This is a genomic window from Winogradskyella bathintestinalis (genome assembly GCF_030407435.1).
GTDB lineage: Bacteria > Bacteroidota > Bacteroidia > Flavobacteriales > Flavobacteriaceae > Winogradskyella > Winogradskyella bathintestinalis.
In genome coordinates this window covers 865,072-980,414 of record NZ_JASDDK010000001.1, presented here as the reverse complement: position 1 = coordinate 980,414, position 115,343 = coordinate 865,072, and the positions used below count along the sequence as shown (strand labels likewise).

At 33.8% G+C, this 115,343-nt stretch carries 99 protein-coding genes and 1 tRNA gene (2 of these 100 only partly in view); 56 read left to right on the top strand and 44 right to left on the bottom strand.

Going from position 1 to position 115,343, the window contains the following annotated elements; translation table 11 throughout:
* On the top strand, positions 1 to 2,438 hold the 3' portion of the coding sequence (locus tag QMA06_RS04085) for a ligand-binding sensor domain-containing protein (RefSeq protein WP_290205577.1). The gene continues 622 nt to the left of window position 1, outside the view; 2,438 of the gene's 3,060 nt are visible here — the last part of the coding sequence; its start codon lies beyond the left edge, outside the window; the stop codon is at positions 2,436 to 2,438.
* Positions 2,439 to 2,443: 5 nt separating this feature from the next.
* A complete protein-coding gene (locus QMA06_RS04080) occupies positions 2,444 to 3,061 on the top strand; it encodes a DNA-binding response regulator (protein WP_290205576.1) in 618 nt (205 codons plus the stop codon).
* Positions 3,062 to 3,150: 89 nt separating this feature from the next.
* Here the strand turns inward: QMA06_RS04080 and QMA06_RS04075 are convergent.
* Positions 3,151 to 3,232: transfer RNA gene (locus QMA06_RS04075), tRNA-Leu, on the bottom strand.
* 220 nt (positions 3,233 to 3,452) lie between these two features.
* On the opposite strand from QMA06_RS04075, the gene QMA06_RS04070 reads away from it, so the two are divergent.
* The 3 genes from QMA06_RS04070 to pth all read left to right on the top strand — a co-directional run bounded on the left by QMA06_RS04070 (position 3,453) and on the right by pth (position 5,982).
* Positions 3,453 to 4,394 (top strand): ribose-phosphate pyrophosphokinase, encoded by a 942-nt coding sequence (locus tag QMA06_RS04070; protein ID WP_290205575.1) that lies wholly within the window; start codon positions 3,453 to 3,455, stop codon positions 4,392 to 4,394.
* 216 nt (positions 4,395 to 4,610) lie between these two features.
* Positions 4,611 to 5,261: a 50S ribosomal protein L25/general stress protein Ctc gene (locus QMA06_RS04065; RefSeq protein ID WP_290205574.1), complete on the top strand. Its 651-nt coding sequence runs from the start codon at positions 4,611 to 4,613 to the stop codon at positions 5,259 to 5,261.
* An 88-nt stretch (positions 5,262 to 5,349) separates the two neighbouring features.
* Positions 5,350 to 5,982 carry an aminoacyl-tRNA hydrolase gene (gene pth, locus QMA06_RS04060; RefSeq protein WP_290205573.1) on the top strand — a complete coding sequence of 211 codons (633 nt, stop codon included), beginning with the start codon at positions 5,350 to 5,352 and terminating at the stop codon, positions 5,980 to 5,982.
* A gap of 64 nt (positions 5,983 to 6,046) precedes the next feature.
* Here pth and QMA06_RS04055 read toward each other — a convergent pair whose 3' ends face one another.
* Entirely contained in the window at positions 6,047 to 10,027 is a 3,981-nt protein-coding gene (locus QMA06_RS04055; RefSeq protein WP_290205572.1) for a reprolysin-like metallopeptidase, read from the bottom strand.
* A gap of 127 nt (positions 10,028 to 10,154) precedes the next feature.
* Between QMA06_RS04055 and QMA06_RS04050 the strand changes: the two genes are divergently transcribed.
* The 11 genes from QMA06_RS04050 to QMA06_RS04000 all read left to right on the top strand — a co-directional run bounded on the left by QMA06_RS04050 (position 10,155) and on the right by QMA06_RS04000 (position 21,492).
* Positions 10,155 to 11,063: a bifunctional riboflavin kinase/FAD synthetase gene (locus tag QMA06_RS04050; protein WP_290205571.1), complete on the top strand. Its 909-nt coding sequence runs from the start codon at positions 10,155 to 10,157 to the stop codon at positions 11,061 to 11,063.
* A complete protein-coding gene (locus QMA06_RS04045) occupies positions 11,056 to 12,375 on the top strand; it encodes an HTTM domain-containing protein (RefSeq protein ID WP_290205570.1) in 1,320 nt (439 codons plus the stop codon). The genes QMA06_RS04050 and QMA06_RS04045 overlap by 8 nt, the downstream gene beginning before the upstream one ends.
* A 243-nt stretch (positions 12,376 to 12,618) precedes the next feature.
* Positions 12,619 to 13,890, top strand: coding sequence for a serine--tRNA ligase (gene serS, locus QMA06_RS04040; RefSeq protein WP_290205569.1), 1,272 nt, complete (start codon positions 12,619 to 12,621; stop codon positions 13,888 to 13,890).
* 423 nt (positions 13,891 to 14,313) lie between these two features.
* Entirely contained in the window at positions 14,314 to 16,095 is a 1,782-nt protein-coding gene (locus QMA06_RS04035; protein ID WP_290205568.1) for a tetratricopeptide repeat protein, read from the top strand.
* 57 nt (positions 16,096 to 16,152) lie between these two features.
* Positions 16,153 to 16,473 carry a DUF4286 family protein gene (locus QMA06_RS04030; RefSeq protein WP_290205567.1) on the top strand — a complete coding sequence of 107 codons (321 nt, stop codon included), beginning with the start codon at positions 16,153 to 16,155 and terminating at the stop codon, positions 16,471 to 16,473.
* A gap of 213 nt (positions 16,474 to 16,686) precedes the next feature.
* The gene (rsmA, locus tag QMA06_RS04025) at positions 16,687 to 17,463 is read left to right on the top strand and encodes a 16S rRNA (adenine(1518)-N(6)/adenine(1519)-N(6))-dimethyltransferase RsmA (RefSeq protein ID WP_290205566.1); all 777 of its coding nucleotides are present in this window, start codon (positions 16,687 to 16,689) and stop codon (positions 17,461 to 17,463) included.
* Between the two features lie 104 nt (positions 17,464 to 17,567).
* A complete protein-coding gene (gene mgtE / locus QMA06_RS04020) occupies positions 17,568 to 18,938 on the top strand; it encodes a magnesium transporter (RefSeq protein WP_290205565.1) in 1,371 nt (456 codons plus the stop codon).
* Between the two features lie 213 nt (positions 18,939 to 19,151).
* The gene (locus QMA06_RS04015) at positions 19,152 to 19,517 is read left to right on the top strand and encodes a cupin domain-containing protein (RefSeq protein WP_290205564.1); all 366 of its coding nucleotides are present in this window, start codon (positions 19,152 to 19,154) and stop codon (positions 19,515 to 19,517) included.
* Between the two features lie 64 nt (positions 19,518 to 19,581).
* Positions 19,582 to 20,520: a 2-hydroxyacid dehydrogenase gene (locus QMA06_RS04010; protein WP_290205563.1), complete on the top strand. Its 939-nt coding sequence runs from the start codon at positions 19,582 to 19,584 to the stop codon at positions 20,518 to 20,520.
* Positions 20,521 to 20,546: 26 nt separating this feature from the next.
* A complete protein-coding gene (locus tag QMA06_RS04005; protein ID WP_290205562.1) occupies positions 20,547 to 21,002 on the top strand; it encodes a DUF1801 domain-containing protein in 456 nt (151 codons plus the stop codon).
* A 103-nt stretch (positions 21,003 to 21,105) separates the two neighbouring features.
* The gene (locus QMA06_RS04000) at positions 21,106 to 21,492 is read left to right on the top strand and encodes a VOC family protein (RefSeq protein WP_290205561.1); all 387 of its coding nucleotides are present in this window, start codon (positions 21,106 to 21,108) and stop codon (positions 21,490 to 21,492) included.
* A gap of 77 nt (positions 21,493 to 21,569) precedes the next feature.
* Here QMA06_RS04000 and QMA06_RS03995 read toward each other — a convergent pair whose 3' ends face one another.
* Genes QMA06_RS03995 through QMA06_RS03985 form a run of 3 tightly spaced genes read right to left on the bottom strand, consistent with a single transcriptional unit; the run spans position 21,570 to position 25,148 of the window.
* Positions 21,570 to 23,402 (bottom strand): lysophospholipid acyltransferase family protein, encoded by a 1,833-nt coding sequence (locus QMA06_RS03995; RefSeq protein WP_290205560.1) that lies wholly within the window; start codon positions 23,400 to 23,402, stop codon positions 21,570 to 21,572.
* A 19-nt stretch (positions 23,403 to 23,421) separates the two neighbouring features.
* Positions 23,422 to 24,672 carry an aspartate kinase gene (locus QMA06_RS03990; protein ID WP_290205559.1) on the bottom strand — a complete coding sequence of 417 codons (1,251 nt, stop codon included), beginning with the start codon at positions 24,670 to 24,672 and terminating at the stop codon, positions 23,422 to 23,424.
* Positions 24,672 to 25,148 carry a GNAT family N-acetyltransferase gene (locus QMA06_RS03985; protein ID WP_290205558.1) on the bottom strand — a complete coding sequence of 159 codons (477 nt, stop codon included), beginning with the start codon at positions 25,146 to 25,148 and terminating at the stop codon, positions 24,672 to 24,674. Before QMA06_RS03985 ends, QMA06_RS03990 begins: the two co-directional genes overlap by 1 nt.
* A gap of 127 nt (positions 25,149 to 25,275) precedes the next feature.
* Here QMA06_RS03985 and fbp point away from each other — a divergent pair, with 127 nt between their 5' ends.
* A complete protein-coding gene (fbp, locus tag QMA06_RS03980; protein ID WP_290205557.1) occupies positions 25,276 to 26,292 on the top strand; it encodes a class 1 fructose-bisphosphatase in 1,017 nt (338 codons plus the stop codon).
* Positions 26,293 to 26,490: 198 nt separating this feature from the next.
* Here fbp and pckA read toward each other — a convergent pair whose 3' ends face one another.
* Together pckA and QMA06_RS03970 are read right to left on the bottom strand one after the other, a co-directional pair.
* Complete coding sequence (pckA, locus tag QMA06_RS03975) at positions 26,491 to 28,107, bottom strand: phosphoenolpyruvate carboxykinase (ATP) (protein ID WP_290205556.1); 1,617 nt, start codon at positions 28,105 to 28,107, stop codon at positions 26,491 to 26,493.
* Positions 28,108 to 28,172: 65 nt separating this feature from the next.
* A complete protein-coding gene (locus tag QMA06_RS03970) occupies positions 28,173 to 28,562 on the bottom strand; it encodes a DUF423 domain-containing protein (RefSeq protein ID WP_290205766.1) in 390 nt (129 codons plus the stop codon).
* An 81-nt stretch (positions 28,563 to 28,643) separates the two neighbouring features.
* On the opposite strand from QMA06_RS03970, the gene QMA06_RS03965 reads away from it, so the two are divergent.
* Positions 28,644 to 30,008: a saccharopine dehydrogenase family protein gene (locus QMA06_RS03965; RefSeq protein WP_290205555.1), complete on the top strand. Its 1,365-nt coding sequence runs from the start codon at positions 28,644 to 28,646 to the stop codon at positions 30,006 to 30,008.
* Between the two features lie 110 nt (positions 30,009 to 30,118).
* The gene (locus QMA06_RS03960; protein WP_290205554.1) at positions 30,119 to 30,589 is read left to right on the top strand and encodes an Lrp/AsnC ligand binding domain-containing protein; all 471 of its coding nucleotides are present in this window, start codon (positions 30,119 to 30,121) and stop codon (positions 30,587 to 30,589) included.
* Here QMA06_RS03960 and QMA06_RS03955 read toward each other — a convergent pair.
* From QMA06_RS03955 to QMA06_RS03945, 3 genes are all read right to left on the bottom strand, one after another.
* Positions 30,586 to 31,623: an aldo/keto reductase gene (locus tag QMA06_RS03955; RefSeq protein WP_290205553.1), complete on the bottom strand. Its 1,038-nt coding sequence runs from the start codon at positions 31,621 to 31,623 to the stop codon at positions 30,586 to 30,588. The two genes, QMA06_RS03960 and QMA06_RS03955, sit on opposite strands and share 4 nt — an antisense overlap.
* Before the next feature lie 276 nt (positions 31,624 to 31,899).
* A complete protein-coding gene (locus QMA06_RS03950) occupies positions 31,900 to 32,859 on the bottom strand; it encodes an OmpA family protein (protein ID WP_290205552.1) in 960 nt (319 codons plus the stop codon).
* A gap of 129 nt (positions 32,860 to 32,988) precedes the next feature.
* Positions 32,989 to 33,750, bottom strand: coding sequence for an exodeoxyribonuclease III (locus tag QMA06_RS03945; RefSeq protein ID WP_290205551.1), 762 nt, complete (start codon positions 33,748 to 33,750; stop codon positions 32,989 to 32,991).
* A gap of 134 nt (positions 33,751 to 33,884) precedes the next feature.
* Here QMA06_RS03945 and QMA06_RS03940 point away from each other — a divergent pair, with 134 nt between their 5' ends.
* Complete coding sequence (locus QMA06_RS03940) at positions 33,885 to 37,337, top strand: hypothetical protein (RefSeq protein ID WP_290205550.1); 3,453 nt, start codon at positions 33,885 to 33,887, stop codon at positions 37,335 to 37,337.
* Between the two features lie 295 nt (positions 37,338 to 37,632).
* Entirely contained in the window at positions 37,633 to 38,667 is a 1,035-nt protein-coding gene (locus QMA06_RS03935) for a flavin-containing monooxygenase (protein ID WP_290205549.1), read from the top strand.
* A gap of 165 nt (positions 38,668 to 38,832) precedes the next feature.
* Here the strand turns inward: QMA06_RS03935 and QMA06_RS03930 are convergent, their stop codons facing one another.
* On the bottom strand, positions 38,833 to 40,377 hold the full coding sequence (locus tag QMA06_RS03930; RefSeq protein WP_290205548.1) for a glycine--tRNA ligase: 1,545 nt from the start codon (positions 40,375 to 40,377) through the stop codon (positions 38,833 to 38,835).
* Positions 40,378 to 40,454: 77 nt separating this feature from the next.
* Entirely contained in the window at positions 40,455 to 41,339 is an 885-nt protein-coding gene (locus tag QMA06_RS03925) for a hypothetical protein (protein ID WP_290205547.1), read from the bottom strand.
* Positions 41,340 to 41,427: 88 nt separating this feature from the next.
* On the opposite strand from QMA06_RS03925, the gene QMA06_RS03920 reads away from it, so the two are divergent.
* Positions 41,428 to 42,087 (top strand): ComF family protein, encoded by a 660-nt coding sequence (locus QMA06_RS03920; protein ID WP_290205546.1) that lies wholly within the window; start codon positions 41,428 to 41,430, stop codon positions 42,085 to 42,087.
* Positions 42,088 to 42,143: 56 nt separating this feature from the next.
* A complete protein-coding gene (locus QMA06_RS03915) occupies positions 42,144 to 43,760 on the top strand; it encodes an Ig-like domain-containing protein (RefSeq protein ID WP_290205545.1) in 1,617 nt (538 codons plus the stop codon).
* On the opposite strand, the gene QMA06_RS03910 is transcribed toward QMA06_RS03915, so the two are convergent.
* The 3 genes from QMA06_RS03910 to QMA06_RS03900 form a co-directional block, all read right to left on the bottom strand.
* Complete coding sequence (locus tag QMA06_RS03910; RefSeq protein ID WP_290205544.1) at positions 43,744 to 44,526, bottom strand: amidohydrolase; 783 nt, start codon at positions 44,524 to 44,526, stop codon at positions 43,744 to 43,746. The two genes, QMA06_RS03915 and QMA06_RS03910, sit on opposite strands and share 17 nt — an antisense overlap.
* A 182-nt stretch (positions 44,527 to 44,708) precedes the next feature.
* Entirely contained in the window at positions 44,709 to 45,050 is a 342-nt protein-coding gene (locus tag QMA06_RS03905) for a hypothetical protein (protein WP_290205543.1), read from the bottom strand.
* Positions 45,051 to 45,115: 65 nt separating this feature from the next.
* Positions 45,116 to 46,261, bottom strand: a complete 1,146-nt coding sequence (locus QMA06_RS03900; RefSeq protein WP_407704292.1) for a methionine aminotransferase — start codon at positions 46,259 to 46,261, stop codon at positions 45,116 to 45,118.
* A gap of 72 nt (positions 46,262 to 46,333) precedes the next feature.
* Here QMA06_RS03900 and QMA06_RS03895 point away from each other — a divergent pair, with 72 nt between their 5' ends.
* Positions 46,334 to 48,472 carry a S46 family peptidase gene (locus QMA06_RS03895; RefSeq protein WP_290205541.1) on the top strand — a complete coding sequence of 713 codons (2,139 nt, stop codon included), beginning with the start codon at positions 46,334 to 46,336 and terminating at the stop codon, positions 48,470 to 48,472.
* Between the two features lie 451 nt (positions 48,473 to 48,923).
* Here QMA06_RS03895 and ahcY read toward each other — a convergent pair whose 3' ends face one another.
* The gene (ahcY, locus tag QMA06_RS03890; RefSeq protein WP_290205540.1) at positions 48,924 to 50,240 is read right to left on the bottom strand and encodes an adenosylhomocysteinase; all 1,317 of its coding nucleotides are present in this window, start codon (positions 50,238 to 50,240) and stop codon (positions 48,924 to 48,926) included.
* Positions 50,241 to 50,370: 130 nt separating this feature from the next.
* Between ahcY and QMA06_RS03885 the strand changes: the two genes are divergently transcribed.
* The 8 genes from QMA06_RS03885 (at position 50,371) to QMA06_RS03850 (ending at position 57,830) form a co-directional block, all read left to right on the top strand.
* Positions 50,371 to 50,997 (top strand): 4'-phosphopantetheinyl transferase family protein, encoded by a 627-nt coding sequence (locus QMA06_RS03885; protein ID WP_290205539.1) that lies wholly within the window; start codon positions 50,371 to 50,373, stop codon positions 50,995 to 50,997.
* The gene (locus QMA06_RS03880) at positions 50,997 to 51,722 is read left to right on the top strand and encodes a phosphoglycerol geranylgeranyltransferase (protein WP_290205538.1); all 726 of its coding nucleotides are present in this window, start codon (positions 50,997 to 50,999) and stop codon (positions 51,720 to 51,722) included. The genes QMA06_RS03885 and QMA06_RS03880 overlap by 1 nt, the downstream gene beginning before the upstream one ends.
* A gap of 71 nt (positions 51,723 to 51,793) precedes the next feature.
* Positions 51,794 to 52,054, top strand: coding sequence for a hypothetical protein (locus QMA06_RS03875; protein ID WP_290205537.1), 261 nt, complete (start codon positions 51,794 to 51,796; stop codon positions 52,052 to 52,054).
* Positions 52,055 to 52,109: 55 nt separating this feature from the next.
* Positions 52,110 to 52,745 carry a nicotinamide riboside transporter PnuC gene (gene pnuC / locus QMA06_RS03870; protein WP_290205536.1) on the top strand — a complete coding sequence of 212 codons (636 nt, stop codon included), beginning with the start codon at positions 52,110 to 52,112 and terminating at the stop codon, positions 52,743 to 52,745.
* Entirely contained in the window at positions 52,700 to 53,269 is a 570-nt protein-coding gene (locus QMA06_RS03865; protein WP_290205535.1) for an ATP-binding protein, read from the top strand. Before pnuC ends, QMA06_RS03865 begins: the two co-directional genes overlap by 46 nt.
* On the top strand, positions 53,266 to 54,825 hold the full coding sequence (locus tag QMA06_RS03860) for a DUF4301 family protein (protein WP_290205534.1): 1,560 nt from the start codon (positions 53,266 to 53,268) through the stop codon (positions 54,823 to 54,825). Before QMA06_RS03865 ends, QMA06_RS03860 begins: the two co-directional genes overlap by 4 nt.
* Complete coding sequence (gene arfB, locus QMA06_RS03855) at positions 54,825 to 55,229, top strand: alternative ribosome rescue aminoacyl-tRNA hydrolase ArfB (protein WP_290205533.1); 405 nt, start codon at positions 54,825 to 54,827, stop codon at positions 55,227 to 55,229. The genes QMA06_RS03860 and arfB overlap by 1 nt, the downstream gene beginning before the upstream one ends.
* Positions 55,230 to 55,613: 384 nt before the next feature.
* Positions 55,614 to 57,830, top strand: coding sequence for a TonB-dependent receptor (locus tag QMA06_RS03850; protein WP_290205532.1), 2,217 nt, complete (start codon positions 55,614 to 55,616; stop codon positions 57,828 to 57,830).
* On the opposite strand, the gene QMA06_RS03845 is transcribed toward QMA06_RS03850, so the two are convergent.
* Entirely contained in the window at positions 57,827 to 58,264 is a 438-nt protein-coding gene (locus QMA06_RS03845) for a hypothetical protein (RefSeq protein WP_290205531.1), read from the bottom strand. The two genes, QMA06_RS03850 and QMA06_RS03845, sit on opposite strands and share 4 nt — an antisense overlap.
* Before the next feature lie 152 nt (positions 58,265 to 58,416).
* Here QMA06_RS03845 and greA point away from each other — a divergent pair, with 152 nt between their 5' ends.
* Together greA and QMA06_RS03835 are read left to right on the top strand one after the other, a co-directional pair.
* Positions 58,417 to 58,890, top strand: coding sequence for a transcription elongation factor GreA (greA, locus tag QMA06_RS03840; protein WP_290205530.1), 474 nt, complete (start codon positions 58,417 to 58,419; stop codon positions 58,888 to 58,890).
* A gap of 100 nt (positions 58,891 to 58,990) precedes the next feature.
* The gene (locus QMA06_RS03835; RefSeq protein ID WP_290205529.1) at positions 58,991 to 59,380 is read left to right on the top strand and encodes an HIT family protein; all 390 of its coding nucleotides are present in this window, start codon (positions 58,991 to 58,993) and stop codon (positions 59,378 to 59,380) included.
* Here the strand turns inward: QMA06_RS03835 and QMA06_RS03830 are convergent, their stop codons facing one another.
* Positions 59,381 to 59,737: a hypothetical protein gene (locus tag QMA06_RS03830; RefSeq protein WP_290205528.1), complete on the bottom strand. Its 357-nt coding sequence runs from the start codon at positions 59,735 to 59,737 to the stop codon at positions 59,381 to 59,383.
* A gap of 255 nt (positions 59,738 to 59,992) precedes the next feature.
* Positions 59,993 to 61,141, bottom strand: coding sequence for a sensor histidine kinase (locus QMA06_RS03825; protein ID WP_290205765.1), 1,149 nt, complete (start codon positions 61,139 to 61,141; stop codon positions 59,993 to 59,995).
* Between the two features lie 124 nt (positions 61,142 to 61,265).
* Between QMA06_RS03825 and QMA06_RS03820 the strand changes: the two genes are divergently transcribed.
* The 3 genes from QMA06_RS03820 to aat all read left to right on the top strand — a co-directional run bounded on the left by QMA06_RS03820 (position 61,266) and on the right by aat (position 63,465).
* Positions 61,266 to 62,135 (top strand): flavin reductase family protein, encoded by an 870-nt coding sequence (locus QMA06_RS03820; RefSeq protein WP_290205527.1) that lies wholly within the window; start codon positions 61,266 to 61,268, stop codon positions 62,133 to 62,135.
* Positions 62,136 to 62,179: 44 nt separating this feature from the next.
* Positions 62,180 to 62,557, top strand: a complete 378-nt coding sequence (locus QMA06_RS03815) for a DUF3127 domain-containing protein (RefSeq protein WP_290205526.1) — start codon at positions 62,180 to 62,182, stop codon at positions 62,555 to 62,557.
* A 269-nt stretch (positions 62,558 to 62,826) separates the two neighbouring features.
* Complete coding sequence (gene aat, locus QMA06_RS03810; RefSeq protein WP_290205525.1) at positions 62,827 to 63,465, top strand: leucyl/phenylalanyl-tRNA--protein transferase; 639 nt, start codon at positions 62,827 to 62,829, stop codon at positions 63,463 to 63,465.
* On the opposite strand, the gene QMA06_RS03805 is transcribed toward aat, so the two are convergent.
* Positions 63,446 to 64,009: a DNA-3-methyladenine glycosylase I gene (locus QMA06_RS03805; RefSeq protein ID WP_290205524.1), complete on the bottom strand. Its 564-nt coding sequence runs from the start codon at positions 64,007 to 64,009 to the stop codon at positions 63,446 to 63,448. The two genes, aat and QMA06_RS03805, sit on opposite strands and share 20 nt — an antisense overlap.
* Before the next feature lie 79 nt (positions 64,010 to 64,088).
* On the opposite strand from QMA06_RS03805, the gene QMA06_RS03800 reads away from it, so the two are divergent.
* Positions 64,089 to 64,703: a thioredoxin family protein gene (locus tag QMA06_RS03800; protein ID WP_290205523.1), complete on the top strand. Its 615-nt coding sequence runs from the start codon at positions 64,089 to 64,091 to the stop codon at positions 64,701 to 64,703.
* A gap of 39 nt (positions 64,704 to 64,742) precedes the next feature.
* Here the strand turns inward: QMA06_RS03800 and QMA06_RS03795 are convergent, their stop codons facing one another.
* The 6 genes from QMA06_RS03795 to QMA06_RS03770 form a co-directional block, all read right to left on the bottom strand.
* Entirely contained in the window at positions 64,743 to 65,408 is a 666-nt protein-coding gene (locus QMA06_RS03795; RefSeq protein WP_290205522.1) for a hypothetical protein, read from the bottom strand.
* 143 nt (positions 65,409 to 65,551) lie between these two features.
* Complete coding sequence (gene truB / locus QMA06_RS03790; protein WP_290205521.1) at positions 65,552 to 66,274, bottom strand: tRNA pseudouridine(55) synthase TruB; 723 nt, start codon at positions 66,272 to 66,274, stop codon at positions 65,552 to 65,554.
* A complete protein-coding gene (locus tag QMA06_RS03785; protein ID WP_290205520.1) occupies positions 66,274 to 67,065 on the bottom strand; it encodes an undecaprenyl-diphosphate phosphatase in 792 nt (263 codons plus the stop codon). Before QMA06_RS03785 ends, truB begins: the two co-directional genes overlap by 1 nt.
* Before the next feature lie 58 nt (positions 67,066 to 67,123).
* Positions 67,124 to 67,387, bottom strand: coding sequence for a DUF3098 domain-containing protein (locus QMA06_RS03780; protein ID WP_290205519.1), 264 nt, complete (start codon positions 67,385 to 67,387; stop codon positions 67,124 to 67,126).
* Positions 67,388 to 67,501: 114 nt separating this feature from the next.
* On the bottom strand, positions 67,502 to 68,116 hold the full coding sequence (locus QMA06_RS03775) for an alpha/beta hydrolase (protein WP_290205518.1): 615 nt from the start codon (positions 68,114 to 68,116) through the stop codon (positions 67,502 to 67,504).
* Positions 68,117 to 68,175: 59 nt separating this feature from the next.
* Positions 68,176 to 69,054, bottom strand: coding sequence for a cell division protein FtsX (locus tag QMA06_RS03770; protein WP_290205517.1), 879 nt, complete (start codon positions 69,052 to 69,054; stop codon positions 68,176 to 68,178).
* Between the two features lie 249 nt (positions 69,055 to 69,303).
* Here QMA06_RS03770 and QMA06_RS03765 point away from each other — a divergent pair, with 249 nt between their 5' ends.
* The 5 genes from QMA06_RS03765 (at position 69,304) to QMA06_RS03745 (ending at position 74,924) form a co-directional block, all read left to right on the top strand.
* Entirely contained in the window at positions 69,304 to 69,861 is a 558-nt protein-coding gene (locus QMA06_RS03765; protein WP_290205516.1) for a porin family protein, read from the top strand.
* Positions 69,862 to 69,990: 129 nt separating this feature from the next.
* On the top strand, positions 69,991 to 72,819 hold the full coding sequence (gene leuS, locus QMA06_RS03760; RefSeq protein ID WP_290205515.1) for a leucine--tRNA ligase: 2,829 nt from the start codon (positions 69,991 to 69,993) through the stop codon (positions 72,817 to 72,819).
* 15 nt (positions 72,820 to 72,834) lie between these two features.
* Positions 72,835 to 73,269, top strand: coding sequence for a hypothetical protein (locus QMA06_RS03755; protein WP_290205514.1), 435 nt, complete (start codon positions 72,835 to 72,837; stop codon positions 73,267 to 73,269).
* A gap of 138 nt (positions 73,270 to 73,407) precedes the next feature.
* On the top strand, positions 73,408 to 74,103 hold the full coding sequence (locus tag QMA06_RS03750) for a zinc metallopeptidase (protein WP_290205764.1): 696 nt from the start codon (positions 73,408 to 73,410) through the stop codon (positions 74,101 to 74,103).
* Between the two features lie 104 nt (positions 74,104 to 74,207).
* Positions 74,208 to 74,924 (top strand): Bax inhibitor-1/YccA family protein, encoded by a 717-nt coding sequence (locus QMA06_RS03745; RefSeq protein WP_290205513.1) that lies wholly within the window; start codon positions 74,208 to 74,210, stop codon positions 74,922 to 74,924.
* A gap of 368 nt (positions 74,925 to 75,292) precedes the next feature.
* Here QMA06_RS03745 and QMA06_RS03740 read toward each other — a convergent pair whose 3' ends face one another.
* Entirely contained in the window at positions 75,293 to 76,837 is a 1,545-nt protein-coding gene (locus tag QMA06_RS03740; RefSeq protein WP_290205512.1) for a ribonuclease E/G, read from the bottom strand.
* Between the two features lie 367 nt (positions 76,838 to 77,204).
* The gene (locus QMA06_RS03735; protein WP_008270198.1) at positions 77,205 to 77,495 is read right to left on the bottom strand and encodes an HU family DNA-binding protein; all 291 of its coding nucleotides are present in this window, start codon (positions 77,493 to 77,495) and stop codon (positions 77,205 to 77,207) included.
* Positions 77,496 to 77,629: 134 nt separating this feature from the next.
* Between QMA06_RS03735 and mutY the strand changes: the two genes are divergently transcribed.
* The 4 genes from mutY to gldD all read left to right on the top strand — a co-directional run bounded on the left by mutY (position 77,630) and on the right by gldD (position 81,180).
* A complete protein-coding gene (mutY, locus tag QMA06_RS03730; RefSeq protein ID WP_290205511.1) occupies positions 77,630 to 78,670 on the top strand; it encodes an A/G-specific adenine glycosylase in 1,041 nt (346 codons plus the stop codon).
* Positions 78,671 to 78,757: 87 nt separating this feature from the next.
* Positions 78,758 to 79,210 (top strand): single-stranded DNA-binding protein, encoded by a 453-nt coding sequence (locus tag QMA06_RS03725; protein ID WP_290205510.1) that lies wholly within the window; start codon positions 78,758 to 78,760, stop codon positions 79,208 to 79,210.
* 20 nt (positions 79,211 to 79,230) lie between these two features.
* On the top strand, positions 79,231 to 80,550 hold the full coding sequence (locus QMA06_RS03720; protein WP_290205509.1) for a gliding motility-associated protein GldE: 1,320 nt from the start codon (positions 79,231 to 79,233) through the stop codon (positions 80,548 to 80,550).
* Between the two features lie 66 nt (positions 80,551 to 80,616).
* On the top strand, positions 80,617 to 81,180 hold the full coding sequence (gene gldD / locus QMA06_RS03715; protein ID WP_290205508.1) for a gliding motility lipoprotein GldD: 564 nt from the start codon (positions 80,617 to 80,619) through the stop codon (positions 81,178 to 81,180).
* Positions 81,181 to 81,261: 81 nt separating this feature from the next.
* Here gldD and QMA06_RS03710 read toward each other — a convergent pair whose 3' ends face one another.
* From QMA06_RS03710 to QMA06_RS03670, 9 genes are all read right to left on the bottom strand, one after another.
* Entirely contained in the window at positions 81,262 to 82,938 is a 1,677-nt protein-coding gene (locus tag QMA06_RS03710; RefSeq protein WP_290205507.1) for a choice-of-anchor J domain-containing protein, read from the bottom strand.
* A gap of 12 nt (positions 82,939 to 82,950) precedes the next feature.
* Positions 82,951 to 85,485, bottom strand: a complete 2,535-nt coding sequence (locus tag QMA06_RS03705; protein WP_290205506.1) for a TonB-dependent receptor — start codon at positions 85,483 to 85,485, stop codon at positions 82,951 to 82,953.
* Between the two features lie 163 nt (positions 85,486 to 85,648).
* Positions 85,649 to 87,295 carry a glucose-6-phosphate isomerase gene (gene pgi, locus QMA06_RS03700; protein ID WP_290205505.1) on the bottom strand — a complete coding sequence of 549 codons (1,647 nt, stop codon included), beginning with the start codon at positions 87,293 to 87,295 and terminating at the stop codon, positions 85,649 to 85,651.
* Positions 87,295 to 88,611: a M23 family metallopeptidase gene (locus tag QMA06_RS03695; RefSeq protein WP_290205504.1), complete on the bottom strand. Its 1,317-nt coding sequence runs from the start codon at positions 88,609 to 88,611 to the stop codon at positions 87,295 to 87,297. The genes pgi and QMA06_RS03695 overlap by 1 nt, the downstream gene beginning before the upstream one ends.
* Positions 88,612 to 88,618: 7 nt before the next feature.
* Positions 88,619 to 89,551, bottom strand: a complete 933-nt coding sequence (locus tag QMA06_RS03690; RefSeq protein ID WP_290205503.1) for a tryptophan 2,3-dioxygenase family protein — start codon at positions 89,549 to 89,551, stop codon at positions 88,619 to 88,621.
* Positions 89,552 to 89,563: 12 nt separating this feature from the next.
* On the bottom strand, positions 89,564 to 90,352 hold the full coding sequence (locus tag QMA06_RS03685; RefSeq protein ID WP_290205502.1) for a DUF3108 domain-containing protein: 789 nt from the start codon (positions 90,350 to 90,352) through the stop codon (positions 89,564 to 89,566).
* Positions 90,353 to 90,580: 228 nt separating this feature from the next.
* On the bottom strand, positions 90,581 to 91,741 hold the full coding sequence (gene hppD, locus QMA06_RS03680; protein WP_290205501.1) for a 4-hydroxyphenylpyruvate dioxygenase: 1,161 nt from the start codon (positions 91,739 to 91,741) through the stop codon (positions 90,581 to 90,583).
* Positions 91,742 to 91,795: 54 nt separating this feature from the next.
* Entirely contained in the window at positions 91,796 to 92,269 is a 474-nt protein-coding gene (locus QMA06_RS03675; RefSeq protein ID WP_290205500.1) for a CCC motif membrane protein, read from the bottom strand.
* Between the two features lie 133 nt (positions 92,270 to 92,402).
* Complete coding sequence (locus QMA06_RS03670) at positions 92,403 to 93,557, bottom strand: homogentisate 1,2-dioxygenase (protein WP_290205499.1); 1,155 nt, start codon at positions 93,555 to 93,557, stop codon at positions 92,403 to 92,405.
* 77 nt (positions 93,558 to 93,634) lie between these two features.
* On the opposite strand from QMA06_RS03670, the gene QMA06_RS03665 reads away from it, so the two are divergent.
* Together QMA06_RS03665 and QMA06_RS03660 are read left to right on the top strand one after the other, a co-directional pair.
* Positions 93,635 to 93,802, top strand: coding sequence for a hypothetical protein (locus QMA06_RS03665; protein ID WP_290205498.1), 168 nt, complete (start codon positions 93,635 to 93,637; stop codon positions 93,800 to 93,802).
* A gap of 152 nt (positions 93,803 to 93,954) precedes the next feature.
* Positions 93,955 to 94,722, top strand: coding sequence for an XRE family transcriptional regulator (locus tag QMA06_RS03660; RefSeq protein ID WP_290205497.1), 768 nt, complete (start codon positions 93,955 to 93,957; stop codon positions 94,720 to 94,722).
* A 213-nt stretch (positions 94,723 to 94,935) separates the two neighbouring features.
* Here the strand turns inward: QMA06_RS03660 and QMA06_RS03655 are convergent, their stop codons facing one another.
* The 7 genes from QMA06_RS03655 to QMA06_RS03625 form a co-directional block, all read right to left on the bottom strand.
* Complete coding sequence (locus QMA06_RS03655; RefSeq protein ID WP_290205496.1) at positions 94,936 to 95,214, bottom strand: F0F1 ATP synthase subunit epsilon; 279 nt, start codon at positions 95,212 to 95,214, stop codon at positions 94,936 to 94,938.
* A 68-nt stretch (positions 95,215 to 95,282) separates the two neighbouring features.
* Complete coding sequence (atpD, locus tag QMA06_RS03650; protein WP_290205495.1) at positions 95,283 to 96,791, bottom strand: F0F1 ATP synthase subunit beta; 1,509 nt, start codon at positions 96,789 to 96,791, stop codon at positions 95,283 to 95,285.
* Positions 96,792 to 96,961: 170 nt separating this feature from the next.
* Positions 96,962 to 98,509: an SGNH/GDSL hydrolase family protein gene (locus QMA06_RS03645; RefSeq protein WP_290205494.1), complete on the bottom strand. Its 1,548-nt coding sequence runs from the start codon at positions 98,507 to 98,509 to the stop codon at positions 96,962 to 96,964.
* Positions 98,510 to 98,524: 15 nt separating this feature from the next.
* Complete coding sequence (locus QMA06_RS03640) at positions 98,525 to 101,308, bottom strand: TonB-dependent receptor (protein ID WP_290205493.1); 2,784 nt, start codon at positions 101,306 to 101,308, stop codon at positions 98,525 to 98,527.
* A gap of 173 nt (positions 101,309 to 101,481) precedes the next feature.
* A complete protein-coding gene (glmS, locus tag QMA06_RS03635) occupies positions 101,482 to 103,329 on the bottom strand; it encodes a glutamine--fructose-6-phosphate transaminase (isomerizing) (RefSeq protein ID WP_290205492.1) in 1,848 nt (615 codons plus the stop codon).
* 31 nt (positions 103,330 to 103,360) lie between these two features.
* Positions 103,361 to 105,127 (bottom strand): DUF4270 domain-containing protein, encoded by a 1,767-nt coding sequence (locus QMA06_RS03630; protein ID WP_290205491.1) that lies wholly within the window; start codon positions 105,125 to 105,127, stop codon positions 103,361 to 103,363.
* Positions 105,128 to 105,135: 8 nt separating this feature from the next.
* Complete coding sequence (locus QMA06_RS03625) at positions 105,136 to 105,948, bottom strand: glycogen/starch synthase (protein ID WP_290205490.1); 813 nt, start codon at positions 105,946 to 105,948, stop codon at positions 105,136 to 105,138.
* Between the two features lie 110 nt (positions 105,949 to 106,058).
* Here QMA06_RS03625 and panC point away from each other — a divergent pair, with 110 nt between their 5' ends.
* From panC to ileS, 7 genes are all read left to right on the top strand, one after another.
* Positions 106,059 to 106,907: a pantoate--beta-alanine ligase gene (gene panC, locus QMA06_RS03620; RefSeq protein WP_290205489.1), complete on the top strand. Its 849-nt coding sequence runs from the start codon at positions 106,059 to 106,061 to the stop codon at positions 106,905 to 106,907.
* A gap of 13 nt (positions 106,908 to 106,920) precedes the next feature.
* Entirely contained in the window at positions 106,921 to 107,271 is a 351-nt protein-coding gene (panD, locus tag QMA06_RS03615; RefSeq protein ID WP_290205488.1) for an aspartate 1-decarboxylase, read from the top strand.
* 10 nt (positions 107,272 to 107,281) lie between these two features.
* On the top strand, positions 107,282 to 108,226 hold the full coding sequence (locus QMA06_RS03610; RefSeq protein WP_407704296.1) for a lysylphosphatidylglycerol synthase transmembrane domain-containing protein: 945 nt from the start codon (positions 107,282 to 107,284) through the stop codon (positions 108,224 to 108,226).
* Positions 108,227 to 108,275: 49 nt separating this feature from the next.
* Positions 108,276 to 109,424 (top strand): alpha/beta hydrolase, encoded by a 1,149-nt coding sequence (locus QMA06_RS03605; protein WP_290205486.1) that lies wholly within the window; start codon positions 108,276 to 108,278, stop codon positions 109,422 to 109,424.
* Between the two features lie 78 nt (positions 109,425 to 109,502).
* Entirely contained in the window at positions 109,503 to 110,705 is a 1,203-nt protein-coding gene (locus QMA06_RS03600) for an alpha/beta hydrolase (protein ID WP_290205485.1), read from the top strand.
* A 210-nt stretch (positions 110,706 to 110,915) separates the two neighbouring features.
* A complete protein-coding gene (gene radA, locus QMA06_RS03595) occupies positions 110,916 to 112,274 on the top strand; it encodes a DNA repair protein RadA (protein WP_290205484.1) in 1,359 nt (452 codons plus the stop codon).
* A gap of 230 nt (positions 112,275 to 112,504) precedes the next feature.
* Positions 112,505 to 115,343, top strand: partial view of an isoleucine--tRNA ligase gene (ileS, locus tag QMA06_RS03590; RefSeq protein WP_290205483.1) — the 5' portion only. The gene runs 632 nt beyond the window's last position; only the first 2,839 of its 3,471 coding nucleotides appear in the window; its start codon is at positions 112,505 to 112,507; the stop codon falls past the right edge of the window.

Here is a 115,343-nt window from a genome sequence, read left to right as displayed (position 1 = left end):
AAAACTATGATATTTTAGACAACAGCTCTCACAACTCCATTTTATCTCATCAAGGTTTAATGTATGTTGGCACTGAAAACGGACTTTATATTAAAAATCTAAAGACTAAAGACACAAAGCAAATAATAAACCAGGATGCTATAAATTGTTTTTATCTTAAAGATGACACTACTATTTTAATAGGTGGAGATAGTGGTGCTTACAGCTATAATACAGAAGATGGCAAGATTTCAAAACAAGTATTTATTGATCAGAATAAAGAACGTCATACACCAATTACAATAAATGATATTTTAGATGACAATAAAGGAAATTTATGGTTTGCTACGGATGGAGAAGGATTGATACATTATAATGAATACCGGGAAAAATTTACAACCTTAAAAGTTAAGATTGCAAGTCTATCTGATTCGAAAAAAATTAGCACCTTTCAATTTCTACCCTATAAAGATTCTACCTTATTTTTAGGAACTACAATTGGATTGATTAAGTATGATTTCAACCAGAAAAAATTTCATCAATACACCAATCATAAGAAAGAATTAATTTATACCATTGCCAAAGATGATTTCGGCAACGTTTGGGCAGGCGGATTTACAACCGGGTTATTAAAATATGATGCCAAAGAGGAACGGTTTGTGGAAGTGAAAACTTCAGAGAATTACATTTCAAACAGAGATGTAATACAAATAACCCCACATTCTAAAAATGAATTATTGGTAGCAACTTGGTCTGGCGGACTCTACATTTACAATATTCAAAACAATACATTTTCAAACTATTATATAAATGGGAAACCTTTAAATAGAGCACGTACCTCATTTATTGATTCTAAGAAAAACCTTTGGTTGGGCACTGATGAAGGGGTTTATAAAATTGAACCTAACAAAACCGTTACTAATTTTACTAACGATGCCAAGGAAGGTTACAAAATTAGTAGTGACCGTATTTTTGGCATTACCGAAAACTCAAAAGGAGATATGTGGTTTGGTACTAGCGTAGGCTTAACCAAATTAGATGTAAATACCTTAAAAACTACGCTTTACTATAAACAAAAAGGACTACCTAATGATTTTATTTATAGCATTTTGGTTACTGAAAATGATAATATTTGGGTAAGCACCAATTTTGGACTTTCCTTATTTGATCCAGCCACTAAAACCTTTACAAATTACACACAAGACGATGGTTTGCAAAACAATGAGTTTAATGGAAAATCTGGTTATAAAGATGCTAATGATACATTTTATTTTGGCGGCATTGATGGCATTAATATTTTTAAACCAAAACACTTAAAAACGAGCCCATACGAACCAAAAGTACATATTGAATCCGTTGAACTTTTCAACAAAGAGACCAATAAAAATGAACTATATAAAAAAACGTTAGAGTTTAAAAGTAATGAAAACGTATTAACGTTTAATTACGCCGCCATAAATCACTTAAATTCTGCAAAAGTGGATTACGCTTATTTTATGGAAGGGTTTGATGACACATGGAGACCTATCACAAAAAACAAAACTATTACTTATACTAATTTAAATCCAGGACAATATGTTTTTAAAGTAAAAGCAACGAATGCTAATGGTGAATGGAGCAGTCATCAAGACGCGATGCAGCTCACCATTATTCCACCATGGTACAAAACTACCCTATTTAAAATAGTAGGCTTTGTCTTGCTATTAATTACTAGTATTAGTTTTTATTATTATAAAACATACCGTCTGAACCTTAGAAACCAAGAACTAGAAAATTTAGTTGCAAAAAGAACCACAGAAGTCTCTTTAAAAAATGAAGCTCTTCATAACGCTTATGAAACATCGTTGTCTCAAAAAGAAAATATTAAATTTCTTATGCGAGAATTACAACATCGTGTAAAAAACAATTTACAAATTGTATCGAGCTTATTGAATATTCAATCACAACATATCGACAATGAAATAGCTCAAGACGCCTTGCAAGTTGCAAAAAACAGAATATTGGCCATAGCAAATGTCGAAGAAAAATTAAAGTCGGATTCAGAAAACGTTAATATTAAGGAATTTACAATTAGCTTAACCAATAGTATTTTAGGATTACTTGCCGACCAAGAACGCTTAAAATTTAATATAGAATATCAAGTTGAACCTAACCATATTTCGGGTTTAAATACTACCATATATGGTCTTATAATTAATGAGCTTTTAACAAATATCGCTAAACATGCGTATGAATCTTATAATGAAACCAATGTAGTTGTGCTGTCTTGTAAGGTTGAAAATAACATGCTTATATTAATGATAAATGACAATGGTAAAGGCTATGCCGAAAACGATATTTCATCCTTCTCGATGGGGTTAGATTTAATTAAGGACATGGTTTTTCAAATTGATGGAACTCTTAGAGTAGATAGCACAAGAGGAACGTCGAACACAATTATTATTCCACTTAAAAATTAAAGTTTATGCTAAAGATATTACTTATTGAAGATGAATTAATAATTGCTAAAGATTTGCAGTTATCATTACAAAAAGATGAGTTTGCTACAATTGATATTGCTAGGAATTATGATGAGTCCATCGCACTATTTTTGGAACATAATTATGACCTAGTGATTTCAGATATTAATTTAAAGAATTCTATTGACGGTATTGCGATTATAGAAAAATTCAGTGATATTAAAACAGTTCCAGTAGTTTATTTAACCGCTTATTCTGATTCAAAAATAGTAGATCGTGCAAAAAGCACTATGCCATTTGCTTATATTCTTAAACCTTTTAACCTAGCCCAACTTAAAATTACAATTAACTTAGCGTTCCTTAATTTTAAAAAGCACGAAGAAAACATTAAACCTAGTGACGAAAATCGCGCATTATTAGAAACTCTGACCAAGAGAGAAAAAGAAATCTTAATTATATTATCTACAGGAAAAACCAGCAAGGAAATTGCTGAAAGCTTACATATATCTTCACAAACTGTTGAAAAACATAAACAAAATATTAGAAGTAAATTGAGTTTAAAAACTATTGGCGAGTTGATAAATTTTACTATGACATCAAAATTATTTATGTTAAGCGAGTAATTAATTGGTATTGAAAATCAAATATTTTAGAATGCACTATTTGATTTTAATTATAAAAAAAGCTCCAACATCTCTATTGAAGCTTATAGTACTCAAGGCGGGAATCGAACCCGCACGTCTTGCGACATTGGATTTTGAATCCAACGTGTCTACCAATTCCACCACTTGAGCGATTTAAATTGGAAATTAATCCTTCCTATTCTACCATAAATTAATAGTTCAAAATTACTAGAGCAACTTTGTTCCAAAATTATTGGGATGCAAAAATAGAAAATTATTTCTGCCAAGCAATTAAAATTAGTAGGTTTTATGCTTTTTGTAGTAAAATAATTTTCTAAATTTGAAGCTATATAAATTCCAATCGCCACATTCACTAAATCACTGATAACAAATGCCATACGAAACCAAAGAAGCCAAATTTTTTGCTTGTACTCAGAGTACTGAACTTGCAGAACAAATTACCAAAGCCTATGGAGTTAAATTAGGTAATGTAATTACATCGACATATAGTGACGGCGAATTTCAACCTTCTTATGAAGAGTCGATTAGAGGTGCTCGCGTTTTTATAATAGGATCTACACATCCTGGGCCAAAAAATTTAATGGAAATGCTACTGATGATTGATGCAGCCAAGCGTGCGTCTGCAAGACATATCACAGCAGTTATGCCCTATTTTGGCTGGGCAAGACAAGATAGAAAAGACAAACCACGAGTGCCCATTGCAGCGAAGCTGGTGGCTAAAATGTTAGAAGCCGCTGGTGCTACACGCATTATAACTATGGATTTACATGCCGATCAAATTCAAGGATTTTTCGAGAAGCCTGTAGATCATTTGTTTGCATCAACCATATTTTTACCTTACTTAAAAAGTTTAAATCTCGACAATCTAACGATTGCTTCACCAGATATGGGTGGTTCTAAGCGCGCTTACGCCTATTCTAAAGCCTTAAAAAGTGATGTTGTAATTTGCTACAAGCAGCGCGCTAAAGCTAATGTTATTTCTCACATGGAATTGATTGGAGACGTTACTGGCAAAAATGTAGTTTTAGTTGATGATATGGTCGATACGGCTGGCACACTTACTAAAGCTGCAGATTTAATGATGGAACGTGGTGCTTTAAGTGTAAGAGCTATTTGTACACACCCTATTTTATCTGGATCCGCCTATGAAAGACTCGAAAATTCAAAACTTGAAGAATTAATTGTAACGAATTCTATTCCTCTAAAACAAGAAAGTAAAAAATTAAAAGTATTGAGCTGTGCAAATTTATTTGCCGAAGTTATGCATCATGTGCATCATAACGAGTCTATAAGTAACAAATTTGTAATGTAAATTAAGACTTCATTACTTATAGAATATTTTAGACTTAATTCGCAAAGCCAATATTATGCTTCAATATAGTAGAACTTGACAAAAAAATAGTTCTATTTCACTAGTTTTTTCATATAATATGTCTAAATTTGCAGCCCTTTAAGCGCAAAAATTGCACTAATGGGTAAATCCTCATTATGAGGGAATTATATATATTAACAAATATTTCAAAAAAAAATGAAATCAATTACAATCGACGGATCTCAAAGAGAAAGCGTAGGAAAAAAGGCAACTAAAGCCCTACGTAATGCTGGTCAGGTTCCTTGCGTATTATACGGAGGAGAAGCTAAGCCAGTTCATTTTACAGCACCAGAGCTAGGATTTTCAAAACTCGTGTACACCCCTAATGCGCACACAGTTGTGATTAACTTAGATAACGGTGACAGTTTTAATGCTGTAATGCAAGACATTCAATTTCACCCTGTTACTGACAGAATTATGCACGTAGATTTTTATGAAATCTATGAAGACAAATCTATCACAATGGAAATTCCTGTAAAAACTATAGGATCTTCTAAAGGTGTTATGAATGGTGGTAACTTAAGAATGCCTTACCGTAAGCTTAGAGTAAAAGCTATCCCTTCAAAATTACCAGATTTTATTGAAATCGATATTACACCTTTAAAAATTGGTGATAAAGTTTATATTTCTGAATTAGACAATGCCGATTACAACTTAATTCACCCAGATAATACTGTGGTATGTCAGGTAAGACGTAGTAGGTTAGCTGTTATTTCTGACGACGATGATGAAGAAGAAGGAGAAGATGCAGATGCTGCAGATGTGCCAGCAACTGAACAATCTGATGAAGCCGCAGTGAAAGAATAGATAAAATCTATTTCACAAATTCAAATATTTCAAAAGCATTCTATTAATAGGATGCTTTTTTTATTTTTACGCAAAGTTGAAATACACTATGCGTGAATTTTTAAAAAATTGGTTCAGTTTCAGTAATAAAACAAACCTTGCAGAAGAAGATAAAATGAAAAAATTCTTAATTGTTGGCTTAGGAAACATCGGCGAAAAATATGCCAATACAAGACATAATATTGGTTTTAAAGTTCTTGATTATTTGGCTGAAAAAAATGACCTTAATTTTGAAACTTTGAAACTTGGAGATGTTAGCACTTTAAAAGTAAAAGGACGCACACTTATTCTCTTAAAGCCAAGTACCTTTATGAACCTCAGCGGTAAATCCATTAAGTATTGGTTAGAAAAAGAAAAAATACCTTTAGAAAACTTATTAGTTGTAACCGATGACTTAAATCTCCCTTTTGGTACTCTTCGACTTAAAACCAAGGGTAGTGATGGTGGCCATAACGGCTTAAAAGATACTCAAGATAAATTACAGACCGTAAAATATAACCGTTTTAGATTTGGTATCAGTGATGAATTTAGCAAAGGCAGACAAGTAGATTATGTATTAGGTGAATGGAGTGCTGATGAAAATGCACTACTTGAAGAACGCTTAAAAATATCGGCAGAACTCATTAAATCATTTGCTTTAGCTGGTGTTAACACCACCATGAACCAATTTAATGGCAAATAGGCATACAAAAAAGCCGTCTGATAAATAATTATCTTAGACGGCTTATTTACATTTTACATTGTTATTAATGCACTACTATTTTCTTAATAGTTTGTTGAAGTCCATTTTTAACTTTTACTAGATATACTCCAGACTGAACTTGATTCAAATCAATTAGTTCATCAAAAATCTGTGCAGAATTAAATCGTTTTTCAAAAATGATTCTACCGTTAATATCGAAAACGGAAATTTCAATTTTATTAGATTTAGGATTACTTTGCATTGAAATATTAAAGGTCCCATTATTAGGGTTTGGATAAATATTCAATCCCATATCATTTGCCACCGGTTCTACAGATAACGTTGGCAACACGCATAAATCTAATGTGAATTCATCGATAGATCCACCATCGTCATTAGCATCATCAATAACAGTTAAAGTCCAATCTCCCGCGGCCTGTTCCCCGTAAAATGTCGATATATCTCCTTCAGGAATAAAGCTGCCAGTAAATGGTGCTACACCAGTTATAATTGATGTAGTCGTTTCACCGTCAAATATCGTATTTGTATAATTATCACCCTCACCACCATTATCTGTTGATAATTCTACAACCGTTCCATTAGGACTAGTTAAAGAAATATCTAAATCGGAAGTATAAGAATGTGGAATATTAATTAAAACATTCACATCATAAACCGAACCTTCATCGGTAATCGTTATTACAGAGGAATAGCTTACACCACCAGTCTCCGTAATTACAATTGGAGTATCAGTTGCTGAAGTCAAGGTACATTCAAAATCACAAACATCTCCTATGCCATTATTATCTACATCAGCTTGATCTGTGTTAGCATTTAATGGACAGTTATCGTTACCATTCAAAATTGTATCACCATCAATATCATCATCACACACATCACCAATACCATCATTGTCTAAATCGGCCTGATCAGCGTTTGCTGTCATCGGACAATTATCTATATCATTAGGTATACCATCATTATCATCATCAGCTTGCTCAATACCACAAATAGACAATGACCAACTCATAAGTGCACCATTTACAAAACGTTCAGTATCCGATACATTTAACCTCCAATCTCCCCCTGAAAGACTACCATTTAATATAGACAAACCTTCCTCTGGCTGAAATGATCCGGTAAAAGGTGCTGAACCTGCTAATATTGATGATGTGACGTCATCATCAAAAACGGTATCTATATACCCGTTGCCGTTGCCACCGTTATTTTGAGAAAGTAATATCTCTGTTCCGTTTGGCGCAATTAATTTTAAAGTAACATCTCCTACCCAGTTGTGAGATACATTAACTGTAACATCAATATCAGTAATAATAGAAGGAACTGGTACATTTATAACCGAATTTACACCCGTACCATTGAAATCTGGAATCGCAAGTGGTGTATCAGTTGCATTATAAAATGCACAAGAAATGTTGGCTGTTGTAAAACTTGCCTGTGTATAATTTCCCGAACCGCACGCATTAGTACTTCTCACTCTCCAAAAATAGGTAGTTGAAATATCTAACGTTGCTATTGTAAATATCGGATTTACCATATCAGATGCAGCAACAATATTAGTGAATGCTGCCTCTGTTGCTATATCAATTTCATAAGAGGTGGCGTTTGTATCCGCATCCCAAGTAAATACAAAATCATCAACAGGTATTTCAGTAGCATCATTAGCAGGTGTAAGTAAATTCAAATCTGAAAAATTAGTATCAAATACATCAAATTCAACATCAGCCGTTTTTGTAATCCCCCCAGAAGTACCAACTACAGTTATTGGGTAGTTACCTATCGCTAAATTCTCAATACCATTTACAGTAACCGTAACAAAAGTATCATCTATACTAGCAGATGACGGAGAAAATGATGCACTAGCTCCGGTTGGTAATCCTGTAACGCTAAAAGTCGTACTATCTGCGAATCCTAAAAATGTATTATAAGTAAAGGTAAACTCGGCATCATCTGGGGAACAAACAGCTATAGAACTTTCAGCGACGTTTAAAACAAATTCAGATTCTTGTATGGTTATATTCGTTGAATTTATAGCATAAAAAATATTATTATTGCCTTCTACTTTAATTCTAACAATAGAAGAATCTTCATCTATAAGAGGTACGGTAATCGAATGTGATCCGTCATTGGGCACATTATTAGCAATTTCAATAGGAAAAGTATAGCCGCCATCGGTGGATAATAATATATTTACTGTTGGTGTATTTACAGCACCACCATCAGTATTCGCAACGTCCCAAGTAATAGTTTGATTAGAACCTGCATCCCAAATATCATTGGAAGTTTGAGAGGTAACCACAAAAGGACCTGATTCGTTATCAACGGTCACTTGCATAATGTCAAAATCATTTTGAGGCATTTGCCCAACACCATTAGCTTCACTACGATCTCTCACCGTTAATGCAAAGTTTAAAGTTCTCCCAATATTAGAAACTGTTTCCCAAGATGAATTATCGGGAGTTATGGTTGGATTCGTCTCAGTTAATTGACCAGTAATTACGCGGTCAATAATTGGCATATATCGATCTGGAGATAAATTTGGAGGTCTTGATCTCCAAACAGCACCTGTAGCTTTATCAGGTCCAAAACTGTTAAATGTTGTTGTTCCATTATCAATTTGCTCCCATGTATAGGATAACACGTCACTGCCATCTGCATCAGTAGCAGATCCTTTTAGCACAAATGCAGTTCCTACAGGTATTGTATAATCTAATCCTGCATTCGCCACTGGAGGATTATTTGAAATAGCCGTACTTGTCCAGCATGTCTTTCCATCCAAGTTATCTAATATTTGTGCAATACTATAGACATGAAAATAAGGATCGGAATGCCTTTGCACGTTATTTCCTCCAGTTATACCTGCGTAACCCATAATCGTTGTTCCACTTCCTGGTTCGGCATTAACCCCAGCTCCTTCAGAAACATGAGAATACGTATGGTTGGCACCTATTTGATGACCTATTTCATGAGCCGCAAAGTCGATATCAAAAAAATCGGTCATAAAAGGACCTCCATCAAAATCTGTAAAGGCATGCGATGTAAACGCACTTCCCTTTTGTCCATCTACACAGACACAACCGATACAGCCTGCATTTCCATTATTATTTTCATATAATTCTTCACGATGAAATAAATGACCAATATCATAATTGTCTTCGCCAAAATTATTAGTTAAATTTGCCTGTAATTCTGAATTAAAATTACCCGAATACGGATCTGTACTAGCATCTGGATATATAAATTCAGTACCTGATACTAAAGTAAAAGATACAGCCATATCGACTTCGTACAATTCATTAATTCGATTTAAAGTTGATACAACTTGAGCAAATGCATCGTCTTGAGCCGATCCATTACTAGCATCACCATCGTCCCAAAAGTTAGTATATTCGCCTGTAGTATTAATTGCTATTCTAAATGTTCTTAAAATTTGGTCATTGGCATCTCTCTGAAAAGATCCGCTACCGTCATTTCTTAAAAAGCTATCGTCTGTTAAACATTTAAAATCCTTTAAATTTTCAGTTCTTGCAGCTCTACTATATACCATATAATTGGATGCATCCGTTTTACTTAATGGTACTAAAAAATTTAATGGTGCTTCTGGATATGTCACCATACTTTGTAATCCTTGAGGTGTAACTGTAAAACGAGCTCTGACACCAGGGTTTTTCGCACTAACTCCTAAATAGGTTTTTATATTTGGGTGCGCTTGTGCCAATTCAGGAGATAAAAGTGAAGTTTCGACCACCATAAATTGTTCTAATTCGCCTGATATATTTGGAAGGTAAATTATAGAATTAGATGTTGCATTTGTCTCAGATCGCAAAGGAGCATTTGTAAGTTGTGCTTTAAATGCCGCAATGTCTAACTGATAGGTTTGATAATGTTTTTCATTAAGTTTCGTTTTTTTTGCACTAGCATTCAAATTATTGTTAGCTGTTTTCTGCCAATAACTCTGTTGCGCTGATATAGAAAATACAGTTAAAAATAAGGATAATGCCAAAACAAAATGTAGCTTTGTTTTCATAAATGTTTATATAAAAATTAAGGTTTGTCGAATTTAATGTTTTTTTATTAAACATTCCTTAAAATGGACGCCTCCAGATGATTTTTGGAATAATAATGTATAACCAACACTTCTTAAATAAAACCACTTGACTTCAATTTCAGCGAAAGCAACAACCATAGGCACTTTTGATGGCGTACATATTGGACACCAAAAAATACTGAAACAAGTGGTGCAACTCGCAAAAGCAAAAGGGTATGTACCCGTGGTTTTAACTTTATTTCCGCATCCAAGAATGGTACTTCAAAAAGACGATTCTATTAGATTGCTAAATACTATAGAAGAACGCGTAGCACTTCTAAAATCTGTTGGTATAGAAGAAGTTATTGTTAAACAATTTACTGCAGAATTCGCCAATCTTTCTGCCAATGATTACGTAAAACAAATTTTAGTTGATGAATTAAACACCAAGCATATAGTTATTGGTTACGATCATCATTTTGGTAGAAACCGTAGCGCCAATATTAACGACCTCAAGTCGTTTGCTGATTTACACGATTTTAAAGTAGACGAAATATCCGCCCAAGACATTGAAAATGTAACCGTTAGCTCTACTGAAATTAGAACCGCCTTAAATAATGGCGAAGTGGAATTGGCCAATTCTTATTTGGGATATAATTTCTTTATTACAGGAACAGTAATTAATGGAAAAGGATTGGGAAGAACGATTGATTTTCCAACAGCAAATATTCACATTACTGCAACTTATAAACTTATTCCAAGTGATGGCGTCTATGTGGTAAAATCTCAAATTGAAGATAAATTAATTTTTGGGATGATGAATATTGGCACAAATCCGACTGTTGATGGCAAAACCCGTTCTATCGAAGTCCATTTTTTCAACTTCAATAAAGATATTTATAATCAAGAGTTAAAAATAGAATTCCTCAAGCGCCTTAGAAGTGAAGTAAAATTCAAAAATATTGAAGCTCTAAAAATGCAGCTTAAGAAAGATATGGAGAACGCTTCAAAATTTATTACCTCATCAAATGCATAAATTCCTATTTAGACATATCGACAATTCCGGACTCATCGTTTTTAGAATAATCTTTGGGTTGCTGTGCGCATTAGAAGCTTTTGGTGCCATTTTCACGGGTTGGATAAGACGAACTTTAGTAGAACCCGATTTTACATTTTCTTTTATTGGGTTCGAATGGCTACAACCCCTTCCTGGCAATTGGATGTATGTTTACTATGCGGTTATGGGAACTCTCGGGCTCTTTGTAATGTTGGGTTATAAATACAGATTGAGCATGTTGATGTTCGCTTTAATGTGGACGGCAACTTATCTCATGCAAAAGTCATCTTATAACAATCACTATTATTTATTGGCGCTTTTAAGCTTTTTAATGGCCTGTTTTCCAGCCAATCGCTATGCTTCAATTGATGCCAAATTAAATCCTTCACTTAGTAGTATATCAATGCCAAGTTGGTGCAAATGGGTGTTTGTACTTCAATTATTTATAGTGTATACATATGCTTCGGCTGCAAAATTCTATCCCGATTGGTTAGATGCTTCAGTTATGGAAATTCTTATGAGAAGCAAAGCCGATTATTATGTTGTTGGTGATCTTCTACAGAATAAAACTGTACATTATATCTTAGCCTATGGAGGTATTCTTTTTGATGGTTTAATTATTCCATTACTACTGTTTAAACCCACTCGGAAATATGCCTTTTTCATTTCTATTTTCTTTCATCTGTTTAACTCCTTTATTTTTCATATTGGTATTTTTCCTTATTTATCGTTGGCGTTTAGCTTGTTCTTTTTTGAACCGAAAACGATTCGGAATATATTTTTGAGAAATAAACCCTATTATGAAGCTGATGACGTAATTATACCTAACCACAATAAGATACTAATTTCACTTTTTTCAGTATACTTTATAGTTCAAATTGCATTACCATTAAGACATCACTTTTTTGAAGACGACGTGTTATGGACAGAAGAAGGCCATCGCTTGTCTTGGCGAATGATGTTGCGTTCTAAAAGTGGGAGAACCACATACAAAATTGTTAATGCTGAAACCAATGAAGTTATCCCTATTAAGTTAGATGATTATTTAACTAAAAAGCAACAGCGTGGTGCCAACACTAAGCCCGATATTATTTGGCAATTTTCACAGCATCTTAAACAAGATTTTGCTAAAAAAGGGGTTCCTATAAAAGTCTTTGTACACTCATATGTCCGAGTTAATGGGAAACCTAGACAACAGCTTATTGACCCTAAAGTGGATATTGCTAATGAGGAATGGCATCATTTTAGCCATCATGATTGGATTTTGTCTTCTGAGAAGAATTTAGAGTAGATTGATATTAAAAGTGCAATCACGATTTTTACTATTCTCACTAACCCGTCTGAACAAAACATATAGTGTCTTTAAGCTAAATTTCATGAGTTGTACACATATCATTCGAGATAATTCATAATTCATGCGCTTCTGTAGTGTCTCATTTAAAATAGCTCATTTTATATTTTTTCTCACTCAATTTCTTTTTACTTTTGTGCCTTGTATTTCTTACGTTAGTTGGCGTAAACTTAAAATAGAACTATGTTACAAGTTGCTTTTATTAAAGAAAATAAAGAAGATATCATTGCACGTTTAGCCAAACGAAATATTGATGCGACGCTAATGATTAACGATGCTATTGCTTTTGATGAAGATCGAAAAGCACTTCAGACATCATTAGATAACAGTAAAGCAGAATCAAACGCTTTATCTAAAGAAATTGGTAACTTATTTAAGTCTGGCGAAACACAAAAAGCAAATCTTTTAAAGGAAAAGACCACACAGTTAAAGGAAGCAACTAAAAATTTTGAACAAGAACTTAACGCTAAAGTCGAAGCACTTTCTGAATTATTGTACAAAATACCGAATGTTCCTAACCCTGTTGTGCCAGCTGGAAATACAGATGAAGATAATGAGGAAACCTTCAGAGAAGGAGACATCCCTAAATTGCATGATAATGCTTTACCTCACTGGGAATTAGCAAAAAAATACAACATTATCGATTTTGAATTAGGAAATAAAATTACTGGTGCTGGATTTCCGGTTTATATAGGAAAAGGTGCAAGATTACAACGTGCACTTATCTCCTACTTTTTAGATAAAAATACCTCTGCGGGTTACACAGAATATCAAGTACCACATTTAGTCAACGAAGCTTCAGGTTTTGGCACTGGTCAATTGCCAGATAAAGAAGGACAGATGTACCATGTAACAGCAGATAATTTATATTTAATTCCAACGGCAGAAGTACCAGCCACCAATATATTTAGAGATTCACTTTTAAATGAGAGTGATTTACCTATAACCATTACTGGTTATACTCCATGCTTTAGACGTGAGGCAGGTAGTTATGGAGCCCACGTACGCGGACTAAACCGCTTGCACCAATTTGATAAAGTTGAAATATTAAGAGTTGAACATCCTGATAATTCTTATAAAGCTTTGGACGGCATGGTTAGCCACATTAAAAGCATTTTACAAGATTTGAAATTACCTTACCGAATCTTAAGATTGTGTGGTGGAGATTTAGGTTTTACCTCGGCACTCACTTACGATTTTGAAGTGTTTTCTACAGCTCAAGACCGATGGTTAGAAGTATCTTCGGTTTCAAATTTTGAAACTTTTCAAGCGAACCGTTTAAAATTACGATTTAAAAATAACGACGGTAAAAACGAATTATGCCATACACTCAACGGAAGTGCGTTAGCTTTACCTAGAATTTTAGCAGGTATTTTAGAAAACTATCAAACAGAAGATGGTATAAAAATACCAGAGGTTTTAATACCCTATACAGGTTTCGATATGATATCTTAAAGTAGCTTATAATTTTAATAATGAAATTTTGTTAAATTTTATTGTTTTTTGTCGATTATTTTGACGTTTCTTCGTTTTATTTAAAATTATTTTAGAAGTTCGTATTCCCTAACAAGAATAACCTAATTATGAAAAATTTAAAACGAATTGTATTACTCGTTTCATTGATTGTAATGGTAAGCAAAGTTTTGTTTTAATTATTTAGTTAATAGAACAAAACCAAGACAGAATAACTGAATCATATTTTACAAAAAATAATGGTTAATAGCACATTTATTTTGCTGGTGAAGATGCCTAAACGTAAGTTTAGGCATTTTTTTTTATAAAAACTTTTACAACATCTAGGTTTAGCATTTATTATATTTACACATCTTTAGATCTATGTAATATTAATCTCAAAGGATTCTCCATAAAAATAAATACATGCGACAGCGCTTTTTTATCTTACTTTTACTAATAGGCTACTACTCTAGTTTTGCGCAAAATAGCGAAGCACAAGCAGAAAGTTATTATAAAAAAGGGGAATTCAAGAAAGCACTAATCATTTATGAAAATCTCTTCAAAATAAAATACAGTTATCAATATATTGATAAATTGGTGGATATTCATCAGCAATTAGAACAGTATAACGAAGCTGAAAACATTCTTACCGACCATTTAAAAAAACATCAAAATCCCATAATGATGGTCGCTTTAGGCTATAATTATCAACTTAAGAACAATTTAGAACAAGCCAATAAGCATTATGAAGAAGCAATAGCCTATGCTGACGAAAAACCCAATTACATTTATGCTATTGCGAGAAGATTTGAAGATTATTCACTTCAAGATCACGCCATTCGACTATACGAAAAAGGCAAAACCTTAACACCAGATAGAGACTATAGTATTCAATTGGCCCGCATCTATGGAGATCAGGGTGATATAGAGAAAATGTTTCAAAATTATATTGAGTATATCGACTATAAACCTAATTACCTCAATAATATTAAGCGTTCTATTAGCGATTTTATTTCCGAAAATAAAGATAATGAAAGTAATATTTATTTAAGAAGATCATTATTAAAAAAGATTCAGCAAGAACCAAAACCGTATTGGTATGAAATGTTAAGTTGGTTGTACGTTCAAGAAAAAGCCTATAATAAGTCATTTATTCAAGAAAAAGCACTTTACAAACGTAACCCTGAGAGCTTAGATCGTATTATCGAACTCGCGTTAACGGCAAGAAAAGACAATAATGATGAAACAACTAAAGCAATTTTTAATTATATTTTAGAAACCACTCAAGACCAATCAACCGCCTTAACGGCGCATCAATATCTCTTAGAAATCGATTCAAAAAATGCCGATCAAAACACGTTGAACAGTATTGATAAGAGATACCAAAATCTTTTTGTAGAATTTGGTAAGTCACAACTCACAATTCCGTTACAATTAGCCTATGGTAAATTCTTGGCTTTCGATAAAAAAGATACCAAAACAGCCACACAGTTTCTAAAGCAAAGTTTAAATTTAAACCTGTCAAATGACCGGCAAGCCAAAATAAAACTATTATTAGCTGATATTTTGGTGCTTCAAGAAAAGTTCAATGAAGCCTTGATTTTTTATTCTCAAATTCAAGCCGAACTAAAAAATAGTACCATTGCACAAGAAGCCCGATTTAAAGTCGCAAAAACAAGCTATTACAAAGGTGATTTTGATTGGGCAGAATCGCAACTAAAGATATTAAAATCATCAACATCGCAGTTAATTGCTAATGATGCCTTAGACTTAAAACTACTAATCACAGACAATAAATTTGAAGATAGCCTGCAAACCTCATTAAAATTATTTGCCAAAGCTGATTTATATGCGTTTCAGAACAAAACTGACGATGCCATTTCACTTTTAGCCAAAATTTTAGAAGGACATAAAGGAGAAAGCATTACAGACCAAACGCTTTATAAACAAGCAAAACTTTATGAACAGAAAAAACAATACAGCAAGGCAGAGGCTAACTATTTAGAAATTATTAAAGATTACGGAGACGATATTCTAGCGGATAATGCCTACTATTATTTGGCCGAATTATATTATACACATTTGGGGCAACCTGAAGAAGCGAAGCTACTCTACGAAAAAATTATTTTTGAGCATCAAGACAGTATTTATTTCATTGAAGCACGACGAAAGTTTAGGATGTTGCGTGGTGATACAATTAATTAATTCCAAAAACTTAAGTTTCATTAGAATTTGGTACTTTTAATATAAATATTATAATTTATGATTATTTACAATGTCACAGTGAATATAGACAAAACTATAACCGAAGATTGGCTGAAATGGATTAAAACACACATTCCACAAGTCTTAGCAACTGGTAAATTTAAAGAAGCTAAACTCACTAAAGTTCTGGTAGACGATGATGAAGCCGATACCTATTCCATTCAGTATAGAGCGCATAGTCGAGAAGCTTTAGATGATTATTATGTTAACGATGCACCTGGATTTAGAAAAGCAGGGCTCGATCGTTTTGCTGATAAAATGTTAGCGTTTAGAACTGAATTAGAGATTGTAGATGAATTTTCTGAGGCTTCTAAATAATAAAGTCTCATGATAAGTCCTAATATAAATCTACTACTATAAATTTCTATTTTTTTAAAGACTGGCATAGTATTCTTATAATTTTAGAAATCTTATGTGGTTCGACTTCAATAATTAAATACAATAACAGTTAACTACTTTTTCTATTAAAACTGAAGTAAAGCGTATCTTTACACAATATTCACGTTGCTCCTTTGCGAGAAAAAGAAACAGATGACAGTTAAAGCAAAAAAACACCTCGGACAACATTTTCTAGAAGACGAATCCATTGCACAAGACATAGCAAATAGTCTTTCCTATAAAGGCTACAATGATGTATTAGAAATCGGCCCAGGCATGGGAGTTCTTACCAAATATCTTCTAAAAAAAGATATAACTACGCATGTTATTGAAATCGATACCGAGTCTGTAGAATATTTAAAAAATAATTACTTAAATCTTGCCGATAGAATCATAGAAAAAGATTTCTTAAAATACGATTTAAATCTTGTTTTCAATGATAAACCGTTTGCAATCATAGGCAATTTTCCTTACAATATATCTTCCCAAATACTATTTAAAACTTTAGAAATGAGACATCAAATTCCGGAGTTCTCAGGTATGTTCCAAAAAGAAGTTGCGAAGCGTATCTGTTCAAAAGAAGGTTCAAAGGTATATGGTATTTTATCCGTATTAACCCAAGCATTTTATGAGGCAGAGTATTTATTTACAGTTCCACCAAGTGTTTTTAATCCTCCACCAAAAGTAGATTCTGGTGTATTATTACTTAAACGAAAAGAAAATTTCACGTTACCTTGCGATGAAAAATTATTCTTCCGAGTTGTAAAAACTGGGTTTCAACAACGTAGAAAAACATTACGAAATAGTTTAAAAACCTTTAATCTATCGGATAATTTAAAAGCAAATACTATATTTGGGCAGCGACCAGAACAATTGAGTGTATCACAATTTATTGAGCTGACTTCGCTTATTGAAAAAGACACAGAATAAACGGTATTGCGAGAACGAAGTACTTAGTCATCTCATCAATCTTAGTATTAAGTGAACCCGATTGCTTTACTTCATTCTTAATATAATAAACCCTAAACCACAGCGTGGAAGACATCCAAGAAAACATACAATTTCAGCTCACAGATGAACTAATTGAAAAGGTAGAAATCCTTATCGAAGACCAAAAAGATAATGATTTAAATACCTTATTAAAAGAGTATCACCATGCCGATATTGCAGAAATTCTAGATGATTTAGATCTCGATGATGCGGTATATGTCATTAAACTTCTCGATTCTGAAACCACTTCAGAAATCCTCATGGAACTCGACGAGGACATTAGAGAAAAGATACTTGGCAATCTTTCTACAAAAGAAATTGCCGAAGAAGTTGAAGAGCTAGATACCGATGATGCGGCAGATATGATTGCCGAACTACCAGAGGAGAGGCAAGCCGATGTTATTTCTCAAATCGAAGACGAGGAACACAGAGAAGAAATTCAAGAACTTCTGGCCTACGACGAAGACACAGCAGGTGGTCTTATGGCTAAAGAACTCGTTAAAGTATATGAAACTTGGACTGTTGCAGGTTGTTTGCGCAGAATTAGAGGTCAGGCAAAGGATGTTACTAGAGTGCATTCCGTTTACGTTGTAGATAAACAAGATAAACTTATTGGCAGATTATCATTAAAGGATTTAATCACCTCTAAAAGTGATCAAAAAATTGCAGATATCGCAAAAGACAATGTAGATTGGGTAAATGTTCATGATGATGTAGAAGACGTCGCCAGGGTTATGGCAAAATACGACTTGGAAGCCATTCCAGTTGTCGATAACAACCAAGTTTTATTAGGTAGAATTACTATTGATGATATCATCGATGTTATTAGAGAAGAAGCGGATAAAGACTACCAGTTAGCCGCTGGTATTTCGCAAGATGTTGAAGCAGACGATAGTATTTTACAGCTCACAAGGGCTCGTTTACCATGGTTGTTTCTCGGTTTAATTGGAGGCGTTGGAGCTTTCTTAATTATGGAAGGTTTTCACGACGCATTCGAAAAATATGCTGTTCTATTCTTTTTTACACCATTAATTGCGGCTATGGCAGGTAACGTTGGAGTACAATCGAGTGCTATAATTGTACAAGGTTTGGCCAACGATGATATAAAAGGCAGCGTCAACAATAGATTAATAAAAGAAATGCTTCTTGCCGCTCTCAATGGCACTATTTTAGCCCTGTTTCTATTCTTATTTGTTTGGGTTACCAAAGGCGATTTTTACACCGCTTTGGCAATTTCCGTATCCTTAATTGCCGTTATCATTGTGGCCGGACTCATAGGAACTTTTGTTCCTTTATTTTTAAACAAAAGAGGTATAGATCCCGCCATAGCTACAGGTCCTTTTATCACCACGAGTAATGATATTTTCGGAATTCTAATCTATTTTTGGATTGCTAAGTTAATTTTGGGGATTTAATAATTTTTGGGCGTTACGCTACTTCGCTAGCCAACGTTTACATGCATATTGCGTAAAGAATACGCTGCGTAGCGTCAGGCTCTCACTACTCGCTTTTTGCAAAAAAGCAAAAGAGCTCAAACATGCCGTTCCATCCCTAACGCAGTCACGATTATTAAAGTGTTTTAAAACAAACTCCATTAAATCGCTAAAAAATCTTCGTAACTTTACTTTATGAAACCTATAAATATCTTAAAAAAATTTACCAAATTCAGTAAAAATTGGCACCCACATCAAATCGCTGTGGTAGATAATATGCAAGTCATTCTCGCCAAATTAAAAGGAGAATTTGTTTGGCATAGCCATGCTGATGAAGATGAATTATTTCAAGTTATAAAAGGCACCCTATATATGCAATTTAGAGATAGAACCGAAGTGGTAAACGAAGGAGAAATAATTGTTGTTCCTAAAGGGGTAGAACACAATCCAATAACAAAAAATAACGAAGAAGTTCACGTACTTTTATTTGAAAAACTAAGCACATCGCATACTGGCAATGTTGAACATGAACGTACACAATCAGAATATCCTAAAATATAATGAATACTATAGATCTAGCAAATCTTAAAATAAAAAATAGATAACTGCTTGCGCAGGCGATCCTATGAAAATATTACACTTAGACTCAAATCATCCACTTCTCATTGACCAGCTCAATGAGTTAGGATTTACCAATCACGAAGATTACACGTCATCAAAATCTGAAATCGAAGCCAAAATCGCAGATTACGATGGTTTTATAATTCGAAGTCGATTCACCATTGATAAACCATTATTAGACGCCGCAAAAAACCTGAAATTCATTGGTAGAGTTGGTGCAGGCTTAGAAAACATAGATGGCGATTATGCTGAAAAAAAAGGTATTTGTTTAATTTCTGCACCAGAAGGCAATCGTAATGCCGTTGGTGAACACTCCTTGGGCATGTTATTATCACTATTTAATAAACTCAATAAAGCGGATAAGGAAGTTAGACAAGGTAAATGGTTACGGGAAGATAATCGAGGATTAGAACTAGACGGTAAAACTATTGGTCTCATTGGTTATGGTAATATGGGCAAAGCGTTCGCTAAAAAATTAAGAGGTTTTGAGGTAGAAGTATTATGCCACGATATAAAAACGGATGTCGGGGATGCCAATGCTAAACAAGTAATTCTCGAAGAATTAAAAGCCAAAGCAGATGTATTAAGCCTGCATACACCACAAACTGATTTGACTTTAAACATGGTCGATTCAGAATTTATAAATGGCTTCAAAAAATCTTTTTGGCTTATAAATACAGCACGAGGTAAATCTGTAGTCACCAAAGATTTAGTCTCAGCATTGAAATCCGGAAAAATTCTAGGTGCAGGATTAGACGTTTTAGAATACGAAAAAGCCTCTTTTGAGAACCTGTTCTCTTCAGATAACATGCCAGAGGCTTTTCAGTATTTAATAAAGTCCGAAAACGTTTTGCTAACTCCTCATGTTGCTGGCTGGACGGTTGAAAGTAATATTAAACTCTCACAAACTATTGTCGATAAAATTAAAGCAAAATTCAACTAACTAAAAGTAGTACTAAACGGACAAGCATGACCTCAAAAGCAACAACATCAGAAGAATATATCGCACAACTTCCAGAAGATCGGAAAGCTCCAATTACCAAACTGAACAACTTGATAAAAAAACACATGCCTAAAGGTTTAGAAGCCGGAATAGGTTATGGAATGCTAGCCTATTATGTACCTAAGTCCATATATCCTGCGGGTTATCATTGCAAACCTTTTCCTCCATTACCTTTTATAAGTTTAGCCTCTCAAAAGAATTTTATAGCGCTGTATCATTCAGGCATTTATGCCAAAAAGGAATTGCACGATTGGTTTGTTGCCGAATATCCTAAGCACTGTAATTACAAATTAGACATGGGAAAAAGTTGTGTACGTTTTAAAAAAATGGACGATATCCCTTATGATTTAATTGAAGAGTTAATGGGAAAAATGTCTGTGGAAGAATGGATAGACATATATGAAAAAACTATAAAAAAGTAATTTTTTATTAAAGCTACAAAACATTTAAAACAAATAGATTTCACTTAGTTGGGATTAACTTCAAATAGATTGCCACTTTCGTGGAAACAAAAATAAATATTCGATGAAAAAAAGAGTCACAGGAATTGGTGGATTATTCTTTAAAACCAAAGATCCAAAAGCAGCAAAAGATTGGTACAAAAAACATCTCGGTTTTAATACCGATGACTATGGCTGCACTTTTTGGTGGAAAGATAAAGAAGAAAATGATTGTTCAACCCAATGGAGTCCGTTTGCAGAAGACACTAAATATTTTGAGCCTTCAAAAAAAGACTTTATGTTTAATTATAGAGTTGAAAATTTAGAAGAATTGCTCGCTACATTAAAAGAAGAAGGAGTCACCATTGTAGGAGAAATGGAAACGTACGATTATGGAAAATTCGGCTGGATTCTCGATAACGATGGTAACAAAATAGAACTTTGGGAACCTATTGACGCTGCTTTTAAATAAAAGGTTAGAACTATTAGTGATATTAAAATTTTAACGATAGAATTTAAATACATTGAAAATAAGGATGAAACTACCCCTTATTTATCCTCATGATTATCTGCTAACTTACGCTCGAGTTCCGCCTGAAATTCTTCCATAACAGGTCTAACGGTACTTTCTGGTAAATCTGCGATTTTAATATACATTAAACCATCGACCGCATTATTAAATAGAGGATCTACATTAAATGCGACAAGTTTCGCATTTTGTTTTATGTACTTTTTAAGTAAAACGGGCAATCTTAAGGCTCCTGGTTCTACTTCATCTATAATTTTATCAAATTTATTTAGATCGGCTTCTGTTTCATCGAACACAAATTCTTTATCGGCATCTTGTAGCTTTACCTTAAATTCCTTCTTCGGATGTACATATTGCGCTACATATGGATCGTAGTAATGTGATTTCATAAACTCAATCATCAAACTCTTAGAAAAGTTAGAAAATTGATTACTTATACTAACTCCACCAATTAAATATTTATGTTCAGGAAATCGCAATGTAATGTGTACAATACCTTTCCAAAGTAAAAATAAGGGCATCGGTTTTTGTTGGTATTCTTTAATGATGAATGCGCGACCCATTTCTATGGATTGGCTCATCATTTTATGTAATTCAGGTTCAAATCGAAACAAATCTTGCAAATAAAATCCATCGATGCCAAATCGTTTATAAATTTGAGAACCCATACCCATTCTATACGCACCTGCTATAACATTTTTTTCATTATCCCATAGAAACATATGATGATAATACGTGTCAAATTTATCTAAATCTATAGCTTCATTGGTGCCTTCTCCTACTTCTCTAAATGTAATTTCTCTAAGCCTTCCTATTTCTCGTAAAATATTAGGAATATCTTTAGGTGGCGCTAAAAACACTTCGTAATTTTTACTTTCTAATAGTCTAAAATCATTTACTCTAAGTTTATCTAACTCAGCAATCATCATTTTAGGTGCAATAGGAGTTACAATACGTTTAGGAATTTTTGCGACTTTTAACTGCGATTGAATATTATCTAATATCTTAGGTTTATCTTCAAAAGTTTTAGATAACATGTAAGTTTTACGCCTCAAAAATTCTGAAAATTCTTGAAGACTTGGGTGTTCGTTTTGGTCTTTTAAGGAAATTGCTTTTCCTACTCTAACTTTTATTACACGACGTTTTTGTGTTAATAATTCAGAAGGTAATTTAGCCGTTCTCAACGTATCACTCAGTTTAGAAAGCCTATAGAACAATCGACTATTTTTAGCATGAAAATAAATAGGCACTACAGGAACCTCAGCTTTTTGAATTAGTTTCATTGCGGCTGCTTCCCATTCTTTATCTACCACCAATTTTCCATCTCTATAAGTAGATACTTCGCCAGCGGGAAATACACCTAAGGGATGACCCGCTCTTAAATGTTTTATCGCATTTTTAAAACCAGCAATACTACTTTTTACATCCTTTCTTTCTTCAAAAGGATTTACCGGCATTATATAGGATTTAAGAGGCTCGATACGGTGTAGCAAGAAATTAGCAATGATCTTAAAATCGCTGCGCTGTTCTAGCATCAGTTTTAATAATAAAATTCCATCAATGCCACCAAGCGGATGATTAGAAATCGTAATATAAGGACCTTCCTTTGGCAGACGTTTCATGTCTTCTTCCGGAATTTCAAACTTTATTTGAAATTCATCCAAAATACCATCCAAAAATTCGAGTTCACTTAGATGTTTATTGCGATTATAAATTTTATTTAAGGTCGATATTTTGAGTACTTTCATTAGTATCCAGCCAGAAAACGTACCCAAAAAACCATACTTATCAGTATGGATTGCTTTTGCTACTTCTTTTGCAGTTACTAAACCTGTATCAGACGATTTCCCCATACGACAAATGTAGTGAAGTTTATTTAGTTACGATTTGTACTGTTCCTTGCGCTAATTGCTTTAATAATACCGTTTTATCTTTTTCAAGCTCTTGTATAGCGCTGTCATTATAGTGCCTAATGGTGTATAAATTCACATTTTGATGACAGGTGACTTGAAATTTTGCTTTTAGATGTTGCAGTAATCGTTCTAAATTATCATATAAATTATCAATACAAACAGAAAAACTTATCGCTGAATTCTGAATAACATCAACCTTCATTTTATATAAATGCAATAAACTAAAAATATCACTAATATTTTCTTCCATGATATATGAAAAATCGAGTGATGATAACGAAATTAAAATCTGATTTTTTTTAACTATAAAACATGGAATTTCTGGCACCAAAGCTTGTCCTTTACTTACACAAGTGCCAGCGCCTTCTGGATTTAAAAATGATTTTACATACAGCGGAATTTCTTTGCGCTGCAACGGCTGAAGCGTTTTAGGGTGAATTACGGAAGCCCCATAAAAAGCCAACTCAATAGCTTCTCTATAAGAAATTTGATGCAATAATTGTGCATTATCAAAATAGCGAGGATCCGCATTTAATACGCCAGGAACGTCTTTCCAGATTGTGACACTATTAGCATTTAGGCAATACGCAAAAATCGCCGCAGTATAATCACTACCTTCTCTACCTAAGGTTGTTGTAAAATTATTAGCATCGCTACCTAAAAATCCTTGCGTTATATTTAAAATATTAGTATCTAAATTAAGTGCAATATTCTCTTGAGTCGTTTCCCAATTCACATTTGAGCGTCTGTAGTAATTATCCGTTTTTATAAATTCCCTAACATCGACCCATTTATTTATTATGCCAATATCATTGAGATAATGACTAATAATTGTTGACGAAATGAGCTCACCAAAACCAATAGTTTGATCATATACATAATTATAATCTGGTGACTTATTACTTTTAAAAAACGCATTTAGCTCATCGAAAAGTAGTTTTATATCTGTAAATACTTCATGATGTTTATTCTGGAATAATTTTACGAGAAGGTCATTATGATCTTTCATGATCTCGTGAATGGCACCTTGTAATTCTGATTTGTTTTCAAAATAGTTTTTGATAACTAACTCCATTCGATTGGTTGTTTTTCCCATAGCAGAAACCACAACTAACGTATTGTCATATCCGGTAGTTTGTAAAACTTTTGCTAAGTTTTTTACCCCATCGGCATCTTTAACTGAAGCACCCCCAAATTTGTAAATACGCATTATAATTGGTTTATATAGTTTATAATACCGTTTTCATCTAAATGTACCACATTCCAATCGCGCATAACATTGGCTCCTTTACGCTCATAAAATTGTATGGCGGAATCATTCCAATCTAAGACTTCCCAGGATACTCGTTTTACGCCTAATTGATTGGCGTGTTTAATGACCGCATCTAGTAATTGCGTTCCTAAACCTGTTCCTCGACATTTTTCGCTAACAATAAGATCTTCTAAATGCAAAACTTCTCCTTTCCAAGTGGAGTATCTAGGATATACCAAAGCAATACCTTCAATTGTATGGCTGACATCTATAACGAAGCAGGTAAATTTTGGTTTAGTGCCAAAACCATCATTTTCTAAATCAGATACATTAATTTCTACAGCATCTGTTTCCTTTTCAAAAAGTGCCAGTTCTTGAATGAGTTCTAAGACTCTTGGCATATCTTGTTTGTTGGCTAATCTTGGTTGGTTCATCGCTAAAGTAAAAGTAAGTTCAAATATAAACCAACTCGGTTGACCTAACAATTAATTTAAATAACGAAAACGTTATAGTTTGTTAAAAAATGCGATATTTGTGACTAATAATCAATAAAAACACTTTATGTCTAATTCTAAACTCAACCAAACCTTAGGTGAATTTATCATTGAAAATCAATCGTCTTTTAAATACTCATCCGGCGAACTCTCAAGACTTATAAATTCTATCCGTTTGGCGGCCAAAGTGGTAAATCACGAAGTAAATAAGGCGGGGTTAGTAGATATCATTGGCGCTGCAGGTGACACAAATATACAAGGTGAAGATCAGCAGAAACTAGACGTTTATGCTAATGTTAAATTTATTCAAACCATGACAAAACGAAATATTGTTTGTGGTATTGCGAGTGAAGAAGAAGATGATTTTATTGCTATTAATAGCCAAGACGAAAACAATCAGAATAAATATGTAGTGCTCATTGATCCATTAGATGGGTCGTCTAATATTGATGTTAACGTATCTGTTGGAACTATATTTTCTGTTTTTAGACGTGTTACTCCTGTTGGCACACCTGTTACGATTGACGATTTTTTACAAAAAGGAAACAAACAGGTAGCTGCAGGCTATGTTGTTTACGGAACATCTACAATGTTGGTTTATACAACTGGAGATGGTGTTAATGGATTTACTTTAAATCCTGCTATAGGTACTTTCTATTTATCGCATCCTAATATGGAATTTCCTGAAAACGGAAACATTTATTCCGTTAATGAGGGGAATTATATTCATTTCCCGGTAGGCATCAAAAAATATATAAAGTATTGTCAAGAAGAAGAAGGTGACCGACCTTATACATCTCGATACATAGGTTCGTTGGTCTCTGATTTTCATAGAAATATGATTAAAGGAGGAATTTATATGTATCCAAAAAGTTCAAAGAACGCTAAAGGAAAGTTACGTTTATTATATGAGTGTAATCCTATGGCTTTTCTAGCCGAACAAGCTAAAGGTAAAGCCAGTGATGGTTTTACCAGAATTATGGATATTGAACCTACAGAATTGCACGAGCGAGTTCCATTTATTTGTGGGAGTAAGAATATGGTAGAAAAAGCCGAAGAATTTATGCGAGACAATACGATTTAAACTGTATTAATGTTCTCAATTTTACACGAAACACTAATGGTTTAAATTTCACCTATTCAATTATAATTTTCTCTGTTAAAATTAAAATTGAAACCAAATGTTTAAAATTTAAGGAGCTCAAGTCTTTTGAACTTTATATACAGGAAAAACAAAAAAGCAACCCAAAGAGGTTGCTTTTTTATTATTTAAAAATAAGTATTAAAATGCATAACGTTGTGGTCCACCACGTCGCACCTCTTCTGATGCATAAGATTCAAACTTTTTAAAATTCTCTCTAAATGCATTCGATAATTTAAACGCCATTTTATAATACGATTCATCATCATTCCAAGTTGTTCTAGGACTCAACACTTCTGTCGGTACTCCTGGGCATGTTCTTGGTTGTGCCACCCCAAATACGGAATGGATATGGTAATTTTCATAGCTATAATCTTTTAAATCACCATTTAAAGCCGCATTAATCATAGCTCGAGTATATTTCAATTTCATACGTGTGCCAACACCATAAGGACCACCGGTCCAACCTGTATTTACTAACCACACATTAACACCTGCTTCTAACATTTTTTTACTCAACATATCTGCGTATTCCGTAGGATGTAATGGCATAAATGGAGCTCCGAAACATGCTGAAAAACTAGGAACAGGTTCCACTACTCCAGCTTCAGTTCCAGCAACTTTAGCGGTATAACCAGAAATAAAGTGATAGGCTGCCTGACTCGGAGTCAATTTAGATATCGGAGGCAACACACCAAACGCATCTGCAGTTAAGAAAAATATATTTTTTGGGTCTTTTCCTATAGATGGTTTTTTAATATTATCGATATGGTATATTGGATAGCTAACCCTTGTATTTTGGGTAATAGACGTATCAGCAAAATCAACGTCGCCGTTATCATCCATAATAACATTTTCTAAAATCGCTCCTTTTTTTATAGCGGCAAAAATTTCTGGTTCTTGTTCTTGTGATAGGTTGATAACTTTAGCATAACAGCCGCCTTCAAAATTAAATACCGAATTTTCCTTAGTCCATCCGTGTTCATCGTCACCAATTAAACTACGATTAGGATCTGTAGAAAGCGTTGTTTTTCCTGTACCTGATAAACCGAAGAAAATTGCAGTATCATCGTCTTTACCTACATTAGCACTACAGTGCATAGGTAAGGTGTTTTTAAATACAGGAAGAATAAAATTCAATGCGGAAAAAATTCCTTTTTTAATTTCACCTGTATAACCCGTTCCTCCAATTAAAGCAATCTTACGTGTAAAATCTAAGATCGCAAAGTTATGTTGGCGTGTCCCATCTACCTCCGGATCTGCCATAAATCCTGGTGCATTTACCACAGTCCATTCTGGTGAAAAGTCTTTTAATTCATTTTCCGTAGGACGTAAAAACATATTATAAGCAAACATGTTACTCCAAGGATATTCATTTATGACTCTTATATTTAACTTGTAATTTTCATCTGCACATGCATAGCTATCTCGTACATAAATTTCTTTTTCAGATAAATAATCAACCACTTTATCATAAAGTTTCTGAAATTTATCACTCTCAAACGGAATATTAATATTTCCCCACCAAACCTTATCTTCAGTAATATTATCCTTTACGATAAATCTGTCCATTGGAGAACGACCAGTAAACTCACCTGTATTAACCGCTAAAGCACCTGAAGATGCTTCTACACCTTGACCTTTAGAGATGGTTTCAGCATGAAGTTCATCCGAAGATAATTGATAGTTGACTTTTGCATTTTTAATTCCATATTGGTCTAACGAAATCGTTTTCGCTGATTGAGAATGGTTTGCCATAATATTTGTGTTGTTTTATGCTGCAAAATTAAAATTTTATTTTGAAACAACCGTAATGAATTCCATTAATCCACTTTACCATTTATAATCCCTACCAACATAACAATCCAAGCTACAATGAGTAGTAAGCCTCCAACGGGTGTTATTAAGGCAATGGTTTTAAAATCAAAGGTCGATAATGTATTTGTTGCCAATCCATATATAGAACCCGAGAAGAATATAACCCCACAAAGCACTAAATAAAATACTATCTTTTTCGTTCTTAATTTCAAAAAGGAAGTAGCTCCCAAAATAATAAGAAAAAAGGCATGATATATTTGATATCGCACACCTGTTTCAAACGAATTAATAGCCTCAACATCAACTAACTTCTCTAAACCGTGTGCAGCAAATGCACCTAAAACTATCCCTAAAATCCCTAAAATAGCTCCTGCAATTAGTAATTTCCTATTCATAATAAAAAGTCGTTTTCGGTTTTTATTGCCTGTTGTATTTCTTACTTTCGTGACTACAAATTTAGACATATATACCTAATTATGCGAAACATTTTAATCATTGGTGCTGGGAAATCTTCATCATATCTTATAAAATATTTACTCGATAAATCTCAATCTGAAAACCTTAGAATTACTATTGGTGATCTCAATATAGAAAATGCCAAACAGCTTGTTGGCAATCATCCTAATACAAACATTATTCACTTAGATGTGTTTAATGCGGAATCGAGAATGGCTGCCGTTAAAAAAGCAGACATAGTGATTTCAATGCTTCCAGCACGTTTTCATATTGAAGTAGCCAAAGATTGTATTTCCTATAAAAAGAATATGGTTACGGCTTCTTATGTTAGTCCAGAAATGCAGGCCTTAGATGAAGACGCTAAAGCGAACAATCTCATTTTTATGAATGAAATCGGGGTAGATCCGGGTTTAGATCACATGAGTGCGATGAAAGTTATAAATCATATAAGAGAGAAAGGTGGAAAACTGATTTTATTTGAATCTTTTACAGGGGGTTTAGTCGCGCCTGAAAGCGATAATAACCTTTGGAATTATAAGTTTACATGGAATCCTAGAAATGTCGTGGTTGCCGGACAAGGAGGAGCCGCCAAGTTTCTCCAAGAAAATCAGTTTAAATATATTCCCTATAATCGTTTGTTTAGACGTACTGAATTTTTAGATGTTGAAGGGTACGGACGCTTTGAAGGTTATGCCAACAGAGATTCACTAAAATACCAGCAAGTGTATGGTTTAGACCATATTAAAACGTTATACAGAGGCACCATGCGACGTGTTGGTTTTAGCCGCGCTTGGAACGTTTTTGTGCAGTTAGGCATGACTGACGATAGTTATACTATTGACGACAGTATTAACATGAGTTATCGCGATTTTGTTAATTCTTTTTTACCTTATAGCCCCACCGATTCTGTGGAACTTAAATTTAGACATGCACTGAAAATCGACCAAGACGACATTGTTTGGGATAAATTTTTAGAGCTCGATATTTTTAATCCGAAAAAAATGGTAACGCTAGACAAAGCGACACCTGCTCAAATTCTACAGAAAATCTTAACGGATAGCTGGACGCTTAGTCCAAATGATAAAGACATGATAGTGATGTATCATAAATTTGGTTACGAACTCAATGGTGAGAAACATCAAATTGATTCTACTATGGTTACCCTTGGCAAGGATCAAACTTATACTGCCATGTCAAAAACAGTTGGTTTACCTGTAGCCATCGCCACGCTAGCTATATTGAATGGTACAATTAAAACACCTGGGGTTCAAATTCCAATTACCAAAGAAGTTTATACTCCTATTTTAGAAGAGTTAGAATCTTATGATATAACTTTTAAAGAGTACGACGTGCCTTATTTAGGCTACAACCCTTTAAATATATAATTAAAAGAATAGAGACCAGTTAGTTGAAAAAATTAAGAACCTGCATTAATTATTGTTACAATATGAAACTGTTTTATTATTTTTAATTTTCAAACTAAAGTTAGATTCTAATGAAAATTAACGACAAAGGCATTTATATCGACGGTATTGATAAAAAAATTTTACGTGCATTAATGCAAGATGCCAGAACACCAATTCTTGAAATTGCACGAAACGTGGGAATCTCTGGAGCTGCTATTCATCAACGTTTAAAGAAATTAGAAAAATCTGGCCTCTTAGCTGGTTCAAAATTTATTATTAATCCTAAAGCTCTAGGTTACTCTACTATGGCTTTTGTGGGTGTCTATTTAGATAAAGCCATTAGTAACCCTGAAGCTGTAAAACAATTACAAAAAATTCCTGAAGTTATTGAATGTCATTATACCACAGGTAACTGGTCTATTTTTATTAAAATATTATCTAAAGATAATGAGCACTTAATGCACGTACTTAATTCTGAAATACAAAGTATAAAAGGAGTTTCTAGAACAGAAACATTTATTTCTTTACAAGAACAGATTAATCGCCAGATTAAAATTTAAGGTGCAGGATTTGGTATCTCTGCATGCACCTCATTTATGGCTTTCATAACATCTTCAGATAAAGAAATATTTATACTATCAATATTTTCTTCTAACTGTTCCATACTTGTGGCGCCGATAATATTACTTGTTAAAAATGGTCTATCATTTACAAATGCTAAGGCCATTTGAGCTAATGACATGTTGTTGTCTTCGGCTATTTTTAAATAACGTTTAGTGGCTTTTGTTGCTTGTTCGCTACTATACCGCGTATATCTCGAAAATTTATTCAGCCTTGAGTTAGCCGTATCTTTCCCCTTAATATATTTTGCAGATAATACACCAAATGCCATTGGCGAATAGGCTAATAACCCCATATTTTCACGATGTGAAACTTCGGCTAAATCTCCCTCAAAAACTCGATTTAGTAGAGAATAAGCATTCTGAATCGTAATCATACGAGGTAAATTATGACTTTTCGATTCCTGCATAAAACGCATGGCTCCCCAAGCTTTTTCATTCGAAATACCAATATGCCTTATTTTTCCAGAGGTTATAAGAGCTTCTAAATTGTGGAGTATTTCATTAAAATTATCTTGCCACTGACTGTTTGTGCTATGGTTATAATCGCGTTCTCCAAAATAATTGGTATCGCGTTCTGGCCAATGCAATTGGTATAAATCAATATAATCGGTTTGAAGACGTTTTAGACTGTTATTTACAGCGTCGTTAAGCGCTTGTTTACTAAACCCATTAGTTCTTATATGCGATGTATAATCTCCGTTACCCGCTATTTTTGAAGTTAAAATAACTTTGTCCCTATTGCCTGATTTGGCAAACCAATTCCCAATAATACGTTCTGTTTCCCCATAAGTTTCTGGTGTGGCAGGCACAGGATAAAGCTCGGCACAATCAAAAAAATTAATACCTTTATCTAAGGCATAATCCATTTGGGCAAAACCTTCATCTTGGGTGTTTTGATTTCCCCATGTCATGGTGCCAAGGCATATTTTGCTGACTTTTATATCTGTATTTGGTAGTGTTGTATATTTCATATTTAGTGCCCTTGAAAAAGGTCCCGAAGCCTCGGGATGTTCTAATTAAACTTTCGTCTCAAGTAATATAGGACTTTTTGGCTGTGTTCACTGAGTCCATCTATTAATGTATAAATATATGAAGACCTCACAGGTTTTTAAAATCTGTAAGGTCTAAAAGTTTGTTAATTACTCATTTCGAAGACGAAGAACCTATCAATCTTAAGAATAGAAAATCTACTATTTAGTAGCTTTCTATACCAAGAAAAAATGCTCAATTCTTAATGAGACAATCAATTATATTTCATTTAACAATTTAGATATCTCATCCAATTTTGGCGTCAAAATTACTTCAATACGTCTATTCTTAGCTTTGCCCTCTGACGTATCGTTTGTTGCTATTGGTGCAAATTCTCCACGACCAGCAGCTGTTAAGTTTTCAGGATTAATAGATGCATTTTCTCTAAGGATATTAACTATAGCGGTGGCGCGCTTTGCCGATAAATCCCAATTGCCACTCAATTGAGCATTACCTTTATAAGGCACGTTATCTGTGTGACCTTCAATTAAAACAGAGATATCTGGATTTTCTGCCAAAACACTACCCAATTGTTTTACCGCTTGTTTTCCTTGTGAGCCAACGTACCAACTTCCAGATTCAAATAACAATTTGTTCTCCATAGAAATATAAACTTTTCCATTGCGCTGTTCTACCGTTAATCCTTTCCCTTCAAAATTAGTTAAGGCTTTAGAAATTGCATCTTTCAATTTATGCATAGCTGCATCTTTACTAGCAATAACATTTTCTAATTCAGCAACACGTTTAGAACGACTTTCCAATTCTTTTTTCAATGTATTTAAGCGTTCACTCTCTGCTGCTAAGGCTTGTTCTTTAGCTTCTAATTGCGCTAAAAGCTCTCTGTTTTTTTGTGAATTTTTAGCGATTGAAGCCGAACTATTTTCTTCTAAAGCTTTATAGGAAGCTTTTAAAGTTTCGAGATTTGATTTTGAAGCGGCATAATCGGCCTGAAGTTTATCGCGTTCAGCAATAGCCTCATCATAGTCTGCCTGAAGCTTATTTAAATCATTATCAAGTTTATTTTTTTCTTTAGATAAGGTTTCTACCTCATCAGATAAATTTCGGTTCTCCTTTTTTAGATCGGTATACTTATCTTCAAGATCGGTATAAATTTTCTTAGATACACAAGAGGTAAATACTGTAAGTGTTAATGCGAAGATTGCGAGTTTTTTTATCATGTTTTAGGTGTTAAGTTATATGTTGTAGGTACTGAACGATGTTCAGCATTCATTGTGAGATTTTTTGATATTGCTTCAAATTTTAATTACGCCTTAGCCTATTTTATATGGACTACTGACTACGGTTTATTAAATTTCAAGTTCCAATAAAATTGGACAATGGTCACTATGAACCGCCTCTGTAAGTATAACGCTTCGTTTTATTTTTTCTTGTAATGGTGCGCTTACCATAGCATAATCTAATCGCCAACCTTTGTTATTAGCTCTAGCATTTGCTCTATAACTCCACCACGAAAATTCCTGACGTTCAGGATGTAAAAACCTAAAACTATCTACAAATCCACTATCAATAAATTCTCCTAACCATTCACGTTCTTCGGGTAAAAACCCTGAAACACCTTTCATTTTTGGATTGTGAATATCGATTTCTTCATGACAAATATTATAATCGCCACAAACCACCAAATTGGGTTTTTCGGTTTGCAATTCATTCAAATAATTATGAATCATATTCATATATTCAAACTTATGCGATAAACGTGCGTCATTAGTTCCAGAAGGTAAATACATGCTCATAATGCTAACTCCATCATAATCCACTCTGATATTTCTTCCTTCAAAATCCATCGATTCTATTCCGGTTCCGAATTCGATATGATTAGGTTCTTGTTTACACAAAATAGCAACTCCACTATAGCCTTTTTTCTGTGCACTAAACCAATAATTGAAGTGGTAACCAGCTTCTGTAAACAAATCTAAATCTAGCTGTTCTTCCATCGCTTTAATTTCTTGCAAACAAATAACATCTGCATTTGTGGCTTTCAACCAATCCACAAAACCTTTTTTTACGGCTGCTCTAATGCCATTTACGTTATAAGAAACTATTTTCATATTGTAATCTATTTTAATTTTTATGTTAAAAGCCCATTATGGGCCTAAATTAAATAATACTGTACTTTTACCCTATAATTTTATACTGCTTTTAACGATAAAATATTTTAAGTTTAAAACAGTTATTACTCTACATGAAGCAATCGTTATTATTTCTAGTATTACTATCGACATTTTTGGGTTTTACCCAAGAGCAGGATAATAATTTCAGGATAAAGACAGTAGCGGCAAAAGATTCTATAATAATTGATTCCATTAGTATAAACCCTTCTCGATTTGTAGTTAAAACGAAAGACAATAAAATCTTGGATTCTACCTTATATTCTATTGATTTTGTTAAAGCCATTTTACGTTTCAAAGAACCCTCTGAAATTGATACTATTAAAATTGAGTATTTACGCTATCCGAAGTTTTTAACCCAAGTGTATAAACAATTAGATGATAATGTTATTGTAAATCGTTCAACGCCGTTTCAACAGTTATACACCTTACAAAATACCAATAGAAAAAATACTTTTACTCCATTTGATGGACTGACGACTTCGGGAAGTATTTCGCGAGGAGTGACCATCGGAAATAATCAAAATTCAGTATTAAATAGCGAACTCGATTTACAAATTTCTGGAAAATTGAGTGATAAAGTAGCGTTGAGAGCTTCTATTCAAGATGCAAATATTCCGTTACAAGAAAGTGGATATTCGCAACGCTTAGATGAGTTTGACCAAGTTTTTATTGAATTGCTCAGTGACGATTGGAATATACGTGCGGGTGATATTGATTTGGAAAACAACAAAAGTTATTTCGCTAATTTCTCAAAACGTGTGCAAGGGTTATTGGTCAATGCTAATTTAAGCGACAAAACTTCAGTGTTCGCTTCTGGCGCTTTGGTCCGCGGTCAGTTTACAAGCACACAATTTACCGCGCAAGAAGGCAACCAAGGACCATACAAATTACGCGGTTCTAATAATGAATTATACGTGCTCATTGTATCTGGTAGCGAAACGGTATATGTGAATAGTGTACCTTTAGAACGTGGTGAAAACAACGATTATATCATTGATTATAATGCTGGCGAAATCATTTTCAATCCTACATTTCCGATTACTTCCGAAATGCGTATTACGGTCGATTACCAATTTAGCGAACGAAATTATTCAAGATTCACTGTTTTTGGTGGAGCCAATTATAACACTGAAATCTTAAAATTAAATGTATCGATATATTCGGAAAGTGATGCGAAAAACCAACCATTACAACAAAATCTTTCAACCGAACAAACAGAAACCTTAGCTGCCGCAGGCGACAACAGGGATTTAATGACAGCACCTTCGGCTTCGCCAGCGACATTTTCTGAAAATAGAATTCTATATCGGAAAGAAATGGTTAACACAGCGGAAATTTTTGTGTATTCCAACAACATAGAAGACGAATTATTCAATGTACGCTTTACACTGGTTGGTGCTAACCAAGGCGATTATGTGTTAACGAATTCTAATGCCATTAATAACATTTATGAATACATTGCACCAATTGCTGGTATTCCTCAGGGAAATTATAATCCTATTATACAACTGGTGGCGCCAGAGCGTTTGCAAATTGCAACAGTGAACGGCCAATACAAACCGAGCGAAAAAACTGATCTCTTTTTTGAAGTGGCTGGAAGTAAAAAAGACGATAATTTATTTTCGAATTTTGAGGATGCTAATAATGATGGTTTCGCTGGCAAATTCACCTTAAAACAAAATCTAATTCAATCGGATAGTCTTTGGAACTTATCAGCACTCGTCGATGCGGATTTTATTCAAAAAGATTTTAGGACGATACAGCGTTTGTACAGAGCGGAATTCAATAGAGATTGGAATTTGGATACTTCAGAAACGAATCAAATCAATATTAATTTAGGAAATCAATTATTAATTACATCAGGTTTACGCTTATCTCATGCCAATAAAGGTGTTGCTACGTACAATTTTGAACATCTCAATTATTCCGAAAATTTCAACGGTAACCGTCATAATATTAATGCCAACTTACATTTGGGAAACTTCAGGATTTTTTCTAATTCTAGTATTTTAAATAATGAAAGCAGCATCAATCGTTCTATTTTTGTTCGGTCTTTTAATCGCGTGGTTTATGGTAAAAATGACAAATGGGCTGGTGTAAAATTTTCAACGGAAGATAATGAACAACGTGTTATTATTACCGATTCCCTAACTCCTTTAAGTCAAAAATTTAAAGCCTACGAAGCTTTTATTGGTGTTGGAGATAGCACCAAAGTTTTTGCCGAAGTCGGTTATATAAAACGTTTTAATGACAGTTTACGAAATAATATCCTAAAACCAGTTAACAGTTCTAACACCTATTATCTAAAATCGCGTTTAATTCAGAATAACAACACAACCCTTCAAGTATATGCTAATTACCGGGATTTAAAGTCCGAAGATAACAATCCCGAAGCGTCTAGAGAAGATGAACAAAGCTTGAATGGCCGCCTAAATTTTAATCAGAAATTATTTAATAACCTCATCGTTTTAAATACCAATTTTGAAACCAATTCAGGTACGTTGGCACAACAAGATTTCACTTATGTTGAAGTGGAAGCTGGGCAAGGTGCTTATACTTGGATTGACTACAATGAGAACGGTATACAAGAGCTGGACGAGTTTGAAATTGCGCAATTTGCGGACCAAGGAAGTTATATAAGAATCTTATTGCCTAATCAGGTTTTTGTACAAACGCATCAAAATAGATTTGGGCAAACCGTGACAATAAATCCACAGCCATGGAATGTTTCTGAAAATAAATCGAAACAATTTTGGTCACATTTTTATGACCAGGCTTCATTTATAGTGGATAGTAAAAAATTTAAAGAAGGGAACTCATTTAATTTAAATCCGTTTGAAGCTTTAAAAGATGATTTGGATATTGAAGATTTCGTGTCTATTAATTATAGTATTCGAAATATATTATTTTTCAACCGAGGAAAACAGCGCTACACCACATCCTACACTTTTTTAACTAATAAGAGTAGAAATTTACTTTCTACAGGTTTGCAACAAAACAAAACAAACAGTCATCAACTTAATTTTAATCATAAATTCAACGTGAATTGGCTGGTAAACTCTTTGGCAAGTTTGGGAAAAGATGACAGTAAAAGCCAGAATTTTTCTAATAGAAATTACACTATCGACAACTACCAGTTTAAACCCAAATTAAGTTATTTGTTTAGCGAAAATGCGCAATTTGATGTGTTCTATCAGTACACCTCCAAAGAAAATACTATTGGAAATCTAGAGACCTTGACACAGAATAATTATGGTTTGTCTTTCACTTATAATAATGCCCAAAAAATAGCACTAACAGGGGAATTTAATTTCTTTCAAAATGAATTTGAAGGCAATGCAAATTCACCTATTGGTTACCAAATGCTCGAAGGTTTACAGCCAGGAAAAAACTTTACATGGAGCTTATTAGCACAGAAAAAGCTGACGAAATATTTAGATTTGAATTTGAATTACTTTGGTCGAAAATCTGAAACTTCGGATGTTATCCATACCGGAACGGTACAGTTAAAGGCTTATTTCTAATTAAATTACATAATTAAAGACGTAAGATCGTACCGAGAGCTATCGCGAATTTTAGAACATAAACTTAATTTTAACGAAATAATTAACCGAAAAATTTCCAATTAAAACTATAATTTATTTGATTGACAACTACTCAAAAAAACAAAGTGTGAATTTAAAGACTTCGTAGAAGTTTGGATATTAAGAAGGTTAAGGACATTGAACTATTTTTAATCGGTCACTCTTAAATAAAAATCAATTTGTGTAAAACCTTTAAAAATGGTATAATGTTAAAAAACATCTACAAAACAGATTAATGAAAGACTTTGTTATCATAGGAGCAGCACAAGCCGGACTATCTATGGCTTATTTTTTACAACAAAAACAGAAAGATTTCTTAATAATTGATAGAGAAGAAGAAATTGGAGCATCGTGGCTTAACCGCTGGAGTTCTTTAAAATTATTCACACCAACCGAGTTCAACCACTTACCAGGCATGTCATTTCCGGCATTAAAAGGACATTATCCTGATAAATATGAAGTGGCCGACTATTTTAAACAATATGTAGAAAGGTTCAAATTTCCTATTCAATTACATACGCTAGCTGAGCGTATTGAAAAGAAAGGAAACGAATTTATCATTAAAACAAATCAACAGATAATTCGATGCAAACAAGTTATCATTGCTACTGGTCCGTTTCATATACCTTATACACCAAAATTTCACACCAATCTTTCGGATCATATTTATCAGGTTCACAGTAATTATTACAAAACGCCAAACCAATTACAAAAAGGCGCAACTTTAGTGGTTGGAGGTGGTGACAGCGGATTTCAGATTTTAGATGAAATTTCTAAGCATACCAATGAAATGACATACTTCTCAGGGAGTACAGATATTAGAACGTTACCACAAGAAATTTTAGGAAAAACCTTATGGTGGTGGTTTACCATCACTGGATTTTTAAGCTTCAGCAAAACTTCGTGGATTGGAAAAAAAATTAATCAATCTAAACAACCCATAATTGGTACAGATGTACAATCTATTATTACACGCTATAATGTTGAAACCGTTGGTCGTACACTCAATGCTGACTCAAATACAATTATAACTGCAACCGAAAAACTTACCGATATTAAAAATATTATCTGGGCAACAGGCTACAAACCAAATTTTGAATGGATAGAAGACATTGTACTTACACATGATGGTTATCCAAAACATCACCGAGGTATTAGTACTACAAAAGGACTTTATTTTATTGGTCTGCCTTGGCTTCATACCCGCGGTTCTGCGACTTTAGGCGGTGTTAAAAAAGATGCAGCTTATTTAGCTAAAGCGATTTTGTAATATTTAGATATCTCAAACTAAGATCCCCTATAAACAACCACACAGACTCCATAAGCATTTAAAATTATAATACAGCGAAAAAGGATCATTTTTAAAAACGAAAAACTCTCAATCTAAAGACTTGAGAGTTTTAATATATAAGATTCTTGTTACAATAGGAATTGGTTACATCTCCATTTTTTGAAGCCAATGTTTTACATCAACCTCAGCTTTTATTATGGCTTTTAAATCTTCAATCTTAACACGTTTCTGCTCCATAGTATCTCTGTGACGTATAGTGACCGAATTATCTTCTAAAGTATCGTGATCTACAGTGATACAAAATGGCGTTCCATTAGCGTCTTGTCTTCTATAACGTCTTCCAACGGTATCTTTTTCTTCGTAAGTTACATTAAAATCCCATTTTAAATCTTCTACAATTTGCTGTGCAATTTCAGGTAAGCCATCTTTTGCCAATAATGGAAATATCGCGGCTTTTACTGGTGCCAAAACTGCTGGTAACTTTAATACGGTACGTGTTTTGCCATCTTCTAAGGCTTCTTCCATTAAAGCATTTGAGAAAACGGCTAAAAACATACGGTCTAAACCAATAGAGGTTTCAAGTACGTAAGGAGTATAACTTTCGTTGTCCTCGTGATCAAAATACTGTAATTTTTTACCTGAAAATGCTTCATGTTGTTTTAGATCGAAATCAGTACGCGAATGAATGCCTTCTAATTCTTTAAATCCGAATGGAAATTTAAATTCAATATCTGTAGCTGCGTCCGCATAATGCGCTAATTTCTCATGATCGTGAAAACGGTAATTTTCTTCACCTAAACCAAGAGATTGGTGCCATTTTAAACGCGTCTCTTTCCAGTATTCAAACCATTTTTTCTGAGTTCCAGGCTTAATGAAAAATTGCATCTCCATTTGTTCAAATTCACGCATTCTAAAAATGAATTGTCGTGCTACAATTTCATTTCTAAAGGCTTTTCCTGTTTGTGCAATTCCAAACGGAATCTTTAAACGCCCTGTTTTTTGAACATTTAAAAAATTAACAAAAATACCTTGAGCAGTTTCTGGTCGTAAATACAAATCCATTGCCGTTTCTGCAGAAGCGCCAAGTTTTGTTCCAAACATTAAATTGAATTGCTTAACATCGGTCCAATTTCTACTTCCCGCAACAGGACATGCAATTTCCAATTCTTCAATCAACGCTTTCACATCAGCTAAATCTTCTTTTTCTAAAGATTGCCCTAAACGTTTTAAAATTGAATCGATTTTTTCTTGGTAACCGACTACACGTCCATTAGTAGAAACAAATTCCTCTTTATTAAAAGCATCTCCAAAGCGTTTTTCGGCTTTTTTAATTTCCTTTTCGATTTTGTTTTCAATTTTAGCGCAGTAATCTTCCACTAAAACATCTGCTCTATAACGTTTTTTAGAATCCTTATTGTCAATTAAAGGGTCACTGAATGCATCTACGTGTCCTGAAGCTTTCCAAGTTGTAGGATGCATAAATATTGCAGCATCAATACCCACAATATTATCATGCATTTGCACCATGGCTTTCCACCAATAGTCCCTAATATTTTTCTTTAATTCTGCCCCATTTTGAGCATAATCGTATACTGCACTTAGTCCATCATAGATTTCACTACTCTGAAACACGTAACCATACTCCTTTGCGTGAGAGATTACTTTTTTAAATTGATCGTCGTTTGCCATAATGCTGCAAAAATAGAAAACCGCTCTGATTAACAGAACGGTTTTTCAAAATTTATCTTGTTAAATCTATACTCAAATTAATTGAGCTTTATACTCGTACTGCCGAGTTTTACGTTTTCGTGAAAAATATTTATAAAATAAAAGCCTTCTGAAAAAGGTTGATCGTCCTCACCCGCTACAATAGCTGAGCAAATTTCCAAATTATTATTGGTATATGTAGCAACTTCTTTCTTACTATAATTTAAAGATGTGTCACCAAAAATTATTTCTCCTTTATCAGAAACCACATTACCTTCTGGACTTAGAATCTGTATAAAAATAGATTTATTTCCTTTTTTAGCTAACGGATTTTCGTTTAAAGTAATGCAAACATCAATCGCATTGGCACGTCTTGCACGATCGGTATAACGTTTTTTTCCCGACTTAAATTTGTACGGTTGTGCTGTTATATTACTCGCCTTTATAATAGCTGCATTATCAATAGATTTATGTAGAGAGTCATTTACTACTTCTAAACTATTAATAGTGTTCGTGTTATTTCTAATGGTATTTAGAGCATAACGTTTTTCTTTCTGTAGTTTTTTATTTGCAGCATCTAGAGAGTCTATGGTACCGAGAAGCACCTGACTTTTAGATTTCAAAATTACAAGCTGCTCTTTATACTTTGTAATTATAGTTAAATCACTATTTAATAATCTTAGCGAGTCTAAAGCAATCTTAGTTTCTTGTTTTGCGTCTTGTAGCTTTGAGGCCATAAGATTATAGTCTTGGCCGAGTTCGTCATAACTTAACAATAGGTCTGACAGTTCGGTCTCTATCAAACCTTTTTCTTGTATTAGGAATTCTTCGTAGGATTCAATGGATTTATATTTATCAAAGCTATATATTCCTAAAACAGATAAAACGATTAGCAAAGAACTTATAATTAATCTATAATTAAATAGCTGAGGGTTAACTATCATTATTTATTTTCTTAATTTAATGCGAAATTAAAGTTAATTATATAGCTATTTTAGTTTATTCGATTAAGTGATGAAAAACTTGTTAAACTTGTTCTTTCCCAAGGTTTGCGAAGCTTGTGATGCTGTTTTAACTGACAATCAGGTTATTCTGTGTACTTCTTGCAGACATCATTTACCAGTGACCGACTTTCATTTTACCGATGCAGAAGACGTAAAAAAGCGTGTTTACGGTCGGGTAAAATTAGAAAATGCCTCCGCTTTATTGCATTTTTCAAAAAAAGGAATTGTACAACAAATACTGCATAATTTAAAATATCGAGGGCATGAAGAGATTGGTACTTTTTTTGGCCAATGGTTGGGCTCAGAATTAGCAACAATAGAAGGTTATAAAATTATTGATACCGTTATTCCTGTCCCCTTATATAAGTCAAAATTGAGAAAACGTGGGTATAATCAAGTCGCTAAATTTGGAAAAGAAATTGCGAGCGCTTTAAATGCATCGTATAACGATACCGTTCTAATAAAAACGAAATCTACAAAAACACAAGTTTTTAAAGGGCGTTTGAAACGTTGGAATGACGATGGGGCCATATTTGATATCTCCGAAAATAAATCTTTAGCAGGAAAACATATTTTATTAGTAGATGATATTATTACCACGGGAGCCACAGTAGAAGCCTGTGCCACTGTTTTACTAAAAATTGATAATATTAAGTTAAGTCTTGTCACCATGGCAATTGCAGATTAAATTTTTCGTTTCTATATAAATTATATTGTTTCTTTGTGCTAAATTATTTTGAATAAATGCGTTTATCTCTATTACAGATTTTAAGTCTAATTTTAATTGCAATTGGCTTAGCTAGTTGCGCCAATCGTGGTACACCAACTGGAGGTGAAAAAGATATTGAAGCTCCAATAATCACGGAATCCGTTCCTGAAAATTATTCTACTAATTTCAAAGGGAAAAATATTAGAATTTATTTTAATGAATATGTTAAAATTAACGACTTAAGAAAACAACTTATTATCTCACCTCCGATGGATACAGACCCTATTGTAACTCCGGCAAGTGGTGCGAGCAAATACATATCTATTACCATTCAAGACACCTTAAAAGATAATACTACATATGCTTTTAACTTTGGGGAGAGCATTGTAGATAATAACGAAGCAAATCCTTACCCCTATTATCGCTATGTATTTTCAACCGGAGATGTCATAGATTCACTCTCTGTAAAAGGGTATATTGAAGACGCATTGTTAAAAGAACCTGATACCTTTGTGTCAGTTATGCTATATGAAGCTGATTCTACATACTCCGATTCTATCGTTTTTAAACAAAAGCCGAGATATATTACCAATACATTAGATAGCGTTACCACGTTTAGCATCGATAATGTTAAAGAAGGCACTTATAAGATAATTGCATTAAAGGATATAAATTCGAATTACACGTTTAATCAGAAAAACGACAAAATAGGTTTCAACGAAGGTTTTATAACTTTGCCTAAAGATACCTCTGTGACTCATAAATTAACTCTTTTTAATGAACAGGTTAATTTTAAAGCCATTAAGCCGACACAAGATGGTGAAACTAGAATTATATTTCCTTATGAAGGGAGTTATGAGAATATGCGCATTAAAATCTTGGCAGACACACCTGACGATTTTAAAACCCGCATTTTAAAGGATGTCAATACAGACACCTTATATTATTGGTATAAACCAAAATTTGAAATTGACACCACATTTTTCGTGGTTACAAACGGACAACAAATCGATACCTTTAAGCATCGTTTTAGAACTATAAAAGGAGATTCATTAAAAATGACCGCTTTAACCAAAGGAACTTTAAGTTATGACGACGAGTTTACTATGGAAGCTAATATACCATTATCAAAAATTGATACTACAAAAATTAAATTGATCGATAAGGATTCCTTAACTGTAACTTATAAAGTTGAATATGATTCTCTTTATAATAGATATAAGTTTGCCATAGATAAGCAAGAAGGTCAGAAATATAAATTTAGGATGCTTCCTGGCACCTTTACAGATTTCTACGACCACACCAATAAAGATACACTGAGTTATGTTGTAAACACAAAAATGAAATCTGAATATGGAAATATTAGGGTTAATCTAAGAAATGCTAAACTTCCATTAATTGTACAGTTAGTGAATGATAAAGGTGTAGTGATGTATGAACGTTATGCCAAAGATACTCCTGTTGTAGATTTTACCAATTTGGAAGCCCGGCAATATAGTTTACGCGCCATTTACGATGCCAATGAAAATAAAATATACGACACTGGAAATTTCTTGTTAGGAATTCAGCCTGAACGCGTGGCTTATTCGCAACCGATTGATCCGGTACGATCGAGTTTTGATTTTGTAATCGATTTTACCTTAACAGATTAAAATTGTCTCTATCATTTAGAAAGTTCAGTTTTTCTCTATATTTTTTAATAATATCCTTTTTTAAGGTAACAATCTCAGTGGCTTCTTCATCTTCATTTAAATGGTCCATTCGCCTGCCCAAAACATCGTAAGCTGCAGAATGACCAGAGTACTCATAATTATTGCCATCTAACCCTACTCTATTAACCCCAATACAAAACGTCATGTTTTCAATGGCTCTTGCTCTAAGAAGTGCATCCCAAGCATCAACCCTAATTTTTGGCCAATTGGATACATAAATTAAAAGGTCATAGTCTTCAACATTTCTGGACCATACTGGAAAACGCAAATCGTAACAAACCAATGGACAAATTTTCCAGCCCTTATAGTTAAATATCACTTTTTCCGTTCCTGCATTATAAACTTTGTGTTCGCCGGCCAAAGTAAACGTATGGCGTTTATCATACTGTGTAATTTTACCTAAAGGCTCAACGCAAACCATGCGATTATAATAGTTGTTATTTTCAGAAATAACAAGACTTCCCATAATGGCCATTTGTTTCTCTTGTGCCTTCTTCTTTAACCAAATAATAGTTTCTCCACTCATGGTTTCAGCTACAGCAGCAGGATTCATCGTAAAGCCAGAGCTAAACATTTCAGGTAAAATAATAAGATCGGCATTTGCAGGAATGGCGTCAATTTTAGCATCTAGCAAACGTCTGTTTTCCTCGGGATTTTCCCAAACCAAATCAGTTTGTATTATGGCAACTTTTAGCGCATCATTCATTCCTTATAATTTTCCTTTTGCTTTCTTTAGTTTCTCAGTCAACTTTTCAAGCTTATCCAACCACTTACTTTCATCCTTTGGAGATAATTTTCCTTTTCTTTTAAGCCTTTCGTATTTCTTTTGATTTTTATCAAGATTACTTTCTGCTTTTTCAAAATTAGATTGTAGCTTTTCCCTCTTTTTTAATTCCTTTTGAGCCTTTTTGAGCTCCTTTTCAGCTTTTTCTGTGCTTTTTGGGCTTTTTTAGATTCTTTTTCAAGTTTAGCGGCAGCTTCCTCTTTTCCTTTACGTTCTTTTTCTTTTCGTTCTAGTTCAATCGCCTTAAGGTTCAAACTTTCCCTAATTAGCACGCCTTCTTTAAAAATCAAGGTTTTTTCTTCTTCAGATAAGCTGTCGGTCACCTCTTTTCCTTCTAAGAAGATTTTTTCCTTTTTAATAATATAGGTCTTTCCGTCTTTCTCCACTTTCTGCGCTAATGAAATTAACGAAAACGCTAAGAATAAAAGTAAAATATAATATTTCATCGTTTTTAGTTTTTATGTTCATTAATTAAGACACAGAAATGTACAAAAAGTAACATCTCAAATACTTAAATTTTACATAAAATTTCCGCAGCTTTAACTAAGGTATCATCCGTTTTTGCAAAGCAAAATCGTAGCGCCTTATCGTCACGTTTATTTTCATTAAAAACTGACAATGGAATTGATGCAATTTTGAAATCTTTAGTTAACCGTTTCGCAAACTCTACATCGTGCTCATCTGTGATGGCAGAAAAATCCAATACCTGAAAATAAGTCCCTTCCGCTGGCTGAAATTTAAATCTAGATTCTGAAATTAAGTTTAAAAACAAATCGCGTTTCCGTTGAAAAAATGTATTCAAACCCAAATAGGTTTCTTCATCTTGCATAAAATCTGCAATCCCTTTTTGCGAAGGATGGTGAACAGAAAACACGTTATACTGATGCACTTTTCTGAATTCATCCATTAAATTTTGAGGCGCACAACAGTAACCAATTTTCCATCCGGTATTATGAAATGTCTTTCCGAAAGAAGCTGTTATAAAACTGCGTTGCTTTAAATCATTATATAAGCACACACTTTGATGTTTGCCTGCGTCAAAAACAAAATGTTCATAAACCTCATCGCTCAACACAACAATTTCCGTATTGTTAGTTAGTTTTTGAAGTTGTAGCATATCATTTTTAGACCATATAGTACCACTAGGATTATGCGGTGTATTAATGATAATCATTTTTGTTTTGCTCGATATTTTCGAAGCCACTTCATCCCAATTCACTTTATACTTTGGGGCAGATAATTGCACGGCTATTGTTTTTCCTCCATTAATCTCAACAGCAGGTTGGTAACAATCATAAGCCGGAGTAAAGACGATCACCTCATCATTAGATCTTATAAATGCAGAAATAACAGTAAAAATGGCCTGCGTTGCTCCTGCAGTAACCGTAATTTCCTTTTCAGGGTGATAATTACTTTTGTATAGCAATTGATATTTATGGGAAATTGCCAAACGCAAATCCAAATTACCAGACATCGGTGCATACTGGTTGTAACCGGTATTCATGGCGTTGGTGACTAAGTCTATTAACTTCTGAGAACTTGGATAATTAGGAAAACCTTGCGATAAGTTTATGGCATCGTATTCCTGGGCCAAATTACTCATTATAGTAAATATTGAAGTGCTTATGTTTGGTAACTTAGATTTCATAAAAAGCATGCTTTATCTGCAAAAACATTAAAGATATAAAACAAGATTTCTATCTTTACAAAAACTAATAATAAATTAAATATGCGATTTTTAAAAATTCTTCTTTTTTTCGTTGCTTTTCAAGTTTCAGCCCAACAAGGGGGCATGTGGATTCCTTCACTTTTAGAGGGAATGAACGAAGACGAAATGCAAAATTTAGGCAGTAAATTAACGGCTAAAGATATCTACGATGTTAATAATTCTAGCTTAAAAGATGCTATTGGTCATTTTAATGGTGGCTGTACTAGTGAAGTGATTTCTGACCAGGGTTTAGTGCTCACTAATCATCATTGTGGTTTTAGTCAAATTCAGTCGCATTCATCTTTAGAAAATGATTACTTAAAGGATGGATTTTGGGCGATGAACTTAGAAGAAGAACTGCCTAACGAAGGTTTGTTTATTGAATTTATTGTGAGTATTCATGATGTTTCAGAAGCAGCTCTAAAAGGAGTAACCGAAACCATGACAGAAACGGAAAAACAGTCTCAAATTTCTAAAAATACAAATTCCGTATTGGAAACTTGGCCAAAAGAAACATGGCAAGATGTAAAAACAAAAGCGTTTTATGAAGGGAATCAATACTTCTTGTTTGTAACCGAGCGTTTTGAAGATATTCGTTTGGTTGGTGCACCACCAACTAGCATCGGGAAATTTGGAAGCGATACTGATAATTGGGTCTTCCCTAGACATACTGGCGATTTTTCATTATTCAGAATTTATGCGGATGCTAATAATCGTCCGGCAAAATATAGTAAGAACAATAAACCTTATAAACCAAAACATCATCTCCCTGTATCTTTAGATGGTGTGGATGAAGGTGATTTTACTATGGTTTTTGGCTTTCCAGGTACTACGAGTGAATATTTACCAGCCGTGGCTATTGAGCATATTACGGAAGATTATAACCCAACAAACATCGCCATTAGAGAAGCGGCTCTAAAAGTTATTGACGAAAAAATGAAAGCAAGCGATGAAGTACGTATAAAATACGCATCCAAACAAGCCCGAATTGCTAATGCTTGGAAAAAATGGATTGGTGAAAATTTAGGTATTGAAAAAAGTAACGCTGTCGAAAAACGAAAAAAATTCGAAACCACCTTCACCAAAGCTTTAAAAGAAAAAGGGCTCGAAGATAAATACGGACATATTCTACCAGAATTTGATAAACTTTATGCGGATTTTGCACCGGTAAATATTAAACGTCGAAACTTTATTGAAGTATTTTTAACGACTAACGAATTAATGCAAATGACTTTTAGAGCTTATCAAGTAGAGCAAGCTTTAATTGCAAACCCCGAAAATCTTAAAAGAGGAAAAGAAGTTTTAACTGGTCAGCTGCAAGGTATTCATAAAAATTATGATGTGGATTTAGACAAAGGTGTGTATCTAAATGTAATGCCTTTATATGGGAAAGAAGTAGATGCTTCAATCTATGATAAAACGGCGTTTACTAATTTAGATTCAGCTTTAAAATTGCTAGAAGGTGATGCTAATGATGTTATTAAAAACCTAAATGACGATGCTGCTTATGCCTATGCAAAACCGATAATTGCTGAATTTTTCAATACTATTAACGCCGAATATAACGAAAAAAATGAACCTATAACTGCGCTACAAACCCAATATATGACGGCTCTTATGGAAGCGTTGCCGAATGAACGTTATTTTCCGGATGCAAATAGTACGCTTCGTGTAACCTACGGACAAGTGAGAGGTTATACACCAAGAGATGCGGTTTATTACAAACCCGTCAGTCATTTAGAAGGTGTTATTGAAAAATATATTCCGGATGATTATGAGTTTGATGTCCCTCAAAAACTTATTGATTTATACGAAACTAAAGATTACGGACAGTATGCCGATAGCGATGGGAAAATGCCTGTTTGCTTTTTAGGAACCAACCATACAACGGGTGGTAACTCTGGGAGTCCTGCGATTGATGCCCACGGAAATTTAGTCGGTTTAAATTTCGATAGAGTTTGGGAAGGTACTATGAGCGATATGAATTACGATCCAGAAATTTGTCGAAATATTATGGTAGATTTACGTTATGTGCTTTTTATTGTCGATAAATTTGCTGGTGCAAAACACTTAATTGATGAAATGACGCTTGTACATCCAAAAAAGGATGATTCAAAATCTAAGAAAAAGAAGAAAAACAAGCGTAAGAAACGTAACTAGATAGCAGTTGTTCGCTGATATACTATAAATGAAATTTATTAGACCTCATAGTTTTTAAACTGTGAGGTTTTTTCTTTTTATAAATTAGCTTCTCGCTACATTTCTCATTCTTCGGAATCACTCGAAGTGACGTAACTGTTCCATACGTAACAGTTCCATATCTGATTAAAGGTTAAATTGTAGTAGAATCGCCAGTTCGGGGAACATTGCTTATTTGCAATTTTGCATCGAGAACCATATTTGAAGTATTGCGATTTATCTGAATTTATTAGCTTATCATTACAATTTGCTCATACCTCGTATTCAATCGAAGTGATGCTTTGGTTGCCTATTAAAGGCAAAAATAAAGAACAAAAAAATCCCAAACATTTTATTCTCAACTTGATTGAGAATCTTGCTTGGGATTTAATTTTGGAATTTCGATTATGAAATTCCATTTTTCTGAGGAATATTAGTAACGGTAATGCTCAGGCTTATAAGGCCCTTCTACCTTCACTCCAATATAATCAGCTTGATATTCTGCTAATTCAGTAAGCTCAACACCAATTTTTTCTAAGTGTAATTTTGCTACTTTTTCATCTAAATGCTTTGGCAACATGTAAACATCATTCTCATACTTGTCACTGTTTTTCCAAAGTTCAATTTGTGCTAACGTTTGGTTTGTAAATGAATTACTCATTACAAAACTTGGATGGCCAGTGGCACAACCTAAGTTGACTAAACGACCTTCAGCAAGAATAATAATATCTTTTCCATCAATGTTGTATTTATCAACTTGTGGCTTAATGGTATCTTTAGTATTCCCATGATTTTTGTTTAACCAATCCATTTGAATCTCATTATCGAAATGACCAATGTTACAAACAATTGTTTTGTCTTTCATTGCTTCAAAATGCTCGGCTCTTACAATATCTTTATTTCCTGTTGTAGTAATTACTATATCAGAATTACCAACAACAGTTTCTAATTTCTTCACTTCAAAACCATCCATAGCCGCTTGTAATGCACAAATAGGATCTATTTCAGTCACTGTTACAATAGACCCTGCACCTTTAAAAGATGCGGCAGTACCTTTACCAACATCACCGTAACCACAAACGGTTACACGCTTTCCTGCTAACATAATATCAGTTGCTCTACGAATCGCATCCACTGCAGATTCTTTACAACCATATTTATTATCGAATTTCGATTTTGTTACAGAATCATTTACGTTAATTGCTGGCATGGTTAAAGTGCCATTTTTAACACGCTCGTATAATCTATGAACTCCTGTTGTTGTTTCTTCAGACAAACCTTTAATACCAGCTGACAATTCTGGGTATTTATCTAAAACCATATTCGTTAAATCGCCACCATCATCCAAAATCATATTTAATGGTTTTCTGTCTTCACCAAAAAATAACGTTTGTTCTATACACCAATCAAATTCTTCTTCGGTTAAGCCTTTCCACGCATAAACTGCAGTTCCTGCATCAGCAATCGCAGCAGCTGCTTGATCTTGAGTAGAAAAAATATTACAAGAACTCCAAGTTACTTCAGCCCCTAAAGCCTGTAAGGTTTCAATTAAAACCGCAGTTTGAATCGTCATGTGTAAACATCCTGCAATACGTGCTCCTTTTAAAGGTTGTTCGTTCTTGTACTCTTCACGTAAACTCATTAGTCCTGGCATCTCTGCTTCGGCCAACTCTATTTCTTTTCTTCCCCAGGCCGCAAGCGACATATCTTTTACCTTATTAGGTACGTAGGCAACTGTTTTTGTACTCATATTATTTTTGTCTTTTTTTAATTATACTTGCCTTTGGGTTTAGCTCTTAATTAGTTAAATTCGCTATCTAAAAAAGGATCAAATCTGCCTAAGGCGATGCAAAGATAATCAATATCATTCAGAATTCTAAATGCCACTATACAAAACCATTAGTGTAAATTCACAAACTACTGTTAAAATCTGGAAGATCGAAGAATCTTACGACGATTTACTTCATCCATTAGATTTAAAACCTGAAAGTTTAAACCGGGTTTTGGGTATGAAAAGCGAATTGCATCAACGCGGATTTTTAAGTGTAAGACATTTATTGCATGAGTTTGGATATACTGATCAAGATTTGTTTTATGACGAGAATGGGAAACCACATCTTAATGACGGTAAACATATATCCATAACACACTCCTTTACGTTTTCTGGTGTTATTATCAGTGATAAAGACGTTGGCATTGATATTGAAAAGCAACGTGAGAAGATAGCTATCATTGCCCACAAATTTGTAGATTACGAAAATAATTACTTAAAATCAACAGACAACGATTACATCAATAGATTAACTGTGATTTGGGGAATTAAAGAATCACTCTATAAACTTTTTGCCGTACCAGGTATGCTATTTAGAGACCATTTTTTGGTGATTCCATTTACCATGAAAGATGAAAACACCGTAGCTTGGATTGATTATAAAAACAAAAAATACAGATACAATACAGCTTTTTTAGAGTTTGAAGGGTTTACTTGCGCGTACGTAATTCCATAATGAGTAATATTTACCAAAATATAATATCGTCAACAACCAAAAACGAAAAGCTTTTAGCTGTTTTAATCGACCCGGATAAAATGGAGTTGAGTAAGGTTTCAAGTTTTATAACAAAGGCCAATCAATCTGTCGCCACACATATTTTTGTTGGTGGTAGTGATGTTGATGAGGGAGTAACCGATATTTTGGTTTCTGAAATCAAAAAACACACCAACTTACCCGTAGTTTTATTTCCAGGCGATGTGATTCAGATTACAGATAAAGCAGACAGTATTTTGTTTTTATCTTTAATTTCTGGGCGAAACCCTGATTATTTAATTAGCAAACATATTGAAGCTGTGCCAAGATTGAAAAATTCTGGTTTAGAAATAATCCCAACGGGTTATTTGTTAATTGAAAACGGAAAAGTAACATCGGTACAACGTGTTAGTGAAACGAAACCGATACCACGAAACCACGTTCAAATTATTTCAGATACAGCGAAAGCAGGCGAATTATTAGGGATGAAACTCATTTATCTCGAAGCTGGTAGTGGGGCAACACATCCTATTGATGCCCATATAATTAGTAAAGTTAAACAAGAACTAAACATTCCACTAATTATTGGAGGAGGTATTAGAAATAAAACAGAAATGGAAGAGGCCTATAAAGCAGGAGCAGATTTGGTGGTTATTGGAACGGCTTTCGAAAAAGGTGAGACGTTTTTTGAGGAGTTAAAAAAATAAGATCCATAATCCCAAAAGGGAAAACGAATTTAATATTAATTTAAAAGATTACCGCTTTTGCGGCAACTGGGATGAAAATATCAATTGAATTACAACTATCGCCATTAAAAAACGATTACGAATCACATATTATCGACTTTATAAAACAACTGCGCGCTTCTGAATTTAAAGTTTTAGAAAACCCATTGAGCACACAGATCTATGGAGATTTTGATAAGGTAATGCCCTTTTTAACACAAGAAATTAAACGAGCATTCACAGGTTTGGATATCGCGGTTTTACAAATGAAATTAGTGAAAACTGACCGCAGTGATTATGAACCACATTTCTAAACAAGCTAATATAATTACAAGAATTTCTTCCTTTTGCGAAGTTTAAGATGGACTTATGAATCAAATTTTTGACTTTTTTCTAGAACCTTACAGAAGTGCAGAAACCATAGATATAGTTCTCGAAATTATTGCCGTTATTTTTGGAGTACTCGGTGTTTGGTATGGCAAGAAAGAAAATATTTTGGTATATCCACTAGGGTTAATAAACACAACAATATTTACATACTTGTGTCTTAAATTTTCACTGTATGGAGATTTTTTCATAAATATTTATTATACGCTCATGAGTATATATGGCTGGTATATGTGGACTACATTAGTGACAGGAAAACAAATTGGCATCACAACATCTACCAAAAAAGATTGGCTAAAAACAATGGTAATCTTTATGTTAACAGCATTATTCATCATTGGGGTCTATTTATATTTTAATCGTTTTGATCGTGCTACTGATTACTTTGACACCGTTACCACTGGAGTTGCCTTTGCCGCAATGTGGTTGATGGCCAATAAAAAAATAGAGCATTGGCTGCTGTGGATTATTGTTAATATAATTTCAATTCCGTTATATTATGTAAAGGGCTTAGGTTTTAGCATGATTCAGTTTATAATATTGCTTATTATTGCAATTCAAGGCTATAAAGAATGGAAGAAGCACTTAAACAACATCCCAGCAACTGCACTAAAATAGTATTATTTGGACCAGAATCTACTGGTAAAACAACATTATCTAGACAGCTAGCAAAGCATTACAATTCTATATGGGTACCAGAATATGCACGCCAATATTTACAAGCTAAATGGGACATTGAACGTAAAATTTGTGAACCTAAAGATTTATTACCTATTGCCATTGGCCAAATGAAACTAGAAAATGAAATGGCGAAAAAAACAGATTCTGTTCTCATCTGTGATACAGATCTGCTCGAAACTAAAGTTTATAGTGAGTCCTATTACTCAGGAACCTGTGACCAGAGTATAGAAACAAGTGCTCTAAAAAATTCTTACGATCTTTATTTTTTAACTTATATTGACACACCTTGGGAAGCTGACGACTTAAGAGACAAACCCGATAAAAGGGAACAGATGTTCAGCGCTTTCCAAAATGCTTTAGTAACCTATAATAAACCTTATGTTTTATTAAAAGGAACCAAAGAAGAACGTTTAAGAATTGCTATAAAACATATTGACAATCTACTAAAAAATAAGTCATGAATTTTACAAAAAACGATATTAAACAGATAGAATCAAAAGATTTAGACTTAGAGACTATTAAAAAACAGATTGGTTTTTTTGAAACAGGTATTCCATTCACCAATATTTCTGAAGCAGCTACAATTAGCAACGGTATTATGGAATTAACTGATGATTCCATAAAAAAATATGTTGAACTATTCGAAAGAGAAAAGGACAATAAATCGTTGTTAAAATTTGTTCCGGCTTCAGGCGCTGCTTCCAGAATGTTTAAATTTTTATTTCAATTTGTTAATCAATATAATCCTCATGAGCAATCACTTAATTCCTATATTAACAAAAACAACTTAAAAGAGTTATCGCTCTTTATGGTTGGCATGGAAAAATTTCCATTTTACAGGCAAGTTTTAGAAGCGCTAAAATCTAAAGGTATCAATTATAAATCTTTACCTACTCAAGAAAAAGTTTGGCATTTTGCAAAAACGATGTTAGACGACAAACAACTGAATTTTGGTAATCAACCCAAAGGATTATTACCGTTTCATGCTTATAAGAAAGATCATATTTCTACTGCTTTTGAAGAACATTTGTACGAAGCAGCCTTGTACGCATCTAGTAACGGAAAGGCTAAATTACATTTTACTATTTCAGAAGTTCACGAAGATAAATTTAAGGCAGAGTTTAAAAAAATAAAACAACACATAGAACAAAATACAAACGTCACTTTTGATATATCTTTTTCTTACCAACAGCAATCAACAGATACGATTGCTGTTACCTTAAATAATGAACCGTTTAGGGAGGCTGATGGTTCAATTTTATTTAGGCCATCTGGACATGGTGCTTTATTAAAGAATTTAAACGAACTCAATGCTGATATTGTTTTTGTTAAAAATATCGACAATGTCGTCGTATATAAATACAAAGAAGATGTTGCTAAATTTAAAAAAGTATTAGCGGGTATCCTTTTAGAATTACAAACCAAAACTTTTGAGTATTTAAAGGATTTAGAGTCCGAATCTATTACAAAAGAAAAATTAACGGCTATTGAGCATTTTATAACCAACAAATTAAGTATTAAAATATCCGATGAGTATAAAAAATATACGGATTTTTATAAAATAGAATATTTACAGCAAAAACTAAACCGCCCAATTCGTATTTGTGGTATGGTGAAAAATGAAGGCGAACCCGGTGGTGGACCATTTTGGGTAAAAGATCATAGATCTAATCAATCACTTCAAATTGTTGAATCTGCGCAAATTAATTTAAATGATTATAGGCAAGAAGAACTACTTAAAAACGCAACACATTTTAATCCTGTAGATTTAGTCTGTGGAATAAAAAATTATGAAGGTGATACTTTTAATTTAGAACACTATGTTGACTACAATGCGGCTTTTATAACACAAAAAACAAAGAATGGTAAAGACTTAAAAGCTTTGGAATTACCGGGGCTTTGGAATGGCAGCATGGCACATTGGACGACCATTTTTGTTGAAGTACCTATAATTACTTTTAACCCTGTTAAGACCGTAAATGATTTACTTAAAGGACCTCATCAAATAAAAGAATAGTGAATACCGAATTATTAAAATCTGAATTATCTTATAAATACGTCCGGAGCTCTGGAAGCGGCGGACAACACGTTAATAAAGTATCATCTAAAGCAGAACTATATTTTAACTTAGAAAACTCGTCAGTTTTTAATATTGACGAAAAACAAAAACTTTCCGAATTTTTCAATAATAGACTTACAAAAGAAGGTCTTTTAATTTTAGCTTCAGATGAAAGTCGAAGTCAGTTCAGAAATAAAGCCTTAGTTACGCGACGATTTTTAGAATTAATAGAAGAAGGTTTAAAAGAAGAAAAACTTAGGATTCTGACAAGAATTCCCAGAAAATCTAAAAAGAAACGTTTAAAAAATAAACGTATTAATGCTGAGAAAAAGGCCAATAGAAAACCACCAACAATAGATTAAATTCTAGTAAAAAAATCAGAATTCGTAATTCGTAATTCTAAAATCTATTATATATTTGCCGCGTTCTCAAAAAAGGGGTGCTTTTTTAGTATTCAGTCCAAAGTTTTTAGTCCACAGTTTTAACTGCATACTGATTACTAAACACTGCTTACCAAAACGGCTGAGATCATACCCATTGAACCTAGAACGGGTAATGCCGTTTAGGAATTAAAGATAAATTATTGCAGCGTGTAACCTTAAGCATTGATTACAGTAAAATCTATTTTACTGAACCTTCTTGCTTAGCAAAATAGAAGGTTTTCATCTTAAAATAATTTTATCAAAATCATAATTATTAACCAAGAATAATTACCTCTTTTTATTCGATTATAAGACTATAGTCGCATGAAAATTTTATTCAATAATCTCTCTAAAACAAACCGACAGAGATTAACACTTTCATTTTTTTTATTAGGGCTTTGTTCAGCCTATGGACAAGAAAAACAACAAGATTCCACAAAAGTTGAAAAACTAGACGAAGTTTTGGTGAAAGCCGTAAGGGTAGATGCCAAATCACCAATTACGCACTCTAATGTAACTAAAGAAGACTTAGCCAAACGAAATTTAGGACAAGATATTCCGATGTTGCTTAATTTTTTACCGTCTGTAGTAACTACCACAGATGCCGGAGCAGGTGTCGGTTATACGGGGATTAGAGTTAGAGGTGTCAGTTCTCAATCTACAAACGTTACTATTAACGGAATTCCGTACAACGACGCTGAATCCTTAGGTACCTTTTGGGTCAATTTGGGCGATTTTGCTTCCTCTACAGAAAGTTTACAGTTGCAGCGTGGTGTTGGAACATCCACTAATGGTTCTGGAGCATTCGGTGCTAGTATAAATGTATTGACAGATGCAGTTTCTAAAGAAGCAGCAGGAGAAATTTCCAATTCTTTTGGTAGCTATAACACTAGAAAACACACGGTAAAATTTAGCACAGGACTTATGAATGATCACTTCGAAATAGCTGGTCGTTTATCTAATATTGTTTCCGATGGTTATATTGATCGGGCTTCTGCCGATTTAAAATCTTATTTTTTACAAGGGTCTTATGTAGATGATAATACCTTATTTAAAGCCATAACATTTGGTGGTAAAGAGGTGACTTATCAAGCTTGGAACGGCTTAGAAGATTTAGAAAAACTTGAAGACGATCGCACCTATAATACGGCTGGAGAATATACGGATGATGAAGGAAATACCCAATTTTACGATAATGAAGTCGATAATTATAGTCAAAATCATTACCAATTACATTGGAATCAGCGTTACAATAATCAATGGTCTACCACTATTGGTCTCAACTATACCAAAGGTCAAGGCTATTTTGAACAATATAAAGAAGAAGAAGGTTTTGATGATTACGGGTTAGAACCATTAAACTTTAATGGAGAAATAATTGATGAGACCGATTTAATTAGAAGACGTTGGTTAGATAATAATTTTTATGTCATTAACGCCAATGTAAATTATAAAGCTGATGGTTTAGATCTTATTTTCGGAGGATCCTATAGTCATTACGACGGCGACCATTTTGGCGAAATTATATGGGCCGAATTTGCAAGTCAAACTGAAATTAGAGATCGCCATTATGATGGAAATTCTAAAAAAAATGATCTATCTTTTTTCTCAAAAGCCAATTATAAATTAAACGATAAGATAAGCCTTTTTGGAGATTTACAAATTAGAAATGTAAAGTATAAAACCACGGGTACAACCTCTGATATTGTAGAATTTGCAGTTGATGAATCATTTACATTTTTTAATCCAAAAGCAGGTATTACTTACGAATTAAATAATAATAACGACCTTTATTTCTCATATGCCAGAGCTAATAGAGAACCTAATAGAACCGATTTTGAAAGTAATGAAAGTATAGAACCAGAGCAATTAAATGATTTCGAATTAGGATGGAGACATAAAAACGGCAATTTTGTATTTAATGCGAATGCTTACTACATGCTTTATAACGAACAATTGGTTCTTTCTGGACAAATGGATGACGTTGGTAACCCTATTAGAACTAATAGCGGCAAAAGTTACCGTCTAGGATTAGAACTAGAAGCTATAATTCCTGTAAGTTCAAAATTAACCTTACAACCTAATTTAACCTTAAGTTCTAATAAAAATAAAGAAACTATTATTCCTTTTGATGGTGAATTACAGAATCTTGGCAAAACAGATATTTCGTTTTCACCAAACTTGGTCGCGGCCAATGCTATTGTTTTTCAGCCTATTGAAAATCTTCAACTTACTTGGTTAAGTAAATTTGTTGGTGAACAGTTTATGAGCAATACGGAAGCAGATCGATCAAAGTTAGATAGTTACTTTATTAACGATTTTAATATTAATTACACATTAAAAACAAAATCAGTTTTTGATTCTGTTGTATTTACCGGATTGGTTAATAATATATTTAATGTGAAATATATTACCAATGGGTTTTATTACACGTATGATGATGATTTTTCTAACCCAGGAACGATTACAACTGTTGAAGGAGCTGGCTTTTATCCACAAGCTACGACTAACTTTTTGGTTGGTATGACCTTAAATTTTTAATTACTAATTAGGTAAGAATTATTCCCAATAGCCTCCACCCTGTATGGTTTTAACGTACATGGTGGAGGATTATCGCCTACAAAGCTCCCTGTTGCTAAATAATAAGAATTTTCTTCGGCACACCCACATGTTGCAGTACCATCGTTTGCCTCTAATGATAGTGCAGAGCAAGCAGATGGAGGATGATTAGGATCTGCACCATCCCAAGCTAATAAGGTGGAGGTATTCAATCTGTATAAAATAATACCTTCATTACCCTGCCCTTCTACCTTAACAGCACTACCTATAAATAAAAGTTGATTAAATTGTGGTAAATTTAAGTTTACGGTAAGATTCACACCGACATCAAACAAAAAGTTACAGTTGCTGCTAATTTCGTTTTTATCGCATCCAAAAAACACAACACAACTAAGTATTAAAAGTACTTTTTTCATCTTCAATTTTTGAAAGGCAATTTACAATTAATTGAACTTTGCCGTAAATATTTTATATATTTGTATAGTAATCTCGTCAGCGCGAGATTTTTTTTATGCTGTCCCCACGCTTTTGGAGTTTCAGCATTTTATTTATTATAAACGAATGAATTATGAGTAAAGTATCTTATTACACCGCTGAGGGTTTAAAAAAATTACGCGACGAATTAAACCAACTTAAAGACGTGGAACGTCCAAAAGCATCACAAGCGATTGCAGAAGCTAGAGACAAGGGAGATTTAAGTGAAAATGCCGAATACGATGCAGCTAAAGAAGCTCAAGGTATGTTAGAAATGAAGATTTCTAAAATGGAGGAAACTTTATCTGGTGCCAGAGTTATTGATGAGTCACAATTAGATTTATCTAAGGTTTTGGCTTTGTCAAAAGTTAAAATAAAAAACCAAACTAATGGTATGGAAATGATCTATACTTTGGTGGCTGAAAGTGAAGCAGATTTAGCTTCGGGCAAAATATCTATAAACTCTCCTATCGGAAAAGGATTATTAGGAAAATCGGTAGGTGATACTGCCGAAATACAGGTACCAAATGGTACTATGAAATTCGATATTTTAGAAATTTCGAGATAACATTCATCAAATAGATAATAATTTTATAGATATATCATAAAAAGATTCCTTATTACAGGAATCTTTTTATATTTATAATAGTTACAATATCTCAATCCCTATGGCAACACTCTTCACAAAAATAATTAAAGGCGAAATACCGTCTTATAAAGTTGCTGAAACCGAAGATTTTTTTGCGTTTTTAGACATTAACCCAAATACAAAAGGCCATACGCTTTGTATACCTAAAAAAGAGGTTAATAAAATTTTCGATTTAGATGAAGACACTTACACTAGGTTAATGCAATTTTCAAGAAAGGTAGGTATAGCTATTGAAAAAGCAGTGCCTTGTGAACGCGTTGGAATGTCGGTAATTGGTTTAGAAGTCCCTCATGTTCATGTCCATTTAATCCCGCTTCACACTATGGACGATGCACGTTTTTCAAATAAACAAAAATTAGAGCCAGAAGAATTTGAAAAGATCGCAAAACAGATTAGCTCATATTTATAGTTAATAAGAAATTATACCTGTTGCAAATAAAACTATTGCAGTTATTACGGCAACAACAACAGCTATTATTACTCCAGCAATAGGTTTTAACTGAATGGATTTAGGTTTAGTTTTAAGTCCTCTCTTATGGTAATCTACCACACGCTCAATATCATCGGTCCATCTTACTGGAAAAATCTGCAATTCACAATTAAGACATCGTAACTCGCTAGTAGTTTCATTGGTAATCGCTTTATAAAATTTCGATTCTATTAAGGTTTGTTTAAAGGTAAGCTCTAAGCTATCATTAGAATAACATTCAGGACAGTTATTTCCTATTCTGGCTTTTTTTAAAGTGAAATATCGTGACGAATTCATGGTCAAATTTAAGCTAAAATTTTGAAATTTAAAGTTCAGAACCCTCTTGTTTTAAACTTTAAATTTTCATAATTAACACATTTAGAGAAGACTAACTTGAATTTTTCTTTTAAAAAAAAATTTAGCCACTAATAATTAAAAAACAACATACATTTTTCTAACCTCTTTTTCCGAGAGATTATCATTCTCACGTCCTTAGATAATCGCTACGAACAGACGCTCTAATAAACCAATATTAATTTGCTATTTTGGTTGTCAGACGGTTTTCAACATGATTTGAATCGTTGTTCCCTTTCCGATTTCAGAATTTAATACTTTTATTTTACCGTTATGATAGTCTTCAATAATACGTTTGGCTAAAGACAAGCCAAGTCCCCAACCGCGTTTCTTGGTCGTATAACCTGGTTCAAAAATTTTGGTGAAAGACGATTTCGAAATTCCCTTTCCGGTATCAGAAATTTGAATAAATACCTGACTTTCGAGTTGTATTAATTCTAATCTTAAATCGCCTTTACCTTTCATGGCGTCAATAGCATTTTTAACGAGATTTTCAATCGTCCAACTAAAAAGTTGCTCGTTTAAGTTGACTAAAATTTCATTTTCGGGAATTACAATTTCAAAATTAATTAATTTAGATGAACGGGACCTTAAATATTCGTAAGACGATTTCGTTACAGCAACAATGTCCATAATTTTAAGTGTGGGAGCAGAACCAATTTTACTGAATCGTTCTGTTATGGTTTGCAGTCTGTCTATATCTTTTTCTATTTCAAAAATATAATCTGGATTAATATTTTCAGTTTTTAAAATTTCGGCCCAACCTACTAAGGAAGATAAAGGAGTCCCTATTTGATGGGCTGTTTCCTTTGCCATACCTGTCCAGAGTTTATTTTGTTCCGCAATTTTAGAACTGCGATAAAAGAAATAAACTACAGCTCCAAAAAGTAAAATAATAAGTAATAACGCTAAAGGATAATATTTTAATTTGTTTAATAAAGGTGAATTGCCATAATATACTGTTGAAAATACTTTGCCCTTGTAACTAATTTCTATGGGATCATTTTCTTCCTTAAATTGTTTAATTAACTTTAAAAGATAAAGTGAATCTTTGGCTTTTACTTCGTTAATATTTCTTGGATTTAAACTCCCATCACTATAAACATTAATCATGGGAGTTGTGGTATTACTAGACAATATTGCTAAAGGTAATTCAATATCGGTATTTAAATCTTGAGTTTTACTTAGTTCTTTTTGGGCAAGAGACCACGTTTTCATTTTGTTACGTTCTTCAGCTTTAAAGTTCTGAAAAAATGTATACGTATTTCCAAGTATAAGGGAAATGATAATAAAGGAAGATATAACAATAATCCAACGGATTACATTTCTATTTAGGCTAAAAACCATGCGATAATTTTGTTTCAATTCTAAATATAATGCAAAAGTGTTAATAATATTGTACGCTATTATTTATAAAATATTTTTGTCCGCAAATCTATATAAGTATATTTGTTGAAAATCAGTAAAATACATGGTTTCATTTGTTCCTAAAGACCTTTCAACAGGCGTTTTACACAGTTATTTATTAAGTGCTATTGCTCCAAGACCCATCGCTTTTGCGAGTACAATTGATACCAATGGCAATCCTAATTTATCACCATTTAGCTTTTTTAACGTGTTTAGCGCAAATCCTCCGATATTAATTTTTTCACCGGCCAGACGGGTAAGAGATAACACTACCAAACACACTTTAAGCAATGTTGAAACAACTAAAGAAGTTGTTATTAATGTAGTGAATTACGATATGGTTCAACAAACCTCTCTGACAAGTACGGAATATCCGGAAGGTGTAAACGAATTTGAAAAAGCTGGCTTAACCATGTTGTCTTCAGACATCGTAAAACCGTTTAGAGTTGCAGAATCGCCAGTACAGTTAGAATGTAAGGTTAATGATATTGTGCAACTAGGAGCTGAAGGAGGAGCAGGAAATTTAGTGATATGCGAAGTAGTAAAATTACATATTTCTGAGGACGTTTTAAATGAGGACCAAACCATAAATCAAGAAGTTTTAGATTTAGTGTCAAGAGCCGGGGGAAGTTATTATAGCAGAGCCAATAAAGGTTTTTTTGAAATTCCTAAACCGTTAGCAACAATGGGAATTGGTGTAGATAATATGCCAGAGCATGTTAGAAATAGTATGATTTTAACAGGAAATAATCTTGGTATGTTAGCCAATGTTGAAGCTTTGCCTAATACTGATGAAGTAAATTTATTCATTGCCGATATTTCCGAACGATACCCAGACATAAAAACCGCATCGCATAGGGAAAAACATAAAATAGCCCAAAATTATTTGAGCTATGGAGACGTAAAAAGTGCTTGGAAGTTATTACTTTCGTAGCCTCAAAAAATGTAAGTATTATATAATTTATAGATTAAGCAAAAATGGAAGTACAAGGACGTATTAAAATGGTAGGAGAGACTCAAACTTTTGGTAGTAATGGGTTTAGAAAAAGAGAAGTTGTAGTGACTACAGAAGAGCAATATCCGCAGCATATTATGGTGGAATTTGTTCAAGATAAAACAGATTTATTAAACAGTTACCAAGTTGGTCAGCAGGTTAAAATTAATATTAATCTAAGAGGTAGAGAATGGGTAAATCCACAAGGTGAAACTAAATATTTTAACTCTATACAAGGTTGGAGAATTGAAGCTGTACAGGCACAATCTTCAAGTGGAGACATGCCTCCTGTTCCTCCAACGGAAGCTTTTGAACCAGTGAGTGATTTAAAGAAAGATGATAACGACGATTTACCTTTCTAAAGTAGAACGTTGTAAATTTTTTATAAAGAAGATCTGTTTTTAATAAAACAGATCTTTTTTTATTTATTATCTTCTCATTAAAAAAAAGTCCTGATGGTTAATCAGGACTAAGAATAGTGGTTTAGGTTTGACCTCTACAAACAATAAAAAAGCAATGATGAACAAAAATTTTTTCATAAAGGTCAACTCAAATATCACTAAAATTCTTTTAGCATCAAAGTTAATCGCTGAAATTAACATTGTGAAAAGTTCAATTTATATTAATAATCATGCATTTTCTTACACAAAAAATTGATTTTCCCGACGTATCTGAAGCTTCTGCAGAAGGCCTTTTGGCCATTGGTGGAGATCTATCGCCCCAACGGCTGTTATATGCTTATTCTAAAGGTATATTTCCTTGGTTTCAAGACGAAGAACCCATATTATGGTGGTCACCAGACCCGAGATTTGTTTTACTTCCTCAAGATTTAAAAATCTCTAAAAGTATGAGACAAGTGCTAAAAAAAGACAGTTTCGAGGTAACTACAAATAAAGCATTTAAAGCCGTTGTAGAAAACTGTGCACTTACCAAACGCCAAGACCAAAATGGCACTTGGATAACTGAAGATATGATAAACGCTTATTACAAACTACATCAACTCGGCTACGCGAAATCTGTAGAAGTCTGGCAGAATAACCACCTAGTCGGCGGTTTATATGGCATTGAGGTTAATAAAAATGTTTTTTGTGGCGAAAGTATGTTTACCAAAGTAAGTAATGCCAGTAAAGTAGGCTTTATAACATTTATTCAAAACGCTAACTACAAATTAATTGATTGTCAACTTCATACCAACCACCTTGAAAGCTTAGGTGCAAAACACATTTCTCGTAACGATTTTCTCGAATTTATTAAACCTCGTGATATCTAAAACACGAAACTTCATGATCGTTAACCACCCCTGTGGCTTGCATAAATGCATAAATTACAGTTGAGCCTACAAATTTAAAACCTCGCTTTTTTAAGTCTTTACTAATGGCATCACTCAATGATGTATTTGCTGGTGCTTTTTTGTAATCTTCAAAACTGTGTTTTACAGGTTTTCCATCTACAAAATTCCAAATATATGTGGAAAAGGATTCAAATTCTTGTTGAATTTTCATAAAAGCCTGCGCGTTAGTAATAGTAGCATTTACTTTTAGCTTATTTCTAACAATACCTGAATTTTGTAACAACGTTTGCACTTTATCATTTTCGTAAAGGGCTATTTTTTTATAATCAAAATTATCGAATGCTTTTCTAAAATTCTCTCGTTTTTTTAATATGGTGATCCAGCTTAATCCAGCTTGAAAAGTTTCTAAAATCAAAAACTCAAATAGTGTGGCATCATCATATACTGGCACACCCCATTCTTCATCGTGGTAAGCTTCATATAAATCATCACCCACACACCAACCACATCTGTTTTTACTCATGCTGTAAGGAATATTATTTAAAGCTACTAATGTAACAACTGTTGCATAAAAAATAGCAATAGAAGCTTATTTTTGTTATATGGATACAAACACACTCACTATAAAAGATATTATTTCAGAAAGTCTAAATAATAGTATGACTTATGCTGACTATAGAATTTTAGTTTCAAATTTAGTTGCCAAAAATTCAACTACAGGAAACGATAAATCTGAAGACTTGGTGGCCTACACACAACTAAACGACAGACGTATGAGACGTTGGGATAAAACTGCTAAAGTTTCTGAAGAGATTAAATCATTTATTGAAAATTATACTAAAAAAATAACATGGTTGGTAATTTCTGAAAGTTGGTGTGGCGATGCTGCGCATATTATGCCAATTATCAATAAAGTGGCCGAACTGAATGCTAATATTGAATATAAGATTGTCTTAAGAGATGAAAATGAAGCGCTCATGGATCAATTTTTAACTAATGGTGGAAAATCAATTCCGAAGTTAGTGATGCTAGATTCTGAAACGAACGAAGTTATAAATACTTTCGGACCAAGACCGACAGTAGCGACTAACTTAGTTAACGCATACAAAACTGAACATGGTATTTTAACGCCCGCATTTAAAGAAGACTTGCAACGATGGTATAATATTGATAAAGGACAATCTACTATTGCAGATTTAGTAAGGTTATTGAGCTAAATGAATCTTCAAAAAATGACGATTGAGAGATCTGAAACTTTATTTACCTCTGAACAAAAACGTAATAGTACCTAATTGGTCTGTTTGGCTTGATTCATTAAACTGCACTGATTCTGCGTAAGCAATAGCATGATCGATTAGACATTTATTATTAGAATTTGACGAACCATTAACGTTGGCATCCATCACATTTCCTGCTGCATTTACTTTAATGGTGACCACAATTTTTCCACCTGTTTCACAGAGGTAACGTGGTATTTTGTAATGTACCAAAGTTCTACCTTTTAAAGAATAAGTTAGTGTTCCTTTATTTTTAGCATGCTCATCTGCTATTTTTTTATTTTTTAATCGCCGTTGCAGTTCGTTTTGTAATTTTTTAAAAGATTGCGTTTCGTTAGATTTTAAAGCATAATCTCCGCTATTCGCAAAAGATTCAATATTGTTCGCTTCTTCAGACGTTTCATCACCTGCTTTAGATTCTTCTATCGCTTTTGTTGTGCGTTCAAAATCATTGGCATCAACTGTCTTGAAATTACGCATCATTTCTTTGTATTCCTCATCTTCATTAAATGCTTTATTGGTAGATTCTGCATTTAATGCTTCTAATTCTTGAAGCTCGGTATCGGTTTTTTCAGGTTCGGGTTCAAGAAGATAGTAACTCTCGGTAATTAAATCTTGGTGTCGTTTAATTTGAATACTAAACAACCCAAAGACCACGGTCCCTGCTAAAAGTACTGTGATGATTAATGCTTTATGTTGTTCAATAAAATTCAGGAGTAAAGGCGTTTGTGTTATATACGAATATAACTCAGAAATAGTTTAAATACTAGTTCTTAACCCTTGTCAACTTATTCTTTGGAAGGTAAGGACGCTATAAAAGCCTCAGGTGTCAATGCTTCATCAACATTAAAATCACCAATGCGAGTCCGTCGTAAGGCTGACAAATGCGCTCCAGAATTAAGTGCTTTTCCGAAGTCGTGAGCCAAAGATCTAATATATGTTCCTTTACTACACACCACTCTAAAATGTACTTCAAACTGTTTTGCGCTAGACGCTGTAGAAGGATTAATTTCTGTGATTTCAAATTCAGTGATTTCTACTGGCCTCGATTTTATTTCAACATCCTCTCCGGCTCTTGCATAATCATATAAACGCTTTCCCTCTTTTTTAATCGCTGAAAACACAGGTGGAAATTGATTTATTTTACCAATGAACTGTTGGGTTGATACATGAATTGATTCGCTAGTAATGTGATTGGTAGGATATGTTTTATCAACTTCAGTTTCTAAATCATAAGAAGGAGTAGTTGCACCTAAGATAAACGTGCCTGTATATTCTTTTTCTTGACCTTGAAACGTATTAATCTGCTTGGTCATCTTACCAGTGCAAATGACTAACAAACCTGTTGCTAATGGATCTAAAGTCCCAGCATGGCCTACTTTAATTTTTTTAATATTATAGGCTTGACGGATGGACCAACGCAACTTGTTAACGGCTTGAAATGAGGTCCATGTTAACGGTTTGTCTATTAACAAGACTAATCCATTTTTAAAATCTTCTTCGGTATACATTAGAGTTGAGTCCAAATGATTGCTACAATACCAACTATGGCACAATAAATAGCAAAATAAGTTAATTTACTTTTCTTTACAATGGCAATCATCCAAGTACAAGCAAATAACCCAGAAACAAAAGCGGCAATAAATCCTACGCTTAAATAACCAAAACTAGAACTGCTATAAGAAAGTTCACCAGAAATAAGATCTTTAGCAATTTTACCAAAGATTAACGGAACCACCATTAAAAATGAAAATCTGGCCGCTTTAGTTTTATCAATTCCTAAAAGCACAGACGTCGAGATGGTAGCACCAGAACGCGAAATACCTGGTAACATAGCTATTCCTTGAGCGATTCCGATAATAAATGCATTGCTAAACGTCACTTTTTTATCAGTTTCTTTTGCCCTATCTGCCAAATACAGAAGTACGGCAGTAACAATAAGCATTGCGCCTACCAGCTGAATATTATTACCAAATAATTGTTCAAATTCAGTTTCATATTTATAGCCAATTATTACAGCAGGAATCATGGATATTATGATTTTGAGCGAAAATTGCGTGTCTTCGTTCCACTTAAACTGAAATAAACCTTTAAATATTTGAACAATATCTTTTCTAAAAATAACCATGGTGCTCAAAGCCGTTGCAAAGTGAAGTACCACTGTAAACATTAAACTTTCTTCAGGAATGGCATCACTTCCTAAAATGGCTTTACCAAGTTCTAAGTGACCACTAGAGGATACAGGCAAGAACTCCGTAAGCCCTTGAATAATTCCTAAAATAATAGCATCTATAATTTCCATTGGCGCAAATGTATCATTTTAGTATAATGAAACGACAAAAAAGTACGTAAATTGAATGTTATTTTTTAGACTCTTTATTAGGATTTAGAAGAATGGCATAGACCTGAATACCGAAACCAATTAGCACTAAAGTTGGTGCTAATCTTATACGTCTCCAGCTATATATAGATTCATCAAATACATTGGGATCTTCGCTTCCACCACCCGACATAAGGATAAAACCAATGACAATAAATGCCAAACCGACAAATAGGAATTTGTAATTTTTCTTCCCGAAGATAAATTCAGATTTAGAATCTTCCTTACGTTTTTGTTCTCCCATGATTTTTTCAGCTATGCTTTAATTATTTGCAAAATAACAGTTTTATTTCTAAATATAAGTTTACATTAATATTTTCCTAACACTTATCAGACTTTGCCTTTGGAACAACTATATTTATTGATCATAAAACCCATTGGCCCAGGTCACTGACGGAGCTATCCACTCATCTAATGGCCTAAATAAAAAACCATGTCCTAATTTGGTGTCGAGCTCTATTTCTTTAAAATTTTTAATATTACACGTCGATCTATTTCTACGTTCTATAGCCGATACACCGAATGGATCTGTCTTTTCAAAAATGTTCAAGATATTACCACAGTAATTAATCTCAGAAATATTGTGTAGGTCTTCATTTCTGAAACTCGCAATAAACACAAAATTTAGATTGGGATTATTGGCAAATGTAGACACATATTGTGCTATATAACCACCTTTTGATGTGCCTATAATAGTAATCGCTTTAGGGTTTACGCCCGTTGAAATTAGGCTATCAATCTCAGTTACTAGACTAGCGGCATAATCTCTTACGTCAACATTACCCTTTCTTATTTCGCTGAAAACATTAAAACCATAATTTTCAAATGCACAGATTATTTCTAAGTACTCTGTTTTACCATATTGTGGATGCAATTCATCTAAGGCGTGTGTTTCTATAAAACGATTATGTAAAAAGAAAATATACCGTTGGTCTTTATGCGAATCACATGCGAAAAGCAATGATGAAAACATAATTACTATGAATATATTTATTTTCAAAGCATTGCCTATTTATGTGGTCGTCCTATAATTTAATAATACAACTGATCCGTTTTTAAATTTAAGAAACGTTGTGTCGCGATAAACGTACTAATCCAGGTAATAAGAATTCCTAAAAGAAAGATTCCTGTAAATAATGCCACAATTGAAATTGTGTTTCTTAACAATTCTAATTCCGGAAATGTAATATCTAAATAATAAAGTACCACGGCCATTCCGCCCATGGCCACAAGAGCTCCAATAATTCCTAATTGTACACTTTTCCAAACAAATGGCTTTCTGATAAATCGTTTAGTAGCCCCAACCATTTGCATGGTTTTAATAATAAATCGTTTAGAGTATACGGCTAAACGAATAGAACTATTAATCAACAATACAGCAATCAATGTGAACAAACCACTAATAATCAACACCCAAAAGGTAATTTTCTTAACATTGTCGTTCATTAACTCCACCAAATCATTATCGTATCTTATCTCTTCAATAAATGTTTTGTTTGATAAACCCTCAGTTATTTCTGTTAATTGTTCTGTGTTAACGAAATCTGCTTTTAAATGCACATCAATTGAATTTTTAAGCGGATTATAACCCACAAAATCCATAAAATCTTCTCCAGTTTCAGCTTTCATAAATGCAGCAGCTTCTTCTTTAGATACATAGAGAGCATCTTTGGTATAATCTGCCATCGCTAAACTCTTTTTTAACTGATTCACTTCTACTTCTTTTGCCGTATCGTTTAAATAAATTGTTATAACTACCTGTTCTTTAAAGTGATCCGCTACCTTTTTAGAGTTAATAACCAATAACCCTAAACAACCTAAAAGAAACAACACCAAAGCTATACTTATCACTACGGATACGTATGAAGATATGAGTTTACGTTTTTGATACTTGTCAAAAGATGATGCCATGAATTAATTATAATTAGTGCTGTAAAAATATAAAAGAATTTACTTATCTAGAGTATATCAACGTCTAACTTTTAATAGTGTTGTTAACCTTTGTAAAATAGCTAAAAATAAACGGGTTCTGATAGATTATTCCTTATATTGAAATCACATAATATAGCCAATTTCTTAAAAATTGAATTATCAATTATGAGCTAATGGCATAGTTTTTGAAAATTTCAGCGAAATCAATTATACTAAATCTTATTAATTATGAAAAAATTACTTTTTACTGTAGTCCTTGCGACTATTGGATTCATCCATCAATCATATGCCCAAGAGATTACCTTTGGAGCGAAAGCAGGCCTTAATGTCTCAAATTTTTCGGGTGGTGATGCTGATAGAAATAGCTTAATAGCATTTCATGTTGGAGCTATTTCCGAAATTCCTCTAGGCCAACGATTTTCCTTGCAACCAGAACTTTTATACTCTAGACAAGGATCTGAAGCTCAAGATGTCGTTAAGATCAAAGTCGATTATTTAGCTATTCCAATTATGGCAAAATATTATATAGTTGATGATTTTAGCATTGAACTAGGGCCTCAATTTTCATTTTTAATTAATGATAAAGGCGAGTATATTAATAGTGATTTACCAGATGCAGACACTGATGCTTCTAATTTTGATTTTGGAGCTAACGTAGGATTAGGTTATAATATCGGCACTAATCTTTTTGTACAAGCTCGTTATAATTTCGGAATCACAACGGTTGTTGAAAATCCAGATATTACCAACAATGTATTTCAGCTGTCATTAGGCTATAAATTCTAAATTCACATACCACTTGGTATAAAAGCATCTTAAATTTAAGGTGCTTTTTCAATTTAATAACTTATGTAACTTATAGGCTATTTGGCTTGTAAAGTTTAAATTTGTGCCTTTATTAGAAGGATTCAAATAATGATGTACAATTTCAACGCCATAGAAAAAAAATGGCAAGACTACTGGAGAGACCATAAAACGTTTAAAGCGTCTAACGACAGCGATAAGCCTAAATATTATGTTTTGGACATGTTTCCTTACCCATCTGGTGCAGGTTTACATGTCGGTCATCCCTTAGGTTATATTGCTAGTGATATCTATGCACGTTACAAACGTCATAAAGGTTTTAATGTCTTACATCCGCAAGGTTACGATAGTTTTGGTTTACCCGCCGAACAATATGCGATTCAGACAGGTCAGCATCCAGCGGTAACTACTGATGCCAATATTAAAACGTACCGTCGTCAGTTAGATCAAATTGGTTTTTCTTTCGATTGGAGTCGTGAAGTAAGAACATCGAATCCTGAATATTACAAATGGACGCAATGGATTTTTATTCAATTATTTGAATCGTGGTACAATAATGATTCAAACAAAGCAGAAGATATAAAAACCTTAGTTTCAAAATTTGAAGTTGAAGGTAACATTTCGGTTAATGCCGCTTGTGATGAAAATATAGAATCGTTCACTGCTGAAGCATGGAAAGCCTTTTCAGACGTTAAAAAACAAGAAATCCTCTTAAAATATAGATTAACCTATTTAGCAGAAACTGAAGTAAATTGGTGTCCGGCTTTAGGCACCGTTTTAGCAAACGACGAAATTGTAAACGGAGTTTCAGAACGTGGAGGTCATACAGTGGTGCGTAAAAAAATGACACAATGGAGCATGCGAATTTCGGCTTACGCAGAACGTTTGTTGCAGGGTTTAGAAACGGTGGATTGGACCGATGCTTTAAAAGATATTCAGAAAAACTGGATAGGTAAATCGGTGGGTGCTTCGGTTACTTTTAATGTGAATAGTCATGATGATATCATAGAAGTTTTCACCACAAGACCAGACACTATTTTCGGAGTCTCATTCATGACCTTAGCTCCAGAACACGAGCTCGTGTCAAAAATCACAACTCCAGAACAAAAAGAGGCTGTTGAAGCCTATATTGAAAAAACAGCCAAACGTAGCGAACGCGATAGAATGGCAGATGTAAAAACCATTTCTGGAATCTTTACAGGTGCCTATGCTGAACATCCATTTTCTAAAGAGCCGATTCCAATTTGGATTGGCGATTACGTCCTAGCAAGCTACGGCACAGGCGCGGTAATGGCAGTGCCTTGCGGAGACCAACGCGATTATGATTTTGCTAAACATTTTGATATTGCCATTCCAAACATTTTTGAAGGAGTGGATATTTCTGAAGAAGCTTTTGCTTCTAAAGCCAACGTAAAAATTGCCAATAGCGATTTCCTTAACGGAATGAACTACAAAAAAGCAAGCAAACGTGCTATTTACGAACTTGAACAATTAAAGCAAGGTGAAGGTAAAACCAATTACAGATTGCGAGATGCTGTGTTTTCTCGTCAACGATACTGGGGAGAACCGTTTCCAGTGTATTACGTGAACGACATGCCTCAAACGATTGATGTTGAGCACTTGCCTATTAAATTACCTGAAGTAGAAAAATATTTACCAACAGAAGAAGGAGAACCACCTTTAGGACGCGCAGATGTATGGGCTTGGTGTACCGAAACAAATGCTGTGGTTAGTAATGATAAAATAAACAACACCACTATTCACCCACTAGAGCTAAACACTATGCCAGGTTGGGCAGGCAGTTCTTGGTATTTCTTTCGTTATATGGAAGAAGCAACCAATAGAGATGGCGTTTTCGCAAGTAAAGATGCACTCAACTATTGGGAAAATGTAGATTTATATATTGGCGGTAGCGAGCATGCTACAGGTCACCTACTCTATTCTCGCTTTTGGGTAAAACTTTTAAAGGATCGCGGTTTCGTTAATGTTGAAGAGCCTTTTAAAAAGTTGATAAACCAAGGGATGATTTTGGGTACTAGTGCTTTTATTTATAGAGAAGAAGACACTAATACTTATTTATCAAAAGGATTAACAGAGAATAAAAACGTATTACCAATTCACGTGAAAGTTCAATATATTAATGCTTCAGACGAATTAGACATTGAAGGTTTAAAAAATGACAGTGAGTTTGGTGAAGATTATGCTAATGCTGAATTTATTCTTGAAGACGGTGTTTATAAAGTAGGAAGAGATGTCGAAAAAATGTCCAAATCTAAATACAATGTCGTTAATCCTGATGACATCGTTGCAGATTATGGTGCCGACAGCTTGCGACTTTACGAAATGTTTCTTGGCCCATTAGAACAATACAAACCTTGGAATACAGCGGGTATTACAGGTGTACATAATTTCCTTAAAAAACTCTGGAAGTTATACACCGATGACAATGGTTTAAAAGTAAATGATGCAGAGCCAACTAAAGACAACTTAAAAACATTACATAAGACTATAAAGAAGGTTGAAGAAGATATTGAGAATTTCTCTTTTAATACCTCGGTTTCTACTTTTATGATTGCGGTCAATGAGTTAACGGCTCAAAAGTGTACAAGTAAAGACATTTTAGAATCTTTATTAATATTAATTTCACCTTATGCGCCGCATATTGCAGAAGAATTATGGTCGCAACTAGGCAATGACGATTCTGTATCTATGGCAGCTTTTCCCATTTTTGAGGCGAGTTATTTAGTAGAGAGCAGTAAAAATTATCCAATTTCTTTTAATGGAAAAATGCGTTTTACATTAGAGTTACCGTTAGATTTGAGTAAAGACGCTATTGAAAAAACTGTTATGGCTCATGAGAAAACAATTGCGCAATTAGATGGTAGAACGCCTAAAAAGATTATTGTAGTCCCTGGTAAGATTGTAAATATTGTTGGGTAACAGAAGAAGAATCTTATGTCATCAAATAAGCCTTCTATAAGAAAACCATCAACAAAAAAAAACCGAATACATTTAAAGGAATATTTCGATTTTCGAAATAATCAGATTAATCAGATTGGCTTAATATTCTTTTCCGCATTTGTTATTAGTACTACTTTAATTTACGTTTTTAATGAACGTTTTAGTGAAAACCGTTGGAAAGATAACCCAAAGAAACGGTACCAAATGGTAGATGATATAAAAGATAGGAACCTTTTTATTAATGACACCAAGTATGAAGTTTTAAAGCAATTAGGTAGACCCAATGATTCGCTTTCTGCAGAATTGATTCAATATAATTATTATATCGGAAAAAGCGCAAAATTTTCAAGCGGTGAAATAAAGCAACTATCTATAATTTTTAAAAAGGATACGGTGATCAAAGTGATGGTTACATCTAGAACGGATTAATTATAGGTTTCGTAATCGTAGTTAATTTTAAACTGTAAAAACCTTAAAACCTGACAAATTTTCTTAACTATAATTTGGCTTATTATTTGCTATTCATTTAGTAAATTTACATAAAAAATAATTCGAATTATGAGTGGAATGATGGGATATTACGTACTAATTGGTGCTATTGCTTTAGTAAGCTGGTTAGTAAGCAGACAACTTAAAATTAAGTTCGCTAAGTATTCTAAAGTACAATTGCGGAACGGTTTATCGGGACGAGAGATTGCAGAAAAAATGTTAGCTGATAATGGTATACACGATGTAGAAGTGATTTCTACACCCGGACAATTAACAGATCATTACAATCCAAAAAATAAAACAGTTAATCTAAGCGAGTCGGTATACAACCAAAGAAACGCAGCTGCAGCTGCTGTTGCTGCTCACGAGTGCGGCCATGCTGTGCAGCATGCGCAAGCGTATAGTGCTTTAGGTATGCGCTCCGCTTTGGTGCCAATTGTGAGCGTTACTTCGGGAATGTCGCAGTGGTTAGTGATCGGTGGTTTAATTTTAGGTGCCGCTGCAGGAGTTGGTTTAGGTTATTGGGTCGCTGTTGCTGGTTTGGTTTTCATGGGTTTTGCTACACTTTTTAGTTTTATCACTTTACCAGTAGAGTATGATGCCAGTAATAGGGCATTAGCTTGGCTTAAGAACAAAAACATGGTAACACCAGAGGAGTATGCCGGCTCTGAAGACGCACTTAAATGGGCGGCAAGAACTTATTTGGTAGCCGCTATTGGCGCCTTAGCTTCTTTATTATATTGGGCACTTCAGGTATTTGGCGGTAGAGATTAATTCTTTACTAGTTATAAAATAAATATAAAGCTCTGAAAAATCAGAGCTTTTTTGTGTTATATAATGAAAACACCTAAATTAGTTCAACTAAACTAAATCATATTATGGAAAATCAAATCCCAAATCAACCAAATGACAAAATAATAATTGGCAGTCTTTCAGAAATTGAACGTGCTGCTTTTTATAGAAAAACATATACCCATGTTGCAGGTGGAGTACTTGTTTTTATTCTTTTTGAATACTTATTACTGCAAAGTGATACCATTGTAGAATTTATGCTATCAATGACTGAAGGCTACAAATGGTTGTTAATGCTAGGAGGTTTTATGTTTGCAACAAACTACGCAGAAAGCATGGCTTTAAGAACCACCGATAAGAATAAGCAATATTTGGCTTATGGTATTTATATCTTTTTTGAAGCACTGATTTTTGTACCTATGCTTTATATAGCTATGTTTTATATGGAATCTGGTACGGAAATTCTCTATCAAGCCTCTATTGTTACCTTAGCATTGTTTACAGGTTTATCAGCAGTAGTATTAATGACTAAAACCGATTTTTCATACTTAAAAACAGGTTTAACCATAGGTTTCTTTATAGCAATCGGTTTAATAATCGCAGGTTCAATTTTTGGATTTAATCTTGGCTTGTGGTTTTCAGTAGGTATGTGTTTGCTTGCTGGTGGTTCTATTTTATATCAAACCTCTAACTTGGTTAAAAATTATGGAATTGAAGACTATATTCCAGCGGCATTAGGTTTGTTTGCCTCGTTGATGTTATTATTCTGGTACATTCTTAGAATTTTTATGTCTCGAGACTAAAATTGTTAATATAAAAGTAACCTGAAAATTTTTGTCGTTTTTTATGAGCTATTTTATTTTTACCCATTTTTTCTTAAAAAAACCAAACAAGGTTAAAATAGCATATAAACATATCAAATCTGTTGTTTTCTAAGGCTTATAACGAGCGTAAATTTGCACCCGTTTTAACAAACACGAAGAAATACAATTTGATGATGAAAACAAGTAATAGAATAGTTGCAGAAAGTAAAGTAGGCACAAAAACTTTAAAATTTAATAACGCAAGTTCGATAGTTTGGAACACTAGAAGACGTTACAAATAAGAATATTTTTTTATTTAAAACAAAGAAGCCCAATTGAGAAATCAATTGGGCTTTTTTTAATAGATATTATTTGATTTTGTTGCCATCTTTATCATAAAAATGGTATTCAAGATATGTGTAAGCATCTCTAGGTAAAACTTTTACCCATTTTTTGTGTTCAAAAAACCATTTTGAACGTACTGATGGAAACCCTTTGGTTAAAAAGGCTGCTATAAAAGGATGTGCATTTAGTGTTATCTTTTTATAGTCTTTTCTAAAAATGCGCTCAAGGTCTTGATTAATGCGTTCTACCACTTTAATTGGTGCTTCGATTTCATCGCCTCCTACGAGATTCGGATTTTCTTCTTTCGTTTTAATATTGCGTTCTGGCCTAACACGCTGTCTGGTTATTTGCACTAATCCAAACTTACTCGGCGGCAATATTTTATGCTTTGCTTTGTCGTCTTTCATCTCATCTCTGAGATAATTGTAAAGCTTTTTTCTGTTCTCTGCTTTTCCCATATCGATAAAATCTATAACGATAATACCTCCCATATCACGTAATCGTAATTGTCTGGCAATTTCTTGAGCAGAGATCATATTGACTTCTAAAGCGGTGTCTTCTTGGTTCTTTTCTTTATTAGATCGGTTACCACTGTTAACATCTACAACATGTAGTGCTTCAGTATGTTCTATTACCAAATAAGCGCCTTTCGCCATAGAAACTGTTCTCCCAAATGATGTTTTAATCTGGCGTTCTATGCCAAATTTCTCAAAAATTGGAACACCATTTTTGTAGTACTTTACTATAGACTCTTTTTTCGGTGCAATTTGTTGCACGTAATCTTTTACTTGTAAGTACATCTCTTCATCATCTACAACAATACCAGAGAATGAATCGTTAAAAATATCTCTCAATATTGAGGAAGCTTTGTTCATTTCTCCCAATACTTTGGTTGGGTGATGAGCCTTGTACAATTTTTTACACATTGCTGTCCATCGATCCAGCAAATTTTGTAAATCACTATCTAGCTCGGCAACTTTCTTGCCTTCTGCTACGGTACGAATAATAACGCCAAATCCCTTAGGTGTGATACTTTTTACTAGTCTTTTTAAACGGTCCTTTTCTTCTTGAGAATCAATTTTTTGTGAAATTGAAATACGATTCGAAAAAGGCACCAAAACTATATACCTACCCGCAATAGATAATTCTGAGCTAATGCGTGGTCCTTTAGTAGAGATTGGTTCTTTTACTACTTGTACTAAGATGGATTGATTAGATTTTATAGCATTTGCAACACTGCCATGTTTATCTAAATCCTTTTCCATCGGAAAGTCTTTTAGGGTGTAATCCCTTAATTTCCCCGTGCTTACACGTTTAATGAATTTTAAAAGTGAAGGCAATTGCGGTCCCAGATCATGATAGTGTAAAAAACCATCTTTCTCATACCCTACGTTAACAAACGCAGCGTTTAAACCAGGAATAACTTTACGTATTTTGGCAATAAAAATATCACCAACTGCAAAGTTGTTATCCTCTTCGTCTTTATGTAATTCAATAAGTTTTCCATCTTTTAATAAGGCAAAATCAACAATATCTGAACTCGATCTTACGATTAATTCATTGTTCATAATGTTAATTTATATCTAACTCTTCATTGAGGTAGATGGATTTTACTAAATTATTTGACACAGGTCCCGATTACAATCGGGAATCCAGCAAATCTAGATGTACTCTATTAAATACCCTAGATTCTATATCAAAGAACGTTTTTGTAAATAGTATTCAATATTATTCTTAAATAATATTGAATTTCAATAGCTGTCCAAACTGAAAAAAGTAGTTATAAAACTACTTTTAACAATTTATTTCTTTTTATGACGATTAGCGCGTCTACGTTTTTTACGCTTATGCGTCGCTACCTTGTGTCTTTTTCTTTTTTTACCACTTGGCATAATAAATAATTCTTTTTAATTAATATTTTGTTTAAATGCTTTCTTAGTTAACCTCAACATTAGATTTAACTCCTTCTAAAAATACTTTAGCTGGTTTAAATGCTGGAATGTTATGAGCTGGAATTTTTATTGTAGTATTTTTTGAAATATTACGACCTGTTTTTTCAGCTCTTGTTTTAATAATGAAACTTCCAAAACCTCTTAAATATACGTTGTCTCCGCTTTCTAAAGATGTTTTTACTTCTTCCATAAAGGTTTCTACAGTCGCTTGTACGTCACCTTTTTCAATACCCAATTTATCAGATATTTTTGCTACCAAATCGGCTTTTGTCATTGTTATTAGTTTTAGGGTTACTATTTATTCTAAGGGATTGCAAATATAAGTAATTTTATTTCAATAGTTCAAGTGTAATTAATTAAAATTTAACACAATAAACATTTAATTTCGCTTTTTCTTAAAAAACCCCAATGGATTTTAAACACAAACTAATTAACTGGTATTCAACAAATAAACGTCCATTACCCTGGCGAGAAACTAATAACCCATATCATATTTGGCTCTCGGAAATTATTTTACAACAAACCCAAGTAAAACAAGGATTACCTTATTATGAAGCATTTATTAACAAATATCCAACTATTTACGACTTAGCTAAAGCTTCTGAAACCGCTGTACTAAAATTATGGCAAGGTCTGGGTTATTATTCTAGAGCTCGTAATCTACATACTACAGCAAAACATATCGTCAATAATCTTGAAGGTGAATTTCCCGATAATTACAAAGACCTGTTACAATTAAAAGGAGTTGGTGACTATACTGCAAGTGCTATAGCTTCCTTTGCTTTCAACGAAGTGGCAGCAGTAGTAGATGGCAATGTTTACAGAGTATTATCTCGGTATTTTGGTATAGAAACCGCAATAAATTCAACAAAAGGCATCAAAGAATTTAAAACTTTAGCCACTACTCTGATAGATAAAGAAAATCCAGCTACGTATAATCAAGCTATTATGGAATTTGGCGCTTTGCAATGCAAGCCAAAAAACCCCAATTGTTCCACATGCCCATTACAAATTAGTTGTGTAGCTTTTCAGAAAAAAAAGGTTGATGCGCTGCCTGTAAAGCAGAAGAAAACTAAAATAACCACTAAATATTTTAACTTTTTAGTTTATATCGACAATAACCATAACACGCTTTTTGAAAAACGAGACACCAAAGGAATTTGGCAAAACCTATACCAATTTCCTTTAATTGAATCCAACAAAAGTCTCAACTCTGAAGAATTCCATTTGATGGATTTAGATAATTCATTTTTAAAAGTAAACTCAGTGGATTACTCTCTTTATAATGAAACCGACATCGTACACAAACTGTCGCACCAACATCTTTATACCAAGTTTTGGGTTATTATGGTTGAAGAACTACCTATAGATGCTATTCCGATAGAGTCATTAATTAAATATCCTACACCTGTATTGATTAGCGACTTTATAGAAGTTTTCAAGTTTTAGAACCATAAAGAAATCACATTTTTTTAGTACTTTTAATATACTCATTAGGCAATTCAGTAACTTTGTAACTCATTAAACGATAAAATTATGGCTGGAACATTGAATAAAGTGATGTTAATTGGAAACTTAGGAGACGAAGTTAAAATGCATTATTTTGATGATAAAAATTGTGTTGGACGTTTTCCTCTGGCAACTAGTGAAAGTTACACTAGTAAACAAACCAACGAACGCATCACCAATACCGAATGGCACAATATTGTGGTCAGAAATAAAGCAGCTGAAATTTGCGAAAAGTACCTAACCAAAGGAGATAAAGTTTATATTGAAGGACGCATAAAAACGAGAAAGTGGACCGACGATAAAGGTATGGAACGTTACTCAACAGAAATTCAATGTGACGAGTTTACGTTTTTAACCCCGAAAAATGATCAACAATCGCAACAATCGCAGAAATCGAACACTATAAACACCAATCCTCAAACCCCAAAATCTGCACCAAGCAAAGCAGAACCAGAAGGTGATGATGATTTACCATTTTAATCCTATAATTTCACACCAACTTGGACCCAGAACCCACGGTTTTAATTTCACAATTACTAGTAGTTAATACATCCTTTATAACAAGTATCTTAGTTCTTATTGTTTTATTGATGTGTTCGGCGCTAATTTCTGGAGCAGAAGTAGCGTTATTTTCACTAACCAAATCTAATATAGATGAAGGTTTAGAGAATAAATCTATTCCCCTACAAATTATTGCCAAACTTTTAGAACGGCCTAAAAAACTACTGGCAACTATTTTAGTTGCTAATAATTTTATAAATATTGCGGTAGTACTTTTATTCGCGTATATAGGAGAAACAATTTTTTACAGTATTACTATTCCGCTTATTAGATTTTTAGTTGAAGTGGTTTCTGCCACCTTTCTAATTTTACTATTCGGCGAGATTATTCCTAAAATTTACGCTAGTAGAAATAGTGTTAAATTTTCTTCGTTTATGGCGAGACCATTACAGATACTAGATGTAATTTTTTCTCCATTAAGTTTACCTATGCGGTTTGTAACTATACAAATTCAGAATAAATTTGCCAAACAACGCTCTAACCTTAGCGTAGATCAACTATCGCAAGCTTTAGAACTTACTAATGATGATGACACCACCAAAGAAGAACAAAAACTTTTAAAAGGTATTGTGTCATTCGGAAACACGGATACTAAACAAGTAATGCGTCCAAGAATGGATTTATTTGCACTGCGATTAGATACACCTTATGAATCTATTATAAATGAAATTATTGGTAATGGCTATTCTAGGATTCCTGTTTATGAAGAAAGTATTGACACTATAAAAGGTGTGCTTTACGTTAAGGATTTACTACCGCATTTAAATAAAAAAACATTTGATTGGACCACCATTTTACGTGAACCATTTTTTGTGCCAGAAAACAAGAAATTAGACGATTTAATGGTGGAGTTTCAGACTAAAAAAGTTCATTTAGCAGTCGTTGTAGATGAGTATGGAGGCACTTCTGGATTGGTTTCTCTCGAAGACATTATTGAAGAGATTGTAGGAGATATTAGTGACGAATACGATGACGAGGATTTGGTGTATACCAAATTAAACAATAATAATTATAGTTTTGAAGGCAAAACACCCCTAAAAGATGTTTATAAAATTGTTGGCATTGAAGATGATGCTGATCGATTTGAAGCTCGAAAGGGAGAGGCAGAAACGCTTGCTGGCTTTGTGCTTGAAATTTCAGGGGGATTTCCTAGAATTGGCAGTAAAATAAATTTTGAAGATTACGAATTTACAATAGAAGCTTTGGAGCGCAAGCGTATTAAACAGATTAAACTAACGTTACAAAATAGACATTCCTAAACCAAGTGTTTTGAATGCCAAAAGTAACGCGTTACTGAAATTTGATATAACCGATAAATAATACAGATGAAAAGAATCGTAATACCCATTTTAAGCCTGTTAATGTTAAGTTGCGGAGACGATCCGCTGCCAAAGCCAAAAGGTTATTTAAGATTAGAGTACCCACAGCCCGATTATACAAAAGTTGATGCCCCTTTACCATTTTCATTCGAAAAAAATGAGCTTGCAGACCCTATTAGCGTTAAAAAATCTTTAGGAAAAACTCATGGGATTGATGTTAAATATCCGGCTTTGAAAGCTACCATATATCTTACTTACAAAGCTGTAAATAATAATCTAGACAGCTTAATGAGAGATGCACAAAACCTTACACAAAAGCATACTATTAAAGCTGATGAAATTTCGAGTAATCTTTTTGAAAATAAAAAAACCAACGTTTATGGGATGCTATATGAAATTGGCGGTAACGCGGCTTCGCTATCTCAATTTTATGTTACAGACAGCACCTCTCACTTTTTAAGTGGTTCTTTATATTTCTATGCGAAACCAAATTACGATTCTATTTATCCGGCTTCAGAATATTTAAAAAAAGACATAAAGCGTATTATGGAAACCGTTGAGTGGAAATAATTACGAATAGAAAGTTATATAAACAAAAATGCCGCTGAATTTCAGCGGCATTTTTATTACGTTAAGAAATGAGTTTCAATTTTAATCTTGGTATACCCATTCTCCATTCATTTTTATAACAGCAAAATCTTCTGTAGTATTACTACCATTATAAACTTCAATAGTAACAACATATTTTTGTTCTTCTGCTGCAGATGGAACGTTGTTATCTAAAACTACATTAATAGCCTCTAACACCATCGGGTTAGTCCACTCAGCAGTATTTCCTGCTCTTCTATCCATATTCCCATAGTTAAGCATACTGCTTGTGGCATTGGGATATGTATCTGCTAAAGCTGCACCAATTACAGTATAATCATCAGCAGACAGAGTATATCTAATAGTGTTATCTGGTATCCAAACACCATCTTCAAAACCAAACTGTAATGTTCTAGAAACTGTTGACTCGTGTCCAACAAATTCACCATTAGTTACAGTATATAAGTTTCCTCTTCTTTGTGCTCCACTTGAACTTGAGTAATAATCATATATAACAACTAATTCTTCCTCTTCTTGTGCATAAGGAAAGTTTAAACTCAAGAAAGTTGGTAAGTAATTATCAGGCGAAATTGAACTACTAAAGTTATCATATTGACCTGGTTGACCTGAACCTTCACCCATTGAATCGAAATCAGCTGAGCTTAAATAATAAACACCATCAATTGCAGACCAAGCACCGCTTGCATACATAAAGTATTCACCTTTAGAGTTTGTATCACCAGTTGCACCTGTAGTTTTAATAGCCATACTTGCAATTCTCCATCGAGATGCATCACCTTCATCTACATCGGGTGTACTTTCATCATCTCCTATTGAAGAATACATAAAAGCAATATTAATAATTTCTCCATCATATGCAGAAAAATCATAGTTTTCAGAAGACGCCATATCTTCAGTTGCAGGCATTGCCAAAGTAATTTCATCCCAAGTGGCAGCAAAAACATCATCTGTATAATCTGTAGAAACTAAAATTTTCACTAAGGATGCATCTCCTGCAAAATCAAGTTCTTGAGTTATTTGAAATTTTAGGTCAGACTCATCAGATAAATCTATAGATGGTGATACTAACCATTCTGCATTTGTTCTTTGGTCTCCATCAAAATACCCATTACCACGTATGTTACCTGTTTCTGTTGACCAAACGTCGTAATCGCCATTTTCTTCAACAATATTCCAACCTTGCAAACTTCCTGCGAAATTATAAGCCACTAAATCGGCTAATCCAACTACAGGAGTCTCTGTATATTGATCATATTTCGCTAAAACTATTTGTCCCTCTGTCGGATCCGCGATTTGCGCATCTAGAATTTCAGGAATTGCAGAAGTTGCATTAACATCTGGATAGAAGCCAAATGCATCACTACCTGTTGCTGCATAATTAGAGTTCGTAAATTCATAAACATCTGAATTTGTGTAATCATTAATTCCTTCAGCATTACCAATGAATAAATCATAACCCACTACTACCGATGAACCTTCTCCCCAAAAAGGGTACTTTTCAGCTAAAAAGCCAGGTAATATAGTTTTAGCATCTTCTTCTGAACCAAAGTTACCAAATTCTAAATCTAATTCTGTATAATCATCTGATGTTAACGTGTAAGATTCAGAACCTACAATTGGATCTGCTGATGTATCCAAACCATCATAAATGTCATCCATTGGATTACAACCAACAAAGGTTAAACCCAAAATTGCTAAACAATAAACTATTCTTTTCATATTAAATTTTTTTTAAAAATTAACTTTTAAGCCTACACTGTAAGTTCTACCAGGACCAAAATAAACTTGAGCTGCAGATGCTGTACCATCTAAATCATTCGCATCTGACACATATTCAGTATTAAATACATTATTAATTTTACCCATTAATGTTGCATCAAATGATCCCATTTCAAAAGTATGTCTAATACCTGCGTCAAATAATCCAAAATCAGGAAGTTCCCATACATCAGGTAAATCACTACTTCCTCTGTTTGTAACATCATAAGATGAGTAGTTGTCACCAGCAAAGTTATAATCGACAAAAACATTAGATTTAGCCGCTAATTTATAATCTACGCCTAGCGCAAATGTTGTTTGTGCAACATCACCTACTTTTAAATCTTCAGCATAAACTTCTACAACATCAATGATATCGCCAGATTGATCTCTAATATCTGAAGTTACATTACTTTTCCATTGCCAATCTCCTAATGATGCCATACCTGTTATCGTTAGGTTTTCAAACGCTCTATATCTGAAATCAATTTCAATACCTTGGTGCAAAGCATCTATACCTTGTAAATTATAGAAGAATAAATCTTCACCAGTACCAATAGAACCTCCTAAAGATTTATCTAACCATTGTGTATAATAAACATTAACATTAGCACTTAATTTTTCACCACGGAATCCGTATCCTAATTCTGCACTAAATACTTTTTCGTTAACAGCATCCTCATTAGGAATAATGCCATCCTCATCTAAAAATACATCATCTAAAAACGGTGCTTTAGAGAAATAACCTACATTAACAAAGACATTGTTATTCATATCTAAGTTGTAATTACCACCACCTTTAATACCATATCCTGTAAAGTTTACAGCTTCAGACTCTCTACTTCCTACTATGGTATTATTCATATATTCTCTTTGCTTATAATTACTATTTGAAACATCAGCAGCAACAAATACATTTATAGCTTCAGTAACTTGGTATTCTGCCTGCCCAAATAAACCATATCTGTTAACAACACCATCATAATCCTTATTGTATTTATCACCTACTTGTAATGGTTTGCCAAAAGCAAAAGTATCAGTTTCGTTATCTAAGAAAAATTCACCACCTAATAAATCATCAACTTCATACCAGTGAGAACCAATATAATAACGACCATCAAAACCACCTGAAATTGTTAAGTTGTCGTTAATTCTATTTTTATAAGTCGATAATATACCATACCATTCGTGTGAGTTTCTAGACGATGAAATAATATCAGAAGATCCATTAACTCCATTAGCACGATTCTCGGCGATAACTTTATCAAAATCAATAGGCGTTAACCCTGTAGAACCAATTCTATACTCATCAGAACCAATTTTAGAACCTTCATCTCTACGTCCTCCACCAGAACCAAATGATGCATAGAACGCCGTTGATAATGCAGATTCATCATTTATATTCCATAAATGATTAAGAGACATCTGTGGTTTGTGATAAAAATTATAAGACTGATGATAAACTTCACCATTTTTATATCCCCAATCTTTATTTGCTTTTTGTGGCCCTGAATCAGTGTCTTTCAATTCTGCTATTGTAGAACGATTGAAACGTTGACCGTGTTGCTGTTGTGCACCAAATGCTGTAAATGATAATCGGTGCGCATCATTAATTTGTTGAGACAAACTTACGAAATAGTTATAACCAGAAAACTCAGTTCCATCAACATAACCATCGCCAGAAATTTTTGAAGCACTAACCGTTGCAGCAAAACCATTATCATTTAAACCAGTAGAATACGTCATTCCGTATTTAAGATAACCATCATTAGCGATAGAAGACATAATATTACCGCCTTTTTCTGCATCGGTTGTTTTAGTAATAATATTTATAGTACCACCAACTGAAGCTACCGCTACTTTAGAAGCACCTAAACCTCTTTGCACCTGCATGGTAGAAGTAACATCTCCTAATCCTGCCCAGTTACTCCAATACACAGCACCATTTTCCATATCATTTACAGGAACACCGTTAATCATTACAGCTACATTTTCTGAGTTGAATCCTCGCAGGTTTATTCTACTATCACCATAACCTCCACCTTGTCTTGTTACATAAACACCTGGAGTTGATTTTAAGATTTCAGGAAATTCTTGTGTTCCTAACTTAAGCTCAATATCTGCGGCTTTTACTGTAGAAACCGCAACAGGAGTTTTTCTGTCAACAGCAACAGAGGCAACAATCATTATTTCATCTAAACCTACATTGCTAGATAATAATGTAATAGTTCCTAAATCTGTATTCCCACTATAAGGAACAGTTTGAGTTACATAACCTACATAAGAAATTACAATCTCTCCAGAATTTGATTCTGCAGTTAGCGTAAAATTACCGTCGAAATTTGTGGTTGCACCAGTAGTAGTTCCTTTTACCACAATATTAGCACCTGGAAGAGGTGAGTTCATATCACCATCAATAATTTTTCCCTTGATAGTGCTTTGAGCATAAATGGCTGTTGAGAACAATGTCAAAACAGCAATACATAAAAAATGATTAAATTTTTTCATATAAAATTTAAGTTAATTTATTTTAAATTATTGCCGCAAAATTACGCAATAACATAATTAAAACATTAAGTTAATGTTAACAATTAAATGATACGAAGTTAATTATAGAATCATTAACCCATACGTATGCATAACTAATTTTATTAAAACTTTTTAACAATTTTTAACAATTATTCTTATAAAAATCGATCAATCTTTGTGTAGAGCCATCGTGAATTGAGTTTGAGACTTCATTGTTGAGCTCTTTTAAAATAGATTTAGCCAATTGTTTTCCTAGCTCAACACCGAATTGATCATAACTGTATATATTCCAAACTATACCTTGTACAAAAATTTTGTGTTCGTACATAGCAATAAGTTTTCCTAAACTCTCTGGTGTTAATTTTTGAATAAGAAGTGATGTCGTTGGTTTGTTACCTTCAAACACTTTGAAAGGTGCAAGTTCTTTTATCTCAGCTTCAGACGCCGATTGTTCTCTTAATTCAGATAAAACTTCTGCCTCAGTTTTGCCGTTCATTAAGGCTTCTGTTTGTGCAAAGTAGTTCGACATCAATTTATCGTGATGGTCCTTGTTTCCATAAAGCGATTCAACATAGCCAATAAAATCGGTGGGAATTAATTTAGTACCCTGATGAATTAATTGAAAAAATGCATGTTGAGCGTTGGTGCCTGGTTCGCCCCAAATTAAAGTTCCTGTTTGGTAGTTGACTTTATTGCCATCTCTGTCTACACTTTTACCGTTACTTTCCATAATGCCTTGTTGAAGGTATGTAGCAAACTGGTTTAAATATTGTGTATATGGAATAATGGCTTCACTTTCGGCTTTAAAAAAATTATTATACCAAACGGTTAATAAGGCTGAAATCACTGGGATATTTTCATTGAAATCAGTCGTTCTGAAATGCTCGTCCATTTTACGTGCTCCCTCTAATAAACTTTCAAAATGTTTGTAGCCCAAGGCCAAACTTATGGAAAGTCCGACAGCACTCCACAATGAAAAACGACCTCCAACCCAATCTTTCATTGGGAAGATATTCGCTTCATCTATACCGAAGCTTTTCACACTCTCAACATTAGTTGAAACAGCTACAAAATGTTTAGAAACTGCCTCTTTCGGTTGTGATTCTAAAAACCAAGCTCTAATGGAATTGGCATTAGATAAGGTTTCTTGAGTAGTGAATGTTTTTGAAACTATCACGAAAAGGGTTGTTTCAGGGTGTAAGTCTTTGATCACTTCCTGATAGTGGTCACCATCTACATTACTCACGAAATGTGTGGTTAATTGATTTTTGTAATACTGAAGAGAATCAACTACCATTGCAGGTCCAAGATCCGAACCTCCAATACCAATATTAACAACATCAGTAATCGCTTTACCTGTATGGCCTTTATGATTTCCGTTTACAACCGAGTTCGTAAAATTTTCTATTTTTTTCTTTACTTCATATACTTCTGGAATCACATTTTCACCATCAACTAAAACGTTAGCATTTTTAGAGGCTCTTAAAGCCGTGTGTAAAACGGCTCTTCCTTCTGTGGCATTAATAATATCACCTTCAAAATATTTTGAAATGGCATTTTTTAAATCTAATTCAACGGCTAGTTCAGTTAGTAATTCTAACGTTTCTGTAGTGATTCTATTTTTTGAAAAATCGACATAGAAGTCTTCCCAATTTATCGTAAGGTTATTAGCTCTGTCAGCATCATTTTTAAACAACTGTTTTAAATGCTTAGATTTAATAGTTTCAAAATGCGATTGTAATTTTCCCCAAGCTTCTGTGTTAGTTGGGTTAGTTGCTTTTAGTGCCATTATTGTACGTCTGTTGTTAAATCTTCGGTTATAGTGTTTTCCGATTCTTTTGGTTCTGCTTCTAAGAAGAATATATTGTCTAATCGTTTTTTAATCGGTTCAATATGTTCTAGGAATTTTACTTTCAAACTATCTGAGATGGGTTTGGCTTCCGGTAATTTTTGTTTAAAGGGATCTACTTGTCTTCCATTTTTCCAAAATCGATAACACACATGGGGTCCACCTGTATTTCCAGTCATACCTACATACCCAATTACATCGCCTTGCTTAACAAATTGTCCTTTTTTAACGGCTTGTCTACTCATGTGCAAATACTGTGTAGAATAGGTGTCGTTATGTCTAATTTTTACAAACTTACCATTACCTCCACGTCTTGTAGATTCAGTTACCGTTCCGTTAGCTGTTGCCATAATAGGTGTGCCCATTGGCGCGGCAAAATCTGTTCCTTTATGGGGTCGGACTTTATAACCATAAACCGCAATACGACGTTTAAGATTATAACGCGATGATATTCTACTGAATTTAACAGGCGCTTTTAAAAACGCTCGTCTTAAGTTCTTTGCGTCTTCATTAAAGTAATCTCGAATACCTTTAATAGAATCGGTTTCAAATTCAAAAGCGTACAATGAATCACCGTTATGCTCAAAATATGCTGCTTTTACATGATGAACACCTGCATAAATCGTATCATCTATATATTTATCTGTATAAAGCACTTTGAAACGGTCACCTTTTTGAAGTCTTCTAAAATCGATAGTCCACGCATAGATATCATCGGCCATTTTATAAGCTAATCTCTGACTTAATCCTTTCTCTTTTAAAGTTTCAGAAATATTATTTTGTATAATCCCTGTGGCCGTTTTTTCCACATAGGTAATTGGCTTTCTACTGGTGTAGGCATGGATAGAATCTTTAAAATTAATTACAACAAACTTTTCCAGATTTGGCTGGTAGATAAACGCCTCTGGATTGGGAAGACTGTCTGTTTGAGATTCTTTTGAAAACAACAAGGTATAAGGTTTACCAACTTGAAGCTTTCTGATATCAAAGGTGTCCTTGGCTTTTTCGGCTATATTAAAGATCTCTGGGTAACCGATATTGTTACGTTCTAAAATTTCACCAAAACTATCACCTGATTTAATGGTGTCTCGCTTTACAACATAATTGTTTATATCAAAACCGAATTCTAGAATCTTCTCTTCTTCAACAATTTCCGCATCTACTTTTTCTAAAGCTATTTCAGCAGAATTATCTTCCTTACACGTCCATAAACTTATGGCTATAATGATTACTGCCAGACTATTTTTTAATTGCATTAACTACTTATAAATTATTTCCCCAATTTTCTATTTCTTCAGCACTCCATAATTCCGGAAAGAAAATCCGTTTCTGATATTTTGGATGCATATATTTTTTCCAATCACTACCTCCTGTCGCTTCGCCGTCACCAATACCACTGTCTATATAATGTTTAGCAGCATTGTAGTGTGCCATAACCCAAGATACATTAACGGTATAATCGTAATGTCGCATAGCTTTTACGAGCTCTTCGTTTTTCTGATCGTTTTTTGGCAACTCTTTAAAACGTGTCCAAAGATTTTTGGTGTTATAGGTTTCCATAAACCTTAGAAATTCGTCTTTGTAACGTTTTTCAAAATTAATTAAAAGCGTCGATTTTTTTCCTGTTTTATGGTCTTTTCCTGCTGCTTGCCAATATAAATGCTCAAAAGCGTGTAGGAAAGGTGTATCTCTATCAATATCTTTTCTAAACCTATAGTCGATAAGATTAATCAATTCTGTAGATGCAAACTCAATAAGTCTGTATTGTGCGCTCTGAAAACCACTTGCAGGTGTTAGAGTGTATCTAAATTTCATATACTGCTCTACCTCCATTCCTTCCCTCATAATATTGAAAGATGTGGACAACATATCGAAATAACGGCTGATTCGCATCAGTTTGCTTTCAAAAAATACGACATCCAAGTCTTCTTTTTCTGCCACTTGGGAAATTTCCCATAGAATCATTTTAAAAAGCAGTTCGTTAATTTGGTGGTAAGCAATGAAAACCATTTCATCTGGTAGCGTAGTCCGCTGGATTTGAAGATTCAAAAGTGCATCCGTCTGAATATAATCCCAATACGTAATTGGTTTGCTATACAAAAGTCCATATAAATGATCGTCGGTATCTTGGTCTATTGCTACATACTTCTTTTGAAGTTCTTTTACAATATTATCGAATTGGTGTAAATCGTGCATGTTTTAAATTAATCAAAATTCTATTTTAAAAGAGTGCTTTAATCCTTTAAATTCAACAAGATCTGCACGTAGCGAACCTACCGCTAAATCTGCTTTAATTTTTAAGGGAATTTTATTTTTATCCGCACTGACCCAAAGTGTCAAACTTTCTTCTTCTTTAAAAACCCGCCCGGCCATAACATAAGGCCTGAATTTAATGGTTTTTACTTTAACATCATTACCATTCATATCAATTTCAATGGTTTCTTTGCCTAAGTATTTGAGTTTAAACCCGTAATTTTCTTCATCAAAAAACATATTGGTTTTAATTTCATCGCCCTCTTTTAAGGCCTCAACATCTATCTCGTTTCTTAGGTAATAATACATTGAAACCATATCCTGCACATCTTGCTCAGTAGTTACAGTAGTGACTTTTTTATGTTTTTTATTATAAACTTCAGCTTTTTGATTTTTATGATCGAACGTAATTTCTATATCTTTAGTATGACCACCTTCATTTATATTTCTAATAAACTTATAAGGTTTACCCGTTTCTTTATCAAAATAACTTTCGTAGCGGTCTTTCACTTTAAAAAACCATTTGATAGCACCAGTAGTCCAACCTTTACCTACTACATGGAAAACTTCTTTACCATCTAAATTGGATTCTTTCACAGTTAATGTGGCATTTCCCGCTTTTAAAAAGCCACTATAACTCATTTCAAATTTAAACCACTCCCCGTCTTGAAATGCGGATTCCTTTTCAACATTTGATGTTTGAAAACCTACAAAGAATAATATTAATGTAAATAAATGTTTCATAATCCAAGTTTGTAAATATAAATAATGTAACTCATTTTCTATGTTACGATTATCATAAATACAATTACTATTCCAAAATGTAAAAATCCCTTACGTTCAGAAATTTAGCAGAACTCAAAGGGATTCTTAGATCTATTAAATATGCCTAAACTTTCTATATTGGTTTTCTACTAATTGAACAAAACAAAAATTTTAGGCGTATACAGATGGAAAGTTGATGTGGTTTATTTACAATGTTCCTCTCTTAGCCTGCTCTCGTTCAATAGACTCAAACAATGCTTTAAAATTACCCGCACCAAAACCTTGCGCTCCCATACGTTGTATAATCTCAAAAAATAATGTTGGTCTATCTTCAACTGGTTTTGTGAAAATTTGAAGTAAATAACCTTCTTCATCAGCGTCTATCATAATAGATAACTTTTGAAGTTCACTAATATCTTCTTTCATCATATCCATGTGTTCTCCCAAACGTTTAGGAATATCATCGTAATAGGCTTGGGGTGGTGGTGGTAAAAACTCGACACCTCGTGCCTTCAGTTGCGATACCGTTTCAATAATATCATCTGTGGCAACTGCAATATGTTGAACACCAGAATCTTCATAAAAATCTAGATATTCTTCAATTTGCGATTTCTTAGCTGCTTTTGCAGGTTCGTTAATTGGAAATTTAATCCTGCCATTTCCGTTACTCATCACTTTACTCATCAAAGCTGAATATTCTGTATGAATTTGCTTATCGTCAAAAGACAAAAAGTTAACAAAGCCCATAACCTCTTCGTACCACTTTACCCATTTGTTCATTTGTCCCCAACCTACATTACCAACCATATGGTCAATGTATTTTAAGCCTACAGGTTCTGGATTGTAATCGCTTTTCCATTCCACAAAACCAGGCATAAATTTTCCTTTATAGTTTTTTCGTTCCACAAACATATGTACGGTTTCCCCATAGGTGTAAATTCCTGCTCTTACTACTTCACCAAATTTATCTTTTTCAACCATTGGTTCCATGTAAGATTTTGCCCCTCGTTTTGTAGTTTCTTCGTAAGATTTACGTGCATCCTCAACCCAAAGAGCTACGACTTTCACACCATCACCGTGTTTTACGATGTGGTCGTTAATTTCAGATTTACTATTTAATGGAGTTGTAAGCACCAACCGAATTTTATCTTGTTTTAAAACATAGCTCACCGAATCTTTTGAACCTGTTTCCAAACCTTTATAAGCAAACGACTGAAATCCAAAGGCCGTTTTATAAAAATGCGCTGCTTGTTTGGCATTACCGACATAAAACTCTACATAATCTGTTCCTAGAAGCGGCAAAAAATCTTGCGCTCCATCAAATATTTTCTCTAATCCGTAATTGACACTTTTTACTTCTTTTGCCATAATTTTATCTTTTATATACTATTGTTCTTTGTATTTCTGGTGTACTTATTTATTTTATTCCTGATACATTGAATCTATATTTATAGAATCTCCGTCCCTTTCTATGATGTTTTCTTCATCATTCCAAGTGTTGATTGTATCAGACTCGGAATCTGGATGATAGAATTCATCGTTTTGATAAAAATCGTCGTTTTCAAAATCTTTAAACTCATCTAAAAACACTGATGACAACATCGTTCCATAAAAAATTAAAACACCTGCTGCTATAAGCACTATTAAACCATTAATTACAAGCGCTATAATATTTATAATTTTAGCGGTATTAACATTGTTTCTCGACTGAGGATCATAAACATCAGGGGTTTCTCTAAAATCTCTTAAACTTTTATTGGCTACAACAAGCCCTATAATTGACATTGCTAACGGCACAATCGCCGTAAGGCCATAACAGCAACAACTTGCAATACCAATAACTAAGGCTAATATCCCTAATATGAGTGCTAATGGATCTGCTGATAATTTATTCATAAATAAAAAATAAGTTACATCTAACTTTCGTATAGCGGAAGAACTCTAACTGCTGGCTTTACAGAGTTTGTTTGATTTTCAGCATCTTCAGTCTTTCGGAAGGCCAGATACGATAACTAACGGAAAAACTTTTTTACAACCACGACTTAAAATAGTCTTCATCAGCAATTTTTAAAGCTTCTTCTGTAACTTTAAGCGGTTTAAAGGTATCTACCATAACTGCTAACTCTTCGGTTTTCACCTTTCCAATACTTTTTTCCATGGTTCCAGGATGTGGACCATGAGGAATACCAGCTGGGTGCAATGAAATATGACCAGCTTCAATATCATTTCTACTCATAAAATCCCCATCTACATAATACAACACTTCATCACTATCTATATTACTATGATTATATGGTGCAGGCACGGCAAGCGGATGATAATCGTACATACGTGGTACAAAACTACACACTACAAAAGCGTCAGTTTCAAATGTCTGATGTACTGGAGGCGGCTGATGCACTCTTCCTGTTATAGGCTCGAAATCGTGGATTGAAAAAGCATACGGATAATTGTAACCATCATAGCCCACCACATCAAAAGGATGCGACGCATAGACCATATCAAAAATTTCGTCTTGTTTTTTAATTTTTATTAAGAAATCACCAGATTCGTTATTCGTTTCTAATTCTTGTGGCTGTCTTAAATCACGCTCACAAAACGGTGAATGCTCTAATAATTGTCCGAAATAATTGCGATAACGTTTTGGTGTATAAATTGGTCTGCGAGATTCCACTATGAATAAACGATTATCTTCCGTATAAAAATCGAGTTTATAGATTATGCCTCTTGGCACTAGTAGATAATCACCATACTTAAAATCTATATTCCCCAAGTGTGTTCTTAATTTTCCTGTGCCTTTGTGGATAAAAATTAATTCGTCAGCATCGGTGTTTTTATAAAAATAATCTTTGGTAGATTCCTTCGGTGCTGCTAATATGATATTACAATCGCTATTGGTCAAAACAATTTTACGACTGTCTAAATAATCGTTTTCTGGTTTTACTTGAAACCCTCTAAAACGATACGACTGCATATTATTCTCCTTCGCAATTTTTGGTGCAACGCTATATTGATTTCTTATTTCCTTAACCTGCGTAGGTCTTTGTTCGTGATAACTATTGGTGGACATGCCGTCGAAGCCAATGGTACCGAACAATTGCTCGTAATAAAAATCGCCATTCGGTTTTTTAAACTGCGTGTGGCGTTTTGGTGGAATTTTTCCTAATTTATGATAAAATGGCATGCGGTTGAGTTTAAAGTTTTAGGTTTAAAATTCAAAGTTTTGCTGACTGTTGATTGATGTAAATAATATTCAGCTATTTGCAATATTATAAAGGTACAAAATTTGCAGAGATTCCTGCTTTTGCAAAAATGGCATATTTACTCTGGATTCCTTTTGATAAGGAAATGAAGATGAAGTTTTATGTCTCGCCAGAATGGTTTCATAGTGTTACAAATATCGAAAAATTATGTGAAATTTTCAAATAAAGAACAGTCACAATGTTCTTGCAATTAAATAATCGACTATAGTCAACCTAAAAACAATCATTTTCATCAGCTATTATATATAGTAATTATTACTTATATTTGTAGTTACGATTAATAAATTAAAAGGGTTCCCACTTTCGTGGGAAATGTATATGAAACCTATTCAAGCCAATATAAAACATTTAAGAGCTCTAAAAAAGTTATCTCAAGAGCGTTTTGCAGACGAACTCAACTGGACACGCTCTGTTGTCGGTTCTTACGAAGAAGGACGCTCAGAACCACCAATAGATCGTTTAGTTGATTTATCTAATTATTTTAATATTCCAATTGATATTTTGGTAAAGAACGATTTACGAAAAGCAAAAGACATATCTTTTATTGAAGTTGGTAATAAACGTGTATTATTTCCTGTAACAGTAAATGAAGATAACGAAGATTTAATTGAAATAATACCCGCTAAAGCAACGGCAGGTTATTTATCTGGTTATGACGACCCTGAGTATATAGAACAATTACAAAAAATTAAATTACCTTTTTTACCTACAGGAACACATCGTGCATTTCCTATTAAGGGAGATTCTATGTTACCAGTAAAAGATGGAGCTTTTATAGTCGCCAAATTTATGGAAGACATTAACGACGTTAAAAATGGACGTACCTATATTATTTTAACCAAAGATGATGGTCTAGTTTATAAACGGATTTATATCCCAGAAAAGGATACTAAAAATATGTTATTGAGCTCAGATAACAAAAGTTACCAACCATATATAATTGCACGTGAAAATATTTTGGAAATTTGGGAGTTTACCTGTTGTATCAACACGCAAGAATATGACGAAAAGGAATTAAAATTGAGCAGCATTATGATGTTGTTTCAAGAATTAAAAGTGGAATTGGAAGCCGTAAAACGAATGTAGTTTATTTGAAACAAGTCGGCACTAAAGTTAGCATACAGAAGACTTGTTAAAGTAAATGATAATAATTAAGGGTTTTATTGCAGCAGAATAGAAAATCCTCTTATGATGGACTATTCTATTGAATTTATTATTGCTCAAAACGAATAGCAATAAAACATAAAAAAAGCGCGAAATAAATCATTTCGCGCTTTTCTAATTTATAATATAATTGAATTAATCTGCCAAAATTATTAGCTTATTATCTTTCAATTCTAAGGTGCCAGAATTGATAGCCAACCAAACCCCATTATCAGATTTTGTGAATTTAGCTTCAACATCTTTACCTAATTGAATATTCTTACTTTCAACTTTAACCTGCCCTTCTTTAAGAATAGAGACAATTGGTGCGTGATTATTCAACATTTGAAATTCACCATTAACTCCCGGCACTGTTACTGAAGTAACTTCTCCGCTAAACAATGTGGCTTCTGGTGATACTATTTCTAAATACATACTCTTTTAGTTGTTTGTTGTTAGTAGATGGTTGTTGGAAAAACTAGCAACCAACAACTATAAACCAATTACGCTTCAGCAAGCATTTTCTCTCCTGCCTCAATAGCTTCTTCAATAGAACCTTTAAGGTTAAATGCCGCTTCTGGTAGGTGATCTAATTCACCATCCATAATTTGGTTAAATCCTTTAATAGTTTCTTTAATATCAACTAATACACCAGGTATACCTGTAAATTGCTCAGCTACATGGAACGGTTGTGACAAGAAACGTTGCACACGTCTTGCTCTACCAACAGCCATTTTATCTTCCTCAGATAATTCTTCCATACCTAAGATGGCAATAATATCTTGTAATTCTTTATAACGTTGCAATAACTCTTTTACACGTTGTGCACAAGCGTAATGCTCATCACCTAAAATATCAGCCGTTAAAATACGCGATGTAGAATCTAATGGATCTACGGCAGGATAAATACCTAATTCCGCAATCTTACGAGATAATACCGTCGTGGCATCTAAGTGAGCAAACGTTGTTGCTGGTGCCGGATCTGTTAAATCATCCGCAGGTACGTAAACCGCTTGTACAGATGTAATAGAACCTCTTTTTGTAGAAGTAATACGTTCTTGCATCGCTCCCATTTCGGTTGCTAATGTTGGTTGATAACCAACCGCAGAAGGCATACGACCTAATAATGCAGATACTTCAGAACCCGCTTGTGTAAAACGGAAGATATTATCGACGAAGAAAAGTACATCTTTTCCTTGGCCTTCACCTGCTCCATCACGGAAATATTCTGCTATAGTTAATCCTGAAAGTGCAACACGAGCACGAGCTCCAGGAGGCTCATTCATTTGTCCGAATACGAAAGTTGCTTTAGAATCTTTCATAATTGATTTATCAACCTTTTGAAGATCCCATCCACCTTCTTCCATAGAATGCATAAAGTCATCACCATATTTAATAATACCTGACTCTAACATTTCACGAAGTAAATCGTTTCCTTCACGTGTTCTTTCACCAACACCTGCAAATACAGAAAGTCCACCATGACCTTTTGCAATATTGTTAATCAATTCTTGGATTAATACTGTTTTACCTACACCAGCACCACCAAATAATCCAATCTTACCACCTTTTGCATAAGGCTCAATAAGGTCAATTACTTTAATACCAGTAAATAAAACTTCCGTAGACGTTGATAAATCTTCGAATTTAGGAGCTTGTCTGTGAATTGGTAAACCTGCATCACCAGACTTAGGTAAATTACCTAATCCATCAATAGCATCGCCAATTACATTAAAAAGACGACCGTAAACATCTTCGCCTATGGGCATTTGAATAGGAGCACCAGTGGCTACAACTTCTGTTCCTCTACTTAAACCATCTGAAGAATCCATAGCAATAGTACGTACTGTATCTTCACCAATGTGAGATTGTACTTCTAATACTAATTTTGAACCATCTTGGTTATTAATTTCTAACGAATCATAAATCTTTGGAAGCTCTGAGCCAGCAGCGAATTCAACATCGATAACCGGTCCTACGATCTGTGCAACTTTACCTGTAACTTTAGACATTACTCTTATGTTTTTGTTTTGCAATAATTTGAATATGAAAAACCATCGGTTTTTCGCGCTGCAAAGATACAGTTTTATTTAAAAATAGAGATCTTTTTTTATGGGCTTTTTTTTATAAAAAAAGTGCGCTCAAATAGAGCGCACTTTTAATCATCAGAGTTATTATATTTTTATTGTAAAGCCGGTGAGTAATTTGTAGGATAATCTCCAGCCTTTGCTAAGTTACCAGAAGCTTCAAAATTAGAACCATAAGTAGCATCGATAGCTTTTAAGAAACTATTTGCCATTAAAGCATAACCTCTAGATGTTAGATGTACACCATCTAAACTTACTAGACCACCAAATACTAAATCTGTGTTTAGAAAATAGTCATCGAATTGTAAACCAGCTGTTGACGCTTCAACTAAAATAGAATTTAAATCTACTAAAGCCAAACCATTAGCAGTTGCTACTGCTTCGATACTCTGATTATATCCAGCTGTAGCTTCTTGTATAGCTGATAATTCAGCTGAATCCAAAGCGTCTACATTATCAATTCCGCTAACTGCACCTAGCACTAAGTTAGCTTGTTCTTGAGTTGGAGTACCTCCAGCTTGTAAAAGCCCCAAAACTTGTAATACATCTGGTGTTAAAACTACGGAACCATAGCCTTGTGCTAATGCATCTTGGTCTATTGGTAAAAGTAAAAGTTCATCTTCCGTCATTTGTCTAAAGCCTAATGGATTGGCTGGAGTCACAGGTACATCAATTAAAAATCGATTTGCACCTTCGTTAAAAGTAATCGCATATTGGCTCGCTAATGCTTGTGCATTTTCCAATGGTAATCCCTGCTGAACTAAACCTTGTGTAAAGATTCCTGTTAGAGCTTGAAAAAAACCAGTAAGATTGGCTGCAGTAGCTTCATCTAAAGCTAAGGCGTTGTTTGGCACCGTAGTAAAATATGATAAACTCGTAATATTCGGTAAGTTACCGATTGCACCTTTTGCACCATTGGTTGTTAAACCATCTACTAAGGCATTTAATGCCGCATCAAATGTTGTTTGCGGAGTTATATCGTCAAAACCTGTAGTTCCACCTGATGTTGCAAAACCTAGTACATCATTCCCGCCTACTTCAGATAAAGTGAAAAATGTAGGAGTCTGTGCAACCGCTAAATCTAATATTGAAGCATTCGGGGTACTGCCCGTAACGCGTACAGCATAAGGATTCGCTGCTGCCGGAAAATTTTGAATATTTCCATAACCTGGCGCCACTAAGTGAAAACTTTTTGCTCCTGGTATGCCTAAATTACTAAATGGACCTGTTGGATTGTTAGTGATATCTGTAGATACTGAAATAGGACCTATAACAGCTTCCAATGGAACCGGACCAGCACCACCAAAAACTAATCTTGGTTCAGTTATTCTCATACCGCCCAAAGTCAATCCACCAAAATTATCATTCATTAATGGTTGATTAAACATTCCACCTCCAGCTTTGGCAAATTGATCAGCCATTATATTTGGAAATGAATTCATTTGACTATTAATAAAAAGAGCATTATCTGTAAAACCTGCAGTAAACGAAGCCCCTACAGCTACAAAGTTTGAAAAATCAGCATCACCAGCCGTTAATTCAGGTAACGGTTCTGCTTCAGGAGAATAATCATAATCATCGTCATTACAAGCTGTAAATCCTAAAAGAACAGCAGATAGAAATATATATTTAATTTTTTTCATTTTTAAAACCATTTTTTATAAATTATTAATCGTCCAAGAGACGTAGTACAACGACCCAATATTACCAGTACCGATTGCTGTAAAATACTCATCTCCAAGAATGTTGGTAGCACCTGCTTTAAAAGTTGATTTAAAAGATGGTACTTTTAAACTAATTTGTGCATCAACTGTATGGTAAGAAGGAATATCACCATCACCGAAAGTTGCTTGCCAGAAATAGTTATCACTCCATCTCCATGCGACATTAAAACCAAAGTTCTTGAAAACTTCAGTATTACCAAAACTTGCTTTTGTCTTATGCTCTGGAGTATTAAAACTTGTTCTAAAATCTGGAAAAGCCGCCTGATCAAAATCTTGTTTAGTATATGTGTAACTTCCATCTAAATCAAAACCTCCAAATACTTTAGTTGATAATCCGATAGAACCTCCATAAGATTTTACATCGGCTTTAGAATTGGTATAGGTTTGGTATGTTGTAAAATCTCCATTGGCGATAGCAGCAACAGAAAGCGACCCATCACCTACCGTACCATATAATGGTGCTAAAACAGTTTCGTTAGAGATAAAATCTTTATACTGGTTGTAATACACACTCATATCTACGATAATCTTATTAAGTTTACCTCTATAACCAACTTCGAAAGAAGTAATTTTTTCTGGTTCTACTAAATCTGAATTTCCAATTTTTAATTCCGCAGGATTACCAGTTTCACCAAATGCTACAACAGAAGAAGCTAAGTATGAATTATTATAAGCAGAACCACCTGTTTGAGTTATCACCCCAGGTTGTCCGAATCCTAACTGACCCGCAGCACTAACATCATAATCTCTAACATAACGGTCTAAGTTATCTGGCGCACCACCGATTAAGATTGCTCGTCCGGCATCAAGACCGATAAATAAATCTTGCGTAACCGGATTTCTAAATCCTGTTTGTACCGAAGCTCTTATGTTGTGATCTCTATTTACTGTTAAACCTGCCGATATTCTTGGTGATAAAAACCCGTCGAAAAATTCAGATTTATCATAACGTGCAGACCCAGTTAATTTTAATTTCATGTCTTCACTAAGATCAAATTCTTTCTGCAATTGCGTATAAATTCCAAATTCTGAATAATTTATAGGACCATCGTAATCTGTATAAATCGTTCCATCAGAATTTAATTCGTACTGTCTGTAAGAACCACCGACCTGGATATCAATAACATCCCATAAATGGCTAAAATTGTAATTAGCATCAGCATGTGTGTAGTTAGAATTATCCTGAAATTTTGAACCTGTGGTTAAATCAGGATCATTTATACTTCGGTTAAATGCATTTTTAAAATTTGTAGAACCTGGCTCAAAACGTCCTGTATCAGCAGCTTGACGCGCCGCTATATGTGCCGCACTGTCAGTAGCACCACCTAAGGTTTGGCCTAAATATTCTGCTACATATTCCCCAAACCAAGTATTATCATCTTTCCATGCTCTGTTGATATTGATTCCTGTAAATATCATATCATACGAATCACCTGCTTTGTCAGAAACTATATAACCTCTCACAAAAAAGTTATCATTTCTAACCTCAATTTTGTGCTGTTGTTGAGAAAAGTTAGCGATATTATATCTGTTGGTTCCTTGATAAATAGTATTTCCTGTACCGAATTTACCAACATATTGTATTTCAAAATCATTTTCCCATGGTCTAAAATACAGACCCCAATCGGCTTTTATACTCTCGGCATTGTAATCTGTTAAATCACGTTCTTCATAACCTGTTCTACTAACCTCTACAGATGGAATTAAAGCATTAGACCCTGCAGGTGCTAATCCCATACCTTCTAATAAAAGCGCCACGTCTTTAATATCCGCAGAAACTTCATCACCATAAATGTTATAACCGTCGTAATTAAGACTTGATCTATCATTACCGGTGCCAGGTTTGCCATTATAGTTGTTAGCCGTCCAATCGGTACCCTTTAACCAACCAAAATTAACTTTGGCAGCAAATTTTTCACTGAATTTATAAGCCATTCTAATTCCAGAATCTCTATAAGTGTTATCTCCACCAGCATCTTGTGATGTAATTCCTTGTTTATGATAACCACTAATGCCTTGAAAATCGAAAGGATTTTTACTTCGCATAAATAAAATACCATTAAAGGCATTTGCTCCATAAAGTGCGGAAGCAGCACCAGGTAAAAGTTCTACGCTAAAAACATCTGTTTCATTCATTCCTACTAAATTTCCAATAGGGAAATTTAATGCTGGAGCCGAATTATCCATGCCATCTACTAGCTGCATAAATCGTGTATTTGCAAATGACGCAAATCCTCTGGTGTTAACCGACTTAAAGGTTAAACTATTGGTATTTACATCCACCCCCTTTAAATTTTCTAATCCGTCGTAAAAACCTGCAGATGCTGTATTTTTGATTTCTTTTAAACCAAAACGCTCAACAGTCACGGGAGACTCAAAAATTCGTTCTGGAGTACGAGATGCTGATATTACAACTTCATCGAGTGAGTTACCTTCTTCTAGTGTTACATCTACGGTTTGATTATTTGTGGTGATCTCAATAGTTTGAGATTCAAAGCCTGTATATGTTACTCGAATAGAGAATGGTGGTTCTTGTTCTACCGTTAAAGTAAAGTTACCATCAAAATCGGAGACTGTACCAGAACTTGTGCCAACGACTACGACATTTGCCCCTGGTAAGGGCAGCCCAGAATTGTCATTAATTTTACCCTTTACTGTGGTTTGTGCAAAAGATACCACGCAAAAAAGCATAGTGAAAAGCTTTAAGATTGTCTTCATTTTAGAAAATTAGTTAATTTATTAGTTGAGCAATTTAATTAAATATATGAAAATTCAATAACAATTTCTTATAAAATTATGCGTGCATAATAATTTTTCAAAAAAACAAAGCCTAAAAATTGAGAATCATTCAATTTTTAGGCTTTGAAATGCAATGTTAGCAACTTTATCTATTACTCTACAGTTACAGACTTCGCTAAATTTCTCGGTTGATCTACATTTTTCTCTAACATTACAGCTATATGATAAGATAATAATTGTAATGGAATAGTTGTTAATAATGGGGTTAAACACTCTAATGTTTCTGGAACCTCTATGACATGATCTGCCAATTCTTTAACACTTGTGTCTCCTTTTGTAACAATACCAATAATTTTACCTTTTCTAGATTTTATTTCTTGAATATTACTTACAACCTTTTCATAATGACCTTTTTTCGTAGCGATTACAAAAACTGGCATTTGCTCATCTATTAAGGCGATCGGTCCATGCTTCATTTCTGCTGCAGGATACCCTTCGGCATGGATATAGGAAATTTCTTTTAATTTTAAAGCACCTTCTAAAGCAACAGGAAAATTATATCCACGTCCTAAGTATAAACAGTTTTTAGCGTCTTTATATATTTCTGCGACAGTCTTAACATAAGCATCAGATTTTAATGCCTCTTCAACTTTACCAGGAATAGTTTCGAGCTCAATAAGGTGGTGTCTAAATTCTGAACTAGACATTGTACCTTTTGCTCTTGCTAAACGTAAAGCAATTAATGTTAATACTGTAATTTGAGTTGTGAAAGCCTTAGTTGAAGCGACACCAATTTCTGGACCAGCGTGTGTATAAGCACCTGCATCCGCTTCTCTTGCAATAGAAGAACCTACAACATTGCAAACACCAAAAACAAAAGCTCCTTTAGATTTTGCTAATTTTATAGCTGCTAAAGTATCAGCCGTTTCTCCAGATTGCGAAATTGCAATTACTATATCTTTTTCAGTAATTACAGGATTTCTATACCTAAATTCTGAAGCATATTCTACCTCAACAGGAATTCTTGCTAAATCTTCAAAAATATATTCTGCAACCAGTCCGGCGTGCCAAGATGTACCACAAGCTACAATAATTATACGATCCGCAGCTAAGAATTTTTTCATATTATCCTCAACACCTGCCATTTTTACAATAGCTTCGTTGCTTAACAAACGACCTCTAAATGTATCTAAAATAGCACTAGGTTGCTCATAGATTTCTTTGAGCATAAAGTGGTCGTAACCTCCTTTTTCAATTTGCTCTAAATTAAGTTGTAGCTCTTGCACGTAAGGATCGACTAGAGCATCGTTTTTAATTTTTCTTATTTTTATATCTTTACCTCTTCTAATGATTGCCATTTGCTCATCTTCGAGATAAATAGCATTTTTGGTGTATTCAATAAATGGAGAGGCATCACTCGCTATAAAAAACTCATCGTCACCAACTCCTATAGCTAAAGGACTTCCTAGTTTAGCCACTACAATTTCATTAGGTTTGTTCTTATCAAAGACTGCTATAGCATATGCACCAACAACTTGATTTAAAGCTATCTGAACTGCTTTACCAAGTTTAATATTTTCATTTTTCTTTACATCCTCAATAAGGTTAACCAATACTTCCGTATCGGTATCTGATTTAAATGTATAACCGCGTTTAATTAATTCTTTTTTTAATGAATCGTAATTTTCTATAATTCCGTTATGAATAATTACTAAATCACCAGAATTAGAATAATGAGGGTGAGAATTTACATCGTTTGGCACACCATGTGTCGCCCAACGTGTATGTCCAATACCAAGTGTGCCATTTGTAGATATTGAATCATCAATCTTATCTTTTAAGTCAGATACCTTTCCTTTAGTTTTGCAAAGTTTGATATTATTACCATCGTATAATGCTATACCAGCACTATCATAGCCTCGATATTCTAATCTTTGAAGACCCTTTATAACAATAGGGTAAGCCTCTCTATGGCCAATATACCCGACAATTCCACACATAGGTTAGTTGTTTTTAATTAATTTTGGTTTTTTAATCACAATTTTCACCATTAGGACAACAGTCCACACCTTCTGGGCAGGTATAATAAATCTCTAAAGACACACGTTTTGTTTCATCATCACTGTTGCTACCGTGCAATATAGTACCCCTTGGTGTTAATATTGAACTTATAGGCACCGCATAATCATCAGTACCTTTTACTTTTTTCTGTAAAGCACTTCCAGATGTTCCTTCCAAATTAACATTTAAAGAAACAGCCAAACCAAGTTCAACATTAGTAGAATCGCGTAATATAAGATTATTTATATGTTCAGTGATTTTTAATTTATATTTTATACCTGCACTTTGAGAATCGTCTTCATCCACACGTTCTAACATTCCTAGGTGACTTAATTTGGAAAATTCAGGTGTGTTTTCATTAGAGCCGGCTAAAAAATAATCGACTACTGGCAATCTGTGGTCCTGATTGTAAACGTATATACGATTAGGCTCATTTTTAGGATCACCACCTAGAGCATTTATCTGATTTTGATCTACGTAAAATACTAAATTAGCTTCATTTATTAAGCGCTTTGATCTAACATAATTACCGTTATCATCGGTTTCAACGTAAGCATTTTTAAATGTTTCAAAGGCGTTTGTCAAAGGAGCCCCATCTAAGTCTTCACCATTAAAGAGTTTTATACCAGCAACGGATCCTTCACCACCTTTAAGATAAATTCTATTATCTCCGGTTTGTTCATCTCCTGTATCAACAGGAAGTGTAAAATCATTGTCAAAGAAATTAATTTTATTAGATCCAAAATTAAGAATATAAGTTCCTGTCTCTGTATCACCAGGATCATCTGTAGTAGACGTTGTAAGTTTCTTGTAATATATTTTAATATTGGCGTTGGTCGTATTCAATATAAGATAGCTACCTTTTCCATCAACTGGTTCTGCTAAAAAATAAAGCCCTCTAAAATAATCTAAAAAATTATTTTGATTACTCAATTCAACATCTCCTTCTTTATCGATAATTTTATTTTTCCAAAAATCAGGATGCAGCATAACCCTGATCCCAGGAGCTTGTGTTTCTAATAATGTCTTGTCTCCTTCTTCATTTAAGTTGTTCACATCTTTTAAAGCGTAGCCCTTATTATTTACAACAATGTTGTTGTTATCTACTACACTCATTACAGGATTATCACCATTTGAATATTCTACAAAAACAAGTTCCTCTCCTAATAAAGCATTTGAAAAATCTCCAGAACCTTCTGCCGTTTTGTTTGAATAATAGACCTGACCTTCATTAAAACCAGCACTCGGATTAAAATCCCTTAAAAAATAATTATTTTCAAAAATTCTTAAATTAATGTTATTGTAGGTTTCTAAATCTGGTAAAATTGAATCAACATCATACGTAGTATTACCACTATCGTCAAAACCCGTTGCTTCACTAAAGTATGGGATTGTTAGCACTACAGAATCTATTACGGTCTCATCACCAAAATCGGGATTGTATGAACTTGCCGTTATCTGAGACACAAAACTTGATGTTGTTCTCCCATAAACATCGTCATAAATTCCTAAGGTACTTAATCCAAGTTCATTTGTTTGTATCGGGTTTTCTAATGGATCAAACGCCTGAGTGTAAGTGATAACATCATAGCGCTCTGAAAGAATATCGAAATTAGTAGCAATATCATTATTAATAACATCAGATTCTATAGAAGCAAAATCCTTATCGCAAGCAATAAATGTAAGTACAATTAAACCAAAAGAGACAATCTGTAAGGCAATTTTATTTTTTTTCATAGGTAATATTAACTGTTTAATACAGTATTGTTGTAAAACTCGGTATAAGGATCTGCAAATTCTTCAATAGAATGATAATCTAATACTGGTTTTGTTAAATCGTTTATATACGCATCTAATTCTTTAGGTAATTCTTCCGACCCTCTAATTATAGCATCAGAATTATCTATAGCAATTTTCATTAGATTAACATAATCTGGTTGCTCTAAAGGTTTTGTTGCTTCCGCACCAATACCATCGAAACTTACTTTAGAGAGCATACTTTTATCTAACGTACCTTCAAAGCTTTGATTGTATACAGAGGTTACTATTTTACTTTCCGTAAATAGCGGCTCTGTTTTATAGAATTCTTTTAAGTATAATGGAAGTAATGATGCTAACCACCCGTTGACATGAATAATATCTGGAGCCCAATTTAATTTTTTTACCGTTTCTATAACACCTTTAGCAAAGAAAATAGCGCGTTCGTCATTATCTGAAAATAATTTACCATTCTCATCTGTTAAAGTGGCTTTTCTTTTAAAATACTCTTCGTTGTCTATAAAATAAACCTGAATACGCTCTTTAGGTATTGAAGCCACCTTAATAATTAATGGCATATCTAGGTCATTAATAACTAGGTTGATACCAGAAAGCCTAATAACTTCGTGAAGTTGATGTCTTCTTTCATTAATATTTCCAAAGCGAGGCATAAATATTCTTATCTGGCCTCCTTGTTTGTTCACCATTCGTGGAGCTTCAAAGGACATTGAAGAAATCTCAGTTTCAGGCAAATATGGAACTACTTCCGAGGACACATACAATATTCGTTTATCTTTCATAAATCTGCTGCTTTTTGAATTTAATAGTAAAAAACATGCAAAATTACAAAAATTTGTGCAGATTGCTAGTATTATATTATGTTTGCATGCGTTAAATTTTTGTTACAGCATTGAAGAATTTTCAGAATAAAAACGAACTATCAAAATACATTGGTAATTTAAAAGCTAATGGAAGCTCAATTGGGTTTGTGCCAACAATGGGAGCCTTACATAAAGGACATTTATCCTTAGTAGACAAAGGATTAAGCGAGAACAACTTTGTTGTTGTAAGTATTTTTGTTAATCCCACTCAGTTTGATAATCAAGACGATTTAGATAAATATCCAAGAGATTTAAGTGCCGATATTTCTCTACTACAAACGGCAAGTAAGGATAAAATTATCCTTTACACTCCAACTGTTGAAGATATTTATGGCAATCATATTGTATCGCAATCTTTTACTTTTGATGGTTTAGAGCACGAAATGGAAGGTGCTTTTAGAAGCGGTCATTTTGATGGTGTGGGCACTGTAGTAAAACGCCTGTTCGAAATAGTAACACCAGATGCGGCTTATTTTGGAGAAAAAGATTTTCAGCAGCTACAGATTATTAAAAAATTAGTGGAATTACATCAGCTACCTGTAAGAATAGTTGGTTGCCCAATTAATAGAGCAGATGATGGCTTAGCCATGAGTTCTAGAAATGAAAGATTAACACCAGAACATCGTTCAGTAGCTCCTTTTATATATGAGACATTAAATACTGCCAAATCAAAGTTTGGCACAAAAAGTGCTAAAAACATATCGGAATGGGTGACTCAGCAATTTAAAAATGAACCACTTTTAGAATTGGAATATTTTATAATTGCCGATGTTTCAACCTTAAAACCAATAAAACGAAAATCAAAAAAAACATATAGAGCGTTTATTGCTGTATATGCGGGCGATATAAGACTTATAGATAATATCGCCTTAAATTAATTATCTTTGTGGCATGCAAATTCAAGTTGTAAAATCTAAAATTCATCGTGTAAAAGTTACAGGAGCAGCACTTAATTACATTGGCAGTATTACTATCGATGAGGACTTAATGGAAGCAGCTAATATAATACAAGGCGAGAAAGTTCAGATTGTAAATAATAATAATGGCGAACGTTTAGAAACCTATTGTATTCCTGGACCACGAAATAGCGGAGAAATTACGCTAAATGGAGCTGCAGCACGCAAAGTTGCCGTTGGTGACATTTTAATTCTTATTACGTATGCGACGATGGATATAGAAGATGCTAAAGTCTACAAACCCGCTTTAGTGTTCCCAGACGAAGCCACTAACCTTCTAAAATAAATCGGTGCGTATATCCAAATCCATCCTAAAAGTTATTTTACCTTTACTCTTAGGAGTAGGATTAGTATGGTATTCACTTTCTAAAATTTCTGTACCAACATTAATTCAGTATTTTAAAGATGCCGATTATAGTTGGATCATCCTTGGCGTTTGTTTAGGAATTCTCAGCCATGCCTCTAGAGCTTATCGCTGGCTTTATATGGCAGAACCATTGGGTTTTAGTCCTAAGTTTGGCAATAGCTTTATGGCAGTTTATTCTGCTTATCTCATAAATTTTACAATTCCAAGAGCTGGGGAGATTGCTAGAGCTTCAATTTTAACCAATTATGAAAATATCCCATTCGATAAAGGTTTTGGCTCCATAGTGGCCGAGCGCGTAGCAGACACTATTATGCTACTTTTTATTATTGGCGTAGCGTTCTTTTTAGAATTTGAATTTATATATGCTTTTTTTGTCGATAAATTTAACCCCATTTCATTAATAATTGGCGTTACAGTATTAGTGTTAGTTGCCTTGCTATTTTTAATAATTATTAAGAAAAGTAATTCTAAATTCGCCGTAAAAGTAAAGGGATTTATTTCGGGTCTTGTAGAAGGAGCACTCAGTATTTTTAAGATGAAAAAAAAATGGGCTTTTATAGGTCATACTTTTTTTATCTGGACTATGTACGTGCTTATGTTTTATGTCACCACATATGCTTTGCCAGAACTACAAAATATTTCTTTGGCAGCAGTTCTTATCGGATTTATACTTGCCAGCTTTAGTATTGCAGCTACAAATGGTGGCATAGGGTCGTTTCCTGAAGCTGTAGTCATTTCTTTTTCTTTGTTTGGTATGGCTGAGGACCCAAGTCGCGCTTTTGGCTGGATTATGTGGTCTACCCAAACCTTAGTTATTATTGTAATCGGTGGTTTATCCTTATTATACCTACCTATTTATAATAGAAAAAAATAAACCGTTTGGAAATATTTTTTAACTTGCTATAATTTATTTATCATATAATATGAAGAATTTTTACCTACTATTTTTAGGTCTTTTTATAAGCTTAAACCTTCAATCTCAAGCCATTTATAAAACCATAGATTCAGAAAAGCTTGAAGGACAGCGTGAATTAAAAATACAATTACCGAGAAATTATAATCCAGAAGAAAAACGAACTTATCCTATAATTTTTGTCCTGGATGCCGATTATTTATTTGAACCAATTGCAGGAAATATAGATTATCAATCCTATTGGGAAGATATACCAGATTGTATTGTTGTAGGCGTTAACCAAGCAGATACAAGAATCGATGATTTTCACTATCATGAAGACACAAATTTCCCTATAGGTACAGGTGCAAAATTCTACGAATTTTTAGCTGCAGAATTATTACCATATATAGAAGACAACTATAAAGCTTCTAACTTTAGAATCATTTTTGGCCACGATCTAAGTGCAAACTTTATCAATTATTATTTATTTAAAGACGAGCCAATTTTCAGAGCTTATGTTGCATTTAGCCCAGAATTAGCACCAGAAATGACTAATAGATTACAACAACGCCTTTCAATTCTTAAGCAAGAAACGTTTTATTATATGGCAACTGCCGATGCAGATATAAAAGATTTGAGAGCGTCAACACTAAAGGCTCACGACATACTATCTACCATAGAAAATGAAAAATTATTTTATAAATTCGATGATTTTGAAGACGCCAATCACTACGCTCTCGTGGGGCGAGGAATCCCGAAAGCATTAAATGAAATATTCGGATTATTTAAACCGATTAACGCTAAAGAATATAGAGAGAAATTACTTACTTACGAAGGAACTCCGTTTGAATATTTGACCAAAAAATATGAGGATATCGAATATTTTTATGGTTTTGAAAAAGAATTAATTGAAAACGATATTAGAGCGATTGCCGCTGCTAGTAACAAAAAGGATGATCTCGAATCTTTAGAAAACTTAGCAAAATTAGTTAAGAAAAAATTCCCTGACTCTATGTTAAGCGCCTATTACTTAGGCATGTATTATGAAAAGGAGGGCAATTTAAAAAAGGCATTATTACAATACAAAAATGGTTTACTTTTAAAACCTTCACAATTTGTTGATAAAGAAATTATCCTAGAAAAAATGTACGATACGCAAGAGGCTTTAAATGATTAAATGCATTTCATCGAAAAAAATTGACAATTTGACGATAATTTAGTAAGTTTGGACTCCCAAACCTAAACCTACTTTATTATGAGAAAAACTATTTTAGTTGCTCTTGCGATTCTTGTTTATGTCTCCTCTTCTGCGCAAGTATTTTATAAAGAAATTGCTTCGTCACGTCTTAATTCAGAACGAAAATTAAAAATTAAGTTACCGAAAGACTACGACCCAAAAGCCGACGAGAAATATCCTGTCATTATTGTATTTGATGGTGATTATTTATTTGAACCTGTAGCCGGTCAAGTAGATTTTCAAACTTATTTCGATGATATGCCAAGTTCTATTGTTGTTGGCATTATGCAAGGTGAAAATCGATTTTATGATGCTTATTTTGACCCAGCTACTGGTCTACCCACAGAATCTGGACTTAGATTTCACGATTTTGTTTCAGATGAACTTCTACCATACATAGATAAAAATTACAACACCAGTAAATTTAGAGTCGCTGTAGGCCATGATCGCATGGGTAATTTTATTAATTCTTATTTGTATAAAGAGAATTTGGTATTTCAGGCCTATGTGTGCATAAGTCCAGATTTTGTAGGGTCTCTAAACAATTTTATTTCAAAACGTTTAGCACTTTATAAAGACGATATATTTTATTATTTGGCAACTGCGGAAAAAGATATTCCGGCTATTAGAGAGAGTATCATTTCAACAGACACTCAAATTGCCGCAGTAAAAAATCAGAATTTAACGTATTATTTTGATGATTTTGAAAACGATACACATTACACCTTAGTTACTGGTGCAATTTCAAGATCCTTCGATAAAATTTTTAATATTTACAACCCATTAAGAGAGAAAGAACTTGAAGAAAAAGTATTGCCTTATGAAGGTACTCTAGACCAATTTTTAACTGACAGATATAAGCGCATCGAAAAATTATTCGGAATTAAGCAAGAAATCAGTGAAGAAGAATTAGAAAAAGTAGCCAAAGTAGCGGAGCAACGTGAAGACTTCGAATCGCTTTATAAATTAGGTAAACTTGCTAATAAAATTCATCCTGAAACCTTACTTGGCACTTACTATTTAGCGCAATCTGCCGAACAATTAGGTAAAACTAAAAAGGCAAAGAAACTTTACGAATCGGCATTGGTACTAAATGACGCGCTTAATATAGATAAGGATTATATCGCTACTAAAATTGAAGAACTAGCCGTATCCTTAGTTGATGTCGATGATGAAGATTTAGAAGAATTAGAAGAGGAGGACGATAATGAAAACGAATAAAAGACTTAGATTATCTACAGACTATTTTTTTGAATCACTATTCATTAAGTCAAAGGCATATTTGTTTTCTAATTGGCCTTCAAAATTAGCCACTTTAAAAGTTTTAGCAATTGTTAATTGGTTTAAGGACATCAACTAAATTTGTCTTAATTTTACCATATTTTAATTGAAGAACTCTCTTCCGAAATTTCGGAATTACGAAAAATAAATATGGCTAAAGTAAAAACAACTTTTTTTTGTCAGAATTGTGGTAGTCAATATGCCAAATGGCAAGGACAATGCACATCTTGTAAAGCATGGAACACTATAGCAGAAGAAGTAATTCAGAAACCCGAAAAGAGTGATTGGAAAACACCAACCTCAACTACAAAACGGACCTCCAAGCCTTTGCTGATTAACGATATCGACACCTCTCAAGAAGCGCGCTTAAATCTACAAGATAGTGAATTTAATCGTGTTCTTGGTGGAGGAATGGTCCATGGATCTCTCACCTTATTAGGCGGAGAGCCTGGCATTGGAAAGAGTACACTTTTACTTCAAATTGCATTAAAATTACAATACAAAACCTTATACGTTTCCGGGGAAGAAAGTCAAAAACAAATTAAAATGCGTGCAGAACGCATTAATCCGAGTAGCAATAATTGTTACATTTTAACCGAAACGAAAACTCAAAATATTTTCAAGCAGATTGAAGCTTTAGAACCTGATATCGTAATTATAGATTCAATTCAAACGTTACATAGTGATTTTATAGAATCGTCGGCAGGCAGTATTTCCCAAATAAAAGAATGTACCACTGAACTTATTAAATTTGCTAAAGAAACAGCTACTCCTGTTCTTTTAATTGGACATATCACTAAAGATGGCCATATTGCTGGTCCAAAAATTTTAGAACACATGGTCGATACGGTTCTTCAATTTGAAGGAGATAGAAACCATGTATTCAGAATTCTGAGAGCTAATAAAAACCGTTTCGGTTCAACTAACGAACTTGGTATTTACGAAATGCAAGGATCGGGCTTACGAGAAGTATCTAATCCATCCGAAATACTAATTTCTGAAAAAGATGGCGAATTATCTGGTAATGCAGTAGCCGCAACTCTTGAAGGTCTACGTCCCTTAATGATTGAAGTGCAAGCCTTAGTAAGTACAGCCGTTTATGGAACTCCACAACGTTCAGCTACAGGTTTTAATGCCAAGCGACTCAATATGCTATTAGCCGTTTTAGAAAAACGTGCAGGTTTCCGGCTAGGCGCAAAAGACGTGTTTTTAAATATTACAGGAGGTATCACTGTTGACGATCCTGCCATAGATTTAGCCGTTGTTGCTGCAATTTTATCATCGAACGAAGATGTCGCTTTAGAAAGTAACTATTGTTTTGCTGCAGAAGTTGGTTTGTCTGGCGAAATAAGACCAGTACAACGTGTTGAACAACGTATTTTGGAAGCTGAAAAATTAGGCTTTTCTACCATTTTCGTTTCTAAATACAATAAAATTGGGTTAAAGAATACGGGTATTAAGATTCAACTAATTTCAAAAATCGAGGATTTGGTTGGGTTTTTGGTTTAAAAAATACCAATCATTTTTTATTCAGACCATATAAATTTTAAAAACTCGTAATCTTAAGTCCCTATGTGATAATCAATGATTTTCATGTTATTTCTTGCCATTATTGGCATTTCCCCACCAACAATTTCAACAAGTAACCGCCAATTGCTTACACTTTCCTTTTTTAGCAAAAGCCATCTCATTTTTCCTTAAAAATCATTATTTTCGCTGCTCGAAAATAAAACAGAATAATGAGCACAAAGTTCCCTGAATACAAAGGACTTAACTTACCAAACGTTGCTGAGGACATCAGCAACTACTGGGAAGCTAACCATATCTTCGATAAGAGTATCACTACAAGAGAAGGAAAACCACCTTTTGTTTTTTTTGAAGGTCCACCTTCAGCAAACGGCTTACCTGGGGTACACCACGTATTAGCACGTGCTATTAAAGATATTTTTCCTCGCTATAAGACCATGAAAGGTTTTCAGGTAAAACGAAAAGCAGGTTGGGATACTCATGGTTTACCAATTGAACTTGGCGTGGAAAAAGAGCTCGGTATAACAAAAGAGGATATTGGTACTAAAATTTCGGTCGAAGAATACAACGAAGCTTGTAAAAAAGCAGTAATGCGTTATACCGATATTTGGAATGACCTCACACAAAAAATGGGTTATTGGGTAGATATGGACAATCCTTACATTACCTATAAATCTAAATACATGGAAACGGTTTGGTGGTTGCTCAAACAAATCTATGACAAAGATTTAATTTATAAAGGTTACACCATTCAACCTTATTCTCCTAAAGCGGGAACTGGATTAAGTTCTCATGAGTTAAATCAACCCGGAACGTACCAAGATGTTACAGACACTACTGTTGTAGCACAGTTCAAAGCCAATGCAAATTCGTTGCCAGATTTCCTTCAAAATGAAGGTGACATATTCTTTTTAGCCTGGACAACAACACCTTGGACGCTTCCAAGTAATACAGCACTAACCGTAGGACCAAAAATTGAATATGTTTTGGTTGAAACTTATAACCAATACACCTTTGCACCAATGAATGTAGTTTTGGCTAAGAATTTAGTCAATAAACAATTCGATGGAAAATTTAAACGTGTTGAAACGAAACCAGAATTAATTGAATACAAAGTTGGAGATAAAAAGATTCCTTATTTTGTAGTTAAAGATTTTGTTGGCAAAGATTTAGTCGGTATTACCTACGAGCAATTATTACCCTACGCTTTACCAAACGATAATCCTGAAAATGCGTTTAGAATCATTTCAGGGGATTTCGTCACTGTTGAAGATGGAACCGGAATTGTACACACCTCTCCTACCTTTGGAGCAGATGATGCCATGGTTGCCAAACAAGCATCCCCAGAAGTGCCACCACTTTTGGTAAAAGATGAGAATGATAATTTAGTACCGTTAGTAGATTTACAGGGCCGTTTTAGAAAAGAAATAAAAGATGACATTTACGGTTTAGCAGGAGAATACGTAAAAGCCGAGTATTTAAATGACGATGAATTAACGGCTGAATTTGAAAAACAAAAAGAAAATTTAAAATCTGTTATTTCAAATCTTAAAGCATATTTAAGTGTTGATGAACGCTTAGCGCTAAAATTAAAAAATGAAAATAAGGCCTTTAAGGTCGAAAAATATAAGCACAGTTACCCAAATTGTTGGAGAACTGACAAACCTATTTTATACTATCCTTTAGATTCTTGGTTTATAAAAATAACCGATGTAAAAGGTAGAATGCACGAGTTAAACACCACCATAAATTGGAAACCAAAATCAACTGGAGAAGGTCGTTTTGGTAATTGGTTAGCAAATGCAAACGACTGGAATTTATCGCGATCACGATTTTGGGGTATTCCATTACCTATTTGGAGAACCGAAGACGGAAAAGAACAAATTTGTATTGGTTCTGTTGCCGAACTCAAAGAGGAAATGGCAAAGTCTGTTAAAGCAGGTATAATGTCTGAAGATATTTTTGCTGAATTTGAAGTTGGAAATATGTCTGAAGACAATTACAACACTATTGATTTACATAAAAATGTAGTGGATAAAATTGCATTAGTTTCGGCATCAGGACAACCTATGAAACGCGAAAGCGATTTAATAGACGTATGGTTCGATTCTGGTTCTATGCCTTATGCACAATGGCATTATCCTTTTGAAAACAAGGAAAAGGTTGATGAAACCTGGAGAAAGGCCGATTTTATTGCGGAGGGTGTAGATCAAACCCGTGGTTGGTTCTATACACTTCATGCTATTGCAACCATGATTTTTGATGATGTGGCGTATAAGAACGTCGTATCAAACGGTTTGGTTTTAGATAAAAACGGACAAAAGATGTCTAAACGTTTAGGCAATGCTGTTGACCCTTTTGAAACCTTATCTAAATACGGAGCAGATGCCACACGTTGGTATATGATTAGCAATGCCAATCCTTGGGATAATTTAAAATTTGATAGCGAAGGTATTGCAGAGGTTAGTCGTAAGTTTTTCGGCACGCTTTATAACACCTATTCATTCTTCACGCTATATACAAATATAGACGGTTTCGATTATAGCGAAGCCGATATTCCTTTAGAAGAACGACCAGAAATTGATCGTTGGATTCTTTCTGAATTGAATACTTTAATCCAAAAGGTCGATGATTATTATGCCGATTACGAGCCAACCAAAGCCGCACGAGTAATTTCAGACTTCACACAAGATTATTTAAGTAATTGGTACGTACGCCTAAGTCGAAGACGATTTTGGAAAGGCGACTACCAAGCCGATAAAATTTCGGCATATCAAACGCTTTATACTTGTATGAAAACCATTGCAAAATTAGGCGCGCCAATTGCTCCTTTCTTTATGGATCGTTTGTATTTGGATTTGAATGCAGTGACGAAGAAAGAAAATTTTGAAAGTGTACATTTGGCTGATTTTCCAACGGTCGACAAATCTGCTATCGATAAAATTTTAGAGCGTAAAATGGAAAATGCACAAACCATTTCTTCATTAGTATTATCATTAAGAGCTAAGGAGAAGATTAAAGTGCGTCAACCCTTGCAAAAAATCATGATTC

Bases quoted from the DNA above. Each gene is read 5' to 3' on its own strand.
- QMA06_RS04080 (WP_290205576.1), top strand. From the start codon at position 2,444: ATGCTAAAGATATTACTTATTGAAGATGAATTAATAATTGCTAAAGAT.
- QMA06_RS04070 (WP_290205575.1), top strand. From the start codon at position 3,453: ATGCCATACGAAACCAAAGAAGCCAAATTTTTTGCTTGTACTCAGAGT.
- QMA06_RS04065 (WP_290205574.1), top strand. From the start codon at position 4,611: ATGAAATCAATTACAATCGACGGATCTCAAAGAGAAAGCGTAGGAAAA.
- pth (WP_290205573.1), top strand. From the start codon at position 5,350: ATGCGTGAATTTTTAAAAAATTGGTTCAGTTTCAGTAATAAAACAAAC.
- QMA06_RS04055 (WP_290205572.1), bottom strand. From the start codon at position 10,027: ATGAAAACAAAGCTACATTTTGTTTTGGCATTATCCTTATTTTTAACT.
- QMA06_RS04045 (WP_290205570.1), top strand. From the start codon at position 11,056: ATGCATAAATTCCTATTTAGACATATCGACAATTCCGGACTCATCGTT.
- serS (WP_290205569.1), top strand. From the start codon at position 12,619: ATGTTACAAGTTGCTTTTATTAAAGAAAATAAAGAAGATATCATTGCA.
- QMA06_RS04035 (WP_290205568.1), top strand. From the start codon at position 14,314: ATGCGACAGCGCTTTTTTATCTTACTTTTACTAATAGGCTACTACTCT.
- QMA06_RS04030 (WP_290205567.1), top strand. From the start codon at position 16,153: ATGATTATTTACAATGTCACAGTGAATATAGACAAAACTATAACCGAA.
- rsmA (WP_290205566.1), top strand. From the start codon at position 16,687: ATGACAGTTAAAGCAAAAAAACACCTCGGACAACATTTTCTAGAAGAC.
- QMA06_RS04015 (WP_290205564.1), top strand. From the start codon at position 19,152: ATGAAACCTATAAATATCTTAAAAAAATTTACCAAATTCAGTAAAAAT.
- QMA06_RS04010 (WP_290205563.1), top strand. From the start codon at position 19,582: ATGAAAATATTACACTTAGACTCAAATCATCCACTTCTCATTGACCAG.
- QMA06_RS04005 (WP_290205562.1), top strand. From the start codon at position 20,547: ATGACCTCAAAAGCAACAACATCAGAAGAATATATCGCACAACTTCCA.
- QMA06_RS04000 (WP_290205561.1), top strand. From the start codon at position 21,106: ATGAAAAAAAGAGTCACAGGAATTGGTGGATTATTCTTTAAAACCAAA.
- QMA06_RS03995 (WP_290205560.1), bottom strand. From the start codon at position 23,402: ATGGGGAAATCGTCTGATACAGGTTTAGTAACTGCAAAAGAAGTAGCA.
- QMA06_RS03990 (WP_290205559.1), bottom strand. From the start codon at position 24,672: ATGCGTATTTACAAATTTGGGGGTGCTTCAGTTAAAGATGCCGATGGG.
- QMA06_RS03985 (WP_290205558.1), bottom strand. From the start codon at position 25,148: ATGAACCAACCAAGATTAGCCAACAAACAAGATATGCCAAGAGTCTTA.
- fbp (WP_290205557.1), top strand. From the start codon at position 25,276: ATGTCTAATTCTAAACTCAACCAAACCTTAGGTGAATTTATCATTGAA.
- pckA (WP_290205556.1), bottom strand. From the start codon at position 28,107: ATGGCAAACCATTCTCAATCAGCGAAAACGATTTCGTTAGACCAATAT.
- QMA06_RS03970 (WP_290205766.1), bottom strand. From the start codon at position 28,562: ATGAATAGGAAATTACTAATTGCAGGAGCTATTTTAGGGATTTTAGGG.
- QMA06_RS03965 (WP_290205555.1), top strand. From the start codon at position 28,644: ATGCGAAACATTTTAATCATTGGTGCTGGGAAATCTTCATCATATCTT.
- QMA06_RS03960 (WP_290205554.1), top strand. From the start codon at position 30,119: ATGAAAATTAACGACAAAGGCATTTATATCGACGGTATTGATAAAAAA.
- QMA06_RS03955 (WP_290205553.1), bottom strand. From the start codon at position 31,623: ATGAAATATACAACACTACCAAATACAGATATAAAAGTCAGCAAAATA.
- QMA06_RS03950 (WP_290205552.1), bottom strand. From the start codon at position 32,859: ATGATAAAAAAACTCGCAATCTTCGCATTAACACTTACAGTATTTACC.
- QMA06_RS03945 (WP_290205551.1), bottom strand. From the start codon at position 33,750: ATGAAAATAGTTTCTTATAACGTAAATGGCATTAGAGCAGCCGTAAAA.
- QMA06_RS03940 (WP_290205550.1), top strand. From the start codon at position 33,885: ATGAAGCAATCGTTATTATTTCTAGTATTACTATCGACATTTTTGGGT.
- QMA06_RS03935 (WP_290205549.1), top strand. From the start codon at position 37,633: ATGAAAGACTTTGTTATCATAGGAGCAGCACAAGCCGGACTATCTATG.
- QMA06_RS03930 (WP_290205548.1), bottom strand. From the start codon at position 40,377: ATGGCAAACGACGATCAATTTAAAAAAGTAATCTCTCACGCAAAGGAG.
- QMA06_RS03925 (WP_290205547.1), bottom strand. From the start codon at position 41,339: ATGATAGTTAACCCTCAGCTATTTAATTATAGATTAATTATAAGTTCT.
- QMA06_RS03915 (WP_290205545.1), top strand. From the start codon at position 42,144: ATGCGTTTATCTCTATTACAGATTTTAAGTCTAATTTTAATTGCAATT.
- QMA06_RS03910 (WP_290205544.1), bottom strand. From the start codon at position 44,526: ATGAATGATGCGCTAAAAGTTGCCATAATACAAACTGATTTGGTTTGG.
- QMA06_RS03905 (WP_290205543.1), bottom strand. From the start codon at position 45,050: ATGAAATATTATATTTTACTTTTATTCTTAGCGTTTTCGTTAATTTCA.
- QMA06_RS03900 (WP_407704292.1), bottom strand. From the start codon at position 46,261: ATGCTTTTTATGAAATCTAAGTTACCAAACATAAGCACTTCAATATTT.
- QMA06_RS03895 (WP_290205541.1), top strand. From the start codon at position 46,334: ATGCGATTTTTAAAAATTCTTCTTTTTTTCGTTGCTTTTCAAGTTTCA.
- ahcY (WP_290205540.1), bottom strand. From the start codon at position 50,240: ATGAGTACAAAAACAGTTGCCTACGTACCTAATAAGGTAAAAGATATG.
- QMA06_RS03885 (WP_290205539.1), top strand. From the start codon at position 50,371: ATGCCACTATACAAAACCATTAGTGTAAATTCACAAACTACTGTTAAA.
- QMA06_RS03880 (WP_290205538.1), top strand. From the start codon at position 50,997: ATGAGTAATATTTACCAAAATATAATATCGTCAACAACCAAAAACGAA.
- QMA06_RS03875 (WP_290205537.1), top strand. From the start codon at position 51,794: ATGAAAATATCAATTGAATTACAACTATCGCCATTAAAAAACGATTAC.
- pnuC (WP_290205536.1), top strand. From the start codon at position 52,110: ATGAATCAAATTTTTGACTTTTTTCTAGAACCTTACAGAAGTGCAGAA.
- QMA06_RS03865 (WP_290205535.1), top strand. From the start codon at position 52,700: ATGGAAGAAGCACTTAAACAACATCCCAGCAACTGCACTAAAATAGTA.
- QMA06_RS03860 (WP_290205534.1), top strand. From the start codon at position 53,266: ATGAATTTTACAAAAAACGATATTAAACAGATAGAATCAAAAGATTTA.
- QMA06_RS03850 (WP_290205532.1), top strand. From the start codon at position 55,614: ATGAAAATTTTATTCAATAATCTCTCTAAAACAAACCGACAGAGATTA.
- QMA06_RS03845 (WP_290205531.1), bottom strand. From the start codon at position 58,264: ATGAAAAAAGTACTTTTAATACTTAGTTGTGTTGTGTTTTTTGGATGC.
- greA (WP_290205530.1), top strand. From the start codon at position 58,417: ATGAGTAAAGTATCTTATTACACCGCTGAGGGTTTAAAAAAATTACGC.
- QMA06_RS03835 (WP_290205529.1), top strand. From the start codon at position 58,991: ATGGCAACACTCTTCACAAAAATAATTAAAGGCGAAATACCGTCTTAT.
- QMA06_RS03830 (WP_290205528.1), bottom strand. From the start codon at position 59,737: ATGAATTCGTCACGATATTTCACTTTAAAAAAAGCCAGAATAGGAAAT.
- QMA06_RS03825 (WP_290205765.1), bottom strand. From the start codon at position 61,141: ATGGTTTTTAGCCTAAATAGAAATGTAATCCGTTGGATTATTGTTATA.
- QMA06_RS03820 (WP_290205527.1), top strand. From the start codon at position 61,266: ATGGTTTCATTTGTTCCTAAAGACCTTTCAACAGGCGTTTTACACAGT.
- QMA06_RS03815 (WP_290205526.1), top strand. From the start codon at position 62,180: ATGGAAGTACAAGGACGTATTAAAATGGTAGGAGAGACTCAAACTTTT.
- aat (WP_290205525.1), top strand. From the start codon at position 62,827: ATGCATTTTCTTACACAAAAAATTGATTTTCCCGACGTATCTGAAGCT.
- QMA06_RS03805 (WP_290205524.1), bottom strand. From the start codon at position 64,009: ATGAGTAAAAACAGATGTGGTTGGTGTGTGGGTGATGATTTATATGAA.
- QMA06_RS03800 (WP_290205523.1), top strand. From the start codon at position 64,089: ATGGATACAAACACACTCACTATAAAAGATATTATTTCAGAAAGTCTA.
- truB (WP_290205521.1), bottom strand. From the start codon at position 66,274: ATGTATACCGAAGAAGATTTTAAAAATGGATTAGTCTTGTTAATAGAC.
- QMA06_RS03785 (WP_290205520.1), bottom strand. From the start codon at position 67,065: ATGGAAATTATAGATGCTATTATTTTAGGAATTATTCAAGGGCTTACG.
- QMA06_RS03780 (WP_290205519.1), bottom strand. From the start codon at position 67,387: ATGGGAGAACAAAAACGTAAGGAAGATTCTAAATCTGAATTTATCTTC.
- QMA06_RS03775 (WP_290205518.1), bottom strand. From the start codon at position 68,116: ATGTTTTCATCATTGCTTTTCGCATGTGATTCGCATAAAGACCAACGG.
- QMA06_RS03770 (WP_290205517.1), bottom strand. From the start codon at position 69,054: ATGGCATCATCTTTTGACAAGTATCAAAAACGTAAACTCATATCTTCA.
- QMA06_RS03765 (WP_290205516.1), top strand. From the start codon at position 69,304: ATGAAAAAATTACTTTTTACTGTAGTCCTTGCGACTATTGGATTCATC.
- leuS (WP_290205515.1), top strand. From the start codon at position 69,991: ATGATGTACAATTTCAACGCCATAGAAAAAAAATGGCAAGACTACTGG.
- QMA06_RS03755 (WP_290205514.1), top strand. From the start codon at position 72,835: ATGTCATCAAATAAGCCTTCTATAAGAAAACCATCAACAAAAAAAAAC.
- QMA06_RS03750 (WP_290205764.1), top strand. From the start codon at position 73,408: ATGATGGGATATTACGTACTAATTGGTGCTATTGCTTTAGTAAGCTGG.
- QMA06_RS03745 (WP_290205513.1), top strand. From the start codon at position 74,208: ATGGAAAATCAAATCCCAAATCAACCAAATGACAAAATAATAATTGGC.
- QMA06_RS03740 (WP_290205512.1), bottom strand. From the start codon at position 76,837: ATGAACAATGAATTAATCGTAAGATCGAGTTCAGATATTGTTGATTTT.
- QMA06_RS03735 (WP_008270198.1), bottom strand. From the start codon at position 77,495: ATGACAAAAGCCGATTTGGTAGCAAAAATATCTGATAAATTGGGTATT.
- mutY (WP_290205511.1), top strand. From the start codon at position 77,630: ATGGATTTTAAACACAAACTAATTAACTGGTATTCAACAAATAAACGT.
- QMA06_RS03725 (WP_290205510.1), top strand. From the start codon at position 78,758: ATGGCTGGAACATTGAATAAAGTGATGTTAATTGGAAACTTAGGAGAC.
- gldD (WP_290205508.1), top strand. From the start codon at position 80,617: ATGAAAAGAATCGTAATACCCATTTTAAGCCTGTTAATGTTAAGTTGC.
- QMA06_RS03710 (WP_290205507.1), bottom strand. From the start codon at position 82,938: ATGAAAAGAATAGTTTATTGTTTAGCAATTTTGGGTTTAACCTTTGTT.
- QMA06_RS03705 (WP_290205506.1), bottom strand. From the start codon at position 85,485: ATGAAAAAATTTAATCATTTTTTATGTATTGCTGTTTTGACATTGTTC.
- pgi (WP_290205505.1), bottom strand. From the start codon at position 87,295: ATGGCACTAAAAGCAACTAACCCAACTAACACAGAAGCTTGGGGAAAA.
- QMA06_RS03695 (WP_290205504.1), bottom strand. From the start codon at position 88,611: ATGCAATTAAAAAATAGTCTGGCAGTAATCATTATAGCCATAAGTTTA.
- QMA06_RS03690 (WP_290205503.1), bottom strand. From the start codon at position 89,551: ATGCACGATTTACACCAATTCGATAATATTGTAAAAGAACTTCAAAAG.
- QMA06_RS03685 (WP_290205502.1), bottom strand. From the start codon at position 90,352: ATGAAACATTTATTTACATTAATATTATTCTTTGTAGGTTTTCAAACA.
- hppD (WP_290205501.1), bottom strand. From the start codon at position 91,741: ATGGCAAAAGAAGTAAAAAGTGTCAATTACGGATTAGAGAAAATATTT.
- QMA06_RS03675 (WP_290205500.1), bottom strand. From the start codon at position 92,269: ATGAATAAATTATCAGCAGATCCATTAGCACTCATATTAGGGATATTA.
- QMA06_RS03670 (WP_290205499.1), bottom strand. From the start codon at position 93,557: ATGCCATTTTATCATAAATTAGGAAAAATTCCACCAAAACGCCACACG.
- QMA06_RS03660 (WP_290205497.1), top strand. From the start codon at position 93,955: ATGAAACCTATTCAAGCCAATATAAAACATTTAAGAGCTCTAAAAAAG.
- QMA06_RS03655 (WP_290205496.1), bottom strand. From the start codon at position 95,214: ATGTATTTAGAAATAGTATCACCAGAAGCCACATTGTTTAGCGGAGAA.
- atpD (WP_290205495.1), bottom strand. From the start codon at position 96,791: ATGTCTAAAGTTACAGGTAAAGTTGCACAGATCGTAGGACCGGTTATC.
- QMA06_RS03645 (WP_290205494.1), bottom strand. From the start codon at position 98,509: ATGAAAAAAATTAAATATATATTTCTATCTGCTGTTCTTTTAGGATTT.
- QMA06_RS03640 (WP_290205493.1), bottom strand. From the start codon at position 101,308: ATGAAGACAATCTTAAAGCTTTTCACTATGCTTTTTTGCGTGGTATCT.
- glmS (WP_290205492.1), bottom strand. From the start codon at position 103,329: ATGTGTGGAATTGTCGGGTATATTGGCCATAGAGAGGCTTACCCTATT.
- QMA06_RS03630 (WP_290205491.1), bottom strand. From the start codon at position 105,127: ATGAAAAAAAATAAAATTGCCTTACAGATTGTCTCTTTTGGTTTAATT.
- QMA06_RS03625 (WP_290205490.1), bottom strand. From the start codon at position 105,948: ATGAAAGATAAACGAATATTGTATGTGTCCTCGGAAGTAGTTCCATAT.
- panD (WP_290205488.1), top strand. From the start codon at position 106,921: ATGCAAATTCAAGTTGTAAAATCTAAAATTCATCGTGTAAAAGTTACA.
- QMA06_RS03605 (WP_290205486.1), top strand. From the start codon at position 108,276: ATGAAGAATTTTTACCTACTATTTTTAGGTCTTTTTATAAGCTTAAAC.
- QMA06_RS03600 (WP_290205485.1), top strand. From the start codon at position 109,503: ATGAGAAAAACTATTTTAGTTGCTCTTGCGATTCTTGTTTATGTCTCC.
- radA (WP_290205484.1), top strand. From the start codon at position 110,916: ATGGCTAAAGTAAAAACAACTTTTTTTTGTCAGAATTGTGGTAGTCAA.